General features: G+C 73.9%; 102 protein-coding genes, 2 tRNA genes, 2 pseudogenes and 2 riboswitches (1 of these 108 cut by a window edge). Of the genes and pseudogenes, 64 read left to right on the forward strand and 42 right to left on the reverse strand.

Going from position 1 to position 114511, the window contains the following annotated elements; all coding sequences use genetic code 11:
- Positions 1–120: pseudogene (locus ACQP60_RS12180) on the forward strand (dTDP-glucose 4,6-dehydratase); the annotation flags it as partial.
- A gap of 10 nt (positions 121–130) precedes the next feature.
- Here ACQP60_RS12180 and ACQP60_RS12185 read toward each other — a convergent pair.
- A complete protein-coding gene (locus ACQP60_RS12185; protein WP_429732746.1) occupies positions 131–748 on the reverse strand; it encodes a dTDP-4-dehydrorhamnose 3,5-epimerase family protein in 618 nt (205 codons plus the stop codon).
- A gap of 54 nt (positions 749–802) precedes the next feature.
- Here ACQP60_RS12185 and rfbD point away from each other — a divergent pair, with 54 nt between their 5' ends.
- A complete protein-coding gene (gene rfbD, locus ACQP60_RS12190) occupies positions 803–1699 on the forward strand; it encodes a dTDP-4-dehydrorhamnose reductase (protein ID WP_429732749.1) in 897 nt (298 codons plus the stop codon).
- 1 nt (position 1700) lies between these two features.
- Here rfbD and rfbA read toward each other — a convergent pair whose 3' ends face one another.
- On the reverse strand, positions 1701–2564 hold the full coding sequence (gene rfbA, locus ACQP60_RS12195; RefSeq protein ID WP_429732752.1) for a glucose-1-phosphate thymidylyltransferase RfbA: 864 nt from the start codon (positions 2562–2564) through the stop codon (positions 1701–1703).
- A 197-nt stretch (positions 2565–2761) separates the two neighbouring features.
- On the opposite strand from rfbA, the gene ACQP60_RS12200 reads away from it, so the two are divergent.
- Positions 2762–4108 carry an MFS transporter gene (locus tag ACQP60_RS12200; protein WP_429732755.1) on the forward strand — a complete coding sequence of 449 codons (1347 nt, stop codon included), beginning with the start codon at positions 2762–2764 and terminating at the stop codon, positions 4106–4108.
- A gap of 46 nt (positions 4109–4154) precedes the next feature.
- On the opposite strand, the gene ACQP60_RS12205 is transcribed toward ACQP60_RS12200, so the two are convergent.
- Entirely contained in the window at positions 4155–4976 is an 822-nt protein-coding gene (locus ACQP60_RS12205) for an MHYT domain-containing protein (protein ID WP_429732757.1), read from the reverse strand.
- Between the two features lie 140 nt (positions 4977–5116).
- Positions 5117–6301 carry a phosphoserine transaminase gene (gene serC, locus ACQP60_RS12210; protein WP_429732760.1) on the reverse strand — a complete coding sequence of 395 codons (1185 nt, stop codon included), beginning with the start codon at positions 6299–6301 and terminating at the stop codon, positions 5117–5119.
- A 145-nt stretch (positions 6302–6446) separates the two neighbouring features.
- Here serC and ACQP60_RS12215 point away from each other — a divergent pair, with 145 nt between their 5' ends.
- The 4 genes from ACQP60_RS12215 (at position 6447) to ACQP60_RS12230 (ending at position 10588) form a co-directional block, all read left to right on the forward strand.
- Entirely contained in the window at positions 6447–7166 is a 720-nt protein-coding gene (locus tag ACQP60_RS12215; protein ID WP_429732763.1) for an iron-dependent transcriptional repressor DtxR, read from the forward strand.
- Positions 7167–7296: 130 nt separating this feature from the next.
- Positions 7297–7474, forward strand: a riboswitch (cyclic di-AMP (ydaO/yuaA leader).
- Positions 7475–7477: 3 nt separating this feature from the next.
- Positions 7478–8263, forward strand: a complete 786-nt coding sequence (locus tag ACQP60_RS12220) for a C40 family peptidase (protein ID WP_429732766.1) — start codon at positions 7478–7480, stop codon at positions 8261–8263.
- Positions 8264–8454: 191 nt separating this feature from the next.
- A riboswitch (cyclic di-AMP (ydaO/yuaA leader) is annotated at positions 8455–8641 on the forward strand.
- The gene (locus ACQP60_RS12225) at positions 8642–9451 is read left to right on the forward strand and encodes a C40 family peptidase (RefSeq protein WP_429732768.1); all 810 of its coding nucleotides are present in this window, start codon (positions 8642–8644) and stop codon (positions 9449–9451) included. It abuts the riboswitch before it with no gap.
- A gap of 171 nt (positions 9452–9622) precedes the next feature.
- Positions 9623–10588, forward strand: a complete 966-nt coding sequence (locus tag ACQP60_RS12230; protein WP_429732771.1) for a universal stress protein — start codon at positions 9623–9625, stop codon at positions 10586–10588.
- 56 nt (positions 10589–10644) lie between these two features.
- On the opposite strand, the gene ACQP60_RS12235 is transcribed toward ACQP60_RS12230, so the two are convergent.
- The 3 genes from ACQP60_RS12235 to ACQP60_RS12245 all read right to left on the reverse strand — a co-directional run bounded on the left by ACQP60_RS12235 (position 10645) and on the right by ACQP60_RS12245 (position 13539).
- Positions 10645–11547 carry an endonuclease domain-containing protein gene (locus tag ACQP60_RS12235; RefSeq protein ID WP_429732774.1) on the reverse strand — a complete coding sequence of 301 codons (903 nt, stop codon included), beginning with the start codon at positions 11545–11547 and terminating at the stop codon, positions 10645–10647.
- A 127-nt stretch (positions 11548–11674) separates the two neighbouring features.
- A complete protein-coding gene (locus ACQP60_RS12240) occupies positions 11675–12511 on the reverse strand; it encodes an ABC transporter permease (protein ID WP_429732778.1) in 837 nt (278 codons plus the stop codon).
- A complete protein-coding gene (locus ACQP60_RS12245) occupies positions 12508–13539 on the reverse strand; it encodes an ATP-binding cassette domain-containing protein (RefSeq protein WP_429733605.1) in 1032 nt (343 codons plus the stop codon). The genes ACQP60_RS12240 and ACQP60_RS12245 overlap by 4 nt, the downstream gene beginning before the upstream one ends.
- Before the next feature lie 117 nt (positions 13540–13656).
- On the opposite strand from ACQP60_RS12245, the gene ACQP60_RS12250 reads away from it, so the two are divergent.
- On the forward strand, positions 13657–15069 hold the full coding sequence (locus ACQP60_RS12250; protein ID WP_429732781.1) for a serine hydrolase domain-containing protein: 1413 nt from the start codon (positions 13657–13659) through the stop codon (positions 15067–15069).
- Positions 15070–15076: 7 nt separating this feature from the next.
- Here the strand turns inward: ACQP60_RS12250 and ACQP60_RS12255 are convergent, their stop codons facing one another.
- The gene (locus ACQP60_RS12255) at positions 15077–15847 is read right to left on the reverse strand and encodes a GntR family transcriptional regulator (protein WP_429732784.1); all 771 of its coding nucleotides are present in this window, start codon (positions 15845–15847) and stop codon (positions 15077–15079) included.
- A 333-nt stretch (positions 15848–16180) separates the two neighbouring features.
- Here ACQP60_RS12255 and ACQP60_RS12260 point away from each other — a divergent pair, with 333 nt between their 5' ends.
- The 4 genes from ACQP60_RS12260 to ehuA are packed head-to-tail and all read left to right on the forward strand — an operon-like array spanning position 16181 to position 19334.
- Complete coding sequence (locus tag ACQP60_RS12260) at positions 16181–17110, forward strand: transporter substrate-binding domain-containing protein (RefSeq protein WP_429732787.1); 930 nt, start codon at positions 16181–16183, stop codon at positions 17108–17110.
- Positions 17111–17114: 4 nt separating this feature from the next.
- A complete protein-coding gene (locus ACQP60_RS12265; protein WP_429732790.1) occupies positions 17115–17861 on the forward strand; it encodes an amino acid ABC transporter permease in 747 nt (248 codons plus the stop codon).
- The gene (gene ehuD / locus ACQP60_RS12270) at positions 17858–18505 is read left to right on the forward strand and encodes an ectoine/hydroxyectoine ABC transporter permease subunit EhuD (protein WP_429732792.1); all 648 of its coding nucleotides are present in this window, start codon (positions 17858–17860) and stop codon (positions 18503–18505) included. Before ACQP60_RS12265 ends, ehuD begins: the two co-directional genes overlap by 4 nt.
- Before the next feature lie 28 nt (positions 18506–18533).
- On the forward strand, positions 18534–19334 hold the full coding sequence (gene ehuA, locus ACQP60_RS12275) for an ectoine/hydroxyectoine ABC transporter ATP-binding protein EhuA (protein WP_429732795.1): 801 nt from the start codon (positions 18534–18536) through the stop codon (positions 19332–19334).
- An 87-nt stretch (positions 19335–19421) separates the two neighbouring features.
- Here the strand turns inward: ehuA and ACQP60_RS12280 are convergent, their stop codons facing one another.
- From ACQP60_RS12280 to ACQP60_RS12300, 5 genes are all read right to left on the reverse strand, one after another.
- On the reverse strand, positions 19422–20693 hold the full coding sequence (locus ACQP60_RS12280) for a hypothetical protein (protein WP_429732798.1): 1272 nt from the start codon (positions 20691–20693) through the stop codon (positions 19422–19424).
- A gap of 260 nt (positions 20694–20953) precedes the next feature.
- A complete protein-coding gene (locus tag ACQP60_RS12285) occupies positions 20954–22258 on the reverse strand; it encodes an aspartate aminotransferase type Ic (RefSeq protein WP_429732801.1) in 1305 nt (434 codons plus the stop codon).
- Positions 22259–22324: 66 nt separating this feature from the next.
- Positions 22325–22843: an SRPBCC family protein gene (locus ACQP60_RS12290; protein WP_429732803.1), complete on the reverse strand. Its 519-nt coding sequence runs from the start codon at positions 22841–22843 to the stop codon at positions 22325–22327.
- Complete coding sequence (locus tag ACQP60_RS12295) at positions 22840–23742, reverse strand: hypothetical protein (RefSeq protein ID WP_429732806.1); 903 nt, start codon at positions 23740–23742, stop codon at positions 22840–22842. The genes ACQP60_RS12290 and ACQP60_RS12295 overlap by 4 nt, the downstream gene beginning before the upstream one ends.
- Positions 23739–24266 (reverse strand): OsmC family protein, encoded by a 528-nt coding sequence (locus ACQP60_RS12300; protein WP_429732809.1) that lies wholly within the window; start codon positions 24264–24266, stop codon positions 23739–23741. Before ACQP60_RS12300 ends, ACQP60_RS12295 begins: the two co-directional genes overlap by 4 nt.
- Before the next feature lie 212 nt (positions 24267–24478).
- Here ACQP60_RS12300 and ACQP60_RS12305 point away from each other — a divergent pair, with 212 nt between their 5' ends.
- Positions 24479–25231: an SDR family oxidoreductase gene (locus ACQP60_RS12305; protein ID WP_429732812.1), complete on the forward strand. Its 753-nt coding sequence runs from the start codon at positions 24479–24481 to the stop codon at positions 25229–25231.
- Between the two features lie 51 nt (positions 25232–25282).
- Entirely contained in the window at positions 25283–26200 is a 918-nt protein-coding gene (locus ACQP60_RS12310; protein WP_429732815.1) for an RNA polymerase sigma-70 factor, read from the forward strand.
- On the opposite strand, the gene ACQP60_RS12315 is transcribed toward ACQP60_RS12310, so the two are convergent.
- Positions 26182–27579: an NAD(P)/FAD-dependent oxidoreductase gene (locus ACQP60_RS12315; RefSeq protein ID WP_429732818.1), complete on the reverse strand. Its 1398-nt coding sequence runs from the start codon at positions 27577–27579 to the stop codon at positions 26182–26184. The genes ACQP60_RS12310 and ACQP60_RS12315 overlap by 19 nt on opposite strands.
- Positions 27580–27814: 235 nt before the next feature.
- Between ACQP60_RS12315 and ACQP60_RS12320 the strand changes: the two genes are divergently transcribed.
- The 9 genes from ACQP60_RS12320 (at position 27815) to ACQP60_RS12360 (ending at position 36961) form a co-directional block, all read left to right on the forward strand.
- A complete protein-coding gene (locus tag ACQP60_RS12320; protein WP_429732820.1) occupies positions 27815–28618 on the forward strand; it encodes a thymidylate synthase in 804 nt (267 codons plus the stop codon).
- A 13-nt stretch (positions 28619–28631) separates the two neighbouring features.
- A complete protein-coding gene (locus tag ACQP60_RS12325) occupies positions 28632–29156 on the forward strand; it encodes a dihydrofolate reductase (protein WP_429732823.1) in 525 nt (174 codons plus the stop codon).
- A gap of 232 nt (positions 29157–29388) precedes the next feature.
- A complete protein-coding gene (locus tag ACQP60_RS12330) occupies positions 29389–30369 on the forward strand; it encodes an ABC transporter permease (protein WP_429732826.1) in 981 nt (326 codons plus the stop codon).
- Positions 30369–31043 (forward strand): YesL family protein, encoded by a 675-nt coding sequence (locus ACQP60_RS12335; RefSeq protein ID WP_429732828.1) that lies wholly within the window; start codon positions 30369–30371, stop codon positions 31041–31043. The genes ACQP60_RS12330 and ACQP60_RS12335 overlap by 1 nt, the downstream gene beginning before the upstream one ends.
- Before the next feature lie 14 nt (positions 31044–31057).
- The gene (locus ACQP60_RS12340) at positions 31058–32572 is read left to right on the forward strand and encodes an extracellular solute-binding protein (protein ID WP_429732832.1); all 1515 of its coding nucleotides are present in this window, start codon (positions 31058–31060) and stop codon (positions 32570–32572) included.
- Positions 32573–32657: 85 nt separating this feature from the next.
- Positions 32658–34001 (forward strand): glycoside hydrolase family 28 protein, encoded by a 1344-nt coding sequence (locus tag ACQP60_RS12345; protein WP_429732834.1) that lies wholly within the window; start codon positions 32658–32660, stop codon positions 33999–34001.
- Positions 33998–35506, forward strand: coding sequence for an extracellular solute-binding protein (locus ACQP60_RS12350; protein WP_429732836.1), 1509 nt, complete (start codon positions 33998–34000; stop codon positions 35504–35506). Before ACQP60_RS12345 ends, ACQP60_RS12350 begins: the two co-directional genes overlap by 4 nt.
- A gap of 1 nt (position 35507) precedes the next feature.
- On the forward strand, positions 35508–36038 hold the full coding sequence (locus tag ACQP60_RS12355; protein WP_429732839.1) for a hypothetical protein: 531 nt from the start codon (positions 35508–35510) through the stop codon (positions 36036–36038).
- Positions 36035–36961, forward strand: coding sequence for a carbohydrate ABC transporter permease (locus ACQP60_RS12360; protein WP_429732841.1), 927 nt, complete (start codon positions 36035–36037; stop codon positions 36959–36961). Before ACQP60_RS12355 ends, ACQP60_RS12360 begins: the two co-directional genes overlap by 4 nt.
- A 33-nt stretch (positions 36962–36994) precedes the next feature.
- On the opposite strand, the gene ACQP60_RS12365 is transcribed toward ACQP60_RS12360, so the two are convergent.
- The 3 genes from ACQP60_RS12365 to xylA all read right to left on the reverse strand — a co-directional run bounded on the left by ACQP60_RS12365 (position 36995) and on the right by xylA (position 41233).
- The gene (locus ACQP60_RS12365; RefSeq protein ID WP_429732844.1) at positions 36995–38356 is read right to left on the reverse strand and encodes a serine hydrolase domain-containing protein; all 1362 of its coding nucleotides are present in this window, start codon (positions 38354–38356) and stop codon (positions 36995–36997) included.
- 126 nt (positions 38357–38482) lie between these two features.
- Complete coding sequence (locus tag ACQP60_RS12370) at positions 38483–39967, reverse strand: FGGY family carbohydrate kinase (protein WP_429732847.1); 1485 nt, start codon at positions 39965–39967, stop codon at positions 38483–38485.
- A 99-nt stretch (positions 39968–40066) separates the two neighbouring features.
- Positions 40067–41233 carry a xylose isomerase gene (gene xylA / locus ACQP60_RS12375; RefSeq protein ID WP_429732850.1) on the reverse strand — a complete coding sequence of 389 codons (1167 nt, stop codon included), beginning with the start codon at positions 41231–41233 and terminating at the stop codon, positions 40067–40069.
- A gap of 67 nt (positions 41234–41300) precedes the next feature.
- On the opposite strand from xylA, the gene ACQP60_RS12380 reads away from it, so the two are divergent.
- The 3 genes from ACQP60_RS12380 to ACQP60_RS12390 all read left to right on the forward strand — a co-directional run bounded on the left by ACQP60_RS12380 (position 41301) and on the right by ACQP60_RS12390 (position 43384).
- Complete coding sequence (locus ACQP60_RS12380; RefSeq protein WP_429732853.1) at positions 41301–42530, forward strand: ROK family protein; 1230 nt, start codon at positions 41301–41303, stop codon at positions 42528–42530.
- A gap of 171 nt (positions 42531–42701) precedes the next feature.
- Positions 42702–42774, forward strand: a tRNA-Arg gene (locus tag ACQP60_RS12385).
- A gap of 85 nt (positions 42775–42859) precedes the next feature.
- Positions 42860–43384, forward strand: a complete 525-nt coding sequence (locus ACQP60_RS12390) for a DinB family protein (RefSeq protein ID WP_429732855.1) — start codon at positions 42860–42862, stop codon at positions 43382–43384.
- Here the strand turns inward: ACQP60_RS12390 and ACQP60_RS12395 are convergent, their stop codons facing one another.
- Positions 43385–44626: an MFS transporter gene (locus ACQP60_RS12395; protein ID WP_429732858.1), complete on the reverse strand. Its 1242-nt coding sequence runs from the start codon at positions 44624–44626 to the stop codon at positions 43385–43387. It lies immediately after the preceding gene.
- Positions 44627–44950: 324 nt separating this feature from the next.
- On the opposite strand from ACQP60_RS12395, the gene ACQP60_RS12400 reads away from it, so the two are divergent.
- Positions 44951–49522, forward strand: a complete 4572-nt coding sequence (locus ACQP60_RS12400; protein ID WP_429732861.1) for a hypothetical protein — start codon at positions 44951–44953, stop codon at positions 49520–49522.
- Positions 49523–49555: 33 nt separating this feature from the next.
- The gene (locus tag ACQP60_RS12405; RefSeq protein WP_429732864.1) at positions 49556–49762 is read left to right on the forward strand and encodes a hypothetical protein; all 207 of its coding nucleotides are present in this window, start codon (positions 49556–49558) and stop codon (positions 49760–49762) included.
- Between the two features lie 113 nt (positions 49763–49875).
- Here the strand turns inward: ACQP60_RS12405 and mscL are convergent, their stop codons facing one another.
- Positions 49876–50307 carry a large conductance mechanosensitive channel protein MscL gene (gene mscL / locus ACQP60_RS12410; RefSeq protein ID WP_429732867.1) on the reverse strand — a complete coding sequence of 144 codons (432 nt, stop codon included), beginning with the start codon at positions 50305–50307 and terminating at the stop codon, positions 49876–49878.
- Between the two features lie 117 nt (positions 50308–50424).
- A complete protein-coding gene (locus ACQP60_RS12415; protein WP_429732869.1) occupies positions 50425–51219 on the reverse strand; it encodes an SAF domain-containing protein in 795 nt (264 codons plus the stop codon).
- 157 nt (positions 51220–51376) lie between these two features.
- Between ACQP60_RS12415 and ACQP60_RS12420 the strand changes: the two genes are divergently transcribed.
- A complete protein-coding gene (locus ACQP60_RS12420) occupies positions 51377–51556 on the forward strand; it encodes a hypothetical protein (RefSeq protein WP_429733642.1) in 180 nt (59 codons plus the stop codon).
- A gap of 14 nt (positions 51557–51570) precedes the next feature.
- Here the strand turns inward: ACQP60_RS12420 and ACQP60_RS12425 are convergent.
- Positions 51571–51711 (reverse strand): annotated as a pseudogene (locus ACQP60_RS12425) (FmdB family zinc ribbon protein); the annotation flags it as partial.
- A 104-nt stretch (positions 51712–51815) separates the two neighbouring features.
- Between ACQP60_RS12425 and ACQP60_RS12430 the strand changes: the two are divergent.
- Positions 51816–54548: a penicillin acylase family protein gene (locus tag ACQP60_RS12430; RefSeq protein ID WP_429732872.1), complete on the forward strand. Its 2733-nt coding sequence runs from the start codon at positions 51816–51818 to the stop codon at positions 54546–54548.
- 72 nt (positions 54549–54620) lie between these two features.
- On the opposite strand, the gene ACQP60_RS12435 is transcribed toward ACQP60_RS12430, so the two are convergent.
- Together ACQP60_RS12435 and ACQP60_RS12440 are read right to left on the reverse strand one after the other, a co-directional pair.
- Positions 54621–55061: a hypothetical protein gene (locus ACQP60_RS12435; RefSeq protein WP_429732875.1), complete on the reverse strand. Its 441-nt coding sequence runs from the start codon at positions 55059–55061 to the stop codon at positions 54621–54623.
- A gap of 34 nt (positions 55062–55095) precedes the next feature.
- Positions 55096–55539, reverse strand: a complete 444-nt coding sequence (locus ACQP60_RS12440; protein WP_429732878.1) for a VOC family protein — start codon at positions 55537–55539, stop codon at positions 55096–55098.
- Between the two features lie 141 nt (positions 55540–55680).
- Between ACQP60_RS12440 and ACQP60_RS12445 the strand changes: the two genes are divergently transcribed.
- The gene (locus ACQP60_RS12445) at positions 55681–56232 is read left to right on the forward strand and encodes a CGNR zinc finger domain-containing protein (RefSeq protein WP_429732881.1); all 552 of its coding nucleotides are present in this window, start codon (positions 55681–55683) and stop codon (positions 56230–56232) included.
- Between the two features lie 4 nt (positions 56233–56236).
- Here ACQP60_RS12445 and ACQP60_RS12450 read toward each other — a convergent pair whose 3' ends face one another.
- Positions 56237–56896 (reverse strand): 5-formyltetrahydrofolate cyclo-ligase, encoded by a 660-nt coding sequence (locus tag ACQP60_RS12450; RefSeq protein ID WP_429732884.1) that lies wholly within the window; start codon positions 56894–56896, stop codon positions 56237–56239.
- A gap of 106 nt (positions 56897–57002) precedes the next feature.
- Here ACQP60_RS12450 and ACQP60_RS12455 point away from each other — a divergent pair, with 106 nt between their 5' ends.
- The 3 genes from ACQP60_RS12455 to ACQP60_RS12465 all read left to right on the forward strand — a co-directional run bounded on the left by ACQP60_RS12455 (position 57003) and on the right by ACQP60_RS12465 (position 59180).
- Positions 57003–57644, forward strand: coding sequence for a GNAT family N-acetyltransferase (locus ACQP60_RS12455; RefSeq protein WP_429732887.1), 642 nt, complete (start codon positions 57003–57005; stop codon positions 57642–57644).
- A gap of 81 nt (positions 57645–57725) precedes the next feature.
- Positions 57726–59057 (forward strand): hypothetical protein, encoded by a 1332-nt coding sequence (locus ACQP60_RS12460; protein WP_429732890.1) that lies wholly within the window; start codon positions 57726–57728, stop codon positions 59055–59057.
- Positions 59058–59107: 50 nt separating this feature from the next.
- Positions 59108–59180: transfer RNA gene (locus tag ACQP60_RS12465), tRNA-Ala, on the forward strand.
- 73 nt (positions 59181–59253) lie between these two features.
- On the opposite strand, the gene ACQP60_RS12470 is transcribed toward ACQP60_RS12465, so the two are convergent.
- From ACQP60_RS12470 to ACQP60_RS12480, 3 genes are all read right to left on the reverse strand, one after another.
- Positions 59254–59895 (reverse strand): hypothetical protein, encoded by a 642-nt coding sequence (locus ACQP60_RS12470; protein WP_429732893.1) that lies wholly within the window; start codon positions 59893–59895, stop codon positions 59254–59256.
- A 68-nt stretch (positions 59896–59963) separates the two neighbouring features.
- Entirely contained in the window at positions 59964–60506 is a 543-nt protein-coding gene (locus tag ACQP60_RS12475) for a sugar O-acetyltransferase (protein WP_429732896.1), read from the reverse strand.
- A 34-nt stretch (positions 60507–60540) separates the two neighbouring features.
- Complete coding sequence (locus ACQP60_RS12480; RefSeq protein WP_429732899.1) at positions 60541–61203, reverse strand: hypothetical protein; 663 nt, start codon at positions 61201–61203, stop codon at positions 60541–60543.
- 89 nt (positions 61204–61292) lie between these two features.
- Here ACQP60_RS12480 and ACQP60_RS12485 point away from each other — a divergent pair, with 89 nt between their 5' ends.
- The 3 genes from ACQP60_RS12485 (at position 61293) to ACQP60_RS12495 (ending at position 65129) form a co-directional block, all read left to right on the forward strand.
- On the forward strand, positions 61293–61745 hold the full coding sequence (locus ACQP60_RS12485) for a MarR family winged helix-turn-helix transcriptional regulator (protein WP_429732901.1): 453 nt from the start codon (positions 61293–61295) through the stop codon (positions 61743–61745).
- Positions 61746–61847: 102 nt separating this feature from the next.
- Positions 61848–63530 (forward strand): hypothetical protein, encoded by a 1683-nt coding sequence (locus ACQP60_RS12490; RefSeq protein WP_429732904.1) that lies wholly within the window; start codon positions 61848–61850, stop codon positions 63528–63530.
- Between the two features lie 141 nt (positions 63531–63671).
- Positions 63672–65129, forward strand: coding sequence for a family 20 glycosylhydrolase (locus ACQP60_RS12495; RefSeq protein WP_429732907.1), 1458 nt, complete (start codon positions 63672–63674; stop codon positions 65127–65129).
- A gap of 9 nt (positions 65130–65138) precedes the next feature.
- Here the strand turns inward: ACQP60_RS12495 and ACQP60_RS12500 are convergent, their stop codons facing one another.
- The 8 genes from ACQP60_RS12500 to ACQP60_RS12535 all read right to left on the reverse strand — a co-directional run bounded on the left by ACQP60_RS12500 (position 65139) and on the right by ACQP60_RS12535 (position 73096).
- The gene (locus ACQP60_RS12500; RefSeq protein WP_429732910.1) at positions 65139–65804 is read right to left on the reverse strand and encodes a response regulator transcription factor; all 666 of its coding nucleotides are present in this window, start codon (positions 65802–65804) and stop codon (positions 65139–65141) included.
- Entirely contained in the window at positions 65801–66991 is a 1191-nt protein-coding gene (locus ACQP60_RS12505) for a sensor histidine kinase (protein WP_429732912.1), read from the reverse strand. Before ACQP60_RS12505 ends, ACQP60_RS12500 begins: the two co-directional genes overlap by 4 nt.
- A gap of 50 nt (positions 66992–67041) precedes the next feature.
- The gene (locus ACQP60_RS12510) at positions 67042–67686 is read right to left on the reverse strand and encodes a sortase family protein (protein ID WP_429732915.1); all 645 of its coding nucleotides are present in this window, start codon (positions 67684–67686) and stop codon (positions 67042–67044) included.
- The gene (locus tag ACQP60_RS12515; RefSeq protein WP_429732917.1) at positions 67683–68576 is read right to left on the reverse strand and encodes a hypothetical protein; all 894 of its coding nucleotides are present in this window, start codon (positions 68574–68576) and stop codon (positions 67683–67685) included. Before ACQP60_RS12515 ends, ACQP60_RS12510 begins: the two co-directional genes overlap by 4 nt.
- The gene (locus ACQP60_RS12520; protein WP_429732920.1) at positions 68576–69205 is read right to left on the reverse strand and encodes a signal peptidase I; all 630 of its coding nucleotides are present in this window, start codon (positions 69203–69205) and stop codon (positions 68576–68578) included. The genes ACQP60_RS12515 and ACQP60_RS12520 overlap by 1 nt, the downstream gene beginning before the upstream one ends.
- Positions 69202–70278 (reverse strand): hypothetical protein, encoded by a 1077-nt coding sequence (locus ACQP60_RS12525; RefSeq protein WP_429732922.1) that lies wholly within the window; start codon positions 70276–70278, stop codon positions 69202–69204. The genes ACQP60_RS12520 and ACQP60_RS12525 overlap by 4 nt, the downstream gene beginning before the upstream one ends.
- 95 nt (positions 70279–70373) lie before the next feature.
- On the reverse strand, positions 70374–71075 hold the full coding sequence (locus tag ACQP60_RS12530; RefSeq protein ID WP_429732924.1) for a SipW-dependent-type signal peptide-containing protein: 702 nt from the start codon (positions 71073–71075) through the stop codon (positions 70374–70376).
- A gap of 194 nt (positions 71076–71269) precedes the next feature.
- A complete protein-coding gene (locus ACQP60_RS12535) occupies positions 71270–73096 on the reverse strand; it encodes a dolichyl-phosphate-mannose--protein mannosyltransferase (RefSeq protein ID WP_429732926.1) in 1827 nt (608 codons plus the stop codon).
- 35 nt (positions 73097–73131) lie between these two features.
- On the opposite strand from ACQP60_RS12535, the gene rsmI reads away from it, so the two are divergent.
- Complete coding sequence (gene rsmI, locus ACQP60_RS12540; RefSeq protein WP_429732929.1) at positions 73132–74037, forward strand: 16S rRNA (cytidine(1402)-2'-O)-methyltransferase; 906 nt, start codon at positions 73132–73134, stop codon at positions 74035–74037.
- 26 nt (positions 74038–74063) lie between these two features.
- Here rsmI and ACQP60_RS12545 read toward each other — a convergent pair whose 3' ends face one another.
- Positions 74064–74657 carry an isochorismatase family protein gene (locus ACQP60_RS12545; protein ID WP_429732931.1) on the reverse strand — a complete coding sequence of 198 codons (594 nt, stop codon included), beginning with the start codon at positions 74655–74657 and terminating at the stop codon, positions 74064–74066.
- Between the two features lie 224 nt (positions 74658–74881).
- Complete coding sequence (locus tag ACQP60_RS12550) at positions 74882–75067, reverse strand: hypothetical protein (protein ID WP_429732934.1); 186 nt, start codon at positions 75065–75067, stop codon at positions 74882–74884.
- 91 nt (positions 75068–75158) lie between these two features.
- Here ACQP60_RS12550 and ACQP60_RS12555 point away from each other — a divergent pair, with 91 nt between their 5' ends.
- The 8 genes from ACQP60_RS12555 (at position 75159) to ACQP60_RS12590 (ending at position 85575) form a co-directional block, all read left to right on the forward strand.
- Positions 75159–76436, forward strand: a complete 1278-nt coding sequence (locus tag ACQP60_RS12555) for a PQQ-dependent sugar dehydrogenase (protein ID WP_429732937.1) — start codon at positions 75159–75161, stop codon at positions 76434–76436.
- Between the two features lie 68 nt (positions 76437–76504).
- Complete coding sequence (gene metG, locus ACQP60_RS12560) at positions 76505–78289, forward strand: methionine--tRNA ligase (protein ID WP_429732940.1); 1785 nt, start codon at positions 76505–76507, stop codon at positions 78287–78289.
- Between the two features lie 2 nt (positions 78290–78291).
- A complete protein-coding gene (locus tag ACQP60_RS12565; protein WP_429732943.1) occupies positions 78292–79206 on the forward strand; it encodes a TatD family hydrolase in 915 nt (304 codons plus the stop codon).
- Positions 79207–79375: 169 nt separating this feature from the next.
- On the forward strand, positions 79376–80497 hold the full coding sequence (locus ACQP60_RS12570; protein ID WP_429732946.1) for an aggregation-promoting factor C-terminal-like domain-containing protein: 1122 nt from the start codon (positions 79376–79378) through the stop codon (positions 80495–80497).
- A gap of 174 nt (positions 80498–80671) precedes the next feature.
- Entirely contained in the window at positions 80672–81982 is a 1311-nt protein-coding gene (locus tag ACQP60_RS12575; protein WP_429732949.1) for a resuscitation-promoting factor, read from the forward strand.
- 401 nt (positions 81983–82383) lie between these two features.
- On the forward strand, positions 82384–83745 hold the full coding sequence (locus tag ACQP60_RS12580) for an aggregation-promoting factor C-terminal-like domain-containing protein (RefSeq protein ID WP_429732952.1): 1362 nt from the start codon (positions 82384–82386) through the stop codon (positions 83743–83745).
- Between the two features lie 19 nt (positions 83746–83764).
- Positions 83765–84637: a 16S rRNA (adenine(1518)-N(6)/adenine(1519)-N(6))-dimethyltransferase RsmA gene (rsmA, locus tag ACQP60_RS12585; protein WP_429732954.1), complete on the forward strand. Its 873-nt coding sequence runs from the start codon at positions 83765–83767 to the stop codon at positions 84635–84637.
- Positions 84634–85575, forward strand: coding sequence for a 4-(cytidine 5'-diphospho)-2-C-methyl-D-erythritol kinase (locus tag ACQP60_RS12590; protein WP_429732957.1), 942 nt, complete (start codon positions 84634–84636; stop codon positions 85573–85575). Before rsmA ends, ACQP60_RS12590 begins: the two co-directional genes overlap by 4 nt.
- Positions 85576–85606: 31 nt before the next feature.
- On the opposite strand, the gene ACQP60_RS12595 is transcribed toward ACQP60_RS12590, so the two are convergent.
- Complete coding sequence (locus ACQP60_RS12595; RefSeq protein WP_429732960.1) at positions 85607–86602, reverse strand: acetylxylan esterase; 996 nt, start codon at positions 86600–86602, stop codon at positions 85607–85609.
- Between the two features lie 147 nt (positions 86603–86749).
- On the opposite strand from ACQP60_RS12595, the gene ACQP60_RS12600 reads away from it, so the two are divergent.
- The 17 genes from ACQP60_RS12600 to ACQP60_RS12680 all read left to right on the forward strand — a co-directional run bounded on the left by ACQP60_RS12600 (position 86750) and on the right by ACQP60_RS12680 (position 108258).
- Positions 86750–87997, forward strand: a complete 1248-nt coding sequence (locus ACQP60_RS12600; protein ID WP_429732963.1) for an ROK family transcriptional regulator — start codon at positions 86750–86752, stop codon at positions 87995–87997.
- A 136-nt stretch (positions 87998–88133) separates the two neighbouring features.
- Positions 88134–89495: an ABC transporter substrate-binding protein gene (locus ACQP60_RS12605; protein ID WP_429732966.1), complete on the forward strand. Its 1362-nt coding sequence runs from the start codon at positions 88134–88136 to the stop codon at positions 89493–89495.
- A 4-nt stretch (positions 89496–89499) separates the two neighbouring features.
- Positions 89500–90438 (forward strand): carbohydrate ABC transporter permease, encoded by a 939-nt coding sequence (locus tag ACQP60_RS12610; protein WP_429732969.1) that lies wholly within the window; start codon positions 89500–89502, stop codon positions 90436–90438.
- Positions 90438–91349, forward strand: coding sequence for a carbohydrate ABC transporter permease (locus ACQP60_RS12615; protein WP_429732971.1), 912 nt, complete (start codon positions 90438–90440; stop codon positions 91347–91349). The genes ACQP60_RS12610 and ACQP60_RS12615 overlap by 1 nt, the downstream gene beginning before the upstream one ends.
- A 51-nt stretch (positions 91350–91400) precedes the next feature.
- Entirely contained in the window at positions 91401–94466 is a 3066-nt protein-coding gene (locus ACQP60_RS12620; protein WP_429732974.1) for an alpha-mannosidase, read from the forward strand.
- 45 nt (positions 94467–94511) lie between these two features.
- Positions 94512–95705: a glycoside hydrolase family 76 protein gene (locus ACQP60_RS12625; protein WP_429732976.1), complete on the forward strand. Its 1194-nt coding sequence runs from the start codon at positions 94512–94514 to the stop codon at positions 95703–95705.
- A 25-nt stretch (positions 95706–95730) separates the two neighbouring features.
- Positions 95731–97614, forward strand: a complete 1884-nt coding sequence (locus tag ACQP60_RS12630; protein ID WP_429732979.1) for an ABC-F family ATP-binding cassette domain-containing protein — start codon at positions 95731–95733, stop codon at positions 97612–97614.
- A complete protein-coding gene (locus ACQP60_RS12635; protein WP_429732982.1) occupies positions 97611–98066 on the forward strand; it encodes an Lrp/AsnC family transcriptional regulator in 456 nt (151 codons plus the stop codon). Before ACQP60_RS12630 ends, ACQP60_RS12635 begins: the two co-directional genes overlap by 4 nt.
- Positions 98067–98124: 58 nt before the next feature.
- Positions 98125–99483 carry an L-lysine 6-transaminase gene (gene lat, locus ACQP60_RS12640; RefSeq protein WP_429732985.1) on the forward strand — a complete coding sequence of 453 codons (1359 nt, stop codon included), beginning with the start codon at positions 98125–98127 and terminating at the stop codon, positions 99481–99483.
- Positions 99484–99704: 221 nt separating this feature from the next.
- Entirely contained in the window at positions 99705–100295 is a 591-nt protein-coding gene (locus tag ACQP60_RS12645; protein ID WP_429732988.1) for an alpha/beta fold hydrolase, read from the forward strand.
- A 296-nt stretch (positions 100296–100591) separates the two neighbouring features.
- Positions 100592–102253, forward strand: coding sequence for a peptide ABC transporter substrate-binding protein (locus ACQP60_RS12650; RefSeq protein ID WP_429732991.1), 1662 nt, complete (start codon positions 100592–100594; stop codon positions 102251–102253).
- Between the two features lie 94 nt (positions 102254–102347).
- Positions 102348–103352 (forward strand): ABC transporter permease, encoded by a 1005-nt coding sequence (locus ACQP60_RS12655; RefSeq protein WP_429732994.1) that lies wholly within the window; start codon positions 102348–102350, stop codon positions 103350–103352.
- Positions 103345–104292 (forward strand): ABC transporter permease, encoded by a 948-nt coding sequence (locus ACQP60_RS12660; RefSeq protein ID WP_429732997.1) that lies wholly within the window; start codon positions 103345–103347, stop codon positions 104290–104292. The genes ACQP60_RS12655 and ACQP60_RS12660 overlap by 8 nt, the downstream gene beginning before the upstream one ends.
- A gap of 4 nt (positions 104293–104296) precedes the next feature.
- Positions 104297–105373 (forward strand): ABC transporter ATP-binding protein, encoded by a 1077-nt coding sequence (locus tag ACQP60_RS12665; RefSeq protein ID WP_429733000.1) that lies wholly within the window; start codon positions 104297–104299, stop codon positions 105371–105373.
- Complete coding sequence (locus ACQP60_RS12670) at positions 105366–106682, forward strand: ABC transporter ATP-binding protein (protein WP_429733003.1); 1317 nt, start codon at positions 105366–105368, stop codon at positions 106680–106682. The genes ACQP60_RS12665 and ACQP60_RS12670 overlap by 8 nt, the downstream gene beginning before the upstream one ends.
- A gap of 2 nt (positions 106683–106684) precedes the next feature.
- Entirely contained in the window at positions 106685–107461 is a 777-nt protein-coding gene (locus tag ACQP60_RS12675) for a type 1 glutamine amidotransferase (RefSeq protein ID WP_429733006.1), read from the forward strand.
- A complete protein-coding gene (locus tag ACQP60_RS12680; RefSeq protein WP_429733009.1) occupies positions 107461–108258 on the forward strand; it encodes a serine hydrolase in 798 nt (265 codons plus the stop codon). Before ACQP60_RS12675 ends, ACQP60_RS12680 begins: the two co-directional genes overlap by 1 nt.
- Here ACQP60_RS12680 and ACQP60_RS12685 read toward each other — a convergent pair.
- From ACQP60_RS12685 to fdhD, 4 genes are all read right to left on the reverse strand, one after another.
- Positions 108255–109508 carry an MFS transporter gene (locus tag ACQP60_RS12685; protein ID WP_429733012.1) on the reverse strand — a complete coding sequence of 418 codons (1254 nt, stop codon included), beginning with the start codon at positions 109506–109508 and terminating at the stop codon, positions 108255–108257. The two genes, ACQP60_RS12680 and ACQP60_RS12685, sit on opposite strands and share 4 nt — an antisense overlap.
- 31 nt (positions 109509–109539) lie before the next feature.
- Positions 109540–110043 carry a MarR family winged helix-turn-helix transcriptional regulator gene (locus ACQP60_RS12690; RefSeq protein ID WP_429733015.1) on the reverse strand — a complete coding sequence of 168 codons (504 nt, stop codon included), beginning with the start codon at positions 110041–110043 and terminating at the stop codon, positions 109540–109542.
- Positions 110044–110153: 110 nt separating this feature from the next.
- A complete protein-coding gene (locus tag ACQP60_RS12695; RefSeq protein WP_429733018.1) occupies positions 110154–112484 on the reverse strand; it encodes an FdhF/YdeP family oxidoreductase in 2331 nt (776 codons plus the stop codon).
- On the reverse strand, positions 112481–113392 hold the full coding sequence (gene fdhD, locus ACQP60_RS12700; RefSeq protein WP_429733020.1) for a formate dehydrogenase accessory sulfurtransferase FdhD: 912 nt from the start codon (positions 113390–113392) through the stop codon (positions 112481–112483). Before fdhD ends, ACQP60_RS12695 begins: the two co-directional genes overlap by 4 nt.
- Positions 113393–113537: 145 nt before the next feature.
- On the opposite strand from fdhD, the gene fdhA reads away from it, so the two are divergent.
- Positions 113538–114511 carry the 5' portion of a formaldehyde dehydrogenase, glutathione-independent gene (gene fdhA, locus ACQP60_RS12705; protein ID WP_429733023.1) on the forward strand. Its footprint extends 250 nt past the window's final position, so only the first 974 of its 1224 coding nucleotides appear in the window; the start codon lies at positions 113538–113540; its stop codon lies beyond the right edge, outside the window.

Below are 114511 nucleotides of genomic sequence, written 5' to 3' on the forward strand. Positions count from 1 at the left end.
GCGTTCACGGACTTCCGGTCGGGGTTGGCCGCGACGGTCGAGTGGTATCGGGAGAACGAGGACTGGTGGCGCCCGGCCAAGGCCGCCGTCGAGGCGAAGTACGCCCGCACCGGCCAGTAGGGGCGCGGTGTCAGCCGCGCAGTGACGCGAGGTAGTCCTGGACGGCGACGTGGGTGGGCAGCAGGTCCTGGTTCTTGGCCTCGGTGAGGCTGGGGGCGGCGGTGTCCTTGTCGGACAGCTGCGGGGTCAGGGGCGACCCGTCGCGGGCGGTGGTGGGCCAGGTGATGCCGACCTCGGGGTCCAGGGGGTGGATCCCGTGCTCGTGGCCGGGGTTGTACCCGGCGGAGCACAGGTAGAGCACGGTGGAGTCGTCCTCCAGGGACATGAACGCGTGGCCGAGGCCTTCGCCGAGGTAGATGGCGCGGCGGTCGACGTCGTCGAGCAGGACGGAGTCCCACTGGCCGAACGTCGGCGACCCGACGCGGATGTCGACGACGACGTCGAGGACGGCGCCCTTGGCGCAGGTGACGTACTTGGCCTGGCCGGGCGGGACGTCGGCGAAGTGGATGCCGCGCAGCACGCCGGCCGCGGACACCGACGCGTTGGCCTGCTGCAGGTCCAGGGGATGGCCGACCGCCTCGGTGAACGGGCCGGCCTTGAACCACTCGAGGAAGACGCCGCGGGGGTCGCCGTGCTGCTTCGGGGTGATCTCGTAGGCGCCGGGGACGGTCAGCTCGCGGATCTGCACGGGGACTCCTCGATGGTTCGGCTGGGCCTGGTCGCGGGCCCGTAGGATCCTACGGTGACCGAGACGACGCCCGCACCGCTCACCACCCCCGCTCCCCGCCGCTGGCTGGTCGTCGGCGCGGCCGGGATGCTGGGCACCGACCTGATGGCCCGCCTCCGCGACGATGCGACCAGCTCGTCTGTCGAGGTGGTGGGCGTGGGTCGGGCGGACCTGGACGTCACGGAGGCGGACGCCGTCCTGGCTGCGGTGCGGGGGTTCGACGTGGTGGTCAACTGCGCGGCGTGGACGGCGGTGGACGACGCCGAGGCTCACGAGGGTGACGCGTTCCGTGTCAACGCGACGGGGGCGGCGAACCTGGCCCGGGCCGCGCACGCGACGGGTGCGCGTCTGGTACAGGTGTCCACGGACTACGTGTTCGACGGCGCCGCGACCGCGCCCTACGCGGAGGACGCACCGCTGGCGCCGGTGTCCGCGTACGGGCGCACGAAGGCGGCGGGGGAGTGGGCCGTGCGCGCGCAGGCGCCGGACCACCTGATCGTGCGCACGGCGTGGCTGTACGGGGCGCACGGCGGCTGCTTCCCGAAGACGATGGCGCGCCTCGGAGCCGAGAAGGACCGGCTCGCGGTGGTGGACGACCAGGTCGGGCAGCCCACCTGGACGCGCGACCTGGCCGACCTCATCGTCAGGTTGGTCGAGGCGGGCGCCCCGGCGGGCACGTATCACGGCACCGCCTCGGGGCAGACGTCGTGGTTCGGGTTCACCCGCCGCGTCCTCGCCTCCGCAGGGCTGGACACGCCGCTGGAGCCCACCACGAGTGACGCGTTCGTGCGCCCCGCCCCGCGACCGGCCTACTCGGTGCTCGGCCACGACGCCCTGCACGCGGCCGTCGTCGCGCCCATCGGCGACTGGGCGGAGCGCTGGGACGTCGCCGCGGCCGAGGTGCTGGCCTGAGCTACTGGTCGAGCAGGCCGAGCAGGTAGGTGCCGTACCCGGACTTGGTGAGCTTCTCCGCGCGGGTGCGCAGGTCGTCGTCGGTCAGGAACCCGCGCCGCCAGGCGACCTCTTCGGGCGCGCCGACCTTGAGCCCCTGGCGGCTCTCGATGGTGCGGACGAAGTCGGACGCCTCCAGCAGCGAGTCGAACGTGCCGGTGTCGAGCCAGGCGGTGCCGCGGGGCAGGACCTCCACGTGCAGGTCGCCGCGCTCGAGGTAGGCGCGGTTGACGTCGGTGATCTCGTACTCCCCGCGGGCCGAGGGTTGCAGGTTCTTCGCGATCTCGACGACGTCGTTGTCGTAGAAGTACAGGCCGGGCACGGCGTAGCTCGACTTCGGCCGGGCGGGCTTTTCCTCCAAGGAGATCGCGCGGCCGGCGGCGTCGAACTCGACCACCCCGTAGGCGGTGGGGTCGGCGACCCGGTAGGCGAACACGGCCCCGCCGTCGAGGGTCGTGTACTTCTGCAGCTGGTCGCCCAGCCCTTGCCCGTAGAAGATGTTGTCGCCCAGCACCAGGGCCGCCGCGTCCGACCCGAGGAAGTCCTCGCCGAGCACGAACGCCTGCGCCAGCCCGTTGGGTACCTGCTGCACCGCGTAGCTGATCGAGATCCCGAACTGCGACCCGTCGCCCAACAACCGCCGGAACTGCTCCGCGTCGTGCGGCGTCGTGATCACCAGCACGTCCCGGATCCCCGCCAGCAGCAGCGTCGAGAGCGGGTAGTAGATCATCGGCTTGTCGTACACCGGCACCAGCTGCTTGCTCACCCCGAGAGTGATCGGGTGCAGCCGGGTACCGCTCCCACCGGCCAGGATGATTCCACGCATCGTTGCCAGTCCTCCGCCGGTTCGGTCTTACCCCGCGGTGCACACGGTACTGGAGACTCCGCGACACGGGTGGGCCAGGTCACTCCACGGGCGGGGAATAGAACGATTCGATAGCCTGTTGCTACGGTCGACGACACCCCGAGGAGAAGGAGATCCGTGGCCCCCGCGAGCGACGAACAAGCCGGGGAGCTCGACCGATGAGCGCCACCTTCTCCTCCCTCAAGTACACGAACTACCGCATCTGGTTCGCGGCCGCCCTCGTCGCCAACGTCGGCACGTGGATGCAGCGCATCGCCCAGGACTGGATCGTCCTCACCGACCTCAGCGACGACTCCGGTATCGCCGTCGGCCTCACCACGGCCCTCCAGTTCGTGCCGTTCCTGCTGCTGTCACCGTGGGCGGGCGTGCTCGCCGACCGGCTGCCTCGCCGTCGTCTCCTCATGGCCACCCAGGGCGGGATGGGCGTGCTGGCCCTCGCCCTCGGCGCCCTGGTGCTGTCCGGGCAGGCGGAGCTGTGGCACGTCTACGTCTTCGCGCTGCTGCTCGGCGTCGTGTCCGCGCTGGACAACCCCGCGCGCCAGACCTTCGTCGCCGACATGGTGCCGGCGGACAAGCTGCCCAACGCCGTCGGGCTGAACAGCGCGTCGTTCAACGCCGCGCGCCTCATCGGGCCGGGCGTCGCCGGGCTGCTCATCGCCGCCGTGGGCGCGGGCTGGGTGTTCATGATCAACGGCGTCACGTTCGGCGCGACGATCGCGGCGCTGGCCCTCATGCGGGTCCGGGAGCTGCGGCCGCAGCCGGCCGCGCCTCGCGCCAAGGGGCAGATCCGCGAGGGCGTGCGCTACGTGCGCCGGCGCTCCGACATCGTCGTGATCATGGTCGTGATGTTCGTCGTCTCGACGTTCGGCCTGAACTTCCAGCTCACCTCGGCGCTCATGGCGCGCGTCGAGTTCGGCCGCGGGGCGAGCGAGTACGGCATCCTCGGCTCGGTGCTGGCGATCGGCTCCCTCGCCGGGGCGCTGCTCGCCGCCCGCCGCGACCGGCCCCGCGTGCGGTTGGTGATCGGCTCGGCCTTCGCCTTCGCGGTCACGACGGCGGTGCTGGGCCTCATGCCCACCTACTCGTCGTTCGTGCTGGCGTGCATCCCCGTGGGGCTCGCGTCGCTCACGATGATGACGGCGGCCAACAGCGCGCTCCAGGTCTCGACCGACCCCGTGATGCGCGGCCGGGTCATGGCGCTCTACGTGATGATCTTCCAGGGCGCGACGCCGATCGGGTCGCCGATCGTGGGCTGGATCGGCGAGGCGTGGGGCCCGCGCTGGTCGATCCTCGTGGGCTCGATCGCCACGTTCCTCGTCGCCGCCGGCGCGACCGTCTGGGCGGTGCGGCGCTGGCACCTGCGGGTGCGCTACCGGGTGCTGTCCCGCCCGCACCTCGAGGTCGTCTACCTCGACCGCGAGGTGGTGGAGGGCGTCACCACGCGCGACGGCGTGCGACGCGAGCTGAGCCGCGCCGACGCCGAGCGGGTGCCGACGACGGCCTGACGGCGTCGGGCCCGACGGAGGAGAGCCGGACGCCGCCAGACCGGGCTCAGTGCCGGTGCGCGGCCGGCTCCCGCCGGGACGCGCGCGCCGGCGGGGTGATCCCGTCCTGGCGGCGTCGCATCCGCGCCTCGAACTCCTGCTGGTCGCGCATCTCCTCCTCGTTCGGCCACATCAGGACGACGAAGATGAGCGCGACGGTGAGCGCCGCGATCCCCAGGATGAGCGGGCCGAGCAGGTCGATGGCGGTGGTGCCGGTCGTCGGCACCCCCGGCGTGCCGGTGATGGTCAGCGCGGCCATGCCGGTGTAGTGCATGCCGCTGACCGCGACGCCCATGATGAGGGCGGCGCCGAGGGTCGCGGCGCGGCCGCGCACGTTCACGCTGAGCCAGAGGGCCGCCGTCGCCGCGACGATCGCGATGAGCACGGAGAGGCCGACGACGGGCAGGGAGAACTCCATGTGGCCCGTCATGCGCATCGCGCCGATGCCCATGTAGTGCATCGCCGCGACGCCCAGCCCGGCGACCACGCCGCCCGAGACCAGCCACAGCGGGCGGTCGCCCGCGAAGCCGACGAGGAACAGCCCGAGCGCGACGACGACCACGGCCACGAGGGCGCTGAGGATCGTCTGCGGCACGTCGTAGTTGATCGGCATGCCGGTGACCGTGAAGCCGAGCATGGCGATGAAGTGCATCACCCACACGCCCGTGCCGCCGATGGCGACGGAGGCCACCAGCAGCCAGGCCGCGCGGGTCTTCGTGTCCGTCGCCGCGCGGGCGCGCGAGGTGGCCGACAGGCCGGTCGCCGCCCCGAGGCACGACGCGACGTACGCGAGCAGGGGGGTGATCAGCCCGTAGGTGAAATGGTGCATCTCCGGCATGCGGGGCCTCCCGGCAACATCGCCCGTCTGTGACGAGGCGGCACGTTATCAGCCCGTGACCTGGCGGGTGAAAAATGCCCGCTGAACTGGGACGATGCTCGGCGCTGCGGGCGGGTCCTTCGCCGGACGGGTCAGCCGAGGTGCGCCACCACGTGGTCGACGCACGCCGTGAGGGCGCGCACGTCGTCGGGCTCGACGGCGGGGAAGACGCCCACGCGAAGCTGGTTGCGGCCCAGCTTGCGGTACGGGAAGACGTCCACGACGCCGTTCTCCCGCAGCACGCGGACGACGGCGGAGGCGTCGATCGCGTCGTCCAGGTCGATCGTCGCCACGACGGTGGACCGCTCGGCGGGGTCGGCGACGAACGGCGTCGCCCAGTCACGGGCGCCGGCCCAGTCGTAGAGCACCCCGGCGGACTCCGCGGTGCGCGCGCTCGACCACGCGAGGCCGCCCTGCTCCAGCAGCCACTCGACCTGCTCGGCGAGCAGCACCAGCGTCGCGACGGCGGGCGTGTTCAGCGTCTGGTCGAGGCGCGAGTTGGCGAGCGCGGTGGTCAGGGAGAGGAACTCCGGCACCCACCGGCCGGTGGTCGTGCCGGCCGTCGCCTCGACGCGCTCGGCCCGCTCCACCGCGGCGGGGGAGCAGACGGCGAGCCACAGGCCGCCGTCGGCCGCGAAGACCTTCTGCGGGCCGAAGTAGTAGACGTCGGTGTCGGCGACGTCGACGGGCAGCGCGCCCGCGCCCGACGTGGCGTCGACGAGCAGCAGGGCCCCGTCGGCGCGCGCGCCGGGCACCTGGCGCACGGGCGCCATCGCGCCCGTCGAGGTCTCGTTGTGCGGCGTCGCGTACACGTCCACGCCGTCGACCGGCGTGAGGTGCGCCACGGTGCCGGGCTCCGCCGACACGACGTCCGGGTCGGCGAGGAAGGGCGCGCGCGTCGTCGCCGCGGCGAACTTGCCGCCGAACTCCCCGAACACGGCGTGCTGCGCGCGTCGCTCCACGAGGCACGCGGCGGCGACGTCCCAGAACGCCGACGAGCCGCCGTTCCCGAGGGCCACCTCGTACCCGTCGGGCAGGGCGAACAGCTCGCCGAGGCCCCCGCGGACCCGACGGACCAGGTCCTTCACCGGGGGCTGCCGGTGCGACGTCCCCAGCACCGGGGACGCCGGGTCCCCCGCCACGGCCAGCGCGGAGACCTGGGCGGCGCGCACCTTCGACGGGCCGGAGCCGAACCGGCCGTCGCTCGGCAGGAGCGACGCGGGGATGACCACGGTCGGGTGGCTCGAAGGGCGCGGGTGGCTCGACGCGACGGGCATGGTGTCTCCGGTTCCGGGCAGGGGAGCGGTCGTCGGTGGGGCAGGGCAGGATGTCTCGCCGGGAGCGCGCACGACGGCGCCGCGCGACCCCGCCTGCGCCCACGCGTGCGAATAGACTAGGCCGCGCCGAACGACGGGAGTGGACGTGACCGACCTGATCGACACCACCGAGATGTACCTCAAGACGATCTACGAGCTCGGTGAGGAGGGCATCCCGCCGCTCCGCGCCCGCATCGCGGAGCGCCTGGGGCACTCCGGGCCGACGGTGTCGCAGACGGTGGCGCGCATGGAGCGCGACGGCCTCGTCGTCGTGACCGGGGACCGGCACCTGGAGCTCACCGAGGCCGGCCAGGCCAAGGCGACCCGCGTGATGCGCAAGCACCGCCTCGCCGAGCGACTCCTCACCGACGTCATCAAGCTCGACTGGGAGCACGTGCACACCGAGGCGTGCCGGTGGGAGCACGTGATGAGCGACCTCGTCGAGAAGCGCCTCGTCACCCTGCTCGACCACCCCCACGCCGACCCGTACGGCAACCCGATCCCGGGGCTGTCGGAGCTGGGGGAGCAGTACCAGGACGTGCCCTTCCTGGAGGGCGTGCAGTCCCTGCCGGGCGTGCTGGAGGCGCGCCGGGCCACCGGCCTGGCCGACGGTGACGGCGTCGACCTGGTGCTCCAGCGGATCGCCGAGCCCCTCCAGGTCGACATCGAGCTGCTGGCCCGCCTGGCCGAGTCCGGCCTCATGCCGGGAGCGCAGATCACCGCGCGCACCGCCGGCGAGGACGTCGCCGTGGAGGTCGAGGGGTCCGGCATCGTGCTCGACCTGCCCGAGGAGCTGGCCAGGCACCTGTTCGTCGCGAGCCGCTGACCTGCGGTCCGGCTCCCGCACCGGGGCGGCACGCCACATCGTGACCGCAGCGTGACATCGCCCGGGGTTGTCCGGTACGGTCGGGGCGCTCGCCGGAGTTCATCCTGCGGGCGCTCGACCGGACGCCGAACCCTGCCACCGGCCGAGCTCCACGGACATCCGCACGGCAGGAGCGGGGGACCCACTTCGGGCGTCGGTGACGACGTCCTCGGGGTGAAGCCGGACGGGCCCGGTCACGGGAACGGACGGCCGGGTGTTTCTCCCACCCGAACCCGACAGCTGACCTCGCAGGCGACAGGAGAGGTAGACACGTGAGCGCACGCACGAACCACGGCCGGCACCGCGCCGCCCGTCGTCCGATCGCCCTCGCCCCGTCCGGCACCGCCGGCCGCCGTGTGGCCGTGGCCGCCGCCGCCGGTGGTCTCCTGGTCTCGACCTTCGCCAGCGCCAGCGCCGCGCAGGCCGCCCCGGTCGACACCGACGCCGCCAAGAAGCTCAGCACGGTCGACCTGGGCGCGCTGACCGACCAGGCGCGCGAGGCCCTCGAGGCCGCGCCGGTCGTCACCATCGACGCCAAGGCCAAGGTCGACGTCGAGCAGGTCTCCAAGAAGATCGCGGCCAAGGCCGAGATCACCCCGGCGCCCGAGCCGGAGCCCGTCGTCGAGGAGGTCGCCGCCGACTCGTCCTCCGACGACGCGACGCGCTCGACCGAGTCGGCGTCCCGCTCGGAGGAGCGCGAGGCCGTCGAGGCCCCGGCGTCCGCGAACGGCTCGTCGATCGTCTCCATCGCGATGCGCTACGTGGGCGTCCCGTACGTCTCCGGCGGCAGCAGCCCGTCCGGCTTCGACTGCTCCGGCCTGACCCAGTACGTGTACGCGCAGGTCGGCATCAGCCTGCCGCGCACGTCGTCCGCGCAGCGTTACGCCGGCACCGTCGTCTCGGCGTCCGAGGCGCAGCCGGGCGACCTCATCTGGACCCCGGGCCACGTCGCGATCTACGCCGGTGGCGGCATGCAGATCGACGCCCCGAAGCCGGGCGACGTCGTCAAGTACCGGTCGATCTGGCAGTCGAACCCCACCTTCATCCGCGTCGGCTGAGTCGGTCCGCCGCGTTCGCGGAGCCCCGTCGTGCCACGTGCACGGCGGGGCTCCGTCGTGCACGGGTAACCGGTTCGACCTGGGCGGACGCGTGGCCCGAGGCCGCCGTCCACAGGCGCTGTGATCGAAACGTGACATCGCCTCGCGCGTCCGCTACGGTGTCAACCACTCGGCGGGTGATCCGCCGGGTCTCGACCGGAACGCCGAGCCCTGCAGCCGGTCGGGGACCTTGACCGCACGCAGGGGCGGGGGACCCAATTTTGGGCGCCGATCCATGGCGTCCTTGGGGTGAAGTCGCACGGACCTGGTCCGTGCGGCCGGGTGTTTCTCCCACCCGAACCCGACAGCTGACCTCGTAGGCGACAGGAGAGGGAACACGTGAACGCACGTACCACGCGCGCCCGGCACCGCGCCGCGCGCCGTCCGCTCGGCGGGCTGGTCCAGAGCGTCGGCTCCTCGGTGACCGGTCGTCGGGCCGTCGTCGCCGCCGCAGCCGGTGGCCTGCTCGTCTCGACCTTCGCCAGCGCCAGTGCCGCGCAGGCGGCCCCGGTCGATTCCGACTCGGCGAAGAAGCTCAGCACCGTCGACCTGGGCGCCCTGAGCGACCAGGCTCGCGAGGCCCTCGAGGCGGCCCCGGTCGTCACGGTCGAGGCCAAGGCGAAGGTCGACATCGAGACCATCAGCAAGAAGGCGATCTCCAAGTCGGAGATCACCCCGGCCCCCGAGCCCGAGCCGGAGCCGGAGCCCGTCGTCGAGGAGGAGAGCACCGAGCGCTCCACCGACACGGCGTCCCGCTCCTCCGAGCGCACCGAGGCGCCGGCGGCCGAGACGTCGTCCAGCTCGTCGCTCGGCCAGCAGGCCGTCTCGATCGCGATGCGCTACGTCGGCACGCCCTACGTCGTCGGTGGCGCCAGCCCGTCCGGTTTCGACTGCTCGGGTCTCACGTCCTACGTCTACGGCCAGCTCGGCATCGACCTGCCCCGTACCTCGTCGGACCAGCGCTACGCCGGCAAGCAGATCCCGTTCTCGGACCTGCAGCCGGGCGACCTCATCTGGAGCCCGGGCCACATCGGCATCTACGCGGGCGACGGGATGGTCGTCGAGGCCTCCCGCCCGATCAACTGGGAGACGGGCTACCACAAGATGTGGCAGTCGCCGTCGGAGGCCATCGCTCTGCGGGTCTTCTGATCCCGGCGGCCGCCCGGCCGATCACCGTCGTCGACCCCCGTGCCTTCGGGCACGGGGGTCGACGTGCCTCAGCCCGGCTTTGCTATGCCTTGCGCCGTCCTTTCGCTAGGCTTGAACCAGGCGCCCTCGACGACGAGGGCGGGCTCCTCGCCAGCGGACAGGAGGCGCGAGATGACACGGCCTGAGGTCGTCCTGGTAGGTGTCGACGGGTCTGCAGCCAGCCTGCACGCCCTCGACTGGGCCGCCGCGTACGCGCGGCGTGTGGGGTGGGGGCTGCACGTCGTGTGTTCCTACTCGTTGCCGTCGTTCACGGCCGCGTCCCTGGACGGCGGGTACGCCGCGCTGGACGACACCGCGATCCAGGAGGGTGCCAAGGCGGTCCTCGCCGAGGCCGAGGAGCGGGTCGCCGCCAGCGGCGTCGCCGTCACGGGCACGGTCGCGACGGGGGACGCGGCCGGGGTGCTCGTCGAGATGTCGCGCGAGCACGCGCTCGCCGTCGTGGGGACCCGGGGCAAGGGCGGCTTCACCGAGCGGCTCCTCGGTACCGTCTCGTCGGCCCTGCCCGCGCACGCCCACTGCCCCACGGTGGTGGTGCCCTACCGCGGCGCCGACGGCGGCACGGACGACGCCGAGCGGCGCGACGGGGACGCCGTGCACGAGGTGCGCCGCATCGTCGTGGGCGTCGACGGCTCGCCGTCCGCCGAGGTCGCGCTGAAGCACGCCGTGGCGCAGGCGAAGGCCTGGGACGCCGAGCTCGTGGCCGTCGCCGGGGTGCCGCTGGGCGGCGGGGCGGGGATCCTGGCGTGGCTGCCGTCGCAGATCGACCACGAGACCGTGCTGGCGGACGTGAAGGCCGGCCTGGACGTCACCGTCGACCGCGCCCAGGCCGCGAACCCGGGCATGACGATCAAGCGGCACGTGCTCGACGGCACGGGCGCCGAGCTGCTCACGGAGTTCTCCACCGGGGCCGATCTCGTCGTCGTCGGCTCCCGCGGCCGCGGCGGCTTCCGCGGCCTGCTGCTCGGGTCCACCAGCCAGGCGGTGCTGCACCACTCCGCCTGCCCGGTGCTGGTCGTGACGCGCAAGTGCGACGAGGAGCTCAGCGAGGACGGTACCGACTCCGCCTCCGCCGCCTGACGCTGTGAGCGGGCGTTTGGCCCCGATTCGTGACCGAATCGGGGCCAAACGCCCGCTCACACTCGCGACGCGGCGCGCAGGGCGCTGCGGACCCGGGCGACGAGCTGCTCAGGTCGGCGGAGGTCCTCCGCGACGACGACGATGACGGTCCAGCCGAGCGCCTCGAGGAGGCGGCGGCGTCTGATGTCCTCCTGCCACTGCTCGCGATCCGTGCGGTGGTGGTCACCGTCGTACTCGATCGCGACCTTCTGTTCCCGGTAGAGCAGGTCGACCCGCTTGACGTAGCTCCCGTCGGGTCCCAGCACGACCTCGTTCACGCGGGGGCACGGGAGGCCCGCGTCCACGAGGAGCAGCCTCGTGCGTGTCTCGGTCGACGAATCGGTGTTCGGCCGCATCCGGGGGATCGCGTCCCGGACCTGGACGATGCCTTTGACCTTGTGCGTCCGCGCGCTGATGTCGAGCAGCTCGGCGGGCGACGTCAGCCGGTGCTTGCGACGCATCATCGCGTCGCCGAGGACGACCACGTCGTCCGGCAGGCGGAGCTCGCAGGCGACGTGAGTGAACGTCTGTGCGGGCGACGTCACCAGGAGCCCGTCGATCTCCACGGTGTCGAGGAACGGCTGCCGGGTCCAGTGCGCGACGACGCCGGGGCGTTCGGCCCGGTCCCCGCTGCGCATGGTGACCACGTGCAGGCGGGTGTCGTCCGCGTGGGTCCACGGGCGCTCGACGCGGAGCAGGTCGAGGGCGGTTGTGTGGCTGAACGCGACGTCGTCGTCGAGCATGAGCCTCAGGGCCCGGCACCGGTCGTGCAGGTCCGTGGCGGAGCTAGCGGGGAGTCGCACCCCGGTGAACGGCGCGTCCCACCGCCGTCCGGCACGGAGCTGCTTGCGGCTGAGGCCCGTTCGGAGCCCGTCGGCCACGGTGAACGGGGACGGGCTGTCACCGACCAGATCATCCATCGTCACAGCGTGGCGGGAGGAGTCGGAGTTCGGTACGCGTCATCCACAGGCTTCCGTTGTGAGCGGGCGTTCGGCCCTGTTTCGCGACCGAAACAGGGCCAAACGCCTGCCCACAACAGGTAGGCGGTCAGTGGCGGGTGCGGTACAGGCGCATGGTGATGGGCCCGAGGACGGCGGTGAGGACGACGGAGGCGACGAGCACCCAGACGATCTCGCCGCCGTCGGGGGTGCCGGCCATCAGGCCGCGGACGGCGGTGACGAGGTGCGACACCGGGTTGATCTCGACGAACCGCTGCAGGGCGGTCGGCATGGTGGCCGGGTCCACGAAAATGTTCGACGCGAACGTCAGCGGCATCAGCACCATCATCGACACGCCCATCACGGCGTTCGGCGTCCGCAGCAGCAGGCCCAGGATGGTGAAGATCCAGCTCAGCGAGAAGGCGAAGACGAGTAGCAGCAGGACGCCGAGCACGACGCCGACGACCCCGCCGTCGGGGCGGAACCCGAGGATCAGTCCGAGGCCGATCGTCATCACCGACGCGATGGAGTAGCGCACGGTATCGCCCAGCAGGGCGCCGACGATGGGCGCCGGGCGCCAGATGGGCAGCGACCGGAACCGGTCGAAGACGCCCTTCGTGATGTCCGTGTTGAGCGTGTAGCCCGTGTACACGGTGACGATGACGATGGTCTGCACCAGGATGCCGGGCAGCAGGAACTGGATGTACGCCGACGTGGACCCGGCGAGCGCGCCGCCGAACAGGTAGGTGAACATCAGCGTGAAGATCACGGGGGACACGAGCACGTCGAACAGCTGCTCGGGCACGTGCTTGATCTTCAGCAGGGCGCGCCACCCGAAGGTCAGGGTCATCGAGAGCGCAGACGGCCGTGCGGGCGGCTCCGTGAGCGCCACGGCCTGGCGCAACGTCGTGGTCGTGATCTCGGCGGGCTCTGCGGACGCGGTCATCGGGACACCTCCTGGGCGTCGGCGGGCTCGGCCTCGTCGTCGGCCGGCAGCGGTTTGCCCGTCAGGGTCAGGAACACCTCGTCGAGGCTCGGCTGGCCGAGCGTGAACTCCGGCACGGCGATGCCCGCCTCCCCGAGCGCGGGCAGCAGCTGCGCCACGGAGTCGGCGCCGTCGTCCGGGACGCGGGCCGACAGGGCGTACGGGTCGGTGGGCAGCGTGGGCTCGGTGCCCAGCACCTTCTCGACGACGCTCGCCGCGGCGGACCGCTGGCCGGCGTCGGCCAGCCGGAGCGACACCGCCCCCTGGCCCACGGAACGCTTGAGCTCGGTCGACGTGCCCTCCGCGATGACCGTGCCGTGGTCGATGACGGCGATGCGGTCGGCGAGCTGGTCGGCCTCCTCGAGGTACTGGGTGGTGAGGAGCACGGTGGCGCCGTCGGCGACGAGCACGCGCACGATGTCCCACACCTGGTTGCGGCTGCGGGGGTCGAGCCCGGTGGTCGGCTCGTCGAGGAACAGCACGCGCGGGGCCAGCACCAGCGAGGCGGCCAGGTCGATGCGCCGTCGCATGCCGCCCGAGTACGTCTTGACCTGCCGCGGCCCGGCGTCCGACAGGCTGAAGGCGTCGAGGAGGCCCTCGACGCGGCGTCGCGCCGCCGCCCCGGTGAACCCGTAGAGCCGGGCCAGCATGAGCAGGTTCTCGGTGCCGGTCAGGTCCTCGTCGACGGACGCGTACTGACCCGTGAGCCCGACGGCGGAGCGGACGGCGTCCGCGTCGGTCACGACGTCGTGGCCCAGCACGCGGGCGGTGCCGGCGTCGGGGCGCAGCAGCGTGGCGAGCATGCGCACGACGGTGGTCTTGCCGGCGCCGTTCGGACCGAGCAGGCCGAAGACGCTGCCGGTCGGGATCTGCAGGTCGACGCCGTCCACGGCCTTGGTGACCTGCTTGCGGGTGGTGAAGTGCTTGACGAGCCCGTGGGCGTCGACGGCGAGGTCGTCGCGCGGTGGGCCGGGGTCGGACGCGGACATGGGAGCTCCCGGGATGTCGGTGACGTGCGTCACGTCCCAGGCTAGGACGGACCGCCGACGCCGAACTCATCGGTGCCGCACGCCGAGCGGTGCTGCGGCCGTGGCAGGGTGTCGCCCATGACCACGGAGCCGATGACCACGGAGCCCGCGACCCCGCACCCGTTCGACCCCGACCACCTCGCCGCGTGGGTCGGCACGCAGGCCGGCTTCGCCCGCGTGCCCGGCGTGCAGTACGCGGTGCGCGTCGGGGGCGACGTCGTCCTCGAGGGCGCGTGGGGCGTCGCCGACGTCACGACCGGGGAACCGCTGCGCACCGACCACGTCTTCCGGGTGGCGTCGCACTCCAAGACGTTCACGGCGACGGCGGTCGCCCGGCTCGCGGAGCGGGGCGCGCTGCGCCTCGACGACGCCTTCGAGGCGCACCTGCCCGAGCTGGTCGGCACCGGCGTCGGGCGGGTGACCCTCCGCGAGGCGCTCGGCCACACCGGCGGCGTGCGGCGCGACGGCACCGACGCCGACTTCTGGCAGCTGGGCCCACCGTTCCCGGACCGGCGTGCCCTGGTGGCCTCGGTGCGCGCCGCCGGCCCGGTCCTCGGCCGCGGCGAGGTCTTCAAGTACTCGAACCTCGCCTACGGGCTGCTGGGGCTGGTGGTCGAGGCGGTGACCGGCCGCCCGTTCGAGCGTCACGTGCAGGACGACCTCCTCGGCCCGCTCGGGCTGGACCGCACGTCCCCGGAGCTGGAGGACGGTGCGCCCGCCGTCGTCGGGCACTCCGCCCTGGGCGTCGCCGACGACGGGCGGTTGCCCGTCGCCCCCGTGCGCACCGGGGCGCTGGCCGCGGCGACGGGGTTCTGCTCGACGGCGTCCGACCTCACGCGCTGGTTCGCGGCGCACGCCGAGGGGTCGACGCTGCTCCGCCCGGAGACGCGCCGCCTGCTGCAGCGCGACGAGTCGGCGATCGACCGCCCGCACGCCCGGCCGCGGCGCTACGGCCTCGGTTTCGAGGTGCGCGACATCGAGGGGCGTCGTGTGGTCGGGCACAGCGGCGCGTTCCCGGGCCAGCTCAGCCGCACCTGGGCCGACCCGGCCGCGGGCGTCGTCGTGTCCGTGCTGACGAACGCGGTCGACGGCCCGGCCGACACGATCGCGACCGGCCTGTTCGCCCTGGTCGCGACGGCCCTCGACGCCGGCGCGCCCACGCCCGCGGAGGCGGCCGACCTGGACCGTCGCACGGGGCGGTTCGCCAACCTGTGGGGGCTGACCGACGTCGTGCGGCTCGGTGGTGACGTGTGGCTGATCGACCCGCGTCGCGACGACCCGCTCGCCGGCGCGGAGCGCCTGGTCGCCGACGGCGAGACGCTGCGGCTCCCGGTCGAGCCGGGGTTCGGTGCGCCCGGGGAGCCGGTCGAGGTGCTGCCCGGCGAGGACGGCCGGCCGGCGGGGATCGTCGTCGCGGGGGTGACGTCGTGGCGCGCCGAGGACTACGAGGCGGGGCGCCGCGCGCAGCTCGCCGCCCGGCACGGGGGTTGAGCGACGGCTACGGCTCGGGGAACGTGGGGGTGATCGGGTCGAGACGGGTCGCGGGGGAGGGACGCGGCTCGTCGAAGGTCTCGACCGCGACGGACTCGGGCTCGAGCAGGCGGGCGACCGCCTCGTCGAGGTTGGTGCGGATCGCGGCGACGAGGCCGTCGGCGTCGCGGGCCTCGAAGCGCTCGACCAGCTCGACGTGCGACTCGGCGGCGTCCTTGCGGACGGCGTAGTCCTCGCTGAGGGTGAAGCTCGCGATCCGGACCTCGACGATGAGCGTGGTCATCCAGCGCAGCAGCCACGGGTTGCCGCTGGCGGCCACGAGCGACCAGTGCACGTTGAGGTCGGCGTCGCCCACGCGGCGGGCGTCCTCGCTCCGTTCGGCGTCGACGAGGACGTCGTGCGCGGCGCGGACGGCCGCGACCTGGGCGGGCGTGGCGCGCTCGACGGCGAGCGGCGCGGCCGACGTCTCGACCGTCGCCCGCGCCTCGTACAGGGCCCGGACCCGGTCGGCGCCGATGCGCACCACGCTGAGGCCGCGGCCGGGCGTCGAACGCAGCAGCCCCTCCTGGACCAGGCGCTGCGCGGCCTCGCGGAACGGCCCGCGACTGACGCCGAGCTGGCTGGACATCTCGACCTCGCGGATGGGCGACCCCACGGGCAGCGCGCCGGAGTAGACGGCGTTGCGCAGCTCGACGGTGATGAGGTCGACCGTCGACGGTCGGGTCACCGGCGACAGGAACGGCGCGCTGCCGACGGGGGCCGGCGACGATGGGGTCATCTGCTCTCCTTCCAGGCGGTCGGGGCCTCCCGACCGGGACATATCATCCCGTGCCGCGACCTCCGGCCAGATCGTGACCCTCTTGTGACCATGGCATGACCGCGTTCCCCGGGGTGCGCGGGCGCTCCCGGACGGTCGTTCGGCCCGGCGGCACCGCCCTGACCTGCGGCGACGTCGAGTCGGGGGCGTCGAAGCGGCGCGCCCTCGAAGATTGTAGACAATCCGACATGCGGATACATAGATTGTCATAGCGTCGGCATCGCCGCTACGGTGTCGCACCGTCCAGACCAACGGCTCGGCGTGGACTCCCGCCGGGCGACGAAGGGAGACACCGTGTCGTCCACCAGGACCACGAAGCGCCGCCGGGCGTTCCTCGCAGCCGGTTCCGTGCTCACCATGACCGCGCTGGCCGCCTGCTCGAGCGTCGACGAGGGCGGATCGGGGGACGGCGCGGGCTCGACCCTGCAGAAGATCCAGGACTCCGGCACCGTCAACGTCGCCTTCAACGGCGAGAAGCCGTACAGCTACAAGGAGGGCGACGAGCTCACCGGCGCGACGATCGCGCTCGACAAGGAGATCTTCGGGGCGCTCGGCGTCGACGACGTCCAGGGCACCCAGACCGAGTGGAACTCGCTCATCCCGGGGCTCAACGCCGACCGCTACGACACCGTCTCCGCGGGGATGTCGATCCTGCCGGAGCGTTGCGAGCAGGCGGCCTTCGCCGAGCCCACGATCATGTACACCACGGCGTTCCTCGTGCCCGAGGGCAACCCCGAGAACCTGACCGACTGGCAGTCGGTGGAGGACTCGGGCCTCACCCTCGCCGTCACCAGCGGCGCGATCGAGGACGGCTACGCCAAGAAGACCGGCGTCAAGACGATCACGGTCGGCGACTCGACCGACGGCCTCAACGCCGTCGTGACCGGCCGGGCCGACGCGTTCGCGCTCACCGGCATCTCGATCCGCGCGCTCGCGGACAGCACCGACGAGCCCGTGGAGGCCACGGAGGCGTTCGTCGCCAACATCGACGGCGTGGCGCAGATCGGCGCCGGCTCCGAGGTGTTCCGCAAGGGCGACACGGAGCTGCTCGAGGCCTACAACGAGGAGCTCGCCAAGATCAACGGCGACAAGGAGAAGTGGCTCGAGATCATGGAGCCGTTCGGCTTCACCGAGGCGGAGTTCCCGCCCGAGGGGCTGACGGCCGAGATGCTCTGCAAGGGCGACCTCGCGGCCATCACCGACGAGCTGGGGCTGGATTCCTGACCACATGTCAGATGATCTCCAGGCACTGGTCGACCGTCTTCCCAGTCTCGGCGACGCGGTCCTCGTCACCCTCGAGATGACGCTCGGCGGCGCCATCCTCGCGATGGTCGTCGCGCTCGTGCTGGGGTTCGGCGCGCGCACCCGGACTCTCTGGGTGCGGGGGCCGTCCCGCGTCGTCATCGAGTTCTTCCGCGGCACGTCGCTGGTGGTCCAGATCTTCTGGATCTTCTACGTGCTGCCCACGTTCGGCTTCAAGATGGAGGCGCTCGCCGTCGCCATCGTGGCTCTCGGGCTCAACTACGGCGCCTACGCCGCCGAGGTGGTGCGCGGCTCCATCGAGTCCGTCCCGACCGGGCAGTGGGAGGCCGCCACGGCCCTCAACCTGGCCTGGCCCCACAAGGTGCGCCGCGTGATCTTCCCGCAGGCGTGGGCGCTGATGATCCCGCAGCTGGCGAACCTGCTGATCCAGCTCCTCAAGGGCTCGGCGCTCGCGTTCTACATCACCCTGCACGACGTGTACTGGTGGATCGACGAGCTCCAGCGGGACACCCGCGACACGTTCTTCAGCTACGGGATCGGTCTCGTCATCTACTTCGTCATCGCCTACATCCTCACCTGGGGCATGAACTGGCTGGAGGAGCGGGCCAAGCGTCGGCTCGGCCGCGGCACCCGCCCGCGGCTGCGTGACGTGTTCGGCCTCAAGCCCGGCGTCCCGACCGAGATCGCCCGCGTCCAGGGAGGTGTGGCATGAACGAGGACGGCATCTGGAACTGGGACAAGGCCTGGGACGTCCTGCCCGACCTGCTGCGTGGCCTGGTGATCACCATCGAGGCGACCGTCGTCGGCATGGTCATCGCCTCGATCCTGGGGCTCGTCATCGCCCTGGCGATGCGCGCACCGACGCGGTGGGTCCGGGCGCCCCTGCGGCTCGTCGTCGACTTCATCCGCATGACGCCGCTGCTGGTGCAGCTCGTCTTCGTGTACCTGCTGCTGGTCGACGTCCCGCCGCTCGTCATCGGGTTCGCCGTGCTGGGCGTGCACTACGCCACCTACATGTCCGAGGTGTACCGGGCGGGCATCGAGGCCGTGCCGCCGGGGCAGTGGGAGGCCGCCACGGCCCTCAACCTGCCCAAGGGACGGACCTGGTTCGCGATCATCCTGCCGCAGGCGATCCGCAAGACGCTGCCGGGCCTGGGGAACTACGCCGTCTCGATGTTCAAGGAGACGCCGTTCCTCTTCGCGATCACCGTGGTGGAGATGTACCAGGCGGCCCAGAACTACGGGGCCAACACGTTCTCGTACATCGAGCCGCTGACGATCGTGGGCCTGCTCTTCCTCCTGGTGAGCTACCCGACCTCGCTGCTGGTGCGCAGGATGGAGATCCGCCTTGCCTGACCCGACGACCTCCGCTGGGAGCCAGACCATGACCACACCGACCACGGCGGGCTCGAACGGCACGCCCGCCATCGAGTTCAAGGACGTCGTCAAGCGCTTCGGCGACAACGTCGTGCTGGACAAGCTGAACTTCAGCGTCGCGAAGGGCGACCGCGTGACGCTGATCGGCCCGTCCGGATCGGGGAAGACGACGATCCTGCGCCTGCTGATGACCCTCGAGGAGGCGAACGGCGGGCTCATCCTCATCGACGGCGACCCCTACACGCACGAGTACAAGGGGTCCAAGTGGGTCGAGATCCCGGAGAAGCGCCGCCGTCAGGTGCGCAAGCGGGTGGGGATGGTGTTCCAGCAGTTCAACCTGTTCCCCAACATGACGGTGCTCGAGAACATCATCGAGGCGCCGATCCACGTGCTCGGCATGAGCAAGGCCGACGCGGTGCAGCGCGCGGAGGAGCTGCTCGAGCAGGTCGGCATGACCGACAAGCGGGACTTCAAGACCAACCAGCTCTCGGGCGGTCAGCAGCAGCGCGTCGCCATCGCGCGGGCGCTCGCCATGGACCCGGAGATCCTGCTGCTCGACGAGGTGACCTCGGCGCTCGACCCGGAGATCGTGGCCGACGTGCTGGGCGTGCTCCGCGAGATCGCCCGCACCACGGACATCACCATGCTGCTCGTGACCCACGAGATGCAGTTCGCTCGTGACGTCTCGAACCGCGTGCTGATGTTCGACCACGGGAAGATCGTCGAGGAGGCCGACCCCGAGACGATGTTCACCAACCCCAAGCACGAGCGCACGCAGGAGTTCCTCAAGGCCGTGCTCGGGGGCTGAGCTCCCGGACCCGGACACAGGCGGTCGCTCCCTTCTCACGCGTCACCTCGCGTGAGAAGGGGAGCGACCGCTGTTCGGCGTCAGGGGTCAGGACGCCGGGGTGGGCGTCGGCGTTGCGGCGCCGTCCTGGGCGGAGCCGGACGTCGACCCGGTGCCCTGTTCGGCGTCGGGCACCGTGGTCCCCGTCCCCGTGTCCGTGCCGGCGTCCCCGCCCTCGCTGGTGCCGCCGGTACCGCCGGTCGTGTCCGTGCCGTCGCCCGTGGTGCCGTCGTCCGAGCCGTCGGTGCCGGTGTCGGTGCCGCCGTCCGTGCCGTCGTCCGTGCCGCCGGTGGACCCGTCCGTGGGCGTGTCCGTGTCCGGGTCGGTTCCCGTCGTGCTGTCCGGAGTGGAGCCGTCGGTCGGCTCGTCCGTGGACCCGTCGGTGGTGCCGGTCGTGGACTCATCCGTGCCCCGGTCGCCAGTGCCCGTGCCGGAGTCGTCCCCGGGGATGTTCGCCGGGTCCTCGGCAGGACTCGTCGGGGTGGGCACGGTGGTCGAGTCGTCGGCGTCGCGCGACGTGCGGCTGATGCTCGTGCCGGAGCCCTCCTGGCCGCGCACGGCGTCGGACAGCGGCTTGCCGATGACGAGCTCGACGACGAGCACCACGCCCATGACGACGACGAACAGCGCGGCGGCCGACAGGGCCAGCACCTTCTTGGTGCCGTGCTTCTCCACGAAGCGCAGCCAGGCGTTGCGCGGCTCGGGCTCCTCGCCCTCGGGAGCGTCGCCGTCGGGAACCTCGCCGTCGGACCCGTCGCCGTCCTCGGACGCGAGCGCGGCGCCGGCGGCGCCGACGGGACCCAGGGGCCGTGTCTCGTCGAGCGGCGCGGTGGCGTCGAGCGGCTGCGTGCCGGGGACGGTGCCGTCGGCCAGCGTCTCGGTGACGGACCGGCGCTCGACGGTCGTCGCGCCGTCGCCCCCCACCGGTGCGTCCGCGGCGTCCGACGTGCTGACCACCGTGCCCCGCGCCGTCGTGGCGGTGCCGCTGACACGCATCGCGACGGTGCGCGACCGTGCGGAGGCAGGTCCCGTGCGCGCGACGACCTTGGTGACCACGGGCTTGAGCTGCTCGTGCGTCTTCTCGATCGAGCGGGTGTAGAGGAAGTTGCCGATGACCGTGACGACGCTCGCCAGGCCCGCGCCGATGATCGTCCCGGCGACGCCGAAGAAGGACATCAGCACCGTGGCGCTGACGGCCGCGAGGGCGCTCGCGACCACCTGGGTGAGCGAGAGCCGGGTCGTGGCGGGGGCGTCCTTCGCGTCGTCGTGCGGGTCGTCGACGGGGTCGCCCGGTGCGGGGCTGCGGGGGGAGGAGGTCACGGAGCGTGTGGTCCAGGTCGGGGTCGTCGGTCCGACGCCCACCGCACCCGCCGGCACGAGGGCCGCGCGCCGCGGGGCTCCGGCGTCTGCCGCGGGCGTCCCCAGCAGCCTAGGCCGGTCGTGTGCAGGTCGCAGCGGGCCGTCGTGAGCCGCCCCGAGAGGAAGCGCGAAGATCCTGTGTTTCCGCACGTTGTGGGTGTGACGGTGGCCCCGTTCCGACGCGGAACGGGGCCACCGTCACACCCACGACGGAGGGTGGGTCAGGAGGTCGCCGCCTCCGCCGCGGCGAGCAGGATGCAGGTGGCGACGCCGTCCATCGCGACGCGCACCTCGTCCAGCGGCGGCATGGTCGGCGCGAGGCGCAGGTTCCGGTCGTGCGGGTCCTGGTGGTACGGGAAGGTCGCGCCGGCGGGCGTGAGCGCGATGCCGGCCTCCTTCGCGAGCTGCACGACCCGCGCCGCGGTGCCCGGCACGACGTCCACCGAGACGAAGTACCCGCCGTCGGGCCGGGTCCAGGTGGCGACGCAGGCGTCGCCGAGCCGCTCGTCGAGGATGTCGACGACGGCGCGGAACTTGGGCGCGAGGATCTCGCGGTGCTTGCGCATGTGGGCGCGCACGCCCTCGGCGTCGCCGAAGAACTGCGCGTGGCGCAGGTGGTTGATCTTGTCCGGGCCGATGGAGCGGATGCCGAGGTGCTTCGTGAACCAGGCGACGTTGGCGGGCGACGACGCGAAGAACGCGACGCCCGAGCCCGCCAGGGAGATCTTCGACGTCGACGCGTACATCAGCACGCGGTCGGGGTTGCCGGCTTCGGCGGCGAGGTCGATCGCGTTGGCGGACTTCGCCTCGTGCTCCGTGAGGTGGTGCACGGCGTAGGCGTTGTCCCAGAAGATGCGGAAGTCGGGCGCCGCGGCGGGCATCGACACGAGGCGCCGCGCGACGGCCTCCGAGACGACCGAGCCGTCCGGGTTGGCGTACGTCGGCACGACCCACAGGCCCTTGACCGTCGGGTCGTCGGCGACGAGCGCGGCGACGGCCTCCGCGTCGGGGCCGTCGGGCGTCATCGGCACGGTGACCATGCGGATGCCCAGCTCCTCGCAGATGGCGAAGTGCCGGTCGTACCCGGGCACCGGGCACACGAACGTGATCTGCTCCTCGCGGGACCAGGGCCGCTCGGAGCCCGGCACGCCGAACAGCAGGGCCTGGACGATCGTGTCGTACATGAGCGTGAGGGAGGCGTTCCCCTGCGCGAGGAGCTGGTCGACGGGCACGCCGAGCAGCTCGGCGAAGATGCGGCGCAGCTCGGGCAGACCGGCGAGGCCGCCGTAGTTGCGCGTGTCCGTGCCGTCCTCGGCCGTGTGGTGGCCCTCGCCGGGCAGGGCCAGCAGCGCCTCGGAGAGGTCGAGCTGCTCGGCGGACGGCTTGCCCCGCGTGAGGTCGAGCTTCAGGCCGCGGGCCTGCAGGTCGGCGTACTGGCGGCGCAGGTCCTCGAGCCTCTCGGCGAGGCCGGCAGCCTGGGCGGTCGGGGTGGTGGACGACGGCGCGGTGGAACCCTCGGTGCTCACCCCACGGACCTTACCGGCCGCGCCGGAGCGGCGGCAGGGCGTCCCACGACGGCGGGCGGGCGCCGGTCAGCGCCGGCGGTCGAGCGCCCGTGCGAGCCGGCCCAGCGAGAGGCGCATGAACACGCGCAGCGCCAGCCCCACCAGCGGGGCCGTGACGGCGCGGGGGAGCGGGCCGGCGAGGTACGCCTCCTCCCACCACACGACGCGGCAGCGGCCGGCGTCCATCGGGACGACGTCGAAGCCCGCCTCGCCGAGCAGCACCGGCCCGAGCTTGCGCAGCCGGGTGCGCCCGACGCGTGCCGCCGCGGTGGAGGGGCGCTCCAGCTGCTCCACGACCATGCGGTCGACGACCACCAGGCGGCCGAGGGCGCTCGCGGGGTCGCGCCGCGCACCCGGTCCGCTCGCCATCGTGCAGCGGTCGCCCAGCTCGGGGCCGTGACCGGCGGGCCCCTGGAGCCGCGTGGCGACCATCCAGCGCGGGTGGGTGCGCAGGTCCGCGACCCACGCGAACGCGACGGACGCCTCCACGGGGACGACGCGCGCCATCTCGACGCGGTGGGCCGGGGGCGGGCCGGGCGCCGTCACGCGCCGTCGTCCCCGTCCGCGCCGCCGCGTCCCTTGCGGCGCGCCCTGCCCCGCGGCAGCCAGCGGCTCGCCGACGTGCGGCCCGGTGCCTCGAGGGCGCGCAGCGTGGGGACGTCGTCGCCCGGCTCGAGCACGAGCTCCACGACGCGCGGGAAGTGCTCGGGCGGCGGGCCGAACGCGCGCCGCGACTGCGCCACGACGCCGTGGCCGAGGGCGCGCCCGCCCGCGACGCCCACCACGAACCCGACGCCGAACGGCAGCAGCCGCCCGAGCGCGAGCGAGCCCTGCTTGGCGACCTGCCGCTTGAGGAACTGGCGGGCGAGGGTCTTGTTGACGCGCTTGATCGTGGTCTGCGGCATGGACGTGAGCAGCACCTTCCCCCACGCCACGGACGAGCCGCCGATCGCGTTCTCGACGTCCTTCGCGCCCCGGTCGCCCAGCACGGTCGCCAGGAGCAGGGCGCGACGGCGCGGCACGTCGTCGATCTCGATGCCGTGCACGTCGGCGACGGCGAGCGCGAACGCGGCCGAGGCGCCGAAGAACGTCGCCACGTCGCCCGTCGTGAGGGCCGTCGCCGCCGCCGTCCCGACCGACGGCGCCGCGGCGGCCGCGCCCACCGCGCCGCCCGCCGTCGTCAGCAGGGTCAGGTACTCCTTCTCGAGGATCCGCACGATCCCGGCCGGGTCGGCCTCGGGGTTGCGCGCCCGCAGCCGGTCCACGTGCTTGTGGATCGCGGCGGACGGGATCGTCACGGCCTTGTCGAGGAGCGCGTCGAGCAGCGGCGTCGGCCGGTACCGGGCCCACTCCTCGCGGCGCGTGGCCGGGTCCTGGGCCTCGGCGAGGTCGTCACCGGGCAGGTCGGGGCCCACGACCTCGCCGCCTCCGCCGCGCGCGCTCACGACGCGGGGCCCTCCGTGTCGTCCTGCGCGTCGCCCCCGGGCTGCTCGAAGACCGCCGGCGGCACCAGCGCGCCCGCCTTGAGGGTGCGGCCCACGGTGCAGGCCCGGTCGATCGAGCGCTGCGCCAGCAGGAGGGTCTTGTCGCGCGTCTTCTCGTCGAGGCCCGACAGGTCGATCTCGAAGCGCTCCGTGAGCACCGGGTACCGGTCCTCGTCGAGGTCTTTCGCGTCCTCGACGCGGATCACGGCCTCGTACGCCTCGCCGAGCACCCGGGCGAACTTGGTGTCGCTGCTCATCCCGGCGCACGCGGCCAGCGCCACCTTGAGCAGCTCGCCCGGCGTGAAGACGGCGCCCGCCTCCACCGGCCCGATCTCCACGCTCGCGCCGCGGGCGGTGTGGCCGCGGTAGGTGCGGTTGCCGGTGCGCTCCACCCACAGCGGGTCGGTGGGCGACGGCGTCACGGGGGCCGCGACGTCGGTCTCGGGGCCGGCGGCGGTGTCGGGCGCGATGCTCTGGTCCGTCATGAGGCGATCCTCCCACTGGTCTCGCGATGGTCGCCCAGGGGTGTCCGGGCGGTCCGGAGGAGAACGTGCGGGGACGGTGCGAGATTCCGGCGTGACCCGGATCACGGGCCGGGATCTGTCACGGAGCGCCGCCGTCCGCGGTCGACAGGGTGTCGGGCGGCCTCCGGGCCGTCGCGAGAACACCTCAGAGGTACCGCAGAGAGGACAGGCTCATGAAGATCGTGGTCGTCGGTGGGACGGGACTCATCGGGACGCAGGTCATCGCCCGGCTCACGGAGGCCGGGCACGACGCGGTCGCCGCCGCGCCGAGCACGGGCGTGGACACCCTGACCGGCCAGGGCGTGGACGATGCGCTCGCGGGCGCCGACGTCGTCGTGGACGTGTCGAACTCGCCGTCGTTCGCGGACGACGACGTGCTGCGCTTCTTCAGGACGTCGACGCGCACCCTGCTCGACGCCGAGAGGCGGGCGGGCGTGCGGCACCACGTCGCGCTGTCGATCGTGGGCGCCGACCGGAACCCGGACTCCGGGTACCTGCGGGCCAAGGTGGCGCAGGAGGAGCTGGTCCGTGACGGCGGCGTCCCGTGGACGGTCGTGCGGGCCACGCAGTTCTTCGAGTTCGCCCCGCGGATCGCGGACGGCGCCACCGTGGACGGCGCGGTGCGCATCCCGCCGGTCGGGTTCCAGCCGATCGCGTCGGCGGACGTGGCGCGGCTCGTGGCCGAGGCGGCCGCGGGGGAGCCGCGGGGCGCGGCGTACGACGTCGCCGGCCCGGAGCGGTTCCGGTTCGACGAGTTCATCGCGGCCGCGCTCGCGGCGGCGGGCGACGACCGCCCGGTGGTGGCCGACCCCGCCGCGCCGTACTTCGGGGCCGTGCTCGCCGACGACGCGATCGTGCCGCAGGGCGACGCGCGCCTCGGCGCGACGACGTACGCCGACTTCGCGGCGGCGCGTGCCTCGGCGTGACCGGCCTCGTCCGCCCGGCCGGCCGGGTCGGGCCGGGCGTACGTTGACCGCATGACGACGCACCCGCCCGCGCCGCAGCGCCCCGGCCCCCTCGACGACACCGAGGGGGCCGGGGCGCTCGACGCGTTCCTCGCCGTCCGGCCGCAGCTGTTCGGCATCGCCTACCGGATGCTCGGGAGCGTCGTGGAGGCGGAGGACGTGGTGCAGGACGCGTGGCTCCGCTGGCAGGGCACGGACCGGGACCAGGTGCGGAACCCGGCGGCCTTCCTCACCACCGTGACGACGCGGCTCGCGATCAACGCGGCGACGTCGGCCCGCGCCCGGCGCGAGACGTACGTGGGCCCGTGGCTCCCCGAGCCGGTCGACACGTCCGACGACCCGGCGCTCGGCGCCGAGCGTGCGGAGGCGCTCGAGCTGGCGACGCTGCTGCTCATGGAACGGCTCACCCCGGTGGAGCGCGCGGTGTACGTGCTGCGGGAGGCGTTCGGCTACCCGCACGCGCGGATCGCGGAGATCCTCGACCTCACCGAGGCGAACGCGCGCCAGCTCGCCCGGCGGGCCCGCGACCGGCTCGGCACGCGCGAGGCGGTGCCCGTCGACCCGGGCGAGCACCGGCGCCTGCTCGACGAGCTCGTGGCCGCCGCGCACGAGGGCGACCTCGCCCGCTTCGAGCGCTACCTCGCCGACGACGTCGTCGCGCGCCCCGACGGCGGCGGGCGGGTGCACGCGTCGCGCGTCGAGCTGGTCGGCCTGGCGCGCGTGTCGCTGTTCCTCGACAACGTGTGGCGCAAGTACTGGGACGCCGGGACGGTGCGCGCCGTCGAAGCGAACGGGCTGCCCGCCGTCGTGGTCGACCTGGACGGCGCGCCGTTCGCGCTGCTGGCGCTCGACGTCGCGGACGGGCGGGTCGAGCACGTGTACGTCCAGGTCAACCCCGACAAGCTGACGGGCTACGCGGCGACGTCCTGAGCGGCCTTCGCACCGTCGTCGGGCGCGTGGTCGGGCGCGTGGTCGGGCGCGTCGTCGGGCGTGGTCGCCGCGGCGAACGCGGCGCGAGGCGCCTGCACCGACGCGAGGGAGACGACGTCGCGCCCGAAGACCGCGGCGGTGAGCCATACCGCGAGCACGCGGGCCTTGCGCTCCCACGTCGGGACGGCGAGCAGGTGGTACCCGCGGTGCACGAGCCACGCCAGGCGGCCGCGCACCACGATCCCGTGGGACTCGAAGACGCCCGACCCCAGGCCCAGCGTGGCGATGATGCCGAGGCTGCCGTGCACGTAGGGACGGGTGGGGCGCCCGCGCAGGGTGGCGACGAGGTTGCGCGCCAGGAGCCGGCCCTGCCGGACGGCGTGCTGCGCGTTCGGCACGGCGAGGGCGCCGGGGCGGGCGACGGCGAGGTCCGGGACGGCGGCGCCGTCGCCCGCGGCCCACGCGTCGGCGACGGGCTCGTCGTCGGTGCCGACTCGCAGGTCGGGCCGCACGACGACGTACCCGCGCCGGTCCACCGGCAGGTCGGTGTGCGTCGCGACCACGGGGTTCGCCGCATTGCCCGCCGTCCACACCAGCAGGCCCGACGCGAACGACTCCCCGGTCGAGAGGCGGACGACGCCGTCGGCCGCGGACTCCAGGCCCGTGCCGAGGTGCACGTGCGCGCCGCGGCGCTCGAGCTGCTGCACGACCCATCGGCCCGGGCGGTCCGTCACCTCCGGCAGGATCCGGTCGCTCAGCTCGACGAGGTGGAACCGCAGCTCGGCGGCGTCGATCTCCGGGTACCGGGGGAGCAGGTCGTGCGCGAGCGACAGCAGCTCGCCGAAGCCCTCGACGCCGGAGAAACCGCCGCCGACGAACGTCACGGTGAGCAGCCGCTCCCGCTCCGGCCCGCGCGGCAGGCTCGCGGCCCGGTCGAACGACGTCAGCAGCCGGTCGCGGATGGCGACCGCCTCCTCCACGTGCTTCATCCCGATGGCGTGCTCCGCGACGCCGGGCACCGGGAAGACGCGCGTCACCGCACCCGCCGTCACCACGACCGTGTCGTAGGGCAGGCGGTACGTCCCTCCCGAGCGCGGCCGCACGACGACCACCCGGTCCGCGTGGTCGACCCGCACCACCGACCCGTCGACCAGCCGCGTGCGGCGCAGGTGCCCGCGGTGCGCCACCGCCGCGTGCCGCGCCTCGACGGACCCTGCCAGCACCTCCGGCAGGAACGGCTGGTACGTCATGTACGGGCGCGGGTCGACCAGCACCAGCTCGACGTCCCCGCGCCGCAGCTCCCGCCGCAAGCCCTTCTCCAGCTCCCGGGCCGCCGTGAAGCCCGCGTAGCCGCCACCGACGATCACGATGCGTCGCATCACTGCCTCCTTCGCGCCCCTCGGGCGCTCTCACCACGTCGACCACGCAGCGGGTCGCGGCGTGACGCCCGGGCGGTGTGACGTCGGAGACGTCGGCGCGGCAGTTCGTGCTCAGGTCGGCAGCTCGAACTGCCGACCTGAGCCGGAACTGCCGCGGTGAGCGTGCGCACGGGCTGCGCGACGGCGCGCCGTCGCGGGGCAGCCGGCGGTGTCGGGAGGGTCGTAGGGTTGCCGCATGGCTGCGATCCCCACCCCGTACGAGGACCTGCTGCGCGACGTGCTGGAGCACGGCACGCACAAGGAGGACCGCACCGGGACCGGCACGCGCAGCGTGTTCGGCCGCCAGCTCCGGTACGACCTGCAGCAGGGGTTCCCGCTGATCACCACCAAGCGGGTGCACCTCAAGTCGGTCGCCTACGAGCTGCTGTGGTTCCTGCGCGGCGACTCCAACGTGCGCTGGCTGCAGGAGCACGGCGTGACGATCTGGGACGAGTGGGCGTCGCCGGAGGGCGAGCTGGGCCCCGTCTACGGCGTGCAGTGGCGGTCGTGGCCGACGCCGGACGGCCAGCACGTGGACCAGATCGCGGGCGTGATCGACCAGATCACGGTGAACCCGGACTCGCGCCGCCTCGTCGTCAGCGCGTGGAACGTGGCCGAGCTCGCCGACATGGCGCTGCCGCCGTGCCACCTGCTGTTCCAGTTCTACGTGGCGGACGGGAAGCTGAGCTGCCAGCTCTACCAGCGCTCCGCCGACCTGTTCCTCGGCGTGCCGTTCAACATCGCCTCCTACGCGCTGCTCACGCACATGGTGGCCGCGCAGACCGGGCTCGAGGTGGGCGAGTTCGTCTGGACGGGCGGCGACTGCCACGTCTACGACAACCACGTGGAGCAGGTGCGCACCCAGCTCTCCCGGGAGCCCTACCCGTACCCCACGCTCCGCCTCGCGCCCCGCGACTCGATCTTCGACTACGCCTACGAGGACATCGAGGTGCTCGGCTACCAGCACCACCCGGGCATCAAGGCCCCGGTCGCCGTCTGAACCCGGCGACGACGTGATCGGTCTGATCTGGGCCCAGGCGCGCGACGCCGCGGGCCGGCCCGTCATCGGCGCCGCGGGCGAGATCCCCTGGCGCGTGCCGGAGGACTTCGCGCACTTCAAGGCGACGACGGCGGGGCACCCCGTCGTCATGGGGCGCCGCACCTGGGAGTCGCTGCCCCGCCGCCCGCTGCCCGGGCGCACCAACGTCGTCGTCACGCGGCGGCCGGGCTGGTCCGACGACGGGGCCGTCGCCGCCGGATCGGTCGACGCCGCCCTGGCGCTCGCCGCCGCGGCCGCCGGCGGGGACGAGGTCTGGGTGATGGGCGGCGGCGAGGTCTACGCCGCGACCCTGGCGCTCGCGGACCGGCTCGTGGTCACCGAGATCGACCTGGCGGTCGAGGGCGACGCGTTCGCACCCGCCGTCGACCCTCTGACCTGGGAGATCGTCGACGACGGCGCGTGGGCGACGTCGTCGGGCCCCGGCGCCCTGCACCACCGCGTGCGCACCTACGCGCGCGCCGTCCGCGCCGCCGTGTAGCGCCCTCGGGCGCCCGGCGGTCGCGCCCGCGCGGGCGCGCTCCCCCCGCCCCGCAGCGACGACAGATCACGATCTCGACACCGATCGGTGGAAGGCGCTTGCCGATTCCGGTACCCGTCCGGTACGTTTCCGAGAAACCGGTTACCGGCGCGTTTCACCAGGAGCGCGAACAGCTCGAGGAAGAGCAGAGGGGCACGCCAATGGTGGTTGTGATGAACGAGGGGACGGCGCGATGAGCGCGGTCACCGCCGCGAAGGCCGCGGCACCGACGACGCCGACGTCCGGTGGCGCCGCGCCGGCGCGCCCGCGCCGCAAGCGGGTGCCGGCGCTGTGGAAGCACAAGGCGCTCTACCTCATGGCCGTGCCGGGGATCCTGTACTTCATCCTCTTCAAGTACGCGCCCATGGGCGGGCTCGTCATCGCCTTCCAGGACTACCTGCCGTTCCTCGGCATCGGCGGCAGCCCGTGGGTCGGCTTCGACCACTTCGTGCGCTTCTTCTCCGAGGACACGTTCTACATCCTCCTGCGCAACACCCTGATGATCTCGCTGGGGATGCTGATCTTCTCGTTCCCCGTGCCGGTGATCCTGGCGCTGCTGCTCAACGAGGTCCGCACCAAGTGGTTCCAGCGCAGCATCCAGTCGGTCGTCTACCTGCCGCACTTCCTGTCGTGGGTGATCGTCGTGTCGATCTTCTACGTGCTCCTCACGACGGACGGCGGGTCCGTGAACAACCTGCTGGTCTCGTGGGGCTTCGACCCCGTCCCGTTCCTCACCGACCCCGACTGGCTCCGGCCCATGTACATCTTCCAGGAGATCTGGAAGGGCGCCGGCTGGGGCACCATCGTCTACCTCGCCGCGATGACCGCGGTCGACGTGCAGCTCTACGAGGCGTCCGAGCTCGACGGCGCGGGTCGGCTGCGCCAGGCCTGGCACATCACGCTGCCGGCCATCCGCCCCACCATCATCGTGATGTTCATCCTGGCCATCGGCGACTTCCTCGAGCTGGGCTTCGAGCACATGTTCCTCGTGATGAACTCGCTGAACCGCGACGTCGCCGACATCTTCGACACCTACGTGTACACGGCGGGCATCGAGAACGGGCAGCTGAGCTACGCGGCCGCCGTCGGACTGTTCAAGGGCCTCGTCGGCCTGATCCTCGTGGTCTTCGCCAACCGCCTCGCCAAGCGGTTCGGCGAGGAGGGCGTCTACTGATGTTCTCCTTCGAGGGCTTCGTCCGGATCGACGCGATCTGCCGCGGCATCTTCCGGGTCGCCGCCCTGAGCGTGCTGTGGCTGGCGACGACCGTCCTCGGGCTCGGCGTGCTCGGGTTCGGCCCGGCGTCGTACGCGACGGCGAAGTCCATGGACCGCTGGCTGCGGCACGGCGAGACGCCGTCGGTCGCCCGCACGTTCGTGGCCGACGTCCGTGAGCGGCTGCGCGAGTCGATGCTCGCCGGCGGGGTCGTGCTCGCGGCGGGAGCGGTGATCGTCACCAACGTCTTCCTCGCGCCGACCTGGATCCTGCAGGCGGTCAACGTGCTGGCGCTCGTCGTGCTCGGCGTCGCCACCGCCTACGTGTTCCCGGTCATGGTCGCCACCGACATCGCCACCACGCGTCGCCGGTTCGCCGCGGCGCTGCTCATCGGCTTCGGCTCGCTGCACTGGACGATCATCGGGGCCGCCACCGTCGGCGCCGCCTGGTGGCTGCTGTGGACCTACGCCACCCCGCTCCTCCTGCTCTTCGGGGCCGGGCTCCCGGCGTTCGTCGTGGGCCTGGTGACCCGCATCGTCTTCCGCCCCCTGGAGGAGTCCCCGGAGGTCCCGGGGCTCACCCGCCGTTCCGTGCACCACCCGATGATCGCGCCTGCGACGGAGCAGGTGTCATGAGAGGAGCAGTACCCATGCGCAAGACCCTGTTCGCCAAGGGCGCGGCTGCGGCCGCGGTGACCGCGCTCGCGCTCACCGCGTGCGGCAGCGACGGTTCGGGCAACGACGACGGCGGCAAGGCCGACGACAGCCCGATCACGTGGATGTCGATGCTGCACACGCCTGTGACGCCGGACGCCGACGGCCCGATCCAGACGGCGCTGGAGGAGTACACCGGCCAGGAGTTCAAGATGCAGTGGGTCCCGGACGCGTCGAAGGAGGAGAAGATCAACTCCGCCCTCGCGTCCGGCCAGCTCGCCGACATCGTGTCGCTGACCGTCACCGACAGCACGACCGTGCGCCAGGCGCTCAAGGCCGGGCAGTTCTGGGACGTCGAGCCCTTCCTCAAGGACTTCCCGAACCTCGCGAAGATCGACCCCGACACCCTCAACGCCGCCAAGCTGGACGGCAAGCTCTACGGCGTGCCGTTCCAGAAGATCAAGACGCGCTACGGCGTCGTCGTCCGCCAGGACTGGCTGGACAACCTGGGCCTCGAGGCGCCGCACACGATCGAGGACCTGGAGAAGGTCGCCGTCGCGTTCGCCAAGGACGACCCGGACGGCAACGGCAAGGACGACACGACCGGGTTCATCGACCGCGAGGAGAGCTTCCTCGTCGGCTTCCGCTCGCTGACCGGCTACTTCGGCGCGGGCGACAAGTTCTCCGTCGACGACTCCGGCCAGGTGCACGCCGCGTTCGCCAGCGACGAGTTCAAGCAGGCGATGGAGTGGTACCGCGGCGTGTACGAGCAGGGCGGGGTGAACCAGGAGTTCGTCACCGTCCAGAAGCAGAACCAGCAGGACGCCATCGCCCGCGGCAAGGGCGGCATCGTCGTCACCGGCCTGTTCGAGGCGAAGAACTACATGGACCTCGCCCAGAGCGCCGACCCGAAGACGCCGATGAAGTGGGCGCTCATCAACGACATGACGTTCGACGGTCAGCCGCACCACATCATCACCGACACGGGCGGCGGCATGGGCGGCTGGCTCGCCCTGCCGAAGTCCGAGGTGAAGGACGAGGCCGAGGTCAAGAAGGTGCTCGGGTTCATCGACAAGCTCATGGACGAGGAGCCGTTCGGCCTCATGACCAACGGCGTCGAGGGCGAGCACTACTCCGTCGACGGCGACGGCGTGGTGACGATCGAGGACCAGACCGCCTGGGAGCAGGAGGTGCAGCCCTACTCGTCGTCCCGCCCGTCGGAGAAGGTCGTGACGTACAAGAGCACCAAGCCGTACGTGGACGAGGCCAACGAGAAGATGGCCGAGCAGGAGCCCGACGCCGTCATCAACCCGACCCAGTCGCTGACCTCGGAGACCTTCGACCGGCAGTGGTCGACGATCGAGGACAAGGCGATGGACGCCTACAACCGCTACCTCACGGGCCAGATCGAGATGGCCGACTACGAGGCCGTCGTCGAGGACCTGCGCGGCCAGGGCCTGGACGACATCGAGGCGGAGTTCACCGCGGCCTACGCCAAGGTGAACGGCTGACCTTCCCGACGCGGTGAGCGGACGTCCGGCCCTCGAGAGGGCCGGACGCCCGCCCGCCACACCAGGCACCACCGAGAGGCGACACGTGCACACCCTCGACGACACCCTCGCGACCACGACCCTGCAGGCCGCGATCGACGACGCCGCGGCGTCGGGCGGCGGCACCGTGGTGGTGCCCGCCGGGACCCACCGCACGGGCGCGCTGCGCCTGCGCTCGCACGTCGAGCTGCGCCTCGAGGCGGGCGCGCGGCTCGAGTTCGTGCCCGACCCCGCGCTCTACCCGCCGGTCGAGGCGCGCTGGGAGGGCGCCACCTCCACGATCCACCAGCCGTGCCTGTGGGCGCACGGCGAGACCGACGTCGCGATCACCGGTCGCGGCACGATCGACGGCGGCGGCGCGGCCTGGTGGGACACGTTCCGCCACGACCGGGAGTCGCTCGCGTACCCGCGGCCCACGCTCGTCGGCATCCACGAGTGCACCCGGGTGACGATCCGCGACGTCACCCTCACGAACTCGCCCGCGTGGACGGTCCACCCGCTGCTGTGCGAGGACGTGAGCGTGTCCGGCGTGCGGATCCACAACCCCGCCGACTCGCCCAACACGGACGGCATCGACCCCGAGTCGTGCCGCAACGTGCGGATCAGCGACTGCCACATCGACGTCGGCGACGACTGCATCGCCATCAAGGCGGGCACCGAGCGCACCGCCGAGCGGGTGCCGTGCGAGAACATCACGATCACCGGCTGCACGATGGTGCACGGCCACGGCGGCGTCGTGCTCGGCAGCGAGATGAGCGGCGGCATCCGCAACGTCGTCATCACGAGCTGCGTCTTCTCCGGCACCGACCGCGGCATCCGGCTCAAGTCGCGGCGCGGGCGCGGCGGCGTCGTCGAGGACGTGCGCGTGGCGAACGTGGTCATGGACGGGGTGCTGTGCCCGTTCGTCATCAACCCCTACTACTTCTGCGGCCCCGACGGCAAGGAACCGTGGGTCGCCGACCGGTCCCCGTACCCGGTGGACGAGCGGACCCCGTCGTTCCGCCGGATCCACCTGGCCCACGTGACCGCGCGGGGCGTGCACGCGGCGGCCGCGCACCTGTACGGGCTGCCCGAGGCGCCCCTGAGCGAGATCACCCTCGACGACGTCGCGATCTCGTTCGCCGACGACGCCGAGCCCGGCGTCCCCGCCATGGCGGCGGGCGTCGACGCGGTGGCGCGGGCGGGGATCCGCGTCGGGTACCTGGCCGACTCCACGTTCACCCGGGTGCGCGTGGTCGGGGCGGTCGGCCCCGAGGTGTCGGCGGAGGCGAGCCCCACGCTGCGGCTCACCGACGTGACCGGACTGATCGAGCGGGACGACACCGACGTCGCCCGCGCGCCGAGCACGCCTGCGACGGAGCAGGCGGCAGGAGAGGAGCACCTCGCATGAGGAAGAGCCTGTTCGTCAGGGGAGCGGCCACGGCCGCGGTGGCCGCGCTCGCGCTCGCCGCGTGCGGCAGCGACGGGTCCGGCGACGGCGGCGGGGACGCCGACGGTCCCCTCACCTGGATGGCGACGCTGCACACCCCCGTGACGCCCGACGAGGACGGCCCGATCCAGACCGCGCTGGAGAAGCACACCGGCGAGGACTTCGAGGTCCAGTGGGTGCCGGCGGCGTCGTCGGCCGAGAAGCTCAACGCGGCGCTCTCGTCGGGCGCGCTCGCCGACATGGTGTCGATGGCGCCGGTCGACAGCTCGACCGTGCGGCAGTCGCTGACGTCGGGGATGTTCTGGGACGTCGAGCCCTACCTCAAGGACTTCCCGAACCTGGCGAAGATCGACCCGCAGACGCTGGACGCGGCCCGCCTGGACGGCAAGCTCTACGGGGTGCCGTTCCAGAAGATCAAGGCGCGCTACGGCGTGGTCGTGCGGCAGGACTGGCTGGACAACCTGGGCCTGGAGGTGCCGCACACGATCGAGGACCTGGAGAAGGTCGCCGTCGCGTTCGCCAAGGACGACCCGGACGGCAACGGCAAGGACGACACCACGGGCTTCATCGACCGCGAGGAGAGCTTCGACCTGGGCTTCCGTTCCCTGTCGGGGTACTTCGGCGCCGGTGACGACTTCGAGGTGGACGACGCCGGGCAGGTGCGCTCCACGCTCGACGGCGACGCCTTCAAGCAGGCGATGGAGTGGTACCGCGGCCTGTACGAGCAGGGCGCGGTGAACCAGGAGTTCGTCACGATGCAGAAGACGAACCAGCAGGACGCCATCGCCCGCGGCAAGGGCGGCATCGTCGTCACCGGGCTGTTCGAGGCCAAGGGCTATCTCGCGCTCGCGCAGGACGCGGACCCGAAGACGCCCATGAGGTGGGCCCTGATCAACGACATGACCTACCAGGACGTGCCGCGCAGGATCCTCACCGACACGGCCGGCGGGCTGGGCGGCTGGCTGTCCTTCCCCAAGTCGGAGGTCAAGGACGAGGCCGAGCTGAAGCGGGTGCTCGGGTTCGCCGACAAGCTGCTGGACGAGGAGGCGTACGGCCTCATGACCAACGGCGTCGAGGGTGAGCACTACTCGGTCGACGGCGACGGCGTGGTGACGATCGAGGACCAGACCGCCTGGGAGCAGGAGGTCCAGCCGTACTCGTCCTCGCGGCTGTCGGAGAAGGTCGTGACGTACAAGAGCACCGAGCCCTACGTCGACGAGGGCAACGAGAAGATGCTCGAGAACGAGGAGTACGCCGTCGTCAACCCGGCGCAGTCCCTGTCCTCCGAGGCCTACGACCGGCAGTGGACCACGATCCACGACGCGGCCAAGGACGCCTACAACAAGTACGTCGTGGGGCAGATCGAGATGACGGACTACGAGGCCGCGATCGAGAAGCTGCGCGGCCAGGGCCTGGGCGACATCGAGCAGGAGCTCACCGCCGCCTACGCCGAGGTGAACGGCTGACATGGCCATGACCGAGACGGCCGCCCGCCGCGACGCCGCCGAGCCCGGGGCCGCCGAGGAGGCGGTCACGGTCCGGCGCACCGTCGAGCTCTGGGTGGCCGGGGTGGCGGCGGCCCTGACGACGCTCTTCCTCGGCGCGTTCACGGTGGTGGTGAACGGCGTCGACGAGGCGACGTTCGCCGACACCCTCTACCCGCTGCTCGCCGACGGCGGCGTCGCCGGCGCGGCGGGCGTCCCGGTCGACGTCGCCTACGAGGCGACGCGCACCCTCGCGGCGTGGTTCAGCTTCACCGTGCCGATCGTGCTCGGCCTCACCGTCGTCGGCTTCATGCGGGCGCGCCGCCGTCCCGCCCGACGGTCGACCGGGTGGTGGTTCCTCGCCGCGGGGCTCGCGTGCCTCCTCGGCAGCCAGCTCCTGCTGTACCCGATCGCCTTCGGCTTCTTCGTCACCGCGGGGCTCTTCGCCCTGCGCACGACCGACCACCATTCCGACCAGCATTCCGACCAGCCCCGAACCGGGAGTTCCAGATGAGCAAGATCGCCGCGGCACCGCCCGCCGCCCGACCCCTCCGCAGCACGGGTCGGGCCCGCAAGCCCTCGGTCGGGGTGCGCGTCTTCCAGGTCGTCAACGCGGTCGTCCTGACCGGATTCGCGCTGCTGTGCCTGATCCCGTTCCTCAACGTGCTCGGGAGCTCGCTCGCCACCCCGGGCGAGATCGCCACCCGGCCGTTCATCCTCGTCCCGCACACGTTCACGCTCGACGCGTACCGGTACATCCTGTCGACGTCGACGATCTTCCAGGCGATGGGGGTCTCCGTCATCGTCACCGTGGGCGGCACGTTCCTCAGCCTGCTGGTCACGGCGCTCATGGCGTACGCGCTGTCGAAGCGGTACCTCAAGGGCCGACGGGTGATCAACTTCCTCGTCGTGTTCACGATGCTGTTCAGCGGCGGCATGATCCCCACGTTCATCGTGGTGCAGAAGCTGGGGCTCATCGACTCCCTGTGGTCGCTGATCCTCCCGGTGCTGGTCAACGCGTTCAACTTCGTCATCATGCGCAGCTTCTTCCAGGGCATCCCCGACAGCCTCGAGGAGGCGGCGCGCATCGACGGCTGCTCGGACCTGGGAGTGTTCCTGCGGATCGTGCTGCCGCTGTCGCTCGCGTCGATCGCGACCATCGGCCTCTTCTACGCCGTCTACTACTGGAACACCTACCAGGCCGCGATCCTCTACATCAACGACTCGGAGAAGTGGCCCATCCAGGTGCTGCTGCGCCAGATCGTCATCGTCGCGTCCGGCATGAACGCGGACGAGGGCTCCGTCGACGTCGTCCCGCCCGCCCAGTCGGTGAAGATGGCCGTGATCTTCGTGGCGACGCTGCCGATGTTGCTGGTCTACCCGTTCATCCAGCGGTTCTTCGTCAAGGGCGCCCTGATCGGCTCGGTCAAGGGCTGACCGGGGGTTCGCCGCCCATCACGGCGGCGGCGGTCAGACGACGGGGGCGTAGGCCGCGTGGAACGTCCAGCGCGGGTCGAGCGTCTCGCCGAAGCCCTCCGACTGGACGGCGAGGGTGCCGTCGTCGGCCAGGGCGAGGCGGAGTCGGAGCGTGGCCAGCTCGTCGCCGTGCGTCCCCGCGCGCACGTCGAGGGTGCCGGGGGCGGACCAGCCGGCGGTGACGACGGCCGGTTCGTCGCGGATCGTCGTCGCCAGCGGGCCGGTGGTGTCGAACGAGATCGCCCAGCCGTCGGACGACGCGACGCTGCCCCCGGCGGCGTCGACGTCGAGCGTGAACGTGCCCGGGCCGGCGTCGGGGGTGCGGGTGGTCCAGGTGCCGGCCAGCGGGCGCGCGTGCACGGCGCCGTGCCGCGGTGACAGCCAGGGGAGCGGGGCGACGTCGCCGGCCGGCGGCGCGTCGACGTCCCCCCGCGCCAGCTCGCGCGCGGGCTCGACGAGGCGGTCGAGCACCAGGTCGAGCAGCTTCTGGTCGCCGGCGACGGCGGCCTGCGAGTCGGCGGTGACGACGACGCTCACCCCGGTCTCCGGGTCGCCGTAGACGATCTGCCCGGCCATGCCGAACATCAGCCAGCCGCCCGCGGGCGGCAGCCACAGCTGGTAGCCGTAGGCCGCGCGGAACGGTCCGCCCCACCGCACCGTCGCGGGGTCCGACTGCGGCGACGTCGCGGCCGCGAGGTAGTCCGCCGGGAGCAGCCGCGCGCCGTCGTGCACGCCGTCGTCGTTGAGCAGCCGTGCCAGGCGGGCCAGGTCGTCGGGGGCGCAGATCAGGCCGGAGCCGCCGTGGCTGAAGCCGTCGGGGCCGGGCAGGAAGCGCAGGCCGGGGGAGGCGCCGATCGGGTCGAGCACTCGCGGGCGCAGGTAGTCGGCGAGCGTGCCGCCCGTGGTCCGCTCCACCAGCGCGGCCAGCGTGTACGACGCGCTGGTGTCGTAGGTGAAGAGGGTGCCGGGCGGGTGCGTCGGCGGCACCCGGAAGTACGACTCCAGCCAGCCGCCCTCGCGCACCTTGTACGTCGTCGAGCGGTGCGGCCCGACCATCGCGAGCATGTGCCGCAGCGTGGTGGCCTCGAGCCACGGGTGCGGCGGGTGGCCGGCGACCAGGTCCGGGAAGTGCGTCACCACGGGGTCGTCGAGGGAGAGGCGCCCCTCTGCGGCGAGGAGCCCGACGGCCAGGCCCGTGACGGTCTTCGACACCGAGTACATCCGCTGCGGGACGTCGTGGCCGCGCGTCGGCGCCGCGGCACGGACGAGTCGGTCGTCGCCCAGGCGCACGTCGACGGTGTGCAGGGCGACGTCGAGGGCGGCGGCGCGCTCGACGAGCGGGTGCAGGTCGATCATGACGCCAGCCTAGTAACCGCTTTCCCGTGGTGCCAGGACTGGCACGTCAAGGACGAGCACCATGCCAGACGAGCGCCGGTCCGGTGCCCTCGCCGCGGCGAGGGGGCGCGGCGAGGGCTCGGCGGCTCAGACCAGGTCGCGGACGGCGGCGTACTGCTCGCGCACCACGGGCCGCGGGTCGGCGTCCAGCGTGGTGGCGACCGTCGTCGACCACGAGGGCGCGGCGGCGCCCGGGGAGGCCGCCGCGGCGAGGACCCACGCGGCCTGGCGCGCGGCGCCGTCGGCCACGTACTCGCCGGGCTCGGGGACGCCGATCGCGAGCCCGAAGACCTGCGTGGCCACCTGCTGGACCGCGGGGGACTGCGCGGCCCCGCCGATGAGCATGACGCGCTCGATCGGCACGCCCTGGGCGCGCAGCGCGTCGAGCCCGTCGGCCAGGCCGCAGAGCATCCCCTCGACGTACGCGCGGGCGAGGTGCTCGCGGGTGGACGTCGCGAGGCGGACGCCGTGCAGCGTGCCGGTGGCGTCCGGGCGGTTGGGAGTGCGCTCGCCCTCGAGGTAGGGCACGAGGACGAGGCCGTCGGCGCCGGGAGGGGCGGCGAGCGCGAGGTCGGCGAGCTGGTGCACGTCGACGTCGAGCACCGCGCGGGCGGCGTCGAGCACGCGCGCCGCGTTGAGCGTGACCGCGAGCATGAGGGCGTTGCCGGTGGCGTCCGCGAAGCCGTTGATGGCGCCGGAGCCGTCGGCGGTGCGGGAGGGCGCGACGGCGGACACGACGCCCGACGTGCCGATCGAGATCGCGATGTCGCCGGGCGTCATGCCGAGCGCGAGGGCCGCTGCGGCGTTGTCCCCGGCGCCGGGGCCGACGAGGGCGCCGCCCTCGACGTCGGCGCCGGCGACGGACGCGTGCGCGACGCCGCCCGACTCGGCCGGGCCGAGCACGCGGGGGAGCGTGACGTCGTCGCGCCCGAGGGCGAGCGAGAGCAGGTCGGGGCGGTACGCGCCCGCGCCGCCCTCCGCCTCGGCGTCGTAGTAGCCGGTGCCGGACGCGTCGGAGCGGTCGGTGACCAGCGCGTCGAGCCGCGGCCCGAGCGGCGACTCGCCCTCCGGCCCGTAGCCGGCGATGCGCCAGGTCAGCCAGTCGTGGGGGAGCGCGACGGCGGCGACGCGCGCGGCGTTCTCCGGCTCGGCGTCGCGCAGCCAGCGCAGCTTGGTGACGGTGAGGGACGCGACGAGCACCGACCCGACGGCGTCGGCCCAGGCCTGGGCGCCGGCATCGCGGTCGCCGTCGCCGAGCTCACGGATCAGGTCCTCCGCTGCGGCGGCGGAGCGCGTGTCGTTCCACAGGATCGCGTCGCGGACCACGCGGCCCTCGGCGTCGAGCGCGACGAGGCCGTGCTGCTGGCCCCCCACCGCGAGAGCGGCGACGTCGTCGAGGCCGCCGGCCTCCTGCGCCGCGGCGAGGAACGCGTCCCACCAGTGCTGCGGATCGATCGACGTGCCGTCGGGGTGCTTCGCCGTGCCGGAGCGCACCAGCGCGCCGGTCTCGGCGTCGCGCACGACGATCTTGCAGGACTGCGTGGACGTGTCCACGCCGGCGACGAGGGGCATCGTTGCTTCCTTCTCGGGTCGTTCAGTGTCGTGGGTGGGATCGTGGCCCTGTTTCGACACGAAACAGGGCCACGATCCCACCCACAACGACGGGGGTGGTCAGCCGATGAGGTGCTGCAGCGCGAGCTGGTGCAGGCGCACCAGACCGTAGTCGCGCTCGGCGATCGCGTCGACGTCCACGTCCTCGTACGCCGAGGTGTCGGCGAGGAACGCGTCGAACGACTCGCCCTCGGCCAGCGTCGACTCGCCCAGCTCGAAGATGCCGGCGTGCTCGAACGCCTTCTGCACCTCCGGGTCCTCGCGGTAGGCCTTGGCCTTGGCGGCGAGCATGTCGTAGGTGGCCATGTTCGCCTTGGCCGACTCCCACACGCCGTCGAGGTACTCGGTGCGGCTCGGCTTGTAGTCGAAGTGGCGCGGGCCCTCGTAGCGCGGGCCGCCGTTGGGGGCGCCGTTCTCGAGCAGGTCGACCGTGAAGAAGGCGGAGAGCAGGTCGCCGTGACCGAAGACCAGGTCCTGGTCGTACTTCGGGCCGTGCTGGCCGTTGAGGTCGATGTGGAACAGCTTGCCGCAGTACAGCGCGAGCGCGATGCCGTGCGTGTAGTTGAGGCCGGCCATCTGCTCGTGGCCGGTCTCCGGGTTCAGGCCGACGATGTCGCCGTTGTCCAGCGTGTTGATCAGCGCGATCGCGTGGCCGATCGTCGGCAGGAAGATGTCGCCGCGGGGCTCGTTCGGCTTCGGCTCCAGGCCGATGCGCAGGTCGTAACCCTTCTCCTTGATGTAGGCGGCGACGGTGTCGATGCCCTCCGCGTAGCGGGCGTGCGCCGAGATGAGGTCCTTCGAGTTGTCGTACTCGGTGCCCTCGCGGCCGCCCCACATGACGAACGTGGAGGCGCCCATCTCGGCGGCGTTGTCGACGCTGCGCAGCACCTTCTTCAGGCCGTAGCGGCGCACGGCGCGGTTGTTCGAGGTGAACGCGCCGTCCTTGAAGATCGGGTGGCTGAAGGTGTTGGTGGTGACCATCTCGCAGACGAGGCCGGTCTCCTCCGCGGCCTTCTTCACCGCGTCGATGCCGCGCCGGCGCTCGGCCTCGTCGGCGCCGAACGGGAAGACGTCGTTGTCGTGGTACGTGAAGCCCCACGCGCCCAGGTCCGCGAGCTTGCGGATGGACTCCGCCGGGTCCAGGTCGGGGCGCGTCGCGGTGCCGAAGGGGTCGTTGGCCGGCCAGCCGACGGTCCACAGGCCGAACGAGTACTTGATGTCGCTCACGGATCTCTCCTCGTCGAGTTTTGTTGTACGGCTGAACTATTGCGCGTCGCTGGGCTAGAGTCAACACGTGCCAGCCACCTCGACGACGACGCCCGCAGCGGCGCCCCGCGTGCCCGACGGCGGGGCCGCGTCGCGCCAGCACACCCTCCGCGAGCGGAACCTGCGCCTCGTCGCCGCGGCCGTGTTCGAGGCCTCCGCACCACCGTCCCGCGCCGACGTCGCCGCCGCCACCGGCCTGACCCGCGCCACCGTCTCGACCCTGGTCGACCGGCTCGTGGCCGGGGGTCTCGTCGCCGAGCTCCCGCCCGTCGCGGCCCAGAAGGCCGGGCGGCCCGCCGTCCCGCTCGTGCGCGCCGGGCGGTCGGTCGTCGGGCTCGGCCTCGAGGTGAACGTCGACTACCTCGGCGCGCGCGCCCTCGACCTCGTGGGCGACGTCGTCGCCGAGCGCGTCGTCACCGGGTCGCTGCACGACTCCGACCCGCGCGAGGTGCTCGCCCGGCTCCGGGCCCTCGCCGCCGAGGTGATCGCGGAGGTCGAGGGGGGCGTGATGCGGGTCGCCGGGGCGCGGCTCGCGCTGCCCGGGCTCGTGGACGTGCGCGACGGGCGGCTCGAGGTCGCGCCCAACCTCGGCTGGTCGTCGGTCGAGCCCGTGCCGGAGCTCGACCTGCGCACCGGCGACGGCGACCCGCTCGACGTCGAGGTGGCGAACGAGGCCAAGCTCGCCGCCCTCGCCGAGCTGGCCGGCGACGTGCCGCCGTCCTTCCTCTACGTCTCCGGCGACGTCGGCGTCGGCGCGGGCATCGTCGTCGACCGGCACCTGTTCCTGGGGGAGCGGGGCTGGAACGGCGAGATCGGGCACGTCGTCGTCGACCCCGCCGGCCCGCGCTGCACGTGCGGCGCCACCGGCTGCCTCGAGCAGTACGCCGGCAAGGAGGTGCTGCTGCGCGGCTCCGGGCTGCCGTCGTCGGCGCCCGTGCGCGCGATCGTCGACCTGCTGCGCGCCGGCGACGACGCGGCCCTCGACACCGTCCGCCGTGCCGGCCGGGCGCTGGGTGCCGCGCTGGCCACGTTCGTCAACCTCGTCGACGTCTCCACCATCGTGCTCGGCGGCGCCTACGCCGAGCTGTTCGGCTGGGTGGGGCACGTCGTCGGTGGCGTCGTCGAGGAGCGCGCCCTCGCCGCGCCCTTCGCGCCCGTCGACGTCCGCCCCGCCGCCGCCGGACCGCACGCCGCCCTCACCGGCGGCGCGCGCGAGGTGCTGCGGTCGGTGGTCGCGGACCCGGCCCGCTGGGTCTGACCGTCGATCGCCCGTTTCGCAGACGGGGCCGTCGCGGCGGCAGTTCGTGCTCGCCGCGGCAGTTCGAACTGCCGCCGTGAGCGCAAAGTGCCGCCTTGAGCGGCGGACCATCGTCGGCGTCGCGCGAGGCGGGCGCTAGGCTGTGGGTCGCCTTCGTCGTCGAAGGTGCCGGCGCTTGTAGCTCAGTGGATAGAGCAACCCTCTCCTAAAGGGTAGGTCGGAGGTTCGAATCCTCTCAGGCGCACTTTGGTAAATAGATTGCAATAAATGCTGGTCAAGGGCCCGCATCGTCCCGGGCATCGTCCAGGGAGACGGCATAGGCTGACGTCGTGACTCCCCCCGACGTCGAACCCCGCCTGGACTCCGCGAACCCGGCGGAGCAGTTCGCCGCCTACCTCGACTACTACCGCGCGGTGGTGGTGCGGAAGCTGGCAGAGCTGAGCGACGAGCAGCTGCGCTCCAGCCTGCTGCCGTCGGCGTGGACGCCGCTGGAGCTGCTGGCGCACCTGGTGCACATGGAGCGGCGCTGGTTCGTCTGGGGGTTCCTGGGTGAGCAGGTCGAGCAGCCGTGGGGCGACAACGCCGACGGCGCACCGGACAGCCCGTGGCACGTGCCCGACGACGTGGGCCGCGACGAGCTGGTCGCCGACCTGCACGCGGGCGGCGCGCGGACACGCGAGATCCTGGCGAGTCACGACCTCGCCGCGCGGGCCGCCGTCGGCGGGCGTTTCGCGGCAGAGGACGAGTCGCCGACCCTGCTGTGGATCTGCTTCCACGTGCTGCAGGAGTACGCCCGGCACGCGGGGCACCTCGACGTCGTGCGGGAGCTGGTCGACGGCGCGACGGGGGAGTAGTCAGTCCGCCTGGGCATGCGCGATGTGCGCGAGCTGCCGCCATACCAGCACGAGGGTGAGGCCGGCGCCGACGAAGCCGAACCACATGGGGGCGGTGAGCCCCCAGTGCTCGGCGAGGACGCCGCCGACGGCGTTGCCGACGACGATGCCGCCGAACACGCACATCATGTAGACCGACCCGACGCGGCCCTGGAAGCGGGTGGGGGTGGCACGCTGCCGCACCGTGTTGGACACGGTGCCCCACACGAACGAGTAGGCACCGAAGACGAACAGGATCGCCATCGCGGCCCAGCCGGTCGTCGCGAGGGCGAGCGCGAGGTGGAACAGCACCTCGAGCGTCAGGCACACCTTCATCAGCGCGGACAGCGACCACCGCCGCTCGAGCGCGCCGTAGGAGAACGTGCCGATCAGCCCGCCGACGGCGGCGGCCGTGGTGAGCAGGCCGTACCCGACGGGGCCCATGTGCAGGTAGTCCAGCGAGTACTTCACGAGGATGCCCCACGGCGCGGCCCACGTGGCGTTGAAGACGAGGATCACCAGCGCGAGGGTGCGCACGGGCGGGTTGGTCCAGATCCAGCGCAGCCCCTCGGCGATGTCGTGCCGCACCTTGCGGGGTGTCGCCGGGTCGGCGCCCTCGGCCGGCGGGACCGGCGTCAGCACGACCTTGCTCACCAGCAGGACGGCGAGCAGCACGGTCAGCACCTGCACGGCGAACGGCCACGCGGCCCCGGCGGCGAACAGGGCGGCGCCGAGCGGCGGGCCCACGAACTGGTTCGCGGTGAGGAACCCGGCCTGCAGCCGCGAGTTGCCGATGCCGAGGTCGGCGGGGCGCACCAGCATGGGCAGCAGGGTCTGGGAGGTGGTGTCGGCGAACACCTCGGCCACACCCATGAGCAGCATCGCGGCCAGGACGACGCCGATGTTCACGTGCCCGGTCACGATCACCACGCACAGGGCGGCCACGACGACGGCGCGCAGCAGGTTGGCCACGATGACGAGGCGGCGCCGGTCGAGGCGGTCGGCGAGCACGCCGGCCCACAGGCCGAACACCAGCCACGGCAGCCGCTGCAGCATCGCGGCGAGCGCGACGAGCATGGCGGAGCTCGTCTGCGACGCCACCAGGAGGGGGCCCGCGGCGAGGGCGACGCCGTCGCCGATGTTGCTCACCCAGGACGCCGACATCAGCCACCGGAACCCGGTGCCCATCCGCGCGGGAGCCACCGCCTCGACCACTCGTCTCACGGGCGTCCAGCCTAGGTGCGCGGGGCGGGCGGTCCTCCTCTGATAATCCTCAGACGGCTTGCAAGGTTCGCCCCCATGCCTTATTGACGTCGTCCCTGCTGGGCGGCACACTCTCGGTGACGGCGCGCATCGCCCGCCCCCTGCGCGGTGCGCGCTGTCCCTTGCCGGGCCGCGCCCGGCCCGACGCCCCTTCGGACCCCCCGCCGAGGGGGCGTCAACACGTCCACTCCGTCGGCGGGCCCTCGCGGGCCCCGGAAGCGCGTGCTCCGGCGGTCCTCGGCGCGCCGACACCGGCGCGGGGGCAGCCCGTTCTACCGTGCTGGCGTGAGAGCCGCCCGACGATCCACCGCCACGACCGCGGTCGACCCCTCTGCCGGGGCACCCGCCGCGCCGGACCCGTCCCCCCGGACGGGCGCGGACGGCGGCCCCGGGGCGGGAGCCGACACCACCGACGACACCCCCGCGCGCGACGCCGGCGCCCGCAAGGACCCGAGACCGGCGGCGATGCCCGGCGCCGACGGCCGGCGGGAGAGCGCGTCGTCCGCGGCGGCCGCGTCCGTCGAGGCCGCGACGCGCCGCTGGCGCGCGTCCCTGGTGGACATGGTGGGCGGCTCGTCCCTGTCCGACGTCGGCCTGCTCGGCGAGGCGATCGTCGACCTCTCGAAGGCGCACCCGAACGGGGTGGCCGGCCTCTTCGCCGGCCGCCCGACCCGCCTGTCCAACCTGGTCCGGGAGGGCGAGGCGCTCCCGGCCGCTCGGCGTCGCGCGCGGGCGGTGGCGGCCCGCGCCGCGGAGCACGCGTCCCGGTACGGCGTCGCGCCCACGTACCTCGCGATCGGCGTCGCGACCTGGACGGAGCACGACGACGGACCGGAGGTCCCGTTCGGGGGCGGCGGACCGCAGCGGCACGACGTCGCGGCGCTGGCGCGGGTGGCGTCGTCGCGCACGACGGCGGCCGCCGGTGCGGACGGCGACCCGGCCGACGCCGCCGAGGGCGACACCCCGGAGCCGGACGCGGAGGCCGCGACCGACCAGGGCGGCGCGACCGCGGGCACGGACGGCCCGGCGGCACCGGAGGACCAGGACGCCGAGGGTCCCGCGCTGACGACGTCGATCCCCGTCGTGTCCATGGCCGCCCGCGAGCCGGCCGCCGCGCCGCGCGCGACGCCGTCGGACCCGGACGCCGCGGCGCCCGCCGGCCGCGTGGTGCACGCGCCCGTGGTGCTGCGACCGGTCACGCTCACCCCGCGGGGGGACGGCGGCGCCGACTACGACCTCACGCTGGAGCCGACGGTCGAGATCAACCCCGTGGTGGCGCGGACGCTGCGCGCGCACGGGGCGCTGCTCGACCCGGCGGCGCTCGCCAAGGCGACGTTCACGCTCGCCGGCTTCGACCCGACCGACGTCCTGGCGCGTGTGGCGGCGCTGGGCGAGGCCGTGCTGGACGACTTCCAGCTCGACCGCCGCGTGCTCGTCGGCACGTTCGTGCACCCGGGCCAGGCGCTCGTCGACGACCTCGACCAGCTCGCGCCGTCGCTGCACCGGCACGAGGTGGTCGCCGCGCTCGCCGGGGTGGACGACGCGGCCCAGCGGCTGTCCGCGCTGGAGCTCCCCGCCCCGCGCCGGGGCGACGCGGACCCGACGCGCGAGCGCGGCGTGGGCGACCTCGACCCGCAGCAGCGCTCCGTGCTGGACGCGCTCGCCACGGGCGGGCACCTGTTCGTCGACGCGCCCGTCGGGTCGGACGTGGCGGGCACGCTCGCCGCCGTCGTCGGCGAGGCGACCGCCGCCGGCCGCTCCGTGCTCTACGTGACGGGGCACCGCCGCGCCGCTGACCGGCTGGCGCTGCGCCTCGAGTCCCTCGGCCTGGAGAGCCTGCTGCTCGACGTGCCGCCGCACCCGACGTGGCGCGAGGACGTGACCCGCCGGCTCCTGTCCGCGATGGCGAGCGAGCCCGAGCAGGTGGACGTCGACGGCGCGGCGCGCGTGCGCGACGCGCTCATCGGCACCCGGTCCCAGCTCACCGGCTACATCGAGGCGCTGCACCAGCCCCGCTCGCCGTGGCAGGTGTCCGCGTACGACGCGCTGCAGGCGCTCGCGCGCCTCACCGCCGAGCGGCCCGCGCCGTCGACCACCGTGCGGCTGGCCTCGGAGTCGGTGCTCGCGCTGACGCCGGAGCGGCGCCGCGAGATCGCCGCGGGCCTGGAGCGGGCCGCCGCGCTGGGCGCGTTCACGCTGCGCCCGTCCTCCACCCCCTGGTACGGGGCGCACCTGCTCACCGACGACGACGCACGGCAGGCGCTGGTGCGGGTGGAGCGACTGCGCGACGTCACGCTGCCCCAGCTGCGCCGCCAGCTCGCGTACACCGGCGAGGTCACGGGGCTGACGACGCCGACGACGGTACGCGGCTGGGGCGAGCAGCTCCAGATGCTCGGCGGCATGCGCAGCACGCTCGACCTGTTCCACCCGATGGTCTTCGAGCGGACGGCGGCCGACCTGGTGCAGGCGACGGCGTCGCGGCGCTGGCGCGCCGAGCACGGCATCGAGATGGGCTGGTTCGCGCGCCGCCGGCTGCGCAAGCGGGCCAAGGACATGGTCCGCCCGGGCGTGCGGGTGCCGAACCTGCACGAGGCGCTGGTGCAGGTGCAGGAGCAGCGCGACGTCTGGGCCGAGCACGCGCAGCGCGGCGGCTGGCCGACGCTCCCCGAGGGCCTCGCCTCCATCGAGGACACCTACGAGGCGGTGCGCATCGACCTCGAGGCGCTCGAGCCGGTGCTGGCGCCGACCACCCTGGGCGGCCACCTCCTGGACCTCGACCTGGACGGCCTCGCGGAGCGGCTGCAGCGGCTGGCCGGCGACGCGGACGCGCTCGCCGTGCTGCCCGAGCGCACCAGCCTGCTGCGCGCGGCGCGCACCGCGGGCGTGGGCGACCTCGTGGACGACCTCACCGACCGGCGGGTGCCCGGCGACCTCGTGGCCGCGGAGCTCGAGCTCGCCTGGTGGTCGTCCGTGTTCGAGCAGCTGCTCGCCGCCGACCCGGTGCTCGCCGGGCAGGACGGCGTCGGGCTCGACGCGCTCGCCCGCCGCTTCCGGGACCTCGACCGCGAGCACCTCGCCGCGCTGTCCCAGCCGGTGCGGGTTGCCGCGCGGGCGCACCTCGGGTCGGCGATGCGGGAGGACCGCGACTCCGCGGAGGCGCTGTTCACCGAGCTCATCGAGGGCCGCATGACGACGCTGCGCGACCTCGCGGAGCGGCACGGCGACATCCTGCGCCGCCTCCGCCCGGCGCTGGTCGCGACGCCCACCCTGGTGCCGCACCTGCTGCCCGAGCACCGCACGGCCGACGTCGTGATCCTCGACGCCGTGCAGCACGTGCCCACGGAGGTCGTGGTGCCCGCGATCGCGCGCGGGCGGCAGGTCGTCGTGGTGGGGGACCCGCGGTCGGCGTCCGGCTCCAGCGTGCACGAGCTGTCCGCGCTGCTGCCCTCCGTGACTCTCCAGCCGCACGAGCACAGCCGCGACCCGGAGCTCACCCGCCTGCTCGCCGCGCACGGGTACGAGGGGCTGCTGCGGCCGGCGCCCCTGCCGCGCGCCGAGCCGCTGGTGCACCTCGACGTCGTGGAGGGCACCGGGATGCCGGACCCGGTCTCGGGCACCGTCGAGAGCACGCAGGCCGAGGTCGACCGTGTCGTCGAGGTGTCGATCGAGCACGCCCTGACCCGCCCGGAGGAGACGTTCGCGATCGTCACGGTGACGGCCGCGCACGCCGACCGGGTGCGCGAGGCGCTGCTCGCCGAGGTGCGGGCCAACCCCGCGCTGGCGCCGTTCTTCTCGGGCTCGCGGCCCGAGCCGGTCGTCGTCGCGGACATCACCGGCGTGGCGGGGCTGTCACGCGACACGGTGCTGCTGTCCGTCGGCTTCGGTCGGACGCCGCACGGCCGCGTGCTGCACCGCTTCGGCGTGCTCGGCGAGGCCGGCGGAGAAGCCATGCTGGTGGGCGCGCTGGGCGCCACCTGCAAGCGGCTGCACGTCGTGTCCTGCTTCACGGCCGACGCGCTCGACCCCGAGCGTCTGCGCAGCGCCGGCCCGCGCCTGCTCGTCGAGACGCTCGAGCTGGCGGAGCGTCGCTCCGGCGTGGCCGACCAGGTGCGGCTCGGCAACGGCGTCGACGTCGGCCGCGCGCCCGACCGCCTGCTCGTCGACCTCGGCGAGCGGCTGTGGAAGCTCGGCTACCTCGTCGAGACCGACTACGGCGCCGCCGACGGCGACCGCATCCCGCTGGTCGTGGGGCACCCGGACCTGCCGGGCGAGCTGCTCGTCGCCGTGCTGACCGACGACGCCGCGTACGTCGCGGAGCCGTCCGTGCGCGTGCGCGACCGGCAGCTCGCGGAGCGGTTGGAGCGGCTGGGCTGGGTCGTCACCCAGGTCTGGTCCGCCGCCGCGTTCCTCGACCCCGACGGCGAGGCCGACCGCGTGCGCCGGCTCGTGCAGCGCGTGCGCGACGAGCGGATCGGCACCGCCGGCGGCGTGGTCCCCCCGCGGGAGGTCGTCGTGCCCGTGCTGCCGGACGAGGACGAGCCGCCCGTCGACCTCGGCGGCACGCCCGACGTCGTCGAGGTCGGTGCCGAGGACCTGGCTGCGGCGGCGGTGCGGAACGACGATCTCGAGACCGCCCCGATGGACGCCGCGACCGTCCTGGAAGGCGATGCCGCCCCGGCGGACGGCGCGGCGGTTCAGGACGGCGCCGCGGTGGACGCCGACGACGTGACTGCCGACCCTGCCGAGGACGTCGCTGACGACCCGGCCGTCGAGAAGGCCGCCGACGCCGCGCCCGCGGACGAGGCGGATGCCGAGACCCCCGCCGGGGACGAGGGTGAGGGACGCCCCGAGGCCTGACAGGACCCGCGCACGATGCCCGACAATGGTCGGGTGATCGACTCCACCGAACCGGCCGGCCCGGCGTCCGGCGACCCCGCGGGGGACGCGGCCCCGCGCAAGCGGGTGCGGCGCCGCGTGGTCCGGCAGGGCACCGAGCGGGAGACGGTGCTGGGCGAGACGGCGGACGACCGCGGCGGTCACGACGACAACGACGACCGCCTGCTGCGCGACGTCCCGCCGCACTGGGGCCGGCGCTGACGCCGCCGGCCGGCCCGAGGACCTCGTCCGGACGGGCTCGGCCGACGGCGCCGCGGACGCGGGAGCGGGTTGCCGCTGCCGCAGGGTGACGACCGCGGCGTCGGGACCGCGGGTCAGTACTGCGAGCGGCCGGACTGCGCGGCGAGCAGGTCGCGGATCTCCTGCAGCAGGACGGTGTCCTGCGCCAGCGGCTCCGGCTCCTCCTCCTGGCCGCGGGCGCGACGCTCGGCGAGCTTGTTCAGCGGCATGACGATGGCGAAGTACAGCGCCGCCGCGATGATGAGGAAGTTGAGGACGGCGTCCAGGAAGCCACCGACCGACAGCACCGAAGGACCGATGCCGTCGTGCGGGCCCCGCAGCGTGATGTCCCAGAGGTTCGTCAGGTCGGGCTTGCCGAAGATCGCGCCGATGATCGGGTTGAGGATGTTGTCGACCATCGCCGTCACGACCGCGGTGAACGCGCCGCCGATGATGATGCCGACGGCGAGATCGACGACGCTCCCGCGCATGATGAATTCCTTGAAGCCCGCGAAAATGCTCTTCACGTGAGTCCCCCTGTGGTGTGGCTCGCCCTGGACGAGCCGGGCCTGCGTTGACGGTCGCCGATTCTCGCGGGCGACGCGGCGGGCTGCAACGGCTGGCGCCGTACTCCTGCGGTCGGGTCACCGGACGAGCACCGCGCCGACGGTGCCCCACCCGGACGCGGCGGACAGCCCGGGCGCCTCGTCCTCGGACACCGCCACGAGGGTGACGTCGGCGTCCTGGGACGTGCCGGTCGCCCCGGACAGCAGGCCGCCGCCGGCCGGTTCGGCGGCCTCCGGACGTGGCAGCACCAGCGCCCGCCGCGCGAGGTAGGCGTCGTCCCGGTCGTCGTCGCGCCTACCCGCGCCGCCCTCGCTGCCGGTGGCGGCGGCCCGCGCGGCCTCGCCCGTCAGGACCAGGTCCACGCGGTCGCCGGGCCGCAGCCACCCGGCCGCGGTGTCCTCCAGGAGGACGGGCACCACCACGGTCCCCCGAGGGGCGAGCGAGACCACGCCGCCGCCCGGCAGCAGCCCGGGGTGGAGGGGGAGCCCGGCGGGCAGCGCGGTCACCGGCGTGCGCCCGACGAGCTCGGCGGGATCCGTGGCGACGCCGTCGGGGGCGAGGGCCGTGGCCACCGCGACGGTGGTGAGGTCGTCGGCAGCCACCGGCTCGCCAGCGGCCAGCGCGTGCGCGGGGACGACGACGTCCACCGTCGGCGGCGGGGCGGGCCGCACGGCCTGCACGACGGCGGCGGCCGCGAGGCCGCAGCACGCGGCGGCGAGGACGAAGCGCGCCCGCCAGAGGAACGACCGCAGCCGTCGCGTGACCCGGCGCCGTCCGGCCGGACGGCCGGGCTCGGGCGGCCGCGAGGGCCCGGCCGGTGAACTCGGGGCGCGGCGGGCGGCGGGGCGGGGGAACGTGTCGGGCAGCGGCATGCGGGCGACGCTAGGTCGCCCCGGCTCCGTGCGTCGCCGTGGTGCGCCGGCCTGTGGACGGCGCGGTCCTGGGGGCAGCGTCCACGCCCGGAACCACCGCGCCTGCGTCGTCGGCGTCGTCGGCGGGGTGCCGCCAGGGGATCAGGAGGCGGCGGCCTTGGAGGCGCTCGACGACCCGGAGGACGAGGAGCTCGAGGAGCCCGACGAGCCGGTCGACGACGAGCCGCTCGACGACCCCGTGCCGGACGAGCTGCTGGACGAGCTCGACGAGCCGCTCGACGACGAGGAGCTGGCGGAGGAGCCCTTGCCGGACCCGGAGCGGGAGTCGGTGCGGTAGAAGCCCGAGCCCTTGAACGTCACGCCGACGGAGCCGTACTGCTTGCGCAGCGTGCCGCCGCACTCGGGGCAGACGGTCAGCGAGTCGTCGGTGAACGCCTGGTGGACGTCGAAGGCGTGGCCGCAGTCGGCACACCGGTACGCATAGGTGGGCACGTGATCTCCTCGGGGCGGACGCCGGCACCCCGCCGCGACGGGCGTGATGCTGGCACTCAGGTGATGCGAGTGCCAATCATACGCCGGACGGTAGTCTCGCCTGCGTGTCAGCGACCGTCACCCCTGCAGAACCCGGAAACCCGTCCGAGCCCGACCCCTCCCAGGACGTGACGGAGACCGACGAGGCACCCCGCCGGCGCTCGCGGCTCCGCAGCGCCGTCGTCGGCGTCGCCGTCGTCGTGGTGCTGGCCCTGGTGGCCGGCACGGTCTTCGCCGTCGTCACGCTGCGCCGGCCGCTGCCGGACCACAAGGGCTCGCAGCAGGTGCCGGGCCTGAGCGCCGCCGTCGAGGTGCGTCGTGATGCCCAGGACGTGCCGCAGGTCTACGCGGACACCCCCGAGGACCTGTTCCGCGCCCAGGGGTACCTGCAGGCGCAGGACCGCTTCTTCGAGATGGACTACCGCCGTCACGTGACGTCCGGGCGTCTCGCCGAGCTGGTCGGCGACGTCCCCGCGGCGATCGAGGCGGACAAGGTCACCCGCACGTTCGGGTGGCGACAGGTGGCCGAGGAGGAGTGGCACCTCATCTCGGACGAGTCGCGCGACTACCTGCAGGCCTACGCGCAGGGCGTCAACGCCTACCTCGAGAGCCGCGACCCGGAGGAGCTCGGCGTCGAGTACACGGTGCTGGGCGCGCGGGTGGACGTCGCCGAGCCGGAGCCGTGGGACCCGGTGGACTCGCTCGCGTGGCTCAAGGCGATGGCCTGGGACCTGCGCGGCAACTACGACAGCGAGCTCGACCGGGCCCTGGCGTACAGCACCCTCGGCGAGACGGACCTGGTCGACGAGCTCTTCCCCGCGTACGACGAGAGCGGCAACCGGCCGGTGCTGCACACCCGCGACCTGGACAACGACCGTGCGGCCCGGACGTCGGGCGACGAGGCGTCGTCGGACGGCACGGGCACCGACGGTGCGACCGACGCCGAGCTGACGTCGGCCCTCGTGGGCCGCGCGTCGGGCGGCGACGAGGCCGTCTCCGCGCTGGGCGCCGCGATGGAGTCGACGCGCAGCGCGCTGGACGCGGTGCCGGTGCTGGTGGGCCGCGGCGACGCGGCGGGTTCCAACTCGTGGGTCGTGTCGGGGGAGCACACCGAGTCGGGCGAGCCGATGCTCGCGAACGACCCGCACCTCGCGCTGTCCGCGCCGGGGATCTGGGCCCAGGTGGGCCTCCACTGCAACGAGGTCTCGGCCGAGTGCCCGTTCGACGTCGCGGGCTTCTCCTTCGCGGGCTTCCCCGGCGTCGTCATCGGGCACAACGGCGACCTCGCCTGGGGCCTGACCAACATGGGCGCGGACGTGACCGACTTCTTCATCGAGCGGGTGCGCGGCGACACGTGGCTGAAGGACGCCGGCGCGGAGCAGTGGGAGCAGCTCGACACGCGCCAGGAGACCATCCGGGTCGCGGGCGGCACCCCCGTCGACCTCACGGTCCGCAGCACCGAGCACGGGCCGATCATCTCGGACGTGCTCGACGTCGGAGACGTCGTGGGCTCGCCCACCTCGGAGGGCACGGAGTTCGGCGAGTACGCCGTCGCGCTGCAGTGGACGGCCCTGCAGCCGGGCCGCACCGCCGACGCCGTCTTCGCGTTCGACACCGCGAAGGACGCCGACGACGTGCGCGCCGCGGCCGAGCTGTTCGAGGTGCCGGCGCAGAGCATCGTGTTCGCCACGACGGACGGGCACATCGGGTACCAGGCGCCCGGTCGGATCCCCGTGCGCTCGACGGTGAAGGGCCCCGTGCCGTCCGACGGCACCTGGCCGCGCCCGGGCTGGGACCCGCGCTACGACTGGCAGGGCTGGGTGGACGCCGACGACATGCCGCGAGCGCTCGACCCGGAGGAGGGCTTCATCGTGGCGGCCAACCAGGCCGTGCTGCGCGACGGGTCCAGCCCGTACCTCGCGGACGACTGGGACTACGGGTACCGCTCGGAGCGCATCCGCACCCTGCTCTCGCAGCAGATCGCGTCCGGCCGGCCGTTCACGGCCGAGGACATGAACCGCATCCAGAACGACGACTGGTCGGCGTTCGCGGAGGCCCTCGTGCCCACGCTGCTCGACATCGACCTCGACGACTCCTACGTCGCGGCCGGGCAGGAGCTGCTCGCGGACTGGGACTACCGGATGGACGCGGACTCGCCGGCGGCCGCCTACTTCGCCGCCGTGTGGCGCAACCTCCTGCAGGAGGCGTTCTGGGACGACCTGCCGCCGAGCATGCGCCCCGACGGCGGGTCGCAGTGGCTCCTGGTCGTGAAGTCGATGCTCGACCGGTCCGAGGACGCGTTCTGGGACGACCGCACGACGGCGAACGTCGTCGAGTCGCGCGACGAGATCCTCACGCGGGCCCTGACCAGCGCGCGCCGCGACCTCACGGTCGAGCTCTCGAAGGAGCCGGCCGACTGGGACTGGGGCACGCTGCACACGCTGCAGCTCGAGCACCCGGTGATCGGGGGCGAGGAGGTGCCCGGGCTGGTGCGCGACCTCGTCAACCCCGGCCCGGTGCGGATGCCCGGGGGCTCGTCCATCGTCAACGCGACGGGGTGGGACGCCGGCACCGGCAGCTTCGCCGTGACGACCGGTCCGTCCATGCGGATGGTGGTCGACCTGGCGGACCTGGACGCGTCGACGTGGGTGACCGTCACCGGCGTGTCCGGCCACCCGGCGTCGTCGCACTACGACGACCAGCTCGACGACTGGGCCGCGGGGAAGACGTTCGCATGGCCGTTCACCCGCGAGGCGGTCGAGGAGGCGGCGGAGACGCGCGCCACGCTCGTGCCCTGACCGGCTGAGCGGCTGACGAGCACCCGACGAGCCCCGGACGTCCCGACGTCAGGGGCTCGTCGACGTCTCGGCTCAGAAATCGTCCGCGAAGGCCTCGCCGTAGGCGTCGGCCCACGCGAGCTGCTGCGCCAGGTCGCCCGCGTCGACGACCTGGTCCGACCCGGCGGTGGGAGGGGTCGTGGAGTCCTCGAGCAGCGCGATGCCGGTGACGGCGGTGGCGGTCGCCGCCACGAACGCGGCCCCGAGCGCCAGGGCCGTGCGGCCCGGGCCGCGCAACCAGCGGCGGACGACGCCGTGCGGCCCGGCCGGGTCGTCGGCCCGCGCCGGCGACGGGGCGTCGACCGCGCCGTCGTTCCCGGTGGCGGCGAGGAGGGCGTCGAGCTGGCGGGGTGTCAGCCGCTCGAACGCCTCGACGACGGCGGGCGACAGGCTCCGGCCGGCCCGGCGGTCGGCCTCCCGGAACCGGTCGAGCGCCTCCTGGTCGGCGCGGTCGAGGCGGGGTGCGGTGGTCATGGTGTGGTCTCCGAGGTCTCGTCGAGGTGGGGTATCAGCGGCCCGGCGCGCGGGTGACGACCTGCTGGAGCACCCAGCCGTTGCCGTCCGGGTCGGCGAACGACGCGTAGGTGGCGTAGCTGTCGGCGGCCGGGTGGGGGCCGGGCACGCGGTGGGCGTCCCCGGCCCAGTGGAAGACGCCGTCGGCGTCGTGCCAGAGCTCGCTCACGTCCGCCCCACGGTCGCGGAGCTCCTGGCGGGCCCCGGCGATGTCCGTGGTGACGAGGTGCAGCCCCTGCAGCGAGCCGGGGGCGGCGTCGGTGAGGTGCTCGCCGAAGATGACGGACGCCCCGGATCCCGGGGGAGTGACCTGGACGACGCGCAGGCCACGCTCGCTGCGGAAGTCGGCGTCGAGGCGGAAGCCGAGCGCGGTGTAGAAGTCCTTCGCGCGGTCCACGTCGGAGACGGGAAGGACGACGATCTCGAGGGCGAGCTCCATGGTGTTCCTCCGTGTTCTCGGCGACCGGCGTCACCGGTCTGACTGGTGACGACCTTGCTCCAATCGCCGTCACCTGTCAAAGTGGTGATGGTCACGCGGCCCGGCCTTGCGCAGGCGGGCGTCACCTGTCAGGGTGGTGACGTGTTTCATGCCTTTCCCTGTGGAACCCTCGCGCTCGACTTCGTAGGAACGCTCCGCGCGCGCCGCAACGACGAGCCCACCGAGAAGCTGGCGTCCGCTGCGGACCTCGACGCGTGGTTCGTGGAGTCGGGACTGCTGTCCGCCGCCCCGTCCTCCGGCGCGGCCGACGTCGAGCGCGCCGTCGAGCTGCGGGAGGCGGTCTACGCGCTGGTCTGGGCGCGGTTGCACGACAGGCCCCTGCCCGCTGGGGCGGTCGGGACGGTCAACCGCTACGCCGCGGACGCCCCGCTTGTTCCGGTGCTGACCGACGCGGGGTGGTCACGGGTAGGTGGCGCCGGGCAGGTGCTCTCCCAGATCGCGCGCGAGGCCGTCGAGATCGTCGGCGGGGACAGCGCTGCGCTGCTGCGCGAGTGCGGGCGGCCGGAGTGCACGCAGGTCTACCTCGACCATTCCCGAGGTCGGCGCCGCGAGTGGTGCTCGATGGCCACCTGCGGCAGCCGGATGAAGGCGGCGGCCTACCGCGCGCGGCAGCGCGCGGGCGCGGACGCCTGACCCGTCAAGTCCTGTCAGGGAGCTCCCGCCAGCCGTCGGGGGTGACGACGGCGTGCACGGGCACGTCGTGCTCCTCGGCGGGCAGCGGGTGGGTGGCGGAGTCGTAGAGCTCCTCGGGGAAGACGAGCGCGACGACGGGCACGCCCGGGCGGCGGATCTTCAGCAGGCGGTCGTACCAGCCGCCGCCCTGGCCGAGGCGGACGCCGCGGTCGTCGACGGCGAGGGCGGGGGCCACGACGACGTCGGCCTCGGTGATGGCCTCGGCGCCGAGGGCGGGCCCGCTCGGCTCGGGCGGGCGGCCCGGGGCGCGCTCGAGCAGGTCGTCGGGCCCGGCGTACTCGGCCCAGTCGCGGGCCAGGCCCGCGCCGAGCACGGGCAGCAGCACCCGAGTGCCCCGCGCGGCGAGCTGCTCCAGCAGGACGTGCGTGCCGGGCTCGGTGGGCCGCGAGACGTAGGTCGCGACGACCTTCGCGTCGCGCACGGCGGGCACCGTGGCGAGCACCTCGGCGAAGGCGTGCGCGGCCTCGTCCCGCAGGCGCGGGGAGCGCTCGGCGCGGTGCGCGCGGATGGCCCGGCGGAGCTGCTCCTTGGCGTCCGCGGCCTCCATCCCGGCGACGACGGGGTACGGCTGGTGTGCTCTCGATCCGTTGCGGTCGCCGTGCATGGGGCCATTGTGGCAGGGTCCCGTCCGGGGAGTTCCCGGCGCGCGCCGGAGACGCCGAGAACGGCTCCGGCCCGCGGGCAGGGGCGTCGGGACGGAACGAGGTGGCATGACGCACAAGCTCGCGCGCGGATGGGCCGTGTCCCGGCCGTGGCCGGTGACGCTGCGCGAGGACGGCCCCTCGGGCACGGTCGTGCTGCGCCCGCTGCGCCGCAAGGACGGCCCGGAGTGGCTGCGCCTGCGGTCGGCGAACGCGAGCTGGCTGGAGCCGTGGGAGGCGACCTCGCCGGGGGAGCGGCCCGCCGCGTCGACGTTCGGCGACTACCTGCGGGCGCTGTCCGCGCAGGCCCGCGCGGGCACCACGCTGCCGTTCGCCGTCGAGCTCGACGGTGCCCTGGTGGGGCAGCTCACCGTGTCCCAGATCGTCTACGGCTCGCTGTGCTCCGCGAGCATCGGGTACTGGGTGTCGCGCGACGTCGCGGGCCGCGGCGTCATCCCCACGTCGGTCGCGATGGCCGGCGACTACTGCCTGGCCGTGCTCGGCCTGCACCGGATCGAGATCAACATCCGCCCGGAGAACGGCCCGAGCCTGCGGGTGGTGCAGAAGCTCGGGTTCCGCGACGAGGGCGTGCGCGAGCGCTACCTGCACATCCAGGGTCACTGGCGCGACCACCGCACCTTCGCGCTCACCACCGAGGACGTGCCGGAGGGGCTCCTGGCCCGCTGGCAGCAGGTGCGCGACGGCGACTGACCCGCGTGTCGCGCGGTCCGACCACGGACACGCCGCGACGGCGTGCGTCCGCGGCGTCGCCACGTCCCCTACCGTCGTGACGTGGAAACGTCGGCGGCAGGACTCGCGGTGCTCGCGCTGTTCGTCCTGTGGCTGGGCTTCTGGGTGCCGCACCGGCTGCGGCACCGTCAGCAGCTGCTGGACGCGCGGGTGGACGACAGGTTCTCCGGCGGGCTCCGGGTGCTGGCGGTGGCGGGCGCGGGCGGCACGCGCGGGGTGACGACCCCGACCGGCGGTGCGACCCCGCTGCTGGTGCCCGGCACGTCGTCGGAGGGCGGACGAGGGGAGCGACCGATGGGTCTGGACGACGACGGGGGCGCGACGCGTGCCCTGACCGCCCCGCGCGCCACGGGGCAGGGCGACCGGCCCCGCGAGTCCCGCCTCGCCCTGCTCGAGCAGCGCGCCGCGAGGGCGCGCCGCCGGCTCCTGCTGACCGTCCTCCTCCTGCTCCTCACGATCGGCGGCTGGGTCGTCGTCGGGCTCGGCCTGGTCGGCTGGTACGCCGGTGCCGCGCCCACCGCGCTCCTGCTCGTCGTGCTGGTGCTGGGCCGGGTCGCGGTGCTGCAGGCCCGCCGCGCGGACGCCCGCTGGGTCGCGGAGCGCAAGGCGGCGCAGCGGCAGGCCACCGAGGCGCGCGCTCTCGCCAACGGCGGACCGCACGCGCCGCGCAACCGTCCCCGGGTGACCGGCCACGCGGTGCGCCCCTCGACGACGCACACCCAGCTCATCCCGCGCGTGGCGGCGCCCGCCGACCAGTCGGCGCGCACCTCTCCGCGCGCGACGCGGCGCACGGAGCCCCGCGCCCGCGTGACGGTCCCGGTGGACGACGCCGGCGGCGAGGAGAGCGCGGAGCCCGAGCCGGCCACGCCTCGCCGCCCCGCCTCGTCGCCGGAGCGCCTGGTCTTCGACGTCCGCGCGGACGAGCCGGCGGCGACGCGGGAGCCCGTCGTGGTCGTGGACCCGGGCGAGGACGGCGTTCCCGCCGGGCCGCCGCCGGTCGGGAGCGAGCCGTGGGAGCCGGTGCCCGTGCCTCTGCCCACGTACGTGACGAAGCCGGCCGCCCCCCGGCGGGAGCCGCGCGCCGTCCCGGCGCCCGACGCCGGCCGTGAGGTCGTCCGTGCTGCCGGCCGTACGCCGGCGGTCGACGCGGCGCGCGGCGCGGCCCTGGCGGCGACGATGCGTGCGACGCTCGGCCCGACCGCCACGCCGGCCGGTGCCCCCGCGGCCGAGCGGGCGCCCGGCACGCTGGACGTGCCGTCGTCGACCCCGGACCGGTCGGTGGACCTGGCCGCCGCCGACGAGCCGCGACCGCGCACCGAGACCCTCGGCCTGCCGCTGGACGAGATCCTCGCCCGCCGTCGCGCGGCGGGCTGAGCCGATTTGGCGACCTGCCGTGACGGGGTGCTAATGTTGGCACCGCTCTCGGGGCTATGGCGCAGTTGGTAGCGCGTCTCGTTCGCAATGAGAAGGTCGGGGGTTCGAATCCCCCTAGCTCCACCGAAGGCCGAAGGCCGCCGCACCTGGTGCGGCGGCCTTCGTCGTTCCCGGACCCTTCCGGGCCCCTCCCGGGTCAGGCCGTGCGCCGCGACAGGAGCGCCGCGACGAGGAAGCAGACCGCCCCGGTGAGCGTCCCCGCCTGGTCCCACCACGCGCTGAGGTAGGTGCCCGTGGCGGGCTCCACGTACGCCCCGACGGCGGAGGCTGCGAACGCCACCGAGCCGACGGCGTTGAGCCAGGTGCCGTGCCAGGTCCGCGCGTCCAGGTCCCACAGGTGCCCGCGGTCGCGGGTCGCGACGATCGCGCACGCCGAGGAGACGAGGAACGCGACCGAGCCGTACGCGTCGGGCTTCCATCCCGCCCCGAGCCGGTCCGGGTCGGCGACGGACGCGGCCAGGGCGGCGACCGTGCTCACGTTGAAGCACACCGTGCCGACGAGCTGGACCGCGGCGGCGCACCAGTCCCACCGGTCGGCGGGGTGCGTGCCCGCGCGGGGCGGGCGGCGGCCGCTGAGGCTCAGCTGGACGAACGCCGCCGCGGTGAAGAACACGGACCCGACGACGAACGTGACGCCCGTCCCGACCGCACCCACGGCGTCGGCGTACGGGGGGAGGGCCCCGACGAGGAAGCACAGCGACCCGACGGCGAAGCCCCACGCCTCGCGGCGCAGGCGGCGGCGCGAGGTGCTGACGGCGTCGCGGCCCGTCTCGGACACCTCTGCAGCGTAGGAACCGGCGCCGGACGACCTCAACAGGCGGCCCTCTTTTCACCCAGCGGCAGCTCTCACCAGCTGCGGCGCACCGTCGCCTTGCCGCCGGTGACGAGGCTGCGCGGCGGCACGTCGTCGGCGACGACGGACCCGGCGGCGATCACGGAGTCCCGGCCGATGGTGACGCCCGGCAGGACGGTGGCTCCCGCGCCGATCCACACGTTCTCCTCGACGTCGATCGGGCCGCCGGTGAGCCACACCTTGCGGTCGTCGGTGTCGACCGGATGGCCCACGGTGATGAACGTGACCCGCGGCGCCACCATGACGCGCTCGGCCAGCCGGATGCCGGCGTAGTCGAGGAACGTGCAGTTCTGGTTGACGAACACCCGCTCGGCGAGGTCGAGATGCAGCCCGTGGTCCGTGTAGAAGGGCGGGTAGATCGTCGTTCTCGGCGGGAGCGGGCGGCCGAGGAGCTGCTCGAACAGCGCGGCCTTTCCGGCGTCGTCGTCGAACGGCAGCACGTTGAGGCGGGACGTGAGCTCGGTGGCACGCAGCACCCGCTCGGACATGGCCCGGAACTCGGGGCCGTGGATGCGCATCAGGAGGTCGCTCGGCATGGTCCGATCGTGCCTGCCGGGTGCGACGCCCGGCTCACGATGCCCGGGGCAGGACCTCCTCCCAGGGGAGCCGCGTGGTGACGGGCTCAGGCGCGGGCAGCGGTGCCGGGGTGGTGCCACGCGCCGCGGGTCGCGGCACTTCGCCGATCCGCACGACGGCTGTGCGGTCGTCGACACGGACGGCCGCGAACGCGCCCTGCGTCGGGACCGCCGGCGGCAGCGGGATCGCGTGGAGCCCGGCCGGAAGGGTGGTGTCGAGGAGCGCGAGCACGTGCGGCACCGGGTCTGGCGGAACGGGCACGGCCCAGAGCGCCGTGGCCGTGACGTGGGCGGTGGCGGAGAGCGTGACGCGCAGCTCGTCGGTCTCGACGTCGTGCTCGACGCCGGAGGCCCGGCCGCCGAAGTGCTCCTCGACCTGGGCGGTGAGCAGCGGCGCGAGACCGCCCAGCCCGCTGCGGAGCCGGACCTCGGGATGGCGACGGAGCATCTCGGCCGCCAGGCGCTCGCGCTGGGCGGGCGGCACCTGGCCGCCGAAGAGAACGAGGTCGAGGTCGCGGGCGTCGTAATCGTCGAGTACCCGGTCGAACTGGTTCGTGGCGTTCGCCGCGATGCCGCGCGCCCGCAGCATCGCGACCGTCTCGGTGAGGGCTCGCGCGCTGCGGCCCACCACGAGGACCCGCGTCGTCCTGTCGGTCATCATCCTGCTCCTTTGTTGGCCTAGCCAAGGTTGGTCGTACCAACATACACGAAACGTGGGTCGCGCCAACATCCCGCTAGGCTCGGGACATGCGCGAGCCCCTCCCTCCCCGCCGCACCCCCGATCGGCAGAAGGCCCGGCCGACCTGGCTGCTGGGGCGTGCCGCGGCGCGGTCGTCGGCGCTGCTCGCTGCCGCGTTCGCCGACCACGGCGACGGCCTGCGCGGCTACCACTACCGCCTCCTGGCGGCGCTCGAGCAATGGGGGCCGGAGAGTCAGGCCGACCTCGGGAGGGACACCGGCATCGACCGGAGCGACGTGACCGGCGCCCTCCGGGAGCTCGAGGATCGGGGTCTGGTGGAGCGGGAGGAGGACTCGGGGAACCGGCGCCGCAAGATCGTGTCGGTCACGCCGGCCGGCGTCGCAGCGCTGCGGAGGCTCGACGGCGTTCTCGACGATGTGCAGAAGGCGCTCCTGGAGCCTCTCTCTGCCGCCCAGCGGCGTCAGTTCACCGAGATCATGGCCCTGCTCGGTGACTCCTGACCCGCGGCGGGGCGCATGGTCGGGCCGCACGTCGGCGTGTGCAGGTGACGAGGTCGTGGAAGCCGTCGACCGGCGGTCCGCCGATGCGCAAAGATGAGGGGCGTGCCCCTCCGGAACGTCCGATTCGTCCTGCCCGTCGTCCTGACCGGTGCACTCGCCCTCGCCGGCTGCACGGCCTCGCCGCCCGGCGAGGCGGCGAGCCCGTCGACGGGCGCGCCGGCGGTCGCGGTGCGTGACCTGTCCGCGCACACGGTGCTCCTCGACGCCGCCGACCCGGTCGAGCTCGCCCTGACGACGAGCCAGGCCGTGTTCGCGCGCTCGGAGGTCGTGGTCGTCGCGGACGCGGACGACGCGGGGGCGCGGGAGGCGCTGTCCGCCACGGCGGTCGCGGTGCACGCGCCGGCTCTGCTGGCGGACGGGACCACCGGGACGGGCGTCGTCGAGGAGCTGGGCCGCCTCGGCGCGCGCGCCGTCGTCGTGGTCACGGGTGACGAGCGGGCCGCGGGCGACGACGCCGCCGCGGGCGCCCCCGGAGAGAGCGCCGAGGACGACCCGGGCGCGGCGGCGCGCCAGGCAGCGGACGCCGCGGGCGTCCAGGCGATCACCATCAGCCCCGACGTCGTCGCCGGGGCGGACGGCGCCGACGCCGGCGCGGGGCCCACGCTCGAGGACGACGACCTGGACGACCTCGTCGACCAGCTCGACTCCCTGCTCGGCGGCGCGGACGCGTCCCCGTCGGCCTCCGGCGGTGGCGAGGGGGCGCCGCGCCTGCTGCGTGAGGTGCTCGCGCTGGTCGACCCGCAGGAGGGTCAGGAGGCCGCGATCGCGTCGCTGCGCGCGGCGGGCGCCGTGACGACCGAGGTCCCCGGCGGTGACATCGCCTCGCGGCACGTCGTCGAGACCGTCGACCGGGCGCAGGCGCTCACCGTCGTCGGGGTGGGGCGGTCGTTCGGCGACGCCGGCACCTTCGCCTGGCGCGTCGCGGCCGCGGAGCGCGCGGCGCTGCTGCCCACCGGGTCGCAGCACCTGCTGCCGGCGCGGTACGTCGCCGTCGACGCGTCCGTCTGGGACGACCCCGCCGTGGCCGTCGCGCGGGCGCAGGCCGCGGCCGCCGCGTACGCGCCGACGGGCGACGTCGCCCCCGACGGTGACGGCGACGAGGCCGGGGACGAGGCCGCGGACGCCCCCGTCGTCCCGACGCTGGTGCTGCCGGTCAGCACCACCGCGAGCGGGCCGGGGGACGACGGCGACTGGGTGACGCAGGAGGACGTGGACGCGCTGCGGCCGCTGGTGGAGGCGGCGCAGGACGCCGGGGTGTACGTGCTGCTGGACGTCGGCGCGGGCCCGGGCGCCGTCGTCGAGCAGGTGCGCGCGGCCGAGCCGCTGCTGCGCGCACCCGGTGTGGGCGTCGCGCTGCACCCCGAGTCGCGGGTGGGGGACGGGGTCACGACCGCCTCCCACGAGATGTCCGCCGCCGAGGTGGGCGAGGTGACCGACTACCTGGCCGACCTGGTGTCGCGCGAGGGGCTGCCGCCGGCCCTGCTGGTCGTGCACCAGACGCGGCCCGAGTCGGTGCCCGACCGGTCGCTGCTGCGCTCGGTGCCGCAGGTGGAGACGCTGGTCCTCGCGGACCTGACCGGCGGCGCCACGACCGGCGAGTGGGTGTGGAACCAGGTGAGCACCGGCCTGCCCGACGGCGTGCACGCCGGGTGGTCGGGGCCGGCCGGCGGGGCCGGGGCGCTCGTGCCGACCGATCCGGAGCCGGTGCTGATCGCCACGTCCTGAGCGGGGGCCTGAGCGCGGGCGGCGGCTCCCGGGAGCGTCGTTGACACGGGTTCGACCAATTCGGCAGGATCGCTAACGTAACGTTTCGATCGACGGGTCGGCGCCGACCCGTCGACCTGCGCCCCTGGAGACCCGATCACCGTGCTGCCCCTCATCCCCTGGCCCACCGCCGTCGACGAGCAGGACGCCGCGCCGCTCGCCCTGGTCGCCGCCCGCCTCGTCGTGCCGGACGACGCTCTCGCGGCCATCGCGGCCGAGCAGCTGGAGGCGGCGGGCGTCCGCGTCGTCGACGACGCGGCGGGCACGGCGAACGCCACGCCGGTCGTGCTGCGGCTCGACGACGCCGCGGGCCCCGAGGGCTCGGACAACCCCGAGCGGTACACGCTGCGGGTCACGACGACGGGGGTCGAGGCGACGGCGCCCGAGCTCGTCGGCCTGCTGCACGCCGTGCGCACGCTGCGCCAGCTCGTCCCCGCGGGGGATGTGGGCGAGCGCCGCGAGGTGCCCGCCGTCGTCGTGCACGACGCGCCCCGGTACCGCTGGCGCGGGCTGTCGTTCGACGTCGTGCGGCACTGGTTCGCCCCGGAGGACATCCGTGCCGTCGTCGACCTGGTCGGCGCGTTCAAGCTGCGGGTGCTGCACCTGCACCTCACCGACGACCAGGGCTGGCGGATCGAGACGCCGTCGCGCCCCGAGCTGGAGAAGGCGTCCGACAGCCAGGTGGGCGGAGGCACGGCCGGCTTCCTCACGGTGGACGACTTCCGTGAGCTGCAGGAGTACGCGGCCGCGCGGTTCGTGACGATCGTGCCCGAGTTCGACATGCCGGGGCACATCAACGCAGCCACGCAGGTGTACGGGTCGCTGACGAAGGACGGCCTGGCCACGGAGCCGTACGAGGGCATCGAGGTCGGCTTCTCGCGCCTCTGGTTCGACAACCCGGCCACCGAGCCGTTCCTGCGCGACGTCATCGGCGACATCGCGGCCATGACCCACGGCGAGTGGGTGCACGTCGGCGGCGACGAGGTGCTCACGATGGAGGTCGAGGAGTTCGCGAAGTTCGTCGAGCTCGCCGGCCGCATCGTGCGCGAGCACGGCAAGACGCCCATCTTCTGGCAGGAGGGCGCCCGCGGCCCCGTGGAGCCCGGCACGCTGCTGCAGTACTGGGAGCCCAAGGGCGAGGAGTTCGCGCGCTTCGTCGCGGCGGCGCAGGCGGGCGCGCGGTTCATCATGTCGCCCGGCAACCACGCCTACCTCGACATGAAGTACACGCCCGAGCACGAGCTCGGCCTGCACTGGGCCGGCTACGTCGAGCTGCGCGACTCCTACGACTGGGAGCCGACCGCGGTCATCGACGGCCTGCCCGCCGACGCCGTCGAGGGCGTCGAGGCCGCCGTCTGGACCGAGACGATCACCACCCGCGACGAGCTGTTCTCCATGCTGCTCCCGCGACTCGGCGCCGTCGCCGAGGTGGCCTGGTCCGCTCCCGAGCGCAAGGACTGGGACGCCTTCCGCGCCCGCACCGCCGCGCAGGCCCCCGCCTGGCGCGCCGGCGGGTGGGCCTTCCACGAGACGCCGCAGGTCGACTGGCCCACCGCCTGAGCAGGGCGGTCAGCCCTCGGGCCGCACGGACTGGCGGAGGAACTCGAGCACCGCGGCGACGCGGGAGTTCACGCCCTGCGGGAGCTCCAGCATCCTGTAGATGCCCGTGAGGTGGGCCTCGACCGCCTTGGGCGTGATCCCCAGCTCGGCGGCCACCGCGCCGTTGCCCCGGCCCTCGGCCACGAGCTGCAGCACGCGGAACTGCGCGGCCGACAGCTGCGCCAGGAGCGTGTCCGAGCGGGGCACCGAGCGGCTCACCAGGGCGGGGTCGATCACGACGCGGCCCTGGGCCACGGCGGACAGCGCCCTAACGAGCTCGCCGGGCTGCGCCGACGACCGCTTCGAGAGGTAGCTCCACGCCGACGGCGCGCTGGAGCTGATGGAGCGGACCAGGGCGAGGAGGTTGTGGCTGGAGACCAGCAGGATCCGCAACCGCGGGTCGCGCTCCTGGAGCGCGAGTCCCAGGGCGATGCCGTTGCCGTCGTCGAGCTCGATGTCGAGCAGGGCGACGTCGGCCGAACCCGGCGGGATCGCCTCCAGCGCGGCGGCCTGACCTGCGGCGTCGGCCACCACCTCGATCCCGGGCTGGGCGCGGAGCAGGGCCACGACGAGGCCGCGCATCATGGCCTCGTCCTCGACGACGGCGACACGCAGCGAGCGGCGGGCGGCGCTCATCGCCGGCCGTCCGGGTCGGACGAGGGGCCGGGCACCGGCACCCGGGCGGCGAGCCGGGCACCCCCCAAGGGTGACGGCCCGAGCGTGAGGTCCCCGCCACGCCCGCGCGCCCTCGCGCGGAGCCGGCCGAGCCCGGAGAGGGTCGGGTCGTCCGGCAGGCCCACGCCGTCGTCGTCCACGGTGAGCCCGGCCGTGCTGCGACCGGAGGCGTCCGTCTCTCCGCTGATCACCACGTCGATGACGCCGGCCTTGCCGTGCAGCACGGCGTTGCTCACCCCCTCCTCGACGATGGAGAACAGCATGACCCGGTCGGCCGCGGGCAGCTCGTACCCGGCCACCAGCGCGTCGGCGACGCCCTCGTAGCGCACGTCCATCCGGACCGACGGCGGCAGCCGGTCCGCGAGGAGGAGCAGCGCCGCGGACAGGGCGAAGTCGCCCGCCGGCGGGTAGAGGGCGTGCGCCGTGGCCCGCACCTCGGTCTCGCGGAACTCGTCCAGCCGCTCGGAGACCTCCTCGAGGACGAGCGCCGCGCGCTCCTGCCCGTCGCGGCGCAGCTCGTCGCGGATCGCCTCGACGTCCCGGTTCGCGAGGACGAGCCGCTGCTGCAGGCCCCCGTGCAGGTCGCGGGAGACCTCGCGCCGCACCCGCAGCTCCTCCCTCTCGGCCTCGATGCGGGCGCGCTCCGTCCGCTGCGTCTCGAGGAGGTGCCGACGCTCCTCCTCCCGGATGCGTTGCCGTGTCCCCACGTAGAAGAGCGCGACCGAGATGGCGAAGCACGCCTCGGCCGCCGCGAGGAGGGTCTCGGCGACCAGGAACTCCGCCGTGGCGCCGCGGGGGAGGCCGAGCGAGATGGCGGCGGTGCGGACGACCCCGATCGCGAGGCTCAGGCAGGCGACCAGCGTGATCCGCAGGGCGCGCGAGCGGTGCAGGATGCGCAGCCGCGCGAGCAGCGCGGCCGAGAGCGCGCTCGCGACCGTCACCCCGGCGACCAGGAGGAGGGCGAGGCGGACGACGACCGCCAGCCTGGTCTCGCCCAGGAGCAGGCCGCCGCCGTGGGCGACCGGGGCGATGCCCTCGATCCCCCACAGGGCGAGCTCGACGGCGGGGACGGCGGCGATCAGGGCGACGGCCGACACCGCGACGATCATGAAGACGCGGCGCTCGGCTCGATCGACGTCTCGGACCACGCCTCATCGTCGACAGGGGGGGTGCGTGCCGGCAACCCGAGGGCCGCCGATCAGGCGCGGACGGCCTGGATCACCAGGTTGTCCCGCGCTGGCCCGGTGCTGCCCGCGCGCTGGACGCAGGTGAGGACGACGAGGCGGTCCTCGCCGCCGGGACGGTGGCCCCAGACGTCGGGCGAGGCTGCGGCGTCGGCCTTGCTCAGCACCTCGGTGCTCTCCACGAGGTAGGTGTCCCCGTCGACCCGCAGCTCGTCGCCGGGGGAGACGGCGACGGCGGGGGCGTGCGCGGCGGGCTCGAAGAACGCGTTGCCCGGGGCGCGGCCGCCGCGCACGGCGTGCACGGCCACGATCCGGGGCCGGGTCCCCTCGGCCCTCGTGCGGTCGGGGTCCCGGACCTCGAACGCCTCGGTGAGCGAAGGCGGGTCGAGGACCCCGCCCGCGGCGGACATCGAGGTGAGAGGGACGTCGAGACCCTGGGCCGGGGCCTCGAACCGGCCCCCGGTCGGGCGCAGGTCCGCGTGCGCGACGTCGGGCCGGGCGTCGAGTCGCACGCACCGGCCGTCCAGGTCGCGCTCGGCGGCCACGCACGTGTCGCCGCCCTGCAGCCCGCCGTGCAGCCCGAGCCAGGTCACGGTCGCCGCGCCGCCGAGCGACAGCACGACGACCGCGCCCAGGAGCACCCGCACCCAGCGCCTCACTCGGGCACCTCGCGGGGTACGGCCCGGCGGCGCAGGGCCCGCGCGGCCCCGGCTGCGACGAGCGTGAGCGCCGCGCCGACGAGGAGCAGCCAGGGCGGGGCGTCCGAGAGGGCCGTGCCGCCCGTGCGGGCGACGAGCCCGCTGGTGCCGCCGTCGCCGGTGGTCGCGCGGGCCGCGCCGTGGTCGGCGGTGCCGGTGCCGGTGCCGCCGCTGCCTCGGTCCGCGGTGCCGGCGCCCGGCCCGTCGTCGCCCGGGGGCGTACCAGGGTCGGCGTCGCCCGGTGCGTCGGGACCGGGGGTGTCGCCGAGGATGCGGAGCAGGAGGTCGAACGAGAAGACGCGCTCGCCCACGAAGGCGCGGTTGCCGCTCGTCGCCTCCACCGGGAAGGCATAGTCGACGGGGATGTCGACGGTGGCCCCGCGGCCCAGGGCGGCCTCGTGGATCACCGTCCGACGGCCCTCCAGCTGCGTGGCGGGGACCCCGTTGACGGTCAGGTCGTCGTAGAACGAGTCGTCGACCCAGCTCGCGTCGTCGGGGTCGCGGAGGGCGACGGCGTCGACGACGCTCGCCGTGAGCGTGCCGGCGGTCGGGCCGTCGTTGCGCACGCGCAGCACCGCCCGTCCGGAGTCGCCCGGGACGACGACGACCTCGCCCAGAAGCGAGCCGTCGACGAGGATCGCGTCTCCCGGCGTCACGGCGCCGGTCAGGCGGAGGAGGGGCGTGCCGTCGGTGTCGTGCTCGGGGGTGACCGGGCTCGCCGCGTCCGCCCGCACCACCCCGGCCCGGGCGGTCACGGGGGCCGCGACCACGGCGGAGGCCGACGGGGCGACGGTCCCGGCGGCGGCGAGCACCACGGCGAGGGCGAGGGCCCTGGTGCGGTTCCTGGTCATCACGATGCTCCCTGCTCTCGGTCGGTGGTCCGCTCGGCGCGACCGCGGGTGCGGCGCGAGCGGTCGGGCGTCACGACCGCGACGACGCCGTAGAGGATGAGGCCGACGGCGGCGACCTTCACCGCGGTGGGCGCCCACGACGCGTTCGTCAGGTGCCCGACCAGCGGGACCGAGTACACGACGCGGCCCCGCACCTGGTCGGCGACGATCGGGTCGTCGTCGGCGCCGTTGGCGTCGCCTCGGGTGACGAAGCCGGCAGGATCGCCGTCGCCCCACATGACCCCGACGACCCGGTGGGTCACCAGGGTGGGGTCGCCCGAGACCGGCTGGAAGGTCAGGACGTCACCCACCTGGACGTCCGCCGGCTCGACCGGTCGCACCACGACGACGTCGCCGGGGGAGAGCGCCGGCTCCATCGAGCCCGTCAGCACCGTCAGCGGGGTGGCACCCATGGCCTTGGGGGCGACGACGGTCGCGCCTGCCAGCGCGAGGAGGGCGACCATCACGGCGCCGAGCACGACGGACGCGACCCTGCCGAGGGCGCGCCGCGGGCGCCCGGCGGGGCGTGACCGGCCTGCGGTGGACGGCGTGACGTCGGTGGTCGGGGCCTGCCCGGTGCCGGTGGTCATGACGCCCTCCCCTCGAGCCAGGCGCGGACGTCGTCCAGCGCGATCCCGTGGGCGTCGGCCCACTCCTCGACCTCGGCGGGGAGGTCGTCAGGGTCGACGTCGGCCTCGTCGACGCCGATCTCGTCGAGGAGCTCGAGCAGGTCGCCGGACCACTCGGGCTCCGGGTCGGCGGGCGCCGACTCGGCGGGGGTGGTCTCCGAGGGCTCGGGGTCGTGCTCGGCGGGGGCGGTCGTGGTGGGCTCGGGGTCGGGCTCCGGCTCGGTGCTGGGCTCGGTGCCGGGCTCGGTGCTGGGCTCGGCGTCCGGCTCGGGCGCCGCCGCGGCGTCGTCCGGGGCGTCGGCAGGATCGGTCTGTCCGGTGCCGGAGGCCTTGGTCGAGGCGTCGGACCCGGTCGCGTCGCTCGGCCCGGCCTCGTCGGCCTGAGCGCGCGGGGCCGCGTCGACCTCGACCCCCAGCGAGCCGCTGACGACGTCCGGCGCGGGGGCCGCTGCGCCGTCGCTCCACAGGCGCTCGCGGTCGTCCACCGACCCGCCCGCCCGGACCTGCCACAGGTCCGCGACGAGGTTGCCGTCCTCCAGCCGGAGGCCCTGGTAGGCGTTTCCCGCCTGCGGGTCCATCGCGACGGTGAGCGTCACGGTCAGCGCACCGACGGCGTCGCGCGGGAGCTCGACGGGGACGTCGGGCGCGCCGTCGAACCGGAACGCGCCCTCGGTGTCGAGCGTCCCGGTCGCCACCGGGGCGCCGTCCTGCTCGACCACGGCCGAGATCTCGAGCACGTCGAGCAGCAGGCTGTCGCGCCAGGCGGGGACCGCGAGCCGCAGGATCGCGTCGAGGTTGTCCCCGCGCAGCGACGTGCCGAGGTCGTAGGACGCCGTGAGCCTGCCGTTCGGCTCGATCACGCCCGGGTCCCCGGGCTCGCCCGCGGCGTCGAGCGTGACGTCGAGGTCGCCGGCCGCGACGGACGCGGCGGGGACGGGCGCGTCGGCCCGCCAGGCCGCGGTCGTGGTGCCCGTCGCGGTGAGGAGAAGGACGACCGCGAGCGCTCCGGCGGAGAGGCTGGCTGCGCACTTCATGGAGAGCCTCCTTCCGAGGGTCTGCAGCGGCGCCTCCGACGCGGTCCCGGGCCGCGGTGGTCGCCGGGCCCGGGTGGCGTCGGTGGCGAGCGTCGTCAGCGGACCTGCTCCAGCATCACGGTCATGTCCTGCAGGGCCGCCTCGGTGCCCGTCAGGTCCTGCTGGGACACGTCGCGCGGAAGCGTCCCGAGGACGAACACCCGCAGCTCGTGCCCGCCCTGCCCCGGCAGGTGCAGGTCGGTGGCCTCGGACACGTCATGCGCGCCGGCCATGACGTTCCCGTCCCGGTCGGTGACGAAGAACTTCAGGCCGAGGCCCTGGGCGAGGTCGCCGCCGGCGGAGAGGCCGTGGACGGAGAGCCGCGCGTCCATGTTGTCGCCCTCGGTGTGGGCCATCACCTGCGTCTGCCCGAGGACGAAGTCGCCCGGTACGGCCTGCCAGGTGGGCAGGTCGATCGGGTGACCGACCACGCCGCCGGTGCCCGAGCCCGTGTCGTCGGGGTCGACGGTGCGGAACTGGGTCGTGACGCCGATGGGGAGCGTCTGCTCCTGCCCGAGCCAGTTGACGTCCCAGCGCAGGTTCGGGCCGACCTCGTTCGTGAGGTCCTGGACGTCGCCGCGGTCGGGGGAGACGTCGAACCAGCGCGTGTCCTCTGCCACCACCTTCAGGTGGCCGGCGCGGATGACACCCCCGGCGACCTGTCCCTCGTCGTGCCAGAGGGCGAATGTGCCGCCCGCGCCGAGCAGCAGGGCAGCCCCTGCGACGCCGGCGACGATTCCCTTGGTCTTCGTGTTCATGTTGAGCCTCACCCTTCGTGCGGTCGCGTTGCGCATCGCGCGAGAGTGCTCGCCGTGGAGATCTTCTCCGTCGTCCGGTGACTCGCCGTCGCAACGGTCCCCAGTCTTCGGCGGCGCACGGGCGTGGCCTGACCACAACTAGGGGAAACCCCAGTGCGGAGGTCGGAGGGTCCTCGGAGCAGCCCGGATCCGCCCTAGACCCAGGACTCCAGCCGCATGACGTTCTGCCAGTAGGAGTACGGCACCTGGATGCCTGTCCACAGCGGGTAGAAGATCGCCGACACGGCGAGGATCACGGCCAGGACGGCGACGATCACCGCCACGGCGAGCGAGCGCTCGCGGCGCCGCCCCTCCGTGCGCTCCAGCGCCACGACCATGGGGTAGACGAGCGTCAGCACCACGAACGGCGTGAACACGATCGAGTAGAAGGTGAAGATCGTCCGGTCGCTGAACGGCGGCGCGTAGGCGAACCAGGGCAGCCAGCCGGCGGCGGTGCCGCTCAGCACCGCGAGGGCGCGCCAGTCGCGCAGCCGGATCCCCAGCCAGATCGTCACGACGATGGCGATCGCGCCGAGCAGCCACAGCAGCGGGTTGCCGAGCGACGTGACGGCGCGGGCGCACGCCTCCGCAGCGTCGGCGGGGCAGGTGCCCTGGCCCGGCGACTCCTTCTCCCAGAAGAACGACGTGGGTCGCCACTGCACGATCCAGCCCAGCGGGTGCGAGGCGTAGGGGTGGTCGGAGGAGAGCCCGGTGTGGAAGTCCCACATCTGCTGGTGGTAATGGAGCAGGCTGCGCAGCGGGTCGGGCAGCCAGGTGACGCCCTCGCCGGGGTGCTCGGCCGCCCACTGCCGCAGGTAGGCGCCCTGGTTCACGAACCACGACCACCACGACGCGAGGTAGACGACGAACGCGGTGGGCACGATCGTGAGGAAGGCGGGGACGGCGTCGACGACGAGGGAGTCCTCCCACCAGCGGCCGACGCCGGCGGCGCGCCGGGCCGCGAGGTCCCACAGCACGGTGAGGATGCCGAAGACGGCGACGAACCACAGGCCCGACCACTTGGTGCCGCACGCCAGGCCCAGGCTGACGCCGGCGGCGAGGCGCCACCAGCGGAAGCCGAGCCGCGGGCCGTAGCGCGCGACGGTCCCGCCGGCGTCGAGGATCTCGGCGACGCGCCCCGCGAGCCGCCGTCGGGCCTGCTCGCGGTCCATGACCAGGCAGCCGAACGCCACCAGCACCCAGAACATGAGGAACTGGTCCAGCAGGGCCGTGCGCGAGTGCACGATGGCCTCGCCGTCGACGGCGAGCAGCAGGCCCGCGACGATCCCCATCGTGGTCGAGGCGAACAGCCGCCGCGCGATCCGCACCAGCAGGAACACGGCGAGGATCCCGATGACCGCGCTGGACATCCGCCACGCGAACGAGCTGGTCGCGCCCCCGCCGGCCTCCATGCCGAGCCAGATCATCCACTTGCCGATCGGCGGGTGGACGACGTACGCGGCCTTGTCGAGATAGGTGAGGACGTCGCCGGCCTCGAACGCCGGGTTCGGCTCGTCGGGCCACTGCGCCTCGAAGCCGAGGCGGCCGAGCGTGAACGCGTCCTTGACGTAGTAGGTCTCGTCGAACACCAGCTTGTGAGGCTGGCCCAGCTGCCACAGCCGGGCGGCCGCCGCGAGCAGCGTGACGACGATCGTGCCGAACCAGCCCCAGAACCGGTCGCGGCGGCGCAGGTCGAGCCGGACGCGCCGGGCGCCGAGCAGCCGTTCGAGCAGCTTTGCCTGGGTGGTGCGGCCGTCGCCGTCCGCGGGCGTCGGGGACGGCGGGGCTACCGGGACGTCGGGGAACGCCGGCGGCGGGTCCGCGTGCGCCTCCGGCGAGCCGTCCGGCTCGGGCGTCCCGTCCGGCGTCGTGTCGGGCGTCGTGTCGGGCGTCGTGTCCGCGCGGTGGCGCGCGTGGCTCGGCGGCGTGCCCGCGGGCGCGGGATCGCCGGTGGCGGTGGCGTCGGCGTCGGGGGCGGTCACCGGGTCATCGTAGGGGGCGTGCGACGCTGGTCACCATGACCTCCGAGCCCTCCGCCGCGCCGTCTCCCGACACTCGTCACGCCCCGCATGCCGAGGCCGGCGCGGTCGTGCTGGCGGCGACCCCCATCGGGAACGCGGAGGACGCGTCGCCGCGGCTGCGCCGGCTGCTCGCCGAGGCGGACGTCGTGGCGGCCGAGGACACGCGCCGCCTGCACGCCCTGGCCGCGCGCCTGGGCGTGACCGTGGCCGGGCGCGTGACGTCGTACCACGAGCACAACGAGGAGGCGCGTGCCGACGAGCTGCTCGACGTCGTCGCGGACGGCGGCACCGTGCTCGTCGTGTCGGACGCCGGCATGCCTGCCGTGTCCGACCCGGGCTACCGGGTCGTCGCCCGGGCCGTGGAGCGCGACCTGCGCGTGACGGCGGCGCCCGGACCGTCGGCGGTGCTCACCGCGCTGGCCCTGTCGGGGCTGCCCACGGACCGGTTCACGTTCGAGGGGTTCGTGCCGCGCAAGGCGGGGGAGCGGTCGCGGTGGCTGGGCGCGCTCGCCGCGGAGCCGCGCACGATGGTCTTCTTCGAGGCGCCGCACCGGATCACCGACACCCTGCACGCGATGGCCGACGCGTTCGGCGCGGACCGGCCCGCCGCCGTCTGCCGCGAGCTGACCAAGACGTACGAGGAGGTGCTCCGGGGCCCGCTCGCGGACGTCGTCGCCGAGGCCGACGCCCGCGCCGCGGACGGCGACGGCCTGCGCGGCGAGATCTGCGTCGTCGTCGGCGGCGCGCCCGCGGGTGCGGCCCCGAGCGTCGAGGACCTCGTGCCCGAGGTGCTGGCCCGCGTGCAGGCGGGGGAGCGACTCAAGGCCGCCGTCGCCGACGTCGCCACGGCGGCCGGCGTGCCCAAGCGCGACCTCTACGCGGCGGCCCTCGCCGCGAAGTAGTACGGACGGTCGGCTCGGGAGGGGGTCTACCCCGCGGTCGAGGCGGCCAGCTCGACGCCGGCGGCGGCGAGCTCGGCGCGGGCCTGTTCGCCCTGCTCGGGGCTGACCGGGATGGTGAGGTCGGTGAGCACGCGGGTCTCGAGGCCGAGGCCGACGGCGTCGAGCGCGGTGCGCTTGACGCAGTGCGACTCGACGAGGCCGACGACGTCGACCGCCTCGACGCGCGCGTCGCGCAGGGCCTGCTCCAGCGTGCGCCCGTCGGCGTCGGTGCCCTCGAACCCGGAGTAGCCGTGGGCGTACTGCCCCTTCTTCACGGACACGTCCGGGCGCAGGTCGGCGAGGGCGGGGTGCAGCTCCGCGTTCGGCGTCCCGGCGATGCCGTGCGGGGGCCACGAGTCGACGAAGTCGGGGTGGTCGCTGAAGTGGTCGCCCGGGTCGACGTGCCAGTCCTGGGTGGTCACGACGATCTCGTACCGGTCGCGGTGCGCGGCCGCGTAGGCCGCGACGTCCCGGGCGACCTGGTCGCCGCCGTCGACGGCGAGCTCTCCGCCCTCGCAGAACGTGGGCTGGACGTCGACGACGATCAGGGCACGGACCGGGACGGAGACGTCTTCGCTCATGCGTCCCAGCCTGCCACGGCGGCCGGGCGTGCGGGGTCAGACGTTGCTTCCGCCCCCGTCCACGAGGCCTCCGGTGAAGCCCGCGCCGAAGGCGTCCACGGAACGACGGGTGCGCATGTCCTCACGGTCGGCCTCGAGCGGACCGACAACCGTTCGTCAAGAGCAGGTCGCGATTCGGCAGGCCGTCGACGACGGTCGTCCGGGGCATCCGGAGGCCGCCGGAGTCAGCGGTAGCCGCCGCCCGCCGACGTCGGGCAGTAGAGCGGCTGGACGGTCATCGTCCCGGGAACGGGCTGTCCGCACTCCTCGGGCACGGAGGGCGTCGGCGCGCCCGGAGGCACCGCGGGCGGGCCGACGTGCCTCCCGGCCAGGCGCCGCAGGCGTTCGGTGATCGACTGGGTGATCGACATCGCAGTCCCCCTTGACCGGCTCTTGGGGGAGAGCATGCCAGTCCGGCGGCGCGGTGTCGACGGTGGCGGCGGCGCGCAGCAGGATGGGCCCATGAGGCGCCATCCGTCCGGCCGCTCGGCCGCCGCCCCCGTCGCGGCGCTCGTGCTCCTGCTCGCGGCCTGCGGGGGCGCGGGCGACGGGCCGGACCTGTCGACGCGGTCGTCGTCCCCGGGGTCCGCCACGCGCGACACCGGCCCCGAGGCGTCCCCGGCGCCCGCCGCGCCGGACGTGTCGGTCGAGACGGTCGTCGACGGCCTCGACGTGCCGTGGGGCCTCGCGCCGCTGCCCGACGGCACGCTGCTGATCAGCCTGCGCGACGAGGCGCGGCTGGTGGTGGTGGATCCCGACGCCGGCACGACGACGGACGTCACCGGCCCCGGCGCGGACGCGCTCGCCGTGCAGACCACGCCCGACGGCGAGGGCGGGCTGCTCGGCGTCGCGCGCGACCCGGCGTCGGGCGACGTGCTCGTCTACCGCACCGGCGCCGACGACAACGCGGTGCTGCGGGGAGCCTTGGACGGCACGGTGCTCGGCGGGCTCACGACCGTCCTCGACGGCATCCCGCGCGCCGGCCACCACGACGGCGGCGGGCTGGCGTTCGGCCCGGACGGGTACCTCTACGTCGGCACCGGCGACGCCGGCGACGGGGCGGCGTCGCAGGACCCGGCGTCGCTCGGCGGCAAGATCCTGCGGGTCACGGCCGACGGCGACCCGCCGCCCGGCAACCCCGACCCCGGCTCGCCCGTCTGGACGTCCGGCCACCGCAACGTGCAGGGCCTCGGCTGGGACGCGTCCGGCCGGATGGTCGCCAGCGAGTTCGGGCAGAGCACCTGGGACGAGCTCAACGTGATCGAGCCGGGCGGCGACTACGGCTGGCCCGACGTCGAGGGGCCGGGCCTCGAGGGTCAGCCGCAGGCGGGCGACGGGACGGTCGCGCCGGTGGCGTGGTGGCCCACGTCCGACGCGTCGCCGTCGGGCCTGGCGGTGACCGGCGACGCCGTGTACCTCGCCGGCCTGCGCGGGGAGCGGCTGTGGCGGGTGCCGTTCGGCGGCTCGGCGTCCGGCGCGGATGAGGGCGACGCGGGCGCCGGGACGGGACCGACGTCGAGCACGAGCAGCAGGGGCGCCGTGGACGCGGACGGGAGCGTCCGGCCGCTCGGGGAGCCGCAGGCGCTGCTCACGGGCGAGCTGGGCCGGCTGCGCAACGTCGCGCCCGTCGTGCCGGGCGGCGACGACGCCGACGGCCTGTGGGTGCTGACCAACAACACGGACGGCCGCGGCTCTCCGCGCGACGGCGACGACCGGCTCGTGCGCGTCACGTTCGACTGAGCGCGCGACTCCGCCGGGGCGCGGACGGCTCGGGACGCGTCGTCGTCCGGGCCCTTAGAATCGCCGGCATGACCCACATCCTCTCGGCCGTGGCGTGGCCCTACGCCAACGGCCCGCGGCACATCGGCCACGTCGCCGGCTTCGGCGTTCCCTCCGACGTCTTCAGCCGGCACATGCGGATGGCGGGTCACGACGTGCTGATGGTCTCCGGCACCGACGAGCACGGGACGCCGATCCTCGTGCAGGCGGAGCAGGAGGGCGTGACGCCGCAGCAGCTCGCGGACCGCTACAACCGCGTCATCGTCGAGGACCTCACGTCGCTGGGCCTGTCCTACGACCTGTTCACCCGCACGACGACGCGCAACCACTACGCCGTCGTGCAGGAGATGTTCCGCACGGTGCACAAGAACGGCTACATGGTCGAGAAGACCACGATGGGCGCGATCTCCCCGTCCACGGGCCGCACGCTGCCCGACCGCTTCATCGAGGGCACCTGCCCCATCTGCGGGTACGACGGCGCGCGCGGCGACCAGTGCGACAACTGCGGCAACCAGCTCGACCCGATCGACCTCATCAACCCGCGCAGCCGCATCAACGGCGAGACGCCGAAGTTCGTCGAGTCGAACCACTTCTTCCTCGACCTGCCGGCCCTCGCGGACGCGCTGGGCGACTGGCTGCGCACCCGCACCGGGTGGCGCCCCAACGTGCTGAACTTCAGCCTCAACCTGCTCGACGACGTGCGCCCGCGCGCCATGACCCGCGACATCGACTGGGGCATCCCGGTGCCGCTGGAGGGCTGGGAGCAGAACCCGACCAAGCGGCTGTACGTCTGGTTCGACGCCGTGATCGGCTACCTCTCGGCGTCGATCGAGTGGGCCCGCCGCACGGGCGACCCGGAGGCGTGGCGCGCGTTCTGGAACGAGGAGACCGCCCGCTCCTTCTACTTCATGGGCAAGGACAACATCACCTTCCACTCCCAGATCTGGCCGGCCGAGCTGCTGGCCTACGACGGGAAGGGCTCGCGCGGCGGCGCGCCGGGCCCGTACGGGACGCTGCAGCTGCCCACCGAGGTGGTCAGCTCGGAGTTCCTCAACGTCGAGGGACAGAAGTTCTCGAGCTCGCGCGGCGTGGTCATCTACGTGCGCGACATGCTCGCGCGCTACCAGCCGGACGCGTTCCGCTACTACGTGGCGGCCGCGGGGCCGGAGAGCCAGGACGTCGACTTCACGTGGGACAGCTTCCTGCGCCGCACCAACGACGAGCTCGTGGCGGGCTGGGGCAACCTCGTCAACCGCACCGCGAGCATGGTGCACAAGAACTTCGGGCAGATCCCGACGCCGGGCGAGCTGTCCGACGTCGACCGCGGCGTCCTCAAGGCGACGTCGGAGGCGTTCGCCACGGTCGGCGGGCTCATCGAGTCCAACCGGCAGCGGGCGGCCGTCGCCGAGGCCATGCGGGTCGTCGGCGACGTCAACCGCTACGTGTCGGAGACCGAGCCCTGGAAGCTCAAGACCGACCCCGACCGGCTCGCGACGGTGCTGCACACGGTCACGCAGGCGGTGAGCGACTGCAACACGCTGCTCAGCCCGTTCCTGCCGCACTCGGCGCAGCAGGTGCACGAGACGATGGGCGGCACCGGCACGTTCGCGCCCCAGCCGCGCATCGACGAGGTCACCGACCTCGACGACGACTCCCGGCAGTACCCGGTCATCACCGGGGACTACGACTTCCCGTCGTGGGAGTCGCGCCCGGTGACGCCCGGCACCGAGATCGCCAAGCCGAGCCCCGTGTTCACCAAGCTCGACGACTCGATCGTCGAGGAGGAGCTCGAGCGGCTGCGCGAGAAGGCCTGAGGGTGGCGCGCAAGCGCGAGCGCGGGTTCCCGGCGGACCCCGCGCCCCTGCCCGTCCCGGTCGCCGACAACCACACGCACCTCGACGCCGTCGCTGGGGTCCTCCCGGCGGACGTCGCGGCGCCGAGCGTCGCCGAGCACCTCGCCCGCGCCGCCGCGGCGGGCGTCGACCGGGTCGTGCAGGTGGGCTGCGACCTGCCCGGCATCGACTGGACGGTCGACCTGCTCGCCGCCGGGCACCCGGGCGTGCTCGCCGCCGTCGCGATCCACCCGAACGAGGCGGTGCTGCACGCGGGCGTCCGCGAGGTGGGCCCCGACGGCCTGGAGCCGGACCCGGCGCCCCACCACGCGATCCCGCTCGACGACGAGCTGGCCTGCGTCGCGGAGGTCGCCCGGGCGCACGACCGCGTCCGCGCGATCGGCGAGACGGGCATGGACCTGTTCCGCACCGGCCCGCGCGGCGAGGCGGTGCAGCGCGAGGCGTTCCGCGCGCACGTCGCGCTGGCCAAGGAGCTCGGCCTGGCGCTGCAGATCCACGACCGCGACGCGCACGCGCAGGTGATCGACGTCCTGCTCGCGGACGGCGCGCCCGAGCGCACCGTCTTCCACTGCTACTCGGGCGACGAGGAGATGGCCGCCCTGGCGGCCGAGCACGGCTGGTTCCTCTCGTTCGCGGGCCCCGTGACCTACCCGAAGAACGACCACCTGCGCGGCGCGCTGCGCGCCGTCCCGCTCGAGCTGGTGCTGGTCGAGACGGACGCGCCGTACCTGCCGCCGCACCCGTACCGCGGTCAGCCGAACGCCCCGTACGTCGCGGCGCACACCGTGCGCGCGATGGCGGACGTCCTCGAGCGCCCGTTGGACGAGGTGTGCCGGGCGCTCTCGGCGACGTCCGAGCGCGTGTACGGCACGTGGTGACCGCCCGGGTGACGGACCGGTGAGCCGTCGAGGTCTTCCCCCCTGGTCACGGTTCCGTTACGGTCTGGTGCTCGTGCGGAGGTCGAGGGCGAAGCGGGCGTCGGACAGGGCGACGGCTCCGGCGTCGACCCCTCGCCGCGGCGCCCTCACCGGCCCCGCGCGTCACGTCGTGCACGGCACCGTGGTCCTCGCGCTGGTGGGCGGTACGACCGCCGTCACGCAGGTGCACAAGACGATGACGATCGACTACGACGGCCACGTCGCGACCGTCGACTCCTACGGCGCGTCGGTGGCCGACGTGCTGCGGTACCACCACATCCCGCTCGGCCCGGACGACCTGGTGCAGCCCGCGGCGTCGTCGGCCGCGGCGGACGGCGGGCAGGTCGTCGTCCGGTCGAGCCGCGAGGTGACGGTCGAGATCGACGGCGAGGTCACGACCTTCCCGACGACGGCGCACACGGTGGGCGAGCTGCTTGCGGCGCTCGGGCCGCGCGGGGCGGACGCCGTGACGTCGGCGTCCCGCACGGCGCCGCTGGACCGCACGCCCGTGCGGGTGTCGACCACCAAGACGGTGCAGGTGGCGGTGGACGGTCTCGTGCTGCCGATCCGCACCGCGCAGTCGACCGTCCGCGACGTGCTGGCCACGGCGGGCATCACCCTCGGCGAGCACGACCGCACGTCGGTGCCGCTGGGCGCGGCCGCCGTGGACGGGATGGTCGTCATGGTGAGCCGCGGCGAGACCGACGCGGACCGCAAGACCGAGGTCATCCCGTTCGAGACGGAGCGCGTCGAGTCCGACGAGCTGCCGAAGGGCTACGAGGTGGTGCGCACGGCCGGCGTGCCGGGGGAGCGGGTCACGACCTACGAGGTGCGCACCCTGGACGGCGCCGAGGTGGAGCGCACCGTCGTCGACCGCGAGGTGACGCGCGAGCCGGTCACCGAGGTCGTCGTGGTGGGCACGCTCGAGGTCTCGACGGCGAACCCCGACCCGGGCTCCGCGAAGGCGATCGGCAAAGCCATGGCCGCGGAGCGCGGCTGGGGCAGCGACCAGTACGCCTGCCTCGAGAAGCTCTGGGACAAGGAGTCGGGCTGGCGCTGGAACGCGGAGAACCCGTCGAGCGGGGCGTACGGCATCCCGCAGGCGCTGCCGGGCACCAAGATGGCGACCGCCGGCTCGGACTGGCGGACCAACCCGTCGACGCAGATCGAGTGGGGCCTGGGCTACATCTCCGGGCGGTACGGCACCCCGTGCGGGGCGTGGAGCCACTCCATGTCGGTGGGCTGGTACTGACCGCCGGCGCGGTGTGAGACAGCCCACGCCGATCGTCCCGACTTATCGGACACCACAGGACAGACGCGGGCATCCGTACCATCACCAGGCTTGGCCGATGGTCACGATCCGGTTACGGTCTTCGGAGCCACCGGATCGACCGTGCCCCCGACAGCCAGCCGGGACCCCGCCGTCGTGACCGGACCGCACGACGACTGGACCTGTGTGAACCCCTCGAACGAGACTCCCCATCCCTCGGCCGAGTCGATGCCCGACGGGCCCGACGCAGCTGCCGCCCCGACGACGACCGCCCCGCGCCGTCGCCGTCGGCTCCCGCTCATCGCGGGTCTCGCGGCCGGCGCGCTGGTCGTCGCGGGTGGCGCGGCCACCGCCTACGAGAGCGCGCGCAAGAGCGTGACCCTCGACATCGACGGCGAGACGCGGACCGTCCAGACCTTCTCCGGCTCCGTCGCCGGCCTCCTCGACGCCCAGGGCGTCGAGGTGGGCGAGCGCGACGCCGTCACCCCCTCCGCCGACGCCGTCCTGCGTGACGGCGCGCAGGTCGTGGTCCGCTCCGGGCACGAGCTCACGGTGGACGTCGACGGCGAGCAGGACGACGTGTGGGTCACCGCCCTGGACGCGGAGGAGGCCCTGCGCGGCCTCGACGCCCGCGGCTCCGACGTCTCCCTCGTCGCCTCCCGCTCCGGAGACCGTGCCTCGCTGCCGCTGCAGCTCGACGCCGACCAGCCGGTCGCCGTCGTCGCGGACGGCACCACCACGGTGGTCGACGACGGCTCCGTCGGCCTGGAGGCGATCCTCCAGGGCCTGGGCCTCACGGTGGACGCGGACGACCACGTGTTCGTCGAGCGTCAGACCGCCAAGACCGAGGGCGACCCGGCCGTGCGCATCGTCATCGAGCGCGTCGAGACCAAGAAGGTCACCAAGAAGGTCGCGGTGGACCACAAGTCGCGCACCGAGAAGGACGCCGACCGCTACGCCGACCTGGGCAGCAAGGTCACCCAGGAGGGCAAGGACGGCGAGCGCACCCTCACCTACCGCGTGACCACGGTCGACGGCGACGTCGTCGCCAAGAAGAAGCTCTCGGACAAGGTGACGACCAAGCCGGTCACGGAGGTCGTCGTCGAGGGCACCAAGGAGCGCCCGGAGCCCGAGCCGGAGCCGAAGGAGACCTCGTCGTCCTCCAGCTCCGACGACTCGTCGTCGAGCTCCTCGTCCGGTTCGACGTCGAAGGCCACCGGCTCGGCGCCCGCCGGCGTGTGGGCCGACCTCGCCCAGTGCGAGTCGGGCGGCGACCCGGCCACGAACACCGGCAACGGGTACTACGGCCTGTACCAGTTCTCGCTGCAGACGTGGCAGGCGATGGGCGGCTCCGGCCTCCCGTCGGAGAACTCGGCCGCCGAGCAGACGCGCATCGCGCAGAAGCTCCAGGCGCAGTCGGGCTGGGGTCAGTGGCCCGCGTGCGCGGCCAAGCTCGGCCTGCTCTGAGCGGACACCGAGGCTGACACGGAGGCCCGTCGGGCCGGCCCGTCGCGTCACCGCGACGGGGTCGGACCGGCGGGCCTTCGCGCGCCCGCGCGGCGTGTGGACGCCGCGTGCACGTTCCGTGGGACTCGTCACGCGAGGCCCTCAGGATTAGGTGCCGCATAACGAATCGGTTACGGTCGGGTGTCCCGCGTGCGAGCCATGCCCATCAGGTGTATGTGACGCGGGCCTCTGGACCGCCGGATCGGCGGGTCGGAACTCGACGCCCTCGGGCGTGGAGGCCGGGAGCGAGGCGCGAGCGCGCCGCCCGGCACGCGACGGGCCGCCCAGGACCGCCGCCGGCCCCCGTGCCCGGACAGCACGACGACTGGACTCTCGTGACCCGCTCTCCCCAGACCTCTCCCGTGCCCGCCGTCCCGGGCGCGGACAGCGCCGCCCCCGTCACGCCGCGCACCCGCCGCCGCTGGCCGTTCCTCGCCGCCGCGACCGCGGCCGCGGTCGCCGTCGCCGGCGGGGCCGTCGCCTACGCCGACGCCCGCAAGACCGTCACGCTCGACGTGGACGGCGACGTGAAGACCGTGACCTCCTACTCCGGCTCCGTCGACGACCTGCTCACCTCCCAGGGCGTCGTCGTCGGCGACCGCGACCTCGTGACCCCCGCGGCGGACGCCGACCTCGAGGACGGCTCCGACGTCGTCGTGCGCTCCGGCAAGGAGCTCAGCCTGCAGGTGGACGGCAAGGACACGGACGCCTGGGTGACCGCGCTCGACGCCGACGAGGCGCTCGACACCCTCACCGCCCGCGGCGGCGACGTGCGCATCGTCGCCTCGCGCGACGGCGAGCGCGCCTCGCTGCCCGTGGACGTCGACACCGACGGGCCCGTGGCCGTGGTCCACGACGGCACGACCGACGTCGTCGAGGACGCGGCCGACGTCGAGGCCGTGCTGGCCGAGGCCGACGTGGAGCTCGGCAAGAAGGACCGGGTGCACGTCACCGACGCCGCCAACGACGAGGTGAAGAAGCACGTCGCCGCCGCCGTCGCGGACGAGAAGAAGCAGGCCGAGAAGGGCGGCGCGCAGACCGAGCAGGTCGCCGCCACCTCCGCCGGCGCCTCCGCAGGCACCGAGACCCCCGCGGCCGGCACGGCCGGCACGGAGGTCGCGACGCCGCAGGTGGCCGTCGTCGTGCAGCGCGTCGAGACGAAGAAGGTCACCACGACCAAGGCCGTCGACCACAAGACGACGACCAAGAAGTCCGGCGACCGGTACTCCGACCTCGACGCGAAGGTCGTGAAGAAGGGCAAGGACGGCGAGCGCACGATCGTCCACCAGGTCACGACGATCGACGGCAAGGTCGTGAAGAAGACCAAGGTGTCGGACGAGGTCACGACGAAGCCCGTGACCCGCGTGCTGGTGAAGGGCACCAAGGAGCGCCCGGAGCCCGAGCCGAAGACGCCGTCCTACTCCGGCTCGACCCGGTCGATCGGCAAGCAGATGGCCGCCGCCCGCGGCTGGACCGGCTCGCAGTGGACCTGCCTCGAGTCGCTGTGGACCAAGGAGTCGGGCTGGAACGCCTCGGCGTCCAACCCGTCGTCCGGCGCGTACGGCATCCCGCAGTCGCTGCCCGGATCGAAGATGGCGTCCGCCGGCTCCGACTGGCAGACCAACCCCGCCACGCAGATCGAGTGGGGCCTCGGCTACATCGCCGACGTGTACGGCACGCCGTGCGGCGCGTGGGGCCACTCGCAGTCGGTGGGCTGGTACTGAGCCGCATAAACTCCCCCACATGACGAACACCCCTGGCGCCCTGCTCGGCCCTGCGGAGATCCGCGAGCTGGCAGGGCGCCTCGGCGTCCGCCCCACGAAGCAGCTCGGGCAGAACTTCGTGCACGACGGCGGCACGGTGCGCAAGATCGTCCGCGCCGCCGGGCTGCGGCCGGGGGAGCGGGTCGTCGAGATCGGCCCGGGGCTGGGGTCGCTGACCCTCGGCCTGCTGGAGGCCGGCGCGTCGGTCGTCGCGGTCGAGATCGACCCGGTGCTGGCCGGACAGATCGCGGAGACCGTCCGCGTGCACGCCCCGGAGGCCGACTTCGAGGTGGTGCCCGCCGACGCGCTCGAGGTCACCGCGCTGCCGGGGGAGCCGCCCACCGCGCTCGTCGCGAACCTGCCCTACAACGTGGCCGTCCCGGTGCTGCTCACCTTCCTGCAGCGCTTCCCCACGCTGGAGCGGGTGCTCGTCATGGTGCAGGCCGAGGTGGCCGACCGGCTCGCGGCCGGGCCCGGGTCGCGCACCTACGGCGTCCCGTCCGTCAAGGCCGCCTGGTACGCCGAGGCGCGCCGCTCGCTGAACGTGAGCCGGCACGTGTTCTGGCCGGAGCCCAACGTGGACTCCGCGCTCGTGGCCCTGGAGCGGCGCGAGCCGCCCGCCACGACCGCCACGCGCGAGCAGGTGTTCGCCGTCGTCGACGCCGCGTTCGCCCAGCGCCGCAAGACGCTGCGCGCCGCCCTCTCGGGCACGTTCGGCTCCGGCGCCGCCGCCGAGGAGGCGCTGCGGGCCGCGGGCGTCGACCCCGGGCTGCGCGGCGAGCGGCTCGACGTCGCCGACTTCGCGCGGATCGCCGAGCAGCTCCCGGTCACGGCGGGCACGGTGGACGCGTGACGCACCTCGCCGCCGCCCCGTCGCCGTCGGTCCGGGTCCGCGCGCCCGGCAAGGTCAACCTGTCGCTGCGCGTGGGGGCCCTGCAGGACGACGGGCACCACCCGCTGTCGACGATCTTCCAGGCCGTGTCGCTCTACGAGGAGGTGACCGCGACGCAGGTGCCCGAGGGCGCTGGCGTGACGATCACCGTGGACGGGCCGCAGGCCGACCTCGTCCCCCTCGACCGGACGAACCTCGCCTGGCGTGCGGCCGAGGCGCTCGCGGCCCACGTCGGCATGGCGCCGGACGTCGCGCTGCACCTGGCCAAGGGCGTGCCCGTGGCGGGCGGCATGGCCGGCGGCTCCGCGGACGCCGCGGCCACCCTGGTCGCCTGCGACGCGCTGTGGCAGGCCGGCCTGAGCCGCGACGACCTCGCGGCGCTCGCGGCGGACCTCGGCGCGGACGTCCCCTTCGCCCTGCTGGGCCACACCGCCGTCGGGACGGGGCGCGGTCACCTGCTGACCCCCGCGATGACGCGCGGCGAGTTCCACTGGGTGTTCGCGGCGCAGGCCGAGGGGCTGTCGACGCCGGTCGTCTTCGGCCGCTTCGACGAGCTCACCGGCCCGGCGGGCGCCGTCGAGGAGCCCGGCCTCGAGGAGGACACGGCGCTCATGCAGGCGCTGCGCGCCGGGGACGCGGTCGCCCTGGGCCAGGCCCTGCACAACGACCTCCAGGCCGCGGCGCTCTCGCTGCGCCCCGAGCTGGAGCGCACGATCGACGTGGCGACCGAGGCGGGCGCGCTGGGCGCGTTCGTCTCCGGCTCGGGGCCGACCGTCGCCGCGCTCGCCCGGTCGCGCCAGCACGCGCTGGCCATCGCCGCGTCCTGGACCGCCGAGGGCGCCGCCGACTCCGTGTGGTGCACCTCCGGCCCCGCGCACGGCGCCCGCCTGCTGCCCTGAGCGCGGGCCGGTCGGCGCGGGGCGCCGACCGTCAGAGGTGCTTGGCCAGCCAGGCGAGGGTCGGGGCGAAGCGGTAGCCCTGGCCGCCCTCGTGACGGTTGTAGGGGTAGACGTCGATCGCCGTGTCCGGCGTCGTCTCGCCCAGCGTGCCCCACTGGTTGTACGCGGCGTACACGGTGGACGGCGGGCAGACGTCGTCGCGCAGGGCCGTCGAGAACAGCGCGGCCGCCCGGGCGCGGCGGGCGAACGAGACGCCGTCGAGGTAGGAGAACGTGCGCCACACGGCGTCCTCGTGCTCGCGGTGCACGGACAGGTACTGCGTGATCTCGCCGTAGGGGAACGCGTCGGAGATCTGCACGGCGCGGCGGTAGTGGCACAGGAACGGCACGTTCGGCACGGCGGCGGCGACGTCGGGCACCAGGCCGGCGACGGCGATCGCGATGCCGCCGCCCTGGCTCGTGCCGGCGACGGCGACGCGCGCGGGGTCGATCCCCTCGACCTGGCGCACGGCGTCCACGGCCCGGACGCCGTCGGTGAAGACGCGCCGGTAGTAGTGGTCGTGCGGGTCGAGCACGCCGCGCGTCATGAAGCCCGGGGAGGCGGGGCCGCTGCCCACCGGGTCCGGGGTGTCGCCGCCGTGGCCCCAGCCGGAGCCCTGGCCGCGGGTGTCCATGACGAGGTGCGCGTAGCCGGCCGCCGCGAGGCCCAGGTGGTCGTGCGCCAGCCCGCGCCCGCCGCCGTAGCCGACGAACTCGACGACCGCCGGCAGCGGCCCGTCGGCCGCGGCGTCGTGACGGGCGGGCCGGGTCAGCCACGCCTTGACCGGCTGCCCGTCGAAGCCGGGGAAGGTCACGTCGTCCACCACGAGCTCGGTGAGGCCGGTGTCCGCCCGCTCCAACGCCGGCGCGGCGTCGTGGGCGCGGGACTCGACGAGGGTCTGCTGCCAGAACGCGTCGAAGTCGACGGGCTCGTCGATCTCGGGCACGTATGCCTCGAGCTCGGCGACGGGCAGGTCGAACTGGGCCATCGGTCTCCTTCGGGCTTCCTGCGGGGACGTCCCGCAGCGGTGCGGTGTCGGGCTGCACTGTAGCGGGCCGACAGGTGGCCGTGGAGAACGTTTCCCCGCACCGGACGTCTACGCTGCGACCAGTCGGACGGGCGAGGTGAGGACACGGTGCGACGCGGGACCAACCTGCCGCGGGTGGGCGACTTCAACCAGATGGTCGTGCTCGACCAGGTGCGGCGCGCACCCGACGGCACGAGCCGCAGCGAGCTGGCGGCGAGCACGGGGCTGTCGCTCCAGGCGGTGTCGAACATCGTGGTGCGGCTCATCGCGCTGGGGTACGTCGTCGAGGGGGAGCGCCGGGCCGAGGGTCGCGGCAAGCCCCGCACGATGCTCTACCTCGAGCCGCAGGGTGCGTTCGCGCTCGGCGTGCACATCGACCCGGTGGTCGTGACGTCGGTGCTCGTTGACCTCGACGGCCGCACGGTGGAGAAGGTCGTGGAGCCGACGCCGGTGGGGCCCGCGGCGGTGGCCGGGGCCGTCGCCGCGGCGGCCGCCGCGATGCTCGAGCGGGCCGGCGTCGACCGCGCCGCCGTCCTCGGGCTGGGGGTCGCGGCGCCGGGCCCCGTGGACCTCGCCGCCGGCACGGTGATCCGCCCGCCGCTCCTGGAGGGCTGGGAGGAGGTGCCGGTGCGCGACCTGCTGGCCGCCGCGACGGGCTTCGACGTCGTGCTGGACAAGGACGTGTCGGCGGCGATGGTGGCGGAGCTGTGGCGCGGCAACCGGATGCTGCGCGGCACGTCCCTCTTCTTCTACACGGGCTTCGGCGTGGCCGTGGCGGTGGCGCACGACGGCGAGCTCCTCGCGGGGTCGTCGGGCAACGCCGGCGAGGTCGGCCACCTCATGGTCGACAACGACGGGCCGCTCTGCGGCTGCGGGCAGCGGGGGTGCATCGGCGTCTCCGCCGCCCCCTCGACGCTGGTGGCCGAGGCCGTCGCGGGAGGCGTGCTCCCCGCGGGCACCCCGGCGTCGACGCCGGCGGAGCTCGACGCGGCCCTCACGACGCTGTGCCGGGCCGCCGCCGACGGCGACACGGTCGCCGCGGGGATCCTCGCGACGTCCGCGCGGCGGGTCGCGCGCGGGATCACGGTGGTGGCCGACCTCGTGGACGCGGGGGTCGTCGTGTTCGGCGGCCCGGCGTGGGCGCGGCTGGCCCCGCACTACCTGCCCGTCGTGCGGCGGGAGCTCACGCTCGAGGCGACGCTGCGCGAGGTGCACGCCGTCGAGGTGCTGGGCTCCGCCGTCGGCAACCACGTCGGCGCGGTGGGCGCGGCGAGCCTGGTGCTCGACGGGCTGTTCACGCCGCGGCCCTCCGGCCTCGTCGGGGGCGTGGCGTCGCGCGCCCTCGCCCGCCCGTAGCCCCGGGCGACAGCCGCACGAGATCGACCGCAAACCGCCGGCCGCGCACCCTTGACAGGAATAACTCAATTCGCTTGAGTTATTTGCGTCAGCCGGCCCGACGTCGTCGGGCCGTTCATGTGGGCAAAGGAGCAGCATGCGACTGGCACGAACCCTCGCCGCGGGGTCCGCGGTCACGGCGCTCGTCCTCGTCCTCGGAGCCTGCGGCTCGGGGGACGGCGAGGGCGCCGGCGGGGACGCGACGATCAAGATCGCGTACCAGAAGTTCGGGAACTTCACTCAGGCCGACGAGCTGTTCAAGGACGTCAAGGCCGAGTACGAGAAGGAGAACCCGGACGTCACGATCGAGCTCGTGCCCATCGAGGCGAGCCAGAACGACTACTTCACCAAGCTCGCGCTCATGAACCGCTCGCCCGGGACGGCGCCCGACCTCATGTACGAGGACACGTTCATGATCAAGTCCGACGTCGAGGCGGGGTACCTGCTGCCGCTGGACGACTACCTCGCCGAGTGGGACGACTGGGGGCAGTTCGTCGACCAGGCCAAGCAGGCCGGGCTGGGCGACGACGGCAAGACCTACGGCGTCCCGATGGGCACCGACACGCGCGGGCTGTGGTTCAACAAGGAGGTGCTCGCCAAGGCCGGCCTGCCCGAGGACTGGGCCCCGAAGACCTGGGACGAGCTCCTCGAGGCCGCGCGGGCGATCAAGAAGGCGGACCCGGACGTCATCCCGCTCAACGTCTACTCGGGCAAGCCGATGGGCGAGGGCTCCACCATGCAGGGCTTCGAGATGCTGCTGTACGGCACGGGCGGCACGCTCTACGACGCCGACGCCTCGAAGTGGGTCGTCGGGTCGCAGGAGTTCGTCGACTCGCTCGACTTCATCAAGACGATCTACACCGAGGGCCTCGCCCCGACGCCGCAGCAGGCGCTCGACCCGAACGTCGGCAACACGGTCTCGGCCGAGTGGCTCCCGAAGGGCAAGCTCGGCATCTCGCTGGACGGCTCGTGGATGCCCGGCACCTGGCTCGAGGAGGGCACGGCGCCCTGGCCCGAGTGGACCGACGTCATGGGCACGGCCGCGATGCCCACGCAGGACGGCCAGGCCCCCGGCGCCGTGAGCATGTCGGGCGGCTGGACGATGGCGATCGGCGCCGGGTCGAAGAACCCCGACGTGGCGTTCGACGTGCTGACCCACGCCCTCGACAAGGAGAACTCGCTGCGGTTCGCGATCGACAACAGCCAGATCGCGGTGCGCACCGACGTCGCCGAGGAGCCGTCGTACTCCGAGGCGAACCCGACGGTGCCGTTCTTCTCCGATCTCGTCGAGGTGACCAACTTCCGGCCCGCCACCTCCGACTACGCGCAGATCTCCAACGCGATCCAGGTCGCCATGGAGTCGGTGATGACCGGGCAGCAGACGCCCGAGGAGGCCGCCGCCGTGTACGACGAGGCCGTGATCGCCCAGGTCGGCGAAGAGCACACGACGAACGGCTGACGACGTGACCGCCACCCTCGCCCCCGCCCCCGTCGGCGGGCCGGGGGCGGGGCCGTCGCCGGTGCGGCGCGCGCACGCGCGCCGCACCGCCGGCCGCCTCGTCCCGATGCTGCCCGCCGTCGCGCTGCTCGCGCTGTTCATGCTCGGGCCCGTCGTCTGGTCGTTCTACGGGTCGTTCACCAACGCGGCCCTCACCGGCCCGAACGCCCTGGCCCCCGAGTGGGTCGGCCTCGACAACTACGTCGCGCTGCTCGGCGACCCCGACTTCCCCAAGGCCCTGTGGCTGACGGTGCTGTTCGTCATCGCGTCCGCGGTGATCGGGCAGAACGTGGCCGGCCTCGGCCTGGCGATGCTCATGCGGTCGGCGCTCAAGCCCGTGCGCGCCGTCGTCTCGACGCTCGTCGTGACGGCGTGGGTGCTGCCCGAGATCGTCGCCGCCTTCGCGGCGTACGCGTTCTTCCACGCGGACGGCACGCTCAACTCGCTGCTCGCCGGCGTGGGGATCGCCGGCCCCGACTGGCTGTTCGAGCACCCGATGCTCGCCGTCATCCTCGCCAACGTCTGGCGGGGCACGGCCTTCTCGATGATGGTCTACTCCGCCGCGATCGCGGAGGTGCCGCCGGAGATCACGGAGGCGGCGACCGTCGACGGCGCGAACGCCGCCCAGCGCCTGGTGTGGGTCACGCTGCCCACCATCCGCCGCAGCATCTCGACCAACCTCATGCTCACGACGCTGCAGACGCTGTCGGTGTTCACGCTGATCTACGTGATGACCGGCGGCGGCCCCGGCACCGACAGCTCGACGCTGCCGATCCTCGCCTACCAGGAGGCGTTCAAGTTCGCCCAGGTCGGCTACGGCACGGCGATCGCCACCGTGATGCTGGTGATCGGCGCCGTCTTCTCCGTCGTGTACATCCGCAGCCTGAAGCCGGAGGTCGACTGATGGCCCAGACCGCCCCCGCCCCGTCGCCCGTGCCCGACGTCGTGGCCGCGCCGCCCGCCCGACGTCGCCCCTCGCCGTCCGTCGCCGCCCCCGGGCCGCGCACGGCACGCGCGCTGTCGAACGTCGTGCTCGTCGTGGTGGGGCTGTGCTTCCTGCTGCCGCTCGGCTGGATCGTGCTGGCGTCGCTGGACGCGAGCGCCACGCTCGCCGTCCGGCTGCCGGAGACGTTCACGCTCGAGAACTTCACGGCGGTCATGACGCCCGAGCAGACCTGGGTGCCGCTGGCCAACGCGTTCCTGCTCTCCGCGGGCACGGGGGTCATCACCGTGCTGGCGTCCGTCCTCGCGGCCTATCCGCTGTCGCGCTACCGGATGCGGTTCAACAAGCCGTTCCTGTACGCCGTGCTGTTCGGCACCTGCCTGCCGATCACGGCCATGATGGTGCCGGTCTACTCGCTGTTCGTGCGGCTCAACCTGCTCGACTCCCTGGCCGGCACCACGTTCTTCATGGCCGCGACGTCGCTGCCCATGGCGATCTGGATGACGAAGAACTTCATGGACTCCGTGCCGATCTCCCTCGAGGAGGCGGCGTGGACCGACGGCGCGTCGGCGATGACCACGCTGCGCACCATCGTGCTGCCGCTCATGCGGCCCGGCATCGCCGTCGTCTTCATCTTCGTGTTCATCCAGGCCTGGGGGAACTTCTTCGTCCCCTTCGTGCTGCTGCTGACGCCGGAGAAGCAGCCGGCCGCCGTGAGCATCTTCGCGTTCTTCGGCCAGTACGGCTCGGTCGCCTACGGCCAGCTCGCGGCGTACTCGATGCTCTACGCCCTGCCTGCCGTCGGCCTGTACGTGCTCGTCTCGCGGCTGTCCGGCGGGTCGTTCGCGCTCGCCGGCGCGGTCAAGGGCTGACTCCGACCACTCCGCCCTCCCCGTCCCACCCCGTCCCCAGGAGCCTGATCCATGCACGACACCACCACCCGTACCACCATGCGCCTCGAGCGCTTCGTGAAGGACTGGCTGGAGCCCGCCGTCCTGCGCGAGACCCGGCCGCTCGACGTCGAGGCGTGGACCGTCGGCGGGGAGCCCGTGCCGTTCGCCGACGCGGTCGCGGCGACCTACGCGCCGTTCGCGATCGGCGCCCCGTGGGGGCGGCCGTGGGACACCACCTGGTTCCACGTGACCGGTGACGTCCCGGCCGGGTGGTCCGGCGACGCCGCGCCCGCGGGCACGCGCGTCGAGCTGGTCGTCGACCTCGGGTTCACCGGCGCCGGCCCGGGCTTCCAGGCCGAGGGCACCGCCTGGACCCCGGACGGCCGCATCGTCAAGGCCGTCGAGCCGCGCAACCAGCACGTGCCGCTCGTCGCGGGGCAGGCGCTCGACGCCGACGGCCGCGTGGATCTCTACGTCGAGGCCGCCGCCAACCCCGACGTCCCGGGCGGCGCCTGGACCCGCCCCACGCCGATGGGCGCCTGGGAGACCTCGGGCCCGGACCCGATCTACGCGCTGCGGACCATGCACGTGGCCCTCGTCGACGAGACCGTGTGGGAGCTGCTGCAGGACGTGCGCGCCCTGCACGGCCTGGTGCGCGTGCTGCCCGGCACGAGCCCCCGCGCGGCCGAGGTGCTGCGCGCGCTGGAGGACATGCTCGACGCCGTCGACCCGGACGACGTCGCCGGCACCGCCGCGGCGGGCCGGGCGGCGCTCGCGCCGGCCCTGGCCGCCCCGGCCACGGCGTCCGCGCACCGCGTGCACGCCGTCGGGCACGCGCACATCGACTCCGCGTGGCTGTGGCCCACCCGCGAGACGGTGCGCAAGTGCGCGCGCACGTTCTCCAACGTGCTGTCCCTCATGGACGAGGACCCGGACGTGAAGTTCGCCTGCTCGTCGGCGCAGCAGTACGCGTGGGTGCAGGAGCACTACCCGGAGCTGTTCGAGCGGATCCGCGAGCGGGTGCGCGAGGGCCGGTTCGTGCCCGTGGGGGGCATGTGGGTCGAGTCCGACACCAACATGCCCGGCGGCGAGGCGCTGGCCCGCCAGCTCGTGGCCGGCAAGCGGTACTTCATCGAGGAGCTGGGCGTGGAGCCGAAGGAGGTGTGGCTGCCGGACTCGTTCGGGTACACGGCCGCCCTGCCGCAGCTCGCCCGGCTGGCCGGCAGCGACAACTTCCTCACGCAGAAGATCTCGTGGAACGACACGAACACGATGCCGCACCACACGTTCTGGTGGGAGGGCATCGACGGGTCGCGCGTCTTCACGCACTTCCCGCCCGTCGACACCTACAACTCCGAGCTGTCGGCGGAGGAGCTGGCCCGCGCCGAGCGGCAGTACGCCGAGAAGGGCCGCGCCAACACGTCGCTGGTCCCGTTCGGCTTCGGCGACGGCGGCGGCGGCCCCACCCGCGAGATGGTGGCCGCGGCCCGGCGCACGCGCGACCTCGAGGGGTCGCCGAAGGTGGAGCTGTCCGACGCGCAGACCTTCTTCGACGCCGCCCGGGCCGAGTACGCGGACCCGGCCACGTGGACGGGGGAGATGTACCTCGAGTACCACCGCGGCACCTACACGTCGCAGGCGCGCACGAAGCGCGGCAACCGCCGCAGCGAGCACCTGCTGCGCGAGGCCGAGCTGTGGGCGGCGACGGCGGCCGTGCGCGTCGGCGCGGAGTACCCGGCCGAGCGGCTGCAGCGGCTGTGGCGCACCGTGCTGCTGCAGCAGTTCCACGACATCCTGCCCGGGTCGTCCATCGCCTGGGTGCACCGCGAGGCCGAGCGCAACTACGCCGAGGTGGCCCGCGAGCTCGAGGAGATCGTCGACGACGCGCTGCGCGCGCTGGTCGGGGAGGGCGACCGCCCGGTGGCCGTCAACGCCGGCCCGTTCGTGCGCGACGGCGTGGCGGCGCTCGGCGCCACGGCCCTCGACGCGCCGCGCGGCGCGGGCACGGTGACTCCCGTGGCCGAGGGCGACGGCTGGGTGCTGGAGAACGACCTGGTGCGTGTCGTCGTCGACGGCCACGGGCACGTGGTGTCCGCCGTCGACCGCGCGAGCGGGCGCGAGGCGATCCTGCCCGGTGCGCGCGCGAACCTGCTCCAGCTGCACCGCGACGTCCCCAACGAGTGGGAGGCGTGGGACATCGACGAGCACTACCGGCGCAGCACGACCGACCTCGTCGAGGCGGCGAAGATCGAGGTCGCGGACGGCGCGTCCGGGCCGGTGGTGCGCGTGCTGCGCGAGCTCGGGTCCTCGCGCGTGGAGCAGGACCTCGCGCTCCCGGTCGACGGTCGCGGGCTGCGCATCACGACCCGCGTCGACTGGCACGAGCGGCAGAAGCTGCTCAAGCTCGCCTTCCCGCTCGACGTGCGCGCCGAGCGCGCGACGTCGGAGATCCAGTTCGGGCACGTGCACCGGCCCACGCACGTCAACACGTCGTGGGACCACGCGCGGTTCGAGACCGTCGCGCACCGGTGGGTGCACGTGGGGGAGCCGGGCTTCGGCGTGGCCGTCGCGAACGACTCGACGTACGGCCACGACATCACGCGCACCCGGCCGGCCGAGGCCGGCGACGCGCAGGGCGGCACCGGCACGACCGTGCGGCTCTCGCTGCTGCGTGCGCCGAAGTTCCCCGACCCCGACGCGGACCAGGGCGAGCATGAGCTGACCTGCGAGCTCGTCGTCGGCGCCGGCATCGACGACGCCGTCCGCCACGGCTACGCGCTCAACCTGCCCGAGCGCGTCGTCTCGGGCGACCACGGCGTCGAACCGCTGGTCGCCGTCGACGACGACGCGGTCGTCGTCGAGGCGGTCAAGCTGGCCGAGGACGGCAGCGGCGACGTCGTCGTGCGGCTCTACGAGAGCCGGGGCGGACGCGCGCGGGCGCGGGTGACGCCGGGGTTCGCGCACACGTCCGTCGAGGTGACCGACCTGATCGAGCGCCCGCTCGCCGGCCCGGCCGGCACGCCGGCGCGCGACGGCGACGGCGTCGTCCTCGAGCTGACCCCGTTCCAGGTGGTCACGCTGCGCATCCGCCGCTGACCGCTCCGAGCACCACCACAGCACCACCGAGCGAAGGAGAGAACGATGAGGTTCACCAGAGCAGTCGGTACGGTCGCCGCGCTGGCGTGCGTGATGGGGGCGGCGGCGGTCGCGCCCGCGTCCGCCGACGACGTGGGCACCGCGGGCACCGCCGTCCCGCCGCGCACGCAGGAGGCTCGGGCGGTGGCCAGCTACGAGGCGATGCAGGAGCACCTGTACGCCCACGACGGTTCGTCGCTGTACCTGGAGCACTTCCCCAGCAAGGCGGACGACCGGACCTACTCGTTCGAGTGGCCGTTCTCGCAGGCGCACGTCGCCACGCTCGACCTCGCCGGCATCCCCGGCCGCACGGGCCGGTCGTTCGCCGACGACCTGGCCGACCGCGGCGTCGGGCAGGAGCGGTACTGGAACGCCGGCGGCGGCACGACGGGCCTGCCCGGCTACGACTCCTACCCCCGCGCGCCGTACGGCGACGGCGGCGACATGTTCTACGACGACAACGAGTGGGTGGCCCTCGCCAAGGTGCAGCAGTACCTCGACACCGGCGACGACGCGGCGCTGCGGCGGGCGCAGGAGATCTTCGACCTCGTCGTCTCCGGCTGGGACACCGACGAGAGCCACGCGGCGCCCGGCGGCGTCTTCTGGACGCAGGCGACGTGGAGCACCGACCGGAACACCGTGTCCACGATGCCCGGCGCGCAGCTCGCCACCCGGCTGTACCTGATCACGGGGGAGCGGGACTACCTGCGCTGGGCCGAGCGCATGACGTCGTGGACGGACGAGCACCTGCTCGCGCCGAACGGGCTCTACTGGGACCACCTCACCCTCGACGGGGAGATCGAGAAGACCCAGTGGTCGTACAACCAGGGGGTGCCGGTGGGCACCTACGCCCTGCTGTACCGGGCGACGGGCGACGAGGAGTACCTGGACCGGGCACGGTCGATCGCCCGCGCGTCCTACCGGTACTACGTCACCGAGGGGCGCCTCGACGATCAGCCGATGTTCTTCAACTCCATCTGGTTCAAGAACCTCCTGCTGCTGGAGTCGGTGACGGGCGGCCACACCTACCGGGACGCGATGGCGGACTACGCGGACGCGCAGTGGCGGGAGGTGCGCGACCCGCTGACCGGGCTGTTCCCGGCGGACGGCGAGACCACCGAGCTGCTCGGCCAGGCCGCGATGGTGCAGATCTACGCCACGCTCGCGTGGCCGCGCGGCAAGGCGTCGATCCTGTACTGACACGCTCCGCGACTACCCTCGTCGGGTGGCACATCTCCTCGGCGCGGACGGCATCGCGCTGACCATCGGCACCCGCACCCTTCTCCGCGACGTCTCGCTCGGGCTCGACGACGGCGACCGCATCGGCGTCGTCGGCCCGAACGGGGCCGGCAAGTCGACCCTGCTGCGCCTGCTGGCGGGCACGCAGGCGCCCGACGCCGGGCGCGTCACCCGCGTGGGCGGATCGCGCCTCGGGATGCTCGTGCAGCGCGACGTGGACGACGACGCGGCGACGATCCGCGACCTCGTGCACGGGGACGACGCGACGCACGAGTGGGCGTCGGACGCCCGCATCCGCTCCGTGCACGCCGGCCTGCTCGCCGACCTCGACCTGGACCAGCCGGCGTCGACCCTGTCCGGCGGGCAGCGCCGACGGGTGGCGCTCGCGGCGCTGCTCGTCGAGGACCCGGACGTGCTGCTGCTCGACGAGCCGACCAACCACCTCGACGTCGAGGGCGTCGCCTGGCTGGCCGAGCACCTGGCCGCGCGCTACGGCCGCCCGGGCGCCACGGGCGCGCTCGTCGTCGTCACCCACGACCGCTGGTTCCTCGACGCCGTCTGCTCCCGTACGTGGGAGGTGCGCGGCGACGGGTCCGGCGCCGTCGACGGGTACGACGGCGGGTACGCGGCGTACATCCTGGCGCGCGCGGAGCGCGCCCGGCAGGCCGCGACGGCCGCCGAGAAGCGCAACAACCTGCTGCGCAAGGAGCTCGCGTGGCTCAAGCGCGGCGCGCCCGCCCGCACCTCCAAGCCCAAGTTCCGGCTCGACGCCGCGGCGGCGCTCATCGACGACGAGCCGCCGCCGCGCGACACCCTCGAGCTCACGCAGATGGCCACGCGCCGCCTGGGCAAGGACGTGCTCGACCTCGAGGACGTCACCGTCACGGTGCCGGCGCGCGACGGCCACGAGGCAGGGCCGCGCGACGCCGCCGGCCGGCGCGTGCTGCTCGACGACGTCACCTGGCGCCTCGGCCCCGGCGACCGGTACGGCGTGGTCGGCGTCAACGGCGCCGGCAAGACGACGCTGCTGTCCCTGCTCGCCGGCCGGCGCGAGCCGGACTCCGGCCGCGTGCGGCGCGGCAAGACCGTGCACGTCGCCGAGCTCACGCAGGACGTCGGCGAGCTCGACGAGGTCGGCCACCTCACCGCCGTGCAGGTCGTGGACCGCGAGAAGCGCACCGTCGTCGTCGACGGCAAGGAGCTCACCGCCGGGCAGCTCACCGAGCGGCTCGGCTTCACCCGCGAGCGCGCGCACACCATCGTGCGCGACCTGTCCGGCGGCGAGCGGCGTCGTCTCCAGCTGCTGCGGCTGCTCGTCTCGGAGCCGAACGTGCTGCTGCTCGACGAGCCCACCAACGACCTGGACACCGACACCCTCGCCGCCGTCGAGGACCTGCTCGACGGGTGGCCCGGCACGCTGATCGTCGTCTCGCACGACCGGTACCTGCTGGAGCGGGTGTGCGACCGCCAGTGGGCGCTGCTCGGCGACGGTGCGCTGCGCGACCTGCCGGGCGGGGTGGAGCAGTACCTCCAGCTGCGGCGGACGGGTGCCTCGGGCACGTCCTCGGCCGCCGCGCCAGCGGGCGCCCCGCCGGCCGCCGCCGGGGCCGGGGCATCGGCATCGCGACCTGCGACGACGTCGTCGGGGGCGTCGGCGGCGGAGGTGCGGGCCGCCAAGAAGGAAATCTCACGGATTGAGCGGAGGTTGGCTCGGATCGCGGACGAGGAGAACACTCTGCACGAGCAGATCGCCGCCGACCCGACGGACTACACCGCGGTGGCGGCCCTCGACGAGCGCCTCCGGGAGCTCGGCGCCGAGAAGGAGGAGCTCGAGATGGCCTGGTTGGAGTCCGCCGAGGTGGCGGGATGAGCGAGGGCACGCTGGACGACGTCGACCGCGCGCTCGTGCGCGCGCTGCGCGAGGACGGGCGCGCGACGCTGGCCGCGCTCGCGGGCGTGACGGGGCTGTCGCAGTCGGCCGTGCAGGCGCGGGTGCGCAAGCTGGAGGCGCGGCGCGTGATCACCGGCTACCGCGCCGTCGTCGACCCCGACGCCGTCGGGCTGCCCATCGCGGCGTACGTGGAGATCACCCCGCTGGACCAGTCGCAGGCGGACGACGCCCCGGAGCGGCTGCGCGACGTGCCCGGCATCGAGGCGTGCTGGTCGGTGGCCGGCAACGCCAACTACCTGCTGCTGGTGCGGGTGTCCTCGCCGTCGGCGCTGGAGGACCTGCTGGGGGAGATCCGGCGGGAGGCGAGCGTGTCCACGCGCTCCACCGTGGTGCTCCGGACGTACTTCGAGGGTCGCCCGCTGGCGCACTGACGAGATTTCTTGTGGTCAAACTCTGGTTCGACAGGAAGTTCTCCTCTACCGTCGGGGTATGACCGAGACAATCTCTCAGCGCACAGCCACCAGCGTCGGCGGCTCGATCGAGGCCACCGCCGTCCTCGAGTCGCTGCGCGAGCACCTACTCGTCGACGGGTTCGACCTCGTCCTCGACCTCGACCGCTCGCACGGCTCGACCCTCGTCGACGCCCGCGACGGACGCGAGTGGACCGACCTGTTCACCTTCTTCGCGTCCAACCCCCTGGGCATGAACCACCCCGCCCTGTTCCGCGACCCGCTGTTCCGCGAGGAGCTCACCCGCGCCGCGATCAACAAGCCCTCCAACTCCGACGTCTACACCGTCGAGCTCGCCCGCTTCGTCGACACCTTCGCCCGCGTGCTCGGCGACCCCGTGCTGCCGCACCTCTTCTTCGTCGACGGCGGCGCCCTCGCCGTCGAGAACGCGCTCAAGGTCGCCTTCGACTGGAAGTCGCGGCACAACGAGAGCCACGGCCGCTCGCCCGAGCTGGGCACCAAGGTGCTCCACCTGCAGCACGCGTTCCACGGCCGCTCGGGCTACACCATGTCCCTCACCAACACCGAGCCCGGCAAGGTCGCCCGGTTCCCCCAGTTCGACTGGCCCCGCATCACCTCGCCCTACCCCGGGCACGACGCCGACGGCGCCCTCCGCGACGTCGAGGCCCTCGAGGCCCGGGCCCTCGCCGAGGCGCGCGCCGCGTTCGAGGCGCACCCGCACGACATCGCCTGCTTCGTCGCCGAGCCCATCCAGGGCGAGGGCGGCGACCACCACCTGCGCGCCGAGTTCCTCCAGGCGATGCAGGCCCTGTGCCACGAGCACGACGCGCTGTTCGTCCTGGACGAGGTGCAGACCGGCGTCGGCATGACCGGCACCGCCTGGGCCTACCAGCAGCTCGGCGTGCAGCCCGACGTCGTCGCCTTCGGCAAGAAGGCCCAGGTGTGCGGCGTCATGGCGGGCGGGCGTGTCGACGACGTGCCCGACAACGTCTTCCACGTCTCCTCCCGCATCAACTCCACCTGGGGCGGCAACCTCGCCGACATGGTCCGCTCGCGCCGCATCCTCGAGGTGATCGAGGCCGAGGGCCTGATCGAGCGCGCCGCGCGCGTGGGGGCCGGGCTGCTGGCACGGCTCGAGGGGTTGGCGGCGGCGCACCCCGGCGTCGTCACCGATCCCCGCGGCCGCGGGCTCATGTGCGCCGTGTCGCTGCCGTCCCGCGAGGTGCGCGACGCCGTGCTCACGGGGCTGCACGACGACGGGTTCCTCGTCCTCGGGTGCGGCGAGCGGTCCGTGCGGTTCCGGCCGGCGCTGACCGTCGAGGAGTCCGTGCTGGACGACGCGGTCGCGGCCCTCGATCGGGTGGTCTCGCGGGTCTGAGGCCGGGGCCGAAACCATGGTTCGGTGACGGCCGGGCGGGGGATCGCGCGCACGGTAGCGTTCACGGGCGCCAGGGCGCCCTCCACTTCGGGACTTCTACTACCGCGCGCGCGATCTCCCGCCCGACCTTCTCTCGTCTTCCGGTCGTGCGGACTCGCGGGTGCACGACCGTGCCAGTCAGCTCATGGTGGTGGTGGGTCGGGGCGTGACAGGCTCGGGCCGTGACGAGTCATCGCGTGGTGGTGGACGACGGCGAGGCCGGGCGGGTGCTGACCGTGCTGCCCGGCGTGGGGTACACGGCGGAGGGGCCGGTGCTGGCGCGGCCCGCGGCCGCGCTGCGGGCCGCCGGCTGGACGGTGCGGACCGTGGTGTGGGGCGGGCGACCGGACTTCGACGGCGCGCGGCGGGTGTACGCCGACGTGGTGCGTGACGGGGTCGCCGCTGCCCCTGGTGCGGTGCATCTGGTGCTGGCGAAGTCGCTCGGCACGCTGGCGCTGCCCGTCGCCGTCGAGCTGGGGCTGGCCGGGGCGTGGCTGACGCCGCTGCTCACGACCGACCGGGCGCCCGAGGTGCGGGACGCCGCCGCTGGGCTGGGTGCTGCGCGTGTCCCTGCGCTCCTGGTGGGCGGCACCGCCGACGGACTCTGGGACGGCGCGCTGGCCGCGGCGTCCGGGGCGCGGGTGCTCGAGGTGGACGGCGGCGACCACTCCCTGGAGATCGACGGCGACCCGGCCCGCACGGCGCGGGCGCTCGACGACGTGACAGCCGCCGTCGTCGACCTGGCTGCCGCCGTGGCCGCCGCTCGCAACTGATCGGCGCGGCAGTTCGTGTTCGCGGCGGCAGATCGATTTGCCGCCGCGAACCGGAACTGCCGCCGTGAACCGCGCTACCGCGGTGGCGAGCCGGGCCGACGTCGGGCGCGACACGCGGTCGATCGTTACCCATCCTTAACAGTGATTTTCACCACGGCGGGCCATGATGGCGATATGTTCCACGGCAACGCCGTCGCGGGCCCGTGCGCGCGGTCGGCGGCGACGTGCACGACGACGTGAACACGGCATGGCAACGGCGCCTTGAGCGACCACGACGTGGGGAGAAGCCGGTGACGATGGGGCGAAGGGCTGCGGTGGCGGCCACGGCGACAGCGGTGGCGCTGGTGCTGGCGAGCTGTTCAGGTGGTGGCGGCGGGGACGACGACGGCACCGACGGCGGGGGAGGCGGTGGCAGCGACCCGGACGCGACGCTGCACCTGTCGCTCTCGCAGGACGTCGAGACGCTGCTGCCGATGGACTCGAACGTCGGGGACAACATCTCCGTGCTCGACGTCGTGTACGACGGCCTGGTCCGGTACGACCCGAAGACCACGGAGCCGTACAACTACGTCGCCGAGAGCGTCGAGACCGACGACAACACGGTCTGGACCATCAAGATCAAGCCCGACCTGACGTTCCAGAACGGTGAGCCGGTGGACGCCGACGCGTTCGCCCGGGCGTGGAACTACGCCGCCTACGGCCCCAACGCCATGGCGAACAACTACTTCTTCGAGCGGATCGCCGGCTACGACGAGATGCAGGGCGAGACCGACGACGACGGGAACGTCACCAAGGAGCCCGAGGCCGACACGCTGTCGGGCCTGAAGGTCGTCGACCCGCAGACGCTCGAGGTGACCCTCACGGGCCCGTTCGCCGGGTTCGGGACGATGCTCGGCTACACCGGGTTCTTCCCGATCGCGCAGGAGTGCCTCGACGACATCGAGGCCTGCGCCGTGCAGCCGATCGGCAACGGCCCGTTCCAGGTCGAGAAGTGGGACCAGGGCGTGAACCTCACCGCCAAGCGGTGGGAGGACTACACGCTCGAGGAGACGCCGGGGTACGGCGCCATCGAGTGGACCGAGTACACCGGCGAGGACAACTGGCCGGACTTCCAGGCCGGCAACCTCGACTTCGCGGTGCCCCCGCCCGCGGAGCAGCAGGTGGCCGCGAACGACCCCGACCTGCAGGAGCGGTACGTCGAGGGCCCGGGCGCCGCGCTGACGTACATGGCCTTCCCGCTGTACAAGGACGGCCCGTGGAAGGACGTCGAGTTTCGCAAGGCGATCTCGCTCGCGGTCGACCGGCAGGGCATCATCGACGCCCTCCTGCCGGGTCAGCGGGTGCCCGCGGACTCCTGGGTGGTGCCGGACGTCGTGCCCGGCGGCACCGGCGGCACGTGCGAGTGGTGCACCTTCGACCCGGACGCCGCCAAGGCGGCGCTGGAGAAGGCGGGCGGCTGGCCCGACGGCGAGAAGCTGACCATCCACCTCGGCCAGGACGCCACCGAGCAGGAGCTGTTCAAGGCGGTCGGCGACTCGATCCAGGAGACGCTCGGCATCCCGTACGAGCTGGACGCGACCCCGGACTACTTCGCCCGGCGCGCCGCCCGCGACTTCTCGGGCGCCTTCCGCGCCAACTGGTTCCCGGACTACCCGCTCAACGAGAACTACCTCGCCCCCGTGTACGGCGGCGGCGACGCGAAGGACGGCAACGTGGAGTTCGGGTACTACAACGCGGACTTCGAGGCGGCGATCAAGGCCGGCGACGAGGCCGCGACCCTCGACGAGGCGGTCACCCAGTACCAGGAGGCGGAGAAGATCCTCGCCGCCGACTTCCCGACGATCCCGCTCTTCGTCGCGCAGAACACCGACTACTACAGCGAGAACGTGTCGAACGTCGTGCTCGACCCGTTCAGCGGTGAGCCCAAGCTGCGCCTCCTCGAGGTCACGAACGGCTGACCACCGCGTCGTCGGTCGAGTCCGTCCGGACCACACCAAGGGTCCGGGCGGGCCCGACCGACGACCGTCCCCGCACCACCAGAAAGTTCCGTGAATGGGCCGCTACATCCTGCGCCGCTCCCTCCTGGGGGTGGCCACCCTGCTGCTCGTGATGTTCGTGCTGCACCTGCTCACGACGTTCGCGATCCAGCTCAACGGCAACCCCGCCCTGGCGTTCTTCGGCGACAAGGTGCCCACCGACCAGCAGCTCGCCGCCGTCGAGGCGCGGTTCGGCCTCGACGACCCCTGCTACGACCAGCCCGGCAACCCGTGCCTGGGCCCGTTCGTGGAGCGGCTCGGGCAGTACGCGCAGGGCGACTTCGGCACCAACCTGCGCGGGCGCGAGGTCACGGACATCGTCGCGACCGCCGCCCCGAACACGCTCAAGCTGTTCCTTTTCGTGACGATCGTGTGGTTCCTGCTCGGCATGGGCCTCGGCACGATGGCGGCGCGCCGCCGCGACCGGTCCGCGGACCACGGCATCCGGCTGACGTCGGTGCTCATCGACGCGTTCCCGATCTTCGTGCTGCTGCTCGTGTACCGGTACGTGTTCGCGGTGCCGCTGAGCGGCTGGGCGAAGGACACCTTCGGCGCGAACAGCCTGCCCGCCCTGTGGTTCAGACCGTCGTTCGACGACGACCACCCGTGGGCGACGCTCCTCGTGCCCGGCATCCTGCTGGGCCTGGCCGGGTCGGCGGCGTTCATCCGCCTCGTGCGGGCGAGCCAGCTCGAGTCGTACGCGGGCGACCACGTGCGCACCGCGCGCTCCCGCGGGCTGAACGAGCGGCACGTCGTGACGCACCACGTGATCCGCAACTCCGCGGTCCCCGTCGTCACCGCCGTTGGCCTGACGTTCACCGAGGCGCTCGCGGGCGCCGTCGTCACCGAGGGGATGATGAACATCTACGGCATGGGCGGCGTGCTCTGGGAGGCGGTCCGCGCCGCGGACGTCGCGCTCATCCTCGGCATCGTGACCATCCTCGCCGCGGTGACGGTGGTCGTGATGCTGGTCGTCGACATCGCCTACGCCGCCCTGGACCCGAGGATCCGCTATGCCTGATCGCACCGCCCCCGCACCCACGTCGGCCAGCACCACCCCGGACGCGCCCGCGGTCGACGCGTCGCGGTCGCTCGGCGGCGACGCGTGGCGCCGGCTGCGCCGCCGGCCCGACGTGATCGCCGCGGCCGTCGTCGTGGTCTTCTTCGCCGTGATGGCGGCCTTCCCGCGCCTGTTCACCAGCACCGACCCGCAGAGCTGCCTCATCGGGGACTCGAAGATCCGCCCGCAGGGGTTCGGCGGCGAGCACCCGCTCGGCACCGACGTGCACGGGTGCGACCTGCTCGCCCAGCTGGTGCACGGTGCCCGCCCGTCGCTGACGCTCGCGTTCGTGGTGGTGGGCGCGTCCCTCCTCATCGGCGTCACGCTGGGCCTGCTGGCCGGCTACTACCTCGGGTGGGTGGACTCGGTGGTGTCCCGCACCATCGAGGTGTTCCTCGTGATCCCGCTGCTGCTCGCCGCGCTGCTGCTCCTCACGCTGTTCCGCAAGGTGAGCGTGGGCGGCGGCACGTTCGACGTCATCCTGCTGCCGGCGGTGGTGCTCACCATGTTCGGCTGGATGGCGTACGCGCGGTACGTGCGCGCGGCCACTCTCGAGGCCAAGAACCTCGACTACGTGACCGCGGCCCGCGCCCTGGGCGCCTCCGACCTGCGCGTCATGGTGCGGCACGTGCTGCCCAACGCGATCGGCCCGGTCACGGCGCTCGTGCCGACGGCCATCGCGGGCGTGATCAGCACGGAGGCGGTGCTCGCGTTCCTCGGCATCGGCGTCCGGCCGCCCGCGATCAGCTGGGGCATCATGATCACGAACGGCGCGGACTGGGTGACCGGCGGCTACGCGTACCTGCTCCTGTACCCGCTCGGGTGCCTGGTCCTCACCGTCCTGGCGCTCGTCGCCCTCGGCGACGCCCTGCGCGACGCCCTCGACCCGAGGCTCCGGTGATCCCGTGACCGAGACCCTGATCCCCCCGGCCGGCTCCACGGAGCCGCACGGTGCCGAGCGGGCCGCCGGCGACGTCCTGCTCGAGGTGGAGGACCTGGCGGTCGAGTTCCGGTCCGACGACGGCGCGGTGCGCGCCGTCGACGGCCTGGGCTACCGCGTGGAGGCGGGCCGCACCCTGGCCCTGGTGGGCGAGTCCGGCTGCGGCAAGTCGGTGAGCTCGCTGGCCGTGATGGGTCTGCTGCCCCCGACGGCGCGCGTCGTGCGGGGCACCGCGCGCTACCGCGGCACCGACCTGCTCGCGCTGTCGCCCACCGAGCACCGCCGGCACTGCGGCACGCACGTCGCGATGGTCTTCCAGGACGCGCTCGCCGCGCTCAACCCCGTGCACACCGTGGGCTACCAGCTCACCGAGTCCCTGCGGGCGCGCACCGGGACGTCGCGGCGGGAGGCCCGACGGCGCGCCGTCGAGCTGCTCGACCTCGTGAAGGTGCCGAACGCGGCGCAGCGGGTGGACGAGTACCCGCACCAGTTCTCCGGCGGCATGCGGCAGCGCGTGATGATCGCGTCCGCGCTGGCCCTCGACCCGGACGTGCTCATCGCCGACGAGCCGACGACGGCACTCGACGTCACCGTCCAGGCGCAGGTGCTGCGGCTGCTCGCCGAGATCCAGGCGGAGCGGCAGATGGGGCTCGTGCTCATCACCCACGACCTCGGCGTCGTCGCGGGCGTCGCCGACGACGTCACCGTGATGTACGCCGGTCGTGCCGTGGAGCACGCGCCCGTGCGCGACCTGTACGCCAAGCCCGCGCACCCCTACACGCGCGCCCTGCTGCGCTCCGTGCCGCGGCTGGATGCCGTGGACACGCGTGCCGCAGGGGACCACGCAGGAGGCCGGCTGCCCGTCGTGCCCGGCCGGCCGCCCGCTCCCGGGCACGCGCCGTCGGGCTGCTCGTTCCACCCGCGCTGCGACATGGCCCGCGACCTGTGCCGCACCGACGAGCCCGCGCTCGACGACGTCGCCCCCGGGCGGTCGTCGGCCTGCCACTTCGCCGCCGAGCTGCTGGGAGGCGCCCGTGCCTGAGACCGTCACCAGCCCGGCTGCCGCCGCCACGGCGTCCGACGACGTCGTCCTCGAGGTGCGCGACCTGGCCAAGTCGTACCCCGTGCGCCAGGGCGTCGTCCTCAAGCGCACGGTGGGCCAGGTGCAGGCCGTGGACGGCGTCTCGCTGGCGCTGCGCCGCGGACGGACCCTCGGCCTCGTGGGCGAGTCCGGCTCCGGGAAGTCCACGCTCGCGCGCGTGCTGGTCGGCATCGAGAAGCCGACGCGCGGACAGGTGCTCGTGGACGGCGAGGACGTCTCGACGATGTCGCGCGCCGCCCGCCGCGAGCTGCGTCGCAACGTGCAGATGGTGTTCCAGGACCCGTACACGTCGCTCAACCCGCGCATGTCGGTGGGGGAGATCGTCGCCGAGCCGTTCCGCATCCACCCCGACGCCGTCCCCGCCGGGGGCCGCCGACGCGCCGTGGCCGAGCTGCTCGAGCTGGTCGGCCTCGACCCCGACCACGCCCACCGGTACCCGCACCAGTTCTCCGGCGGGCAGCGGCAGCGCGTCGGGATCGCCCGGGCGCTCGCGGTCAAGCCGCGCGTGCTGGTGTGCGACGAGCCCGTCTCCGCCCTCGACGTGTCCGTGCAGGGCCAGGTCATCAACCTCCTGGAGGACCTGCAGGACGAGCTGGGCCTGGCGTACCTGTTCATCGCGCACGACCTCGCCGTGGTGCAGCACATCGCCGACGAGGTCGCGGTGATGTATCTGGGTCGCGTCGTCGAGGAGGGCGACCGGCCCTCGGTGTACGACGACGCCCACCACCCGTACACCCAGGCGCTGCTGTCCGCGGTGCCGGTGCCCGACCCCACCGCCCGGCGCGACGACGAGCTGATGCTCGAGGGCGACCCGCCGTCGCCCGCCGACCCGCCGTCCGGCTGCCGGTTCCACACGCGCTGCTGGCTCGCCCGGCGGCTCGCCGCCGAGGAGGGCGTCAGTGGTGACGGCCCGGACGACGTGCCCGCGCGCTGCCGCACCGAGGACCCGGTGCTCGTGCCGCTCGGCCGGCCCGACGGCGTGGGGGACGCCGGACCTCGCCGGGACGCGGCGACCGGGCCGCACGCCGCCGCGTGCCACTTCGCCCGGGAGGCCGCCGCGTTCGGCGGGCACCCGACGGCGGGCTCGGCCGCGTCGGCGGGCCGCCCGGCCGTCCCCGCCGACCACGACGCCGAGCACGACGCCGCACCGGACACTGAGCACGACCCCGACGACCATGGACCCGGGGGCGACGCCCCCGTGCCCGAGACCGTCCCCGACCACTCCGTCCTCGAGAGCAGGGAGCGCTGACCGTGACCGACCGCCGACCGACCGTCGTCCTGGTCCAGAACTCCCCGCACAGCGGCCCGGGCCGCCTGCCCGGCTGGCTGGAGGCGGACGGCGCGACCGCCGTCGTCGTGCAGGGCGCGGACCTGGTGGACCAGGTCCGCTCGCTCGCGGAGGGGGGACCCGCGGCGCCCGACGGGGTGGCCGGCCTGGTGCTGCTGGGCGGCGGCCTGCTGCCCGACGAGGACGAGCGCGCGCCGTGGCTGCCGCACGAGCGCGCGCTCGTCGCCGAGGCGCTGGGCGCCGGCGTGCCGGTGCTGGGCATCTGCCTGGGCGGGCAGGTGCTCGCGCACGTCACGGGCGGCGCGGTGACGGGCCGGTCGGGCGAGACGGAGAAGGGCCTGTGCCCCGTGCGCCTGCTCGACGACGCGGCCGACGACGCCCTGCTCGGCCCGCTCGGTGACCTCGCCGAGAACGGTGAGATCCGCATGGTCGAGAGCCACGTCGACTCGATCACGGGGCTGCCGCCGCAGGCCGTGCACCTCGCGACGAGCGACGCGTGCGGCGTCCAGGCGTTTCGCGTGGGCGACGTCGCGTGGGGGCTGCAGTTCCACCCGGAGGCGGCGCCGGAGCGCATCGGCACGTGGGACGCGGACGAGCTCGCCGCGCTGGGCTTCGACCGTGACGAGCTGCTGGCCGCCGCCCTCGAGCGGGCGCCCGAGAACGAGAAGCAGGCCCGCGCGCTCGCGGCCGCGTTCGCCGCCGTCGTCCACGCCCACCGCACCTCGGGGGCGGTGCGCTGATGGTGAGCACGGGCACGCACTCGGACGGCGTCCCCGTCGTCGCGTACCAGGTGCGGCGGGCGGGCGGCGAGGTGCTCGCCGAGCGCGACGCGGACGCCCCGTTCTACGCGGCGTCGACGGTCAAGCTCGCCGTGCTGGTCGCGGCCGCCCGCGCGCTGGACGCCGGGGAGCTGACCCTCGACGAGGAGGTGGCCAGCACTGACACGTTCCGCTCCCAGGTGCCGGGCGAGCCCGACTACCGCATCGAGCCCGACGACCTCGACCCGGGCATGCCGCCGCCGGGCACCTTCATGCCGGTGGGGCTGGTGGTCGAGCGGATGATCGTCGTGTCGTCCAACGAGGCCACCAACATGGTGATCGACCTCGTCGGCCTCGACGCGTGCAACCGTGCCCTGGCCGACGTCGGCGCCGCGGGGAGCGTCGTCGGGCGCAAGTACAGCGACCTGGCCGCCGAGGCCCGCGGCGACTCGCACCGCACGACGCCGGCCGACCTGGCGGCGCTGATGTCCGCCGTCGTGACGGGGCAGGTCGCCGGGCCGGAGCGCACGCTCTGGATGATCGACCTGCTCGCGCGGCAGACCGACCGGCAGCTCACGGCCTCCGTGCCCGAGGGCGTGCCGTTCGGCTCCAAGTCGGGCTGGGTGGACGGCATCCGGCACGACGTCGCGTTCGTCGGCACGCCGGGGCCGGAGGCGCTCGTCGTCGCGGTGTGCACCCGCGGCTACGACGAGGCGCACGCCGAGGAGGCGCTGCGGGCGCTGGGCTCCCTCGCGGTCACGCTGGCCGGGGTGCCCTAGCCGACCGGTCGGGGGCGCGCCGACGCGACCCACATCGCCGCGGCCATCGTGGCGAGCACGACGGCGACCAGGGCGAGCGGCGCCGTCCACCCGTGGGACGCCGTGTGCACGGCGCCCATCACGGTCGGGGCGAGGACCGCGCACCCGTAGCCTGCCGTCTGCACCACCGCCGAGGACCGCCGCGCCACCGCGACGCCCGGGCTGCGCTGCGCGACCAGCGTGAAGATCACGGTGAAGTTGCCGCCCTGCGCGGCGCCGGACAGGCCCACCCACAGCCACCAGAGCCCGGGCGCCAGCAGCAGCCCCAGGGGCAGGGAGATCCACATCGCCGCCATGCTCGCCGCGACCGCGCGCGCCGACAGGCCGCGCGAGAACGCCGCCGGCACGAGGAACGACCCCAGCACCGCGCACAGCTGGAACGGTGCCGCCGCGCTGCCCGCGCCGGCGGCGCTCATGCCGAGCCGGTCGTGCAGGATCTCGGGCAGCCACGCCGTCACCGCGTAGTAGCCGAACGCCTGCCCCGCGAACGCCACCGACAGCAGCACCACGAGGCGGCGGACGGCGGACCGTGCCCGCGGGTCGAGCGCGTCGAGCTCCGCCCGGGCCGACGGCGGGCGGACGCGGGCGCCGTCGGCGGTGCGCGGCGCCGTGGCCCGGCCCCGGGCGGCGAGCCGCCGCCCGGCCGGCACCCAGGCCGCGAGCGCGACGACGGCGAGCACGCCCCAGCCCGCCAGCGCCCACTGCCAGCCGAACGCCGTCGCGAGCGGCACGGTGAGCATCGTGGTGAACGTGGACCCGAGGTTCATCGTCGCGCTGTACGCGCCCGTGACCGCGGCGGCCCGACGGCGGAAGTCGCGGGTGATGACCACCGGCACCGCGACGTTGCCGATCGTGATCGCGACGCCGATCACCGCGCTGCCGGCGAGCGCCGCCGGCACCGAGCCCGCCGAGCGCAGCAGGGTGCCCGCGAGGATCCCCGCCAGCGCGCCGCCGAGCGCGAGCTCCGGGCCCGCGCGGGCCACCAGCACCGACGCCAACGGCGTGCACAGCGCGAAGCACAGCACCGGCACGGACGTAAGGAGCCCCGCGCCCGCGGGGCTGAGCTGGAGGGCGGCGGCGACGTCGTCGACCACCGGCGGCAGCGACGTGATCGGGGCGCGCAGGTTCAGCGCGACGAGCAGCAGCGCCGCCAGCAGCAGGCCGGCGCGGGCGCCGTCGTCACGGGCGGAGGGGGAGGGGTAGGACGTCACGCGGCGGGCATCTCCGAGGCGGCGAGGTCGATCAGTCGTCGAACTGCGCGACGACGGTGCGCAGCAGCGCCGCGAGCTGCGGGCGCACGGCGGCGGGCAGGGCGTCGAGCACGCGGGCCTCGACGTCGAGCAGGTCGCTCATCGCCGCGTCGACCCGCTGCCGGCCCGCGGCCGTGAGCTGCACCAGCACGCCGCGGCGGTCGGACGGCGCGCGGTGCCGCTCCACCAGCCCGCGCTCCTCGAGCCGGTCGATGCGGTTGGTCATGGTGCCGCTCGTGACGAGCGTCTGCGCGACGAGGATGCCGGGGGACAGGCGGTACGGCTCGCCGGCGCGCCGCAGCGCGGACAGCACGTCGAACTCCCAGGTCTCCAGGTCGTGCCGGGCGAACGCGCCGCGCCGCGCGCGGTCCAGGTGCCGCGCCAGGCGGCTGACGCGCGAGAACACCGTGAGCGGCTCGACGTCCAGGTCCGGGCGCTCGCGACGCCACGCGTCGACGATCCGGTCGACCTCGTCGGAGCGTGCCTCCACATCCATGCGCCGAGACTACTCCCGGTCTCTCGACGTCAAGAATCTTGACGACTGTGACGTGCGGCGGGGCTCGCACCGACGAGCCCGGTCCCTCCCGGGTGCGATCGAGCGTGGCGTCAAGCGGGCTCGAGCCGCACGACGACGGCCTTGGAGACGGGCGTGCGGCTGGTCTCCGCCGTCGCGCCGAGCGGCACGAGGACGTTCGCCTCGGGGAAGTAGGCGGCGGCGCACCCGCGGGCCGTGGGGTAGGCGACGACGCGCTGCCCGCGCAGCACGCGGTCGACGCCGTCGTGGTATTCGCCGTGCACGTCGACGGTGGTGCCGTCCGCGATCCCGAGCTCCGCGAGGTCGTCGGGGTGGACGAGCACCACGGAGCGCCCGCCCTTGATGCCGCGGTAGCGGTCGTCGCGACGGTAGATCGTGGTGTTGAACTGGTCGTGCGAGCGGATCGTCTGCAGCAGCAGGCGGCCGGGCGGGCACTCGACGGGCGCGAGCTCGTTGACGGTGAGGTGGGCGCGACCGTCGTCGGTGGGGAAGGTGCGCGAGTCCCGCGGGCCGTGCGGCAGGCGGAAGCCGTTCGGCCGCCGCAGCTTCGCGTTGTAGTCCTCGCAGCCCGGCACGACGCGCGCGATGTGGTCGCGGATCACGTCGTAGTCGCGCTCCATCGCGGCCCAGTCCACCGGGCGGTCCGCCGAGTCCTGGCCGCCGGGGCGTGCGCCGAGCACGGCGCGCGCCAGCCGCGTGACGATCGAGACCTCGGACAGCAGGCCCGGCGCCACGGGCTCGACCTTGCCGTGCGACGCGTGCACCGCGCAGACGGTGTCCTCGACGGAGACCATCTGCTCGCCCGACGCCTGCCGGTCGATGTCCGTGCGCCCGAGCGTGGGCAGGATGAGCGCCTCCCGCCCGACGACGGCGTGCGAGCGGTTGAGCTTCGTCGAGATCTGGACGGTGAGGTCGGCGCGGCGCACCGCCTCCTCCGCCGCGCCCGTGTCGGAGATCGCACCGATGAGGTTGCCGCCGAGGGCGACCAGGGCCTTCACCCGGCCGGCCGCCATCGCCTCGATCGTGCCGACGGCGTCCAGGCCGTGCGTGCGGGGCGAGGCGATGCCGAACTCGGCGTCCAGCGCGTCGAGGAAGCTGTCCGGCATCTGCTCCCAGATGCCCATCGTGCGGTCGCCCTGCACGTTGGAGTGCCCGCGGATCGGGGAGGCGCCCGCGCCGGGCCGGCCGATGTTCCCGCGCAGGAGCAGCAGGTTGACGATCTCCTTGATCGTGGGCACGGCCTTGGCGTGCTGCGTCAGGCCCATCGCCCACGTGACGATGACGCGCTCGGCGCGCACGTAGCGGTCGGCGAGCTCGTCGATCTCGGCGCTCTCCAGGCCGGTCGCGGCGAGGACGGCGTCCTCGTCGAGGTCCGCCAGGTGCGCGGTCAGCGCCTCGAGGCCGGACGTGTGCGCCGCGAGGAACTCGTGGTCCAGCACCGTGCCGGGCGCGGCCGCCTCGGCGTCGAGCACCCGCTTCGACACCGCCTGCAGCAGCGCCATGTCGCCGCCGAGGCGGATCTGCAGGAACTGGTCGGCGAGCCCCGTGCCCCGGCCCGCCAGCCCGCGCACGGTCTGCGGGTTCTTGTAGCGCTTCAGCCCGGCCTCGGGCAGCGGGTTCACGGCGACGATGCTCGCCCCGTTCCGCTTGGCCTCCTCCAGCGCGGTGAGCATGCGGGGGTGGTTGGTGCCGGGGTTCTGGCCCATGATCACGATCAGGTCGGCCAGCGCGAAGTCGTCGTAGGTGATCGTCGCCTTCCCGACGCCGATCGTCTCGCCGAGGGCGGCGCCGGTGGACTCGTGGCACATGTTGGAGCAGTCGGGCAGGTTGTTGGTCCCGAAGGCGCGCACGAACAGCTGGTAGACGAACGCGGCCTCGTTCGACGTGCGCCCGCTCGTGTAGAACGACGCCTGGTCGGGGGAGTCGAGGGCGTTCAGCCGGTCGGCGACGATCGCGAACGCCTCGTCCCAGGAGACGGGGACGTAGTGGTCGGACCCGGCCGCCTTGTGCACGGGCTCGACGAGCCGCCCCTGCTGCCCCAGCCAGTGCTCGGTCCGGGTGCCGAGGTCCGAGACCGGGTGCTCGGCCCAGAACGACGGCTCGACGACGAGCGGCGTCGCCTCCCACGTCACGGCCTTGGCGCCGTTCTCGCAGAACTCCGCGGGCTTGCGCCGGTCCGGGTCCGGCCAGGCGCAGCTCATGCAGTCGAAGCCGTCGCGGTGGTTCATCGACAGCAGCAGGCGGCCGGTGCGCGTCGGTCCCAGGTCGCGCAGCGCCGGGACCAGCGCGTGCACGATGCCGGGCACGCCGGCCGCCCAGTCCTTCGGCGAGCGGACCTCCTGCGGCTGCGGCTCCCGCGGCTCGCCCTCGTCCCGGACGTCGTCCGGCTGCTGCGTGGTCATGCGGCGTCCCCTCTCCGGTGCCCGTGCGCGTCGCCGTGCGTGTCGTCGTGCCCCTCGTCGTGCCCGGCGTCGTCGTGCTCGACGACGCGGTGGTCCCCGGCGTAGACGACGAGCGTCGGGGCGCGCACGAAGCCGACGAGCGTGAGCCCCGCCGCGTCGGCGAGCTCCGCGGCGAGGGACGACGGCGCGGAGACGGCGGCGAGCACGGGCACGCCCGCCATGACGGCCTTCTGCGTGAGCTCGAAGCTGGCCCGCCCGGACACGACGAGCACCGTGCCGCGCAGCGGCAGCAGGCCCGCCGCGGCGGCCCAGCCGACCACCTTGTCGACAGCGTTGTGGCGGCCGACGTCCTCGCGCACCACCAGGGCCTCGCCCGTCGCGGCGTCGAACAGCCCTGCGGCGTGCAGGCCGCCCGTGCGGGCGAAGACGTCCTGCGCGGCGCGCAGCCGGTCGGGCAGGGCGGCCAGCAACGCGGCGTCGACGCGGACCGGGTCGCCCGCGACGTCGAACGCGCTGCGCGTGAAGACGGCGTCGACCGACGCCTTGCCGCAGAGGCCGCAGGCGCTGGAGGTGAAGAACTCCCGGGCGAGCGCCGGGTCCGGCGGGCGCACGCCCGCGGCCAGGGCGACGTCGAGCACGTTGTAGAGGTTTTCGCCCGGGGCCGTCGGCCCGGGCGCGCAGTAGCGCGCCCCGGCGACCTGCCCGCCGTCGGTCACGACGCCCTCCGAGACGAGGAAGCCGGTCGCGAGCTCGACGTCGTGCCCGGGGGTGCGCATCGTCACCGCGTACGAGCGGCCGCCCACGCGGATCTCCAGCGGCTCCTCGCCGGCGAGCAGGTCCTCGCGGCGCGCGGTGCGGCCGCCGATGGTGACGCGCCTGACGCGGCGTCGGACGGTGACGCGGGTCATACCCGCAGGCCTAGCAGACCCCCGCGCCCGGCACAACGGCAGCCCGTGGCCGGGGGCCTGGGTCCCGACCTGCCGGGGACGCGCGACGCGCCTACGGTCGGGGGACCGGCTCAGACCGGGCCGGACGTGTTCAAGGAGGAGCACCATGGCAGACACCAATCGCGCGGTCGCGTACAAGGGGCCGGGCGAGGTCGAGGTCATCGACATCGACTACCCGACGTTCGAGCTCAAGGACGGACCCGGGGTGAACCCCGCGAACGTCGGCCGGCAGGTGCCGCACGGCGTGATCGTCAAGACCGTCGCGACGAACATCTGCGGGTCGGACCAGCACATGGTCCGCGGCCGCACGACGGCGCCGAAGGACCTCGTGCTCGGCCACGAGATCACCGGAGAGGTCGTCGAGGTGGGCCGGGACGTGGAGTTCGTCAAGGTGGGCGACCTCGTCTCGGTGCCGTTCAACATCGCGTGCGGCCGCTGCAAGAACTGCAAGGAGCGCAAGACCGGCATCTGCCTCAACGTGAACCCGGACCGCCCGGGCAGCGCGTACGGGTACGTCGACATGGGCGGCTGGGTGGGCGGCCAGGCCAACTACGTGCTGGTGCCGTACGCCGACTGGAACGTCCTGCGGTTCCCCGACAGGGACCAGGCGCTCGAGAAGATCATGGACCTGACGATGCTGTCCGACATCTTCCCGACCGGGTTCCACGGCGCGGTCACCGCGGGCGTCGGCGTCGGCTCCACCGTGTACGTCGCGGGGGCCGGGCCGGTCGGGCTCGCCGCCGCCACGGGTGCGCTGCTGCTGGGCGCGGCCGTCGTCATCGTCGGGGACATGAACGCCGACCGGCTGGCGCAGGCGCGCTCGTTCGGCTGCGAGACCGTGGACCTCACGAAGGGCGGCCCGGTCGAGCAGATCGAGCAGCTCCTCGGCGTGCCCGAGGTGGACTGCGGCATCGACGCCGTCGGCTTCGAGGCCAAGGGGCACGGCGCGGACTCGGGGCACGAGGCACCGGCCACCGTGCTCAACTCGCTCATGGACGTCACCGCCGCGGGCGGCGCGCTGGGCATCCCCGGGCTGTACGTGACCGGGGACCCGGGCGGCATCGACGAGGCCGCGCAGAA

The sequence above is a fragment of the Isoptericola variabilis genome, assembly GCF_050311655.1.
Classification (GTDB): Bacteria; Actinomycetota; Actinomycetes; order Actinomycetales; family Cellulomonadaceae; genus Isoptericola; species Isoptericola variabilis.

Bases quoted from the DNA above. Each gene is read 5' to 3' on its own strand.
- rfbA (WP_429732752.1), bottom strand. From the start codon at position 2,564: ATGCGTGGAATCATCCTGGCCGGTGGGAGCGGTACCCGGCTGCACCCG.
- ACQP60_RS12200 (WP_429732755.1), top strand. From the start codon at position 2,762: ATGAGCGCCACCTTCTCCTCCCTCAAGTACACGAACTACCGCATCTGG.
- ACQP60_RS12205 (WP_429732757.1), bottom strand. From the start codon at position 4,976: ATGCACCATTTCACCTACGGGCTGATCACCCCCCTGCTCGCGTACGTC.
- serC (WP_429732760.1), bottom strand. From the start codon at position 6,301: ATGCCCGTCGCGTCGAGCCACCCGCGCCCTTCGAGCCACCCGACCGTG.
- ACQP60_RS12230 (WP_429732771.1), top strand. From the start codon at position 9,623: ATGACACGGCCTGAGGTCGTCCTGGTAGGTGTCGACGGGTCTGCAGCC.
- ACQP60_RS12235 (WP_429732774.1), bottom strand. From the start codon at position 11,547: ATGGATGATCTGGTCGGTGACAGCCCGTCCCCGTTCACCGTGGCCGAC.
- ACQP60_RS12240 (WP_429732778.1), bottom strand. From the start codon at position 12,511: ATGACCGCGTCCGCAGAGCCCGCCGAGATCACGACCACGACGTTGCGC.
- ACQP60_RS12245 (WP_429733605.1), bottom strand. From the start codon at position 13,539: ATGTCCGCGTCCGACCCCGGCCCACCGCGCGACGACCTCGCCGTCGAC.
- ACQP60_RS12250 (WP_429732781.1), top strand. From the start codon at position 13,657: ATGACCACGGAGCCGATGACCACGGAGCCCGCGACCCCGCACCCGTTC.
- ACQP60_RS12255 (WP_429732784.1), bottom strand. From the start codon at position 15,847: ATGACCCCATCGTCGCCGGCCCCCGTCGGCAGCGCGCCGTTCCTGTCG.
- ACQP60_RS12265 (WP_429732790.1), top strand. From the start codon at position 17,115: ATGTCAGATGATCTCCAGGCACTGGTCGACCGTCTTCCCAGTCTCGGC.
- ehuD (WP_429732792.1), top strand. From the start codon at position 17,858: ATGAACGAGGACGGCATCTGGAACTGGGACAAGGCCTGGGACGTCCTG.
- ehuA (WP_429732795.1), top strand. From the start codon at position 18,534: ATGACCACACCGACCACGGCGGGCTCGAACGGCACGCCCGCCATCGAG.
- ACQP60_RS12300 (WP_429732809.1), bottom strand. From the start codon at position 24,266: ATGACGGACCAGAGCATCGCGCCCGACACCGCCGCCGGCCCCGAGACC.
- ACQP60_RS12305 (WP_429732812.1), top strand. From the start codon at position 24,479: ATGAAGATCGTGGTCGTCGGTGGGACGGGACTCATCGGGACGCAGGTC.
- ACQP60_RS12310 (WP_429732815.1), top strand. From the start codon at position 25,283: ATGACGACGCACCCGCCCGCGCCGCAGCGCCCCGGCCCCCTCGACGAC.
- ACQP60_RS12315 (WP_429732818.1), bottom strand. From the start codon at position 27,579: ATGCGACGCATCGTGATCGTCGGTGGCGGCTACGCGGGCTTCACGGCG.
- ACQP60_RS12320 (WP_429732820.1), top strand. From the start codon at position 27,815: ATGGCTGCGATCCCCACCCCGTACGAGGACCTGCTGCGCGACGTGCTG.
- ACQP60_RS12330 (WP_429732826.1), top strand. From the start codon at position 29,389: ATGAGCGCGGTCACCGCCGCGAAGGCCGCGGCACCGACGACGCCGACG.
- ACQP60_RS12335 (WP_429732828.1), top strand. From the start codon at position 30,369: ATGTTCTCCTTCGAGGGCTTCGTCCGGATCGACGCGATCTGCCGCGGC.
- ACQP60_RS12340 (WP_429732832.1), top strand. From the start codon at position 31,058: ATGCGCAAGACCCTGTTCGCCAAGGGCGCGGCTGCGGCCGCGGTGACC.
- ACQP60_RS12350 (WP_429732836.1), top strand. From the start codon at position 33,998: ATGAGGAAGAGCCTGTTCGTCAGGGGAGCGGCCACGGCCGCGGTGGCC.
- ACQP60_RS12355 (WP_429732839.1), top strand. From the start codon at position 35,508: ATGGCCATGACCGAGACGGCCGCCCGCCGCGACGCCGCCGAGCCCGGG.
- ACQP60_RS12360 (WP_429732841.1), top strand. From the start codon at position 36,035: ATGAGCAAGATCGCCGCGGCACCGCCCGCCGCCCGACCCCTCCGCAGC.
- ACQP60_RS12365 (WP_429732844.1), bottom strand. From the start codon at position 38,356: ATGATCGACCTGCACCCGCTCGTCGAGCGCGCCGCCGCCCTCGACGTC.
- ACQP60_RS12370 (WP_429732847.1), bottom strand. From the start codon at position 39,967: ATGCCCCTCGTCGCCGGCGTGGACACGTCCACGCAGTCCTGCAAGATC.
- ACQP60_RS12415 (WP_429732869.1), bottom strand. From the start codon at position 51,219: ATGCCGCTGCCCGACACGTTCCCCCGCCCCGCCGCCCGCCGCGCCCCG.
- ACQP60_RS12435 (WP_429732875.1), bottom strand. From the start codon at position 55,061: ATGACCACCGCACCCCGCCTCGACCGCGCCGACCAGGAGGCGCTCGAC.
- ACQP60_RS12440 (WP_429732878.1), bottom strand. From the start codon at position 55,539: ATGGAGCTCGCCCTCGAGATCGTCGTCCTTCCCGTCTCCGACGTGGAC.
- ACQP60_RS12450 (WP_429732884.1), bottom strand. From the start codon at position 56,896: ATGCACGGCGACCGCAACGGATCGAGAGCACACCAGCCGTACCCCGTC.
- ACQP60_RS12455 (WP_429732887.1), top strand. From the start codon at position 57,003: ATGACGCACAAGCTCGCGCGCGGATGGGCCGTGTCCCGGCCGTGGCCG.
- ACQP60_RS12475 (WP_429732896.1), bottom strand. From the start codon at position 60,506: ATGCCGAGCGACCTCCTGATGCGCATCCACGGCCCCGAGTTCCGGGCC.
- ACQP60_RS12480 (WP_429732899.1), bottom strand. From the start codon at position 61,203: ATGACCGACAGGACGACGCGGGTCCTCGTGGTGGGCCGCAGCGCGCGA.
- ACQP60_RS12485 (WP_429732901.1), top strand. From the start codon at position 61,293: ATGCGCGAGCCCCTCCCTCCCCGCCGCACCCCCGATCGGCAGAAGGCC.
- ACQP60_RS12500 (WP_429732910.1), bottom strand. From the start codon at position 65,804: ATGAGCGCCGCCCGCCGCTCGCTGCGTGTCGCCGTCGTCGAGGACGAG.
- ACQP60_RS12515 (WP_429732917.1), bottom strand. From the start codon at position 68,576: ATGACCAGGAACCGCACCAGGGCCCTCGCCCTCGCCGTGGTGCTCGCC.
- ACQP60_RS12520 (WP_429732920.1), bottom strand. From the start codon at position 69,205: ATGACCACCGGCACCGGGCAGGCCCCGACCACCGACGTCACGCCGTCC.
- ACQP60_RS12525 (WP_429732922.1), bottom strand. From the start codon at position 70,278: ATGAAGTGCGCAGCCAGCCTCTCCGCCGGAGCGCTCGCGGTCGTCCTT.
- ACQP60_RS12530 (WP_429732924.1), bottom strand. From the start codon at position 71,075: ATGAACACGAAGACCAAGGGAATCGTCGCCGGCGTCGCAGGGGCTGCC.
- rsmI (WP_429732929.1), top strand. From the start codon at position 73,132: ATGACCTCCGAGCCCTCCGCCGCGCCGTCTCCCGACACTCGTCACGCC.
- ACQP60_RS12545 (WP_429732931.1), bottom strand. From the start codon at position 74,657: ATGAGCGAAGACGTCTCCGTCCCGGTCCGTGCCCTGATCGTCGTCGAC.
- ACQP60_RS12550 (WP_429732934.1), bottom strand. From the start codon at position 75,067: ATGTCGATCACCCAGTCGATCACCGAACGCCTGCGGCGCCTGGCCGGG.
- ACQP60_RS12555 (WP_429732937.1), top strand. From the start codon at position 75,159: ATGAGGCGCCATCCGTCCGGCCGCTCGGCCGCCGCCCCCGTCGCGGCG.
- metG (WP_429732940.1), top strand. From the start codon at position 76,505: ATGACCCACATCCTCTCGGCCGTGGCGTGGCCCTACGCCAACGGCCCG.
- rsmA (WP_429732954.1), top strand. From the start codon at position 83,765: ATGACGAACACCCCTGGCGCCCTGCTCGGCCCTGCGGAGATCCGCGAG.
- ACQP60_RS12595 (WP_429732960.1), bottom strand. From the start codon at position 86,602: ATGGCCCAGTTCGACCTGCCCGTCGCCGAGCTCGAGGCATACGTGCCC.
- ACQP60_RS12605 (WP_429732966.1), top strand. From the start codon at position 88,134: ATGCGACTGGCACGAACCCTCGCCGCGGGGTCCGCGGTCACGGCGCTC.
- ACQP60_RS12615 (WP_429732971.1), top strand. From the start codon at position 90,438: ATGGCCCAGACCGCCCCCGCCCCGTCGCCCGTGCCCGACGTCGTGGCC.
- ACQP60_RS12620 (WP_429732974.1), top strand. From the start codon at position 91,401: ATGCACGACACCACCACCCGTACCACCATGCGCCTCGAGCGCTTCGTG.
- ACQP60_RS12625 (WP_429732976.1), top strand. From the start codon at position 94,512: ATGAGGTTCACCAGAGCAGTCGGTACGGTCGCCGCGCTGGCGTGCGTG.
- ACQP60_RS12635 (WP_429732982.1), top strand. From the start codon at position 97,611: ATGAGCGAGGGCACGCTGGACGACGTCGACCGCGCGCTCGTGCGCGCG.
- lat (WP_429732985.1), top strand. From the start codon at position 98,125: ATGACCGAGACAATCTCTCAGCGCACAGCCACCAGCGTCGGCGGCTCG.
- ACQP60_RS12650 (WP_429732991.1), top strand. From the start codon at position 100,592: ATGGGGCGAAGGGCTGCGGTGGCGGCCACGGCGACAGCGGTGGCGCTG.
- ACQP60_RS12655 (WP_429732994.1), top strand. From the start codon at position 102,348: ATGGGCCGCTACATCCTGCGCCGCTCCCTCCTGGGGGTGGCCACCCTG.
- ACQP60_RS12660 (WP_429732997.1), top strand. From the start codon at position 103,345: ATGCCTGATCGCACCGCCCCCGCACCCACGTCGGCCAGCACCACCCCG.
- ACQP60_RS12680 (WP_429733009.1), top strand. From the start codon at position 107,461: ATGGTGAGCACGGGCACGCACTCGGACGGCGTCCCCGTCGTCGCGTAC.
- ACQP60_RS12690 (WP_429733015.1), bottom strand. From the start codon at position 110,043: ATGGATGTGGAGGCACGCTCCGACGAGGTCGACCGGATCGTCGACGCG.
- ACQP60_RS12695 (WP_429733018.1), bottom strand. From the start codon at position 112,484: ATGACCACGCAGCAGCCGGACGACGTCCGGGACGAGGGCGAGCCGCGG.
- fdhD (WP_429733020.1), bottom strand. From the start codon at position 113,392: ATGACCCGCGTCACCGTCCGACGCCGCGTCAGGCGCGTCACCATCGGC.